General features: G+C 73.8%; 88 protein-coding genes, 2 tRNA genes and 2 riboswitches. Of the genes, 31 read left to right on the top strand and 59 right to left on the bottom strand.

The genetic code is table 11. From position 1 onward, the window contains the following. Nucleotides 1-53: 53 nt before the first annotated feature. The 4 genes from infB to rimP all read right to left on the bottom strand — a co-directional run bounded on the left by infB (nt 54) and on the right by rimP (nt 5,359). Nucleotides 54-2,927, bottom strand: a complete 2,874-nt coding sequence (infB, locus tag M3185_RS08020) for a translation initiation factor IF-2 (protein WP_251333138.1) — start codon at nt 2,925-2,927, stop codon at nt 54-56. Nucleotides 2,928-3,072: 145 nt separating this feature from the next. Then, nucleotides 3,073-3,414, bottom strand: a complete 342-nt coding sequence (locus M3185_RS08015) for a YlxR family protein (protein ID WP_251333137.1) — start codon at nt 3,412-3,414, stop codon at nt 3,073-3,075. Nucleotides 3,415-3,672: 258 nt separating this feature from the next. Then, nucleotides 3,673-4,653 (bottom strand): transcription termination factor NusA, encoded by a 981-nt coding sequence (gene nusA / locus M3185_RS08010; RefSeq protein WP_251333136.1) that lies wholly within the window; start codon nt 4,651-4,653, stop codon nt 3,673-3,675. Between the two features lie 187 nt (nt 4,654-4,840). Then, nucleotides 4,841-5,359: a ribosome maturation factor RimP gene (rimP, locus tag M3185_RS08005; protein WP_251333135.1), complete on the bottom strand. Its 519-nt coding sequence runs from the start codon at nt 5,357-5,359 to the stop codon at nt 4,841-4,843. Nucleotides 5,360-5,466: 107 nt separating this feature from the next. On the opposite strand from rimP, the gene M3185_RS08000 reads away from it, so the two are divergent. After that, nucleotides 5,467-6,468, top strand: coding sequence for a hypothetical protein (locus M3185_RS08000; protein ID WP_251333134.1), 1,002 nt, complete (start codon nt 5,467-5,469; stop codon nt 6,466-6,468). 4 nt (nt 6,469-6,472) lie between these two features. Here M3185_RS08000 and M3185_RS07995 read toward each other — a convergent pair whose 3' ends face one another. From M3185_RS07995 to rpsB, 18 genes are all read right to left on the bottom strand, one after another. Then, entirely contained in the window at nt 6,473-7,285 is an 813-nt protein-coding gene (locus M3185_RS07995) for a sulfite exporter TauE/SafE family protein (RefSeq protein ID WP_374238481.1), read from the bottom strand. A 5-nt stretch (nt 7,286-7,290) separates the two neighbouring features. Further along, the gene (locus M3185_RS07990) at nt 7,291-9,090 is read right to left on the bottom strand and encodes a proline--tRNA ligase (protein WP_251333133.1); all 1,800 of its coding nucleotides are present in this window, start codon (nt 9,088-9,090) and stop codon (nt 7,291-7,293) included. Nucleotides 9,091-9,249: 159 nt separating this feature from the next. Next, nucleotides 9,250-10,104 (bottom strand): GNAT family N-acetyltransferase, encoded by an 855-nt coding sequence (locus tag M3185_RS07985; RefSeq protein ID WP_251333132.1) that lies wholly within the window; start codon nt 10,102-10,104, stop codon nt 9,250-9,252. An 18-nt stretch (nt 10,105-10,122) separates the two neighbouring features. Beyond that, nucleotides 10,123-11,289 (bottom strand): flavodoxin-dependent (E)-4-hydroxy-3-methylbut-2-enyl-diphosphate synthase, encoded by a 1,167-nt coding sequence (gene ispG / locus M3185_RS07980; protein WP_251333131.1) that lies wholly within the window; start codon nt 11,287-11,289, stop codon nt 10,123-10,125. 161 nt (nt 11,290-11,450) lie between these two features. Beyond that, the gene (locus tag M3185_RS07975) at nt 11,451-12,785 is read right to left on the bottom strand and encodes a M50 family metallopeptidase (RefSeq protein ID WP_251333130.1); all 1,335 of its coding nucleotides are present in this window, start codon (nt 12,783-12,785) and stop codon (nt 11,451-11,453) included. Nucleotides 12,786-12,996: 211 nt separating this feature from the next. Further along, nucleotides 12,997-13,596 (bottom strand): methionine ABC transporter permease, encoded by a 600-nt coding sequence (locus tag M3185_RS07970; RefSeq protein ID WP_251333144.1) that lies wholly within the window; start codon nt 13,594-13,596, stop codon nt 12,997-12,999. A 56-nt stretch (nt 13,597-13,652) separates the two neighbouring features. Beyond that, nucleotides 13,653-14,729 carry a methionine ABC transporter ATP-binding protein gene (locus M3185_RS07965; protein ID WP_251333129.1) on the bottom strand — a complete coding sequence of 359 codons (1,077 nt, stop codon included), beginning with the start codon at nt 14,727-14,729 and terminating at the stop codon, nt 13,653-13,655. Continuing rightward, nucleotides 14,726-15,601 carry a MetQ/NlpA family ABC transporter substrate-binding protein gene (locus M3185_RS07960; RefSeq protein WP_251333128.1) on the bottom strand — a complete coding sequence of 292 codons (876 nt, stop codon included), beginning with the start codon at nt 15,599-15,601 and terminating at the stop codon, nt 14,726-14,728. Before M3185_RS07960 ends, M3185_RS07965 begins: the two co-directional genes overlap by 4 nt. A gap of 101 nt (nt 15,602-15,702) precedes the next feature. Further along, a riboswitch (SAM riboswitch) is annotated at nt 15,703-15,823 on the bottom strand. A gap of 45 nt (nt 15,824-15,868) precedes the next feature. Continuing rightward, the gene (gene dxr, locus M3185_RS07955; RefSeq protein WP_251333127.1) at nt 15,869-17,143 is read right to left on the bottom strand and encodes a 1-deoxy-D-xylulose-5-phosphate reductoisomerase; all 1,275 of its coding nucleotides are present in this window, start codon (nt 17,141-17,143) and stop codon (nt 15,869-15,871) included. A 99-nt stretch (nt 17,144-17,242) separates the two neighbouring features. After that, the gene (locus M3185_RS07950) at nt 17,243-17,506 is read right to left on the bottom strand and encodes a GlsB/YeaQ/YmgE family stress response membrane protein (RefSeq protein WP_251333126.1); all 264 of its coding nucleotides are present in this window, start codon (nt 17,504-17,506) and stop codon (nt 17,243-17,245) included. 222 nt (nt 17,507-17,728) lie between these two features. After that, nucleotides 17,729-19,360, bottom strand: a complete 1,632-nt coding sequence (locus tag M3185_RS07945) for a solute symporter family protein (protein WP_251333125.1) — start codon at nt 19,358-19,360, stop codon at nt 17,729-17,731. Between the two features lie 3 nt (nt 19,361-19,363). Beyond that, the gene (locus M3185_RS07940; protein ID WP_251333124.1) at nt 19,364-19,744 is read right to left on the bottom strand and encodes a DUF485 domain-containing protein; all 381 of its coding nucleotides are present in this window, start codon (nt 19,742-19,744) and stop codon (nt 19,364-19,366) included. A 163-nt stretch (nt 19,745-19,907) separates the two neighbouring features. After that, the gene (locus tag M3185_RS07935; protein WP_251333123.1) at nt 19,908-20,528 is read right to left on the bottom strand and encodes a DivIVA domain-containing protein; all 621 of its coding nucleotides are present in this window, start codon (nt 20,526-20,528) and stop codon (nt 19,908-19,910) included. 24 nt (nt 20,529-20,552) lie between these two features. After that, entirely contained in the window at nt 20,553-21,506 is a 954-nt protein-coding gene (locus M3185_RS07930) for a phosphatidate cytidylyltransferase (RefSeq protein ID WP_251333122.1), read from the bottom strand. Continuing rightward, the gene (frr, locus tag M3185_RS07925; RefSeq protein WP_251333121.1) at nt 21,506-22,063 is read right to left on the bottom strand and encodes a ribosome recycling factor; all 558 of its coding nucleotides are present in this window, start codon (nt 22,061-22,063) and stop codon (nt 21,506-21,508) included. The genes M3185_RS07930 and frr overlap by 1 nt, the downstream gene beginning before the upstream one ends. 140 nt (nt 22,064-22,203) lie before the next feature. Further along, nucleotides 22,204-22,932 (bottom strand): UMP kinase, encoded by a 729-nt coding sequence (gene pyrH, locus M3185_RS07920; RefSeq protein ID WP_251333143.1) that lies wholly within the window; start codon nt 22,930-22,932, stop codon nt 22,204-22,206. 290 nt (nt 22,933-23,222) lie between these two features. Then, complete coding sequence (tsf, locus tag M3185_RS07915) at nt 23,223-24,053, bottom strand: translation elongation factor Ts (RefSeq protein WP_251333120.1); 831 nt, start codon at nt 24,051-24,053, stop codon at nt 23,223-23,225. 110 nt (nt 24,054-24,163) lie between these two features. Beyond that, nucleotides 24,164-25,006, bottom strand: a complete 843-nt coding sequence (gene rpsB, locus M3185_RS07910; protein WP_251333119.1) for a 30S ribosomal protein S2 — start codon at nt 25,004-25,006, stop codon at nt 24,164-24,166. A gap of 733 nt (nt 25,007-25,739) precedes the next feature. Here rpsB and M3185_RS17365 point away from each other — a divergent pair. Continuing rightward, a complete protein-coding gene (locus M3185_RS17365; protein WP_308222182.1) occupies nt 25,740-26,039 on the top strand; it encodes a M23 family metallopeptidase in 300 nt (99 codons plus the stop codon). On the opposite strand, the gene M3185_RS07900 is transcribed toward M3185_RS17365, so the two are convergent. The 12 genes from M3185_RS07900 to M3185_RS07845 all read right to left on the bottom strand — a co-directional run bounded on the left by M3185_RS07900 (nt 26,024) and on the right by M3185_RS07845 (nt 39,195). Then, the gene (locus M3185_RS07900; RefSeq protein WP_251333118.1) at nt 26,024-26,296 is read right to left on the bottom strand and encodes a hypothetical protein; all 273 of its coding nucleotides are present in this window, start codon (nt 26,294-26,296) and stop codon (nt 26,024-26,026) included. The genes M3185_RS17365 and M3185_RS07900 overlap by 16 nt on opposite strands. Before the next feature lie 116 nt (nt 26,297-26,412). Further along, a tRNA-Ile gene (locus M3185_RS07895) sits at nt 26,413-26,486 on the bottom strand. 33 nt (nt 26,487-26,519) lie between these two features. After that, nucleotides 26,520-27,779, bottom strand: coding sequence for a glycosyltransferase (locus tag M3185_RS07890; protein WP_251333117.1), 1,260 nt, complete (start codon nt 27,777-27,779; stop codon nt 26,520-26,522). After that, the gene (locus tag M3185_RS07885) at nt 27,776-28,753 is read right to left on the bottom strand and encodes a DMT family transporter (protein WP_251333116.1); all 978 of its coding nucleotides are present in this window, start codon (nt 28,751-28,753) and stop codon (nt 27,776-27,778) included. The genes M3185_RS07890 and M3185_RS07885 overlap by 4 nt, the downstream gene beginning before the upstream one ends. Nucleotides 28,754-28,920: 167 nt before the next feature. Continuing rightward, nucleotides 28,921-29,769: a phage holin family protein gene (locus tag M3185_RS07880; RefSeq protein ID WP_251333115.1), complete on the bottom strand. Its 849-nt coding sequence runs from the start codon at nt 29,767-29,769 to the stop codon at nt 28,921-28,923. Nucleotides 29,770-30,651: 882 nt separating this feature from the next. Continuing rightward, a tRNA-Asn gene (locus M3185_RS07875) sits at nt 30,652-30,724 on the bottom strand. 67 nt (nt 30,725-30,791) lie between these two features. Beyond that, complete coding sequence (dnaG, locus tag M3185_RS07870) at nt 30,792-32,660, bottom strand: DNA primase (RefSeq protein ID WP_251333114.1); 1,869 nt, start codon at nt 32,658-32,660, stop codon at nt 30,792-30,794. Nucleotides 32,661-32,756: 96 nt separating this feature from the next. Then, entirely contained in the window at nt 32,757-34,088 is a 1,332-nt protein-coding gene (locus M3185_RS07865) for an MFS transporter (RefSeq protein ID WP_251333113.1), read from the bottom strand. A 116-nt stretch (nt 34,089-34,204) separates the two neighbouring features. Further along, entirely contained in the window at nt 34,205-35,536 is a 1,332-nt protein-coding gene (locus M3185_RS07860; protein ID WP_251333112.1) for a deoxyguanosinetriphosphate triphosphohydrolase, read from the bottom strand. Between the two features lie 32 nt (nt 35,537-35,568). After that, entirely contained in the window at nt 35,569-36,747 is a 1,179-nt protein-coding gene (dusB, locus tag M3185_RS07855; protein ID WP_251333142.1) for a tRNA dihydrouridine synthase DusB, read from the bottom strand. Nucleotides 36,748-36,832: 85 nt separating this feature from the next. Further along, nucleotides 36,833-37,813 (bottom strand): GNAT family N-acetyltransferase, encoded by a 981-nt coding sequence (locus M3185_RS07850; protein ID WP_251333111.1) that lies wholly within the window; start codon nt 37,811-37,813, stop codon nt 36,833-36,835. Further along, complete coding sequence (locus tag M3185_RS07845; protein ID WP_251333110.1) at nt 37,813-39,195, bottom strand: glycine--tRNA ligase; 1,383 nt, start codon at nt 39,193-39,195, stop codon at nt 37,813-37,815. The genes M3185_RS07850 and M3185_RS07845 overlap by 1 nt, the downstream gene beginning before the upstream one ends. A gap of 276 nt (nt 39,196-39,471) precedes the next feature. On the opposite strand from M3185_RS07845, the gene M3185_RS07840 reads away from it, so the two are divergent. Further along, the gene (locus tag M3185_RS07840; RefSeq protein WP_251333109.1) at nt 39,472-39,717 is read left to right on the top strand and encodes an RNA-binding S4 domain-containing protein; all 246 of its coding nucleotides are present in this window, start codon (nt 39,472-39,474) and stop codon (nt 39,715-39,717) included. A 15-nt stretch (nt 39,718-39,732) separates the two neighbouring features. Here the strand turns inward: M3185_RS07840 and M3185_RS07835 are convergent, their stop codons facing one another. The 3 genes from M3185_RS07835 to M3185_RS07825 are packed head-to-tail and all read right to left on the bottom strand — an operon-like array spanning nt 39,733 to nt 42,974. Next, a complete protein-coding gene (locus tag M3185_RS07835; protein ID WP_251333108.1) occupies nt 39,733-40,386 on the bottom strand; it encodes an alpha/beta hydrolase in 654 nt (217 codons plus the stop codon). A gap of 54 nt (nt 40,387-40,440) precedes the next feature. Beyond that, nucleotides 40,441-41,625, bottom strand: a complete 1,185-nt coding sequence (metX, locus tag M3185_RS07830; protein WP_251333107.1) for a homoserine O-acetyltransferase MetX — start codon at nt 41,623-41,625, stop codon at nt 40,441-40,443. Next, nucleotides 41,622-42,974: a bifunctional o-acetylhomoserine/o-acetylserine sulfhydrylase gene (locus tag M3185_RS07825; RefSeq protein WP_251333106.1), complete on the bottom strand. Its 1,353-nt coding sequence runs from the start codon at nt 42,972-42,974 to the stop codon at nt 41,622-41,624. Before M3185_RS07825 ends, metX begins: the two co-directional genes overlap by 4 nt. A gap of 78 nt (nt 42,975-43,052) precedes the next feature. Beyond that, a riboswitch (SAM riboswitch) is annotated at nt 43,053-43,168 on the bottom strand. 138 nt (nt 43,169-43,306) lie between these two features. Between M3185_RS07825 and M3185_RS07820 the strand changes: the two genes are divergently transcribed. Continuing rightward, the gene (locus M3185_RS07820; RefSeq protein WP_251333105.1) at nt 43,307-43,945 is read left to right on the top strand and encodes a VOC family protein; all 639 of its coding nucleotides are present in this window, start codon (nt 43,307-43,309) and stop codon (nt 43,943-43,945) included. A 25-nt stretch (nt 43,946-43,970) separates the two neighbouring features. Here M3185_RS07820 and M3185_RS07815 read toward each other — a convergent pair whose 3' ends face one another. Next, entirely contained in the window at nt 43,971-44,750 is a 780-nt protein-coding gene (locus M3185_RS07815) for a CPBP family intramembrane glutamic endopeptidase (protein ID WP_251333104.1), read from the bottom strand. Nucleotides 44,751-44,818: 68 nt separating this feature from the next. Here M3185_RS07815 and M3185_RS07810 point away from each other — a divergent pair, with 68 nt between their 5' ends. After that, nucleotides 44,819-46,990, top strand: a complete 2,172-nt coding sequence (locus tag M3185_RS07810) for a S9 family peptidase (RefSeq protein ID WP_251333103.1) — start codon at nt 44,819-44,821, stop codon at nt 46,988-46,990. A gap of 44 nt (nt 46,991-47,034) precedes the next feature. Here M3185_RS07810 and gatB read toward each other — a convergent pair whose 3' ends face one another. The 3 genes from gatB to gatC are packed head-to-tail and all read right to left on the bottom strand — an operon-like array spanning nt 47,035 to nt 50,493. Continuing rightward, entirely contained in the window at nt 47,035-48,549 is a 1,515-nt protein-coding gene (gene gatB / locus M3185_RS07805; RefSeq protein WP_251333102.1) for an Asp-tRNA(Asn)/Glu-tRNA(Gln) amidotransferase subunit GatB, read from the bottom strand. Next, nucleotides 48,549-50,192, bottom strand: coding sequence for an Asp-tRNA(Asn)/Glu-tRNA(Gln) amidotransferase subunit GatA (gatA, locus tag M3185_RS07800; protein WP_251333101.1), 1,644 nt, complete (start codon nt 50,190-50,192; stop codon nt 48,549-48,551). Before gatA ends, gatB begins: the two co-directional genes overlap by 1 nt. Nucleotides 50,193-50,196: 4 nt before the next feature. Beyond that, nucleotides 50,197-50,493, bottom strand: coding sequence for an Asp-tRNA(Asn)/Glu-tRNA(Gln) amidotransferase subunit GatC (gatC, locus tag M3185_RS07795; protein ID WP_251333100.1), 297 nt, complete (start codon nt 50,491-50,493; stop codon nt 50,197-50,199). Nucleotides 50,494-50,632: 139 nt separating this feature from the next. Between gatC and M3185_RS07790 the strand changes: the two genes are divergently transcribed. Next, the gene (locus M3185_RS07790; RefSeq protein WP_251333099.1) at nt 50,633-51,196 is read left to right on the top strand and encodes a hypothetical protein; all 564 of its coding nucleotides are present in this window, start codon (nt 50,633-50,635) and stop codon (nt 51,194-51,196) included. 106 nt (nt 51,197-51,302) lie between these two features. Here the strand turns inward: M3185_RS07790 and M3185_RS07785 are convergent, their stop codons facing one another. The 6 genes from M3185_RS07785 to M3185_RS07760 all read right to left on the bottom strand — a co-directional run bounded on the left by M3185_RS07785 (nt 51,303) and on the right by M3185_RS07760 (nt 59,481). Beyond that, nucleotides 51,303-52,025 carry a LysM peptidoglycan-binding domain-containing protein gene (locus M3185_RS07785; protein ID WP_251333098.1) on the bottom strand — a complete coding sequence of 241 codons (723 nt, stop codon included), beginning with the start codon at nt 52,023-52,025 and terminating at the stop codon, nt 51,303-51,305. A gap of 458 nt (nt 52,026-52,483) precedes the next feature. Continuing rightward, nucleotides 52,484-53,323 carry an inositol monophosphatase family protein gene (locus M3185_RS07780; protein WP_251333097.1) on the bottom strand — a complete coding sequence of 280 codons (840 nt, stop codon included), beginning with the start codon at nt 53,321-53,323 and terminating at the stop codon, nt 52,484-52,486. Nucleotides 53,324-53,325: 2 nt separating this feature from the next. Next, a complete protein-coding gene (ligA, locus tag M3185_RS07775) occupies nt 53,326-55,614 on the bottom strand; it encodes an NAD-dependent DNA ligase LigA (RefSeq protein WP_374238480.1) in 2,289 nt (762 codons plus the stop codon). A gap of 72 nt (nt 55,615-55,686) precedes the next feature. Beyond that, nucleotides 55,687-56,652, bottom strand: a complete 966-nt coding sequence (locus M3185_RS07770) for a MaoC/PaaZ C-terminal domain-containing protein (protein WP_251333096.1) — start codon at nt 56,650-56,652, stop codon at nt 55,687-55,689. After that, nucleotides 56,649-58,031, bottom strand: coding sequence for a 3-oxoacyl-ACP reductase (locus tag M3185_RS07765; protein ID WP_251333095.1), 1,383 nt, complete (start codon nt 58,029-58,031; stop codon nt 56,649-56,651). The genes M3185_RS07770 and M3185_RS07765 overlap by 4 nt, the downstream gene beginning before the upstream one ends. Before the next feature lie 49 nt (nt 58,032-58,080). Then, complete coding sequence (locus tag M3185_RS07760) at nt 58,081-59,481, bottom strand: acetyl-CoA C-acetyltransferase (RefSeq protein WP_251333094.1); 1,401 nt, start codon at nt 59,479-59,481, stop codon at nt 58,081-58,083. Nucleotides 59,482-59,549: 68 nt separating this feature from the next. Here M3185_RS07760 and M3185_RS07755 point away from each other — a divergent pair, with 68 nt between their 5' ends. After that, nucleotides 59,550-60,323, top strand: coding sequence for a TetR family transcriptional regulator (locus tag M3185_RS07755; RefSeq protein ID WP_251333093.1), 774 nt, complete (start codon nt 59,550-59,552; stop codon nt 60,321-60,323). 119 nt (nt 60,324-60,442) lie between these two features. Continuing rightward, the gene (locus M3185_RS07750) at nt 60,443-62,818 is read left to right on the top strand and encodes an acyl-CoA dehydrogenase family protein (RefSeq protein ID WP_251333092.1); all 2,376 of its coding nucleotides are present in this window, start codon (nt 60,443-60,445) and stop codon (nt 62,816-62,818) included. A 145-nt stretch (nt 62,819-62,963) separates the two neighbouring features. Here M3185_RS07750 and M3185_RS07745 read toward each other — a convergent pair whose 3' ends face one another. Then, the gene (locus M3185_RS07745; RefSeq protein ID WP_251333091.1) at nt 62,964-63,470 is read right to left on the bottom strand and encodes an SRPBCC family protein; all 507 of its coding nucleotides are present in this window, start codon (nt 63,468-63,470) and stop codon (nt 62,964-62,966) included. 14 nt (nt 63,471-63,484) lie between these two features. Further along, nucleotides 63,485-63,847, bottom strand: coding sequence for an ArsR/SmtB family transcription factor (locus M3185_RS07740; protein ID WP_251333090.1), 363 nt, complete (start codon nt 63,845-63,847; stop codon nt 63,485-63,487). Nucleotides 63,848-63,975: 128 nt separating this feature from the next. On the opposite strand from M3185_RS07740, the gene M3185_RS07735 reads away from it, so the two are divergent. Next, complete coding sequence (locus M3185_RS07735; protein WP_251333089.1) at nt 63,976-64,203, top strand: hypothetical protein; 228 nt, start codon at nt 63,976-63,978, stop codon at nt 64,201-64,203. A 39-nt stretch (nt 64,204-64,242) separates the two neighbouring features. On the opposite strand, the gene M3185_RS07730 is transcribed toward M3185_RS07735, so the two are convergent. From M3185_RS07730 to M3185_RS07710, 5 genes are all read right to left on the bottom strand, one after another. Then, a complete protein-coding gene (locus tag M3185_RS07730; RefSeq protein ID WP_251333088.1) occupies nt 64,243-64,872 on the bottom strand; it encodes a cation transporter in 630 nt (209 codons plus the stop codon). A gap of 55 nt (nt 64,873-64,927) precedes the next feature. Next, complete coding sequence (locus M3185_RS07725) at nt 64,928-65,812, bottom strand: PP2C family protein-serine/threonine phosphatase (RefSeq protein WP_251333087.1); 885 nt, start codon at nt 65,810-65,812, stop codon at nt 64,928-64,930. After that, the gene (locus M3185_RS07720) at nt 65,809-66,963 is read right to left on the bottom strand and encodes an adenylate/guanylate cyclase domain-containing protein (RefSeq protein ID WP_251333086.1); all 1,155 of its coding nucleotides are present in this window, start codon (nt 66,961-66,963) and stop codon (nt 65,809-65,811) included. The genes M3185_RS07725 and M3185_RS07720 overlap by 4 nt, the downstream gene beginning before the upstream one ends. A gap of 101 nt (nt 66,964-67,064) precedes the next feature. Beyond that, the gene (locus M3185_RS07715; protein ID WP_251333085.1) at nt 67,065-67,637 is read right to left on the bottom strand and encodes a hypothetical protein; all 573 of its coding nucleotides are present in this window, start codon (nt 67,635-67,637) and stop codon (nt 67,065-67,067) included. Between the two features lie 2 nt (nt 67,638-67,639). Next, nucleotides 67,640-68,536, bottom strand: coding sequence for a biotin--[acetyl-CoA-carboxylase] ligase (locus M3185_RS07710; protein ID WP_251333084.1), 897 nt, complete (start codon nt 68,534-68,536; stop codon nt 67,640-67,642). 186 nt (nt 68,537-68,722) lie between these two features. Here M3185_RS07710 and M3185_RS07705 point away from each other — a divergent pair, with 186 nt between their 5' ends. The 12 genes from M3185_RS07705 to M3185_RS07650 all read left to right on the top strand — a co-directional run bounded on the left by M3185_RS07705 (nt 68,723) and on the right by M3185_RS07650 (nt 85,004). Next, complete coding sequence (locus M3185_RS07705; protein WP_251333083.1) at nt 68,723-69,025, top strand: YciI family protein; 303 nt, start codon at nt 68,723-68,725, stop codon at nt 69,023-69,025. 149 nt (nt 69,026-69,174) lie between these two features. Beyond that, a complete protein-coding gene (locus tag M3185_RS07700) occupies nt 69,175-70,758 on the top strand; it encodes an acyl-CoA carboxylase subunit beta (RefSeq protein WP_251333082.1) in 1,584 nt (527 codons plus the stop codon). Then, nucleotides 70,755-70,985: an acyl-CoA carboxylase subunit epsilon gene (locus M3185_RS07695; RefSeq protein ID WP_251333081.1), complete on the top strand. Its 231-nt coding sequence runs from the start codon at nt 70,755-70,757 to the stop codon at nt 70,983-70,985. The genes M3185_RS07700 and M3185_RS07695 overlap by 4 nt, the downstream gene beginning before the upstream one ends. A gap of 94 nt (nt 70,986-71,079) precedes the next feature. Further along, the gene (locus M3185_RS07690) at nt 71,080-72,822 is read left to right on the top strand and encodes a DUF885 domain-containing protein (protein WP_251333080.1); all 1,743 of its coding nucleotides are present in this window, start codon (nt 71,080-71,082) and stop codon (nt 72,820-72,822) included. Nucleotides 72,823-72,891: 69 nt separating this feature from the next. Then, nucleotides 72,892-74,268: a dicarboxylate/amino acid:cation symporter gene (locus M3185_RS07685; RefSeq protein ID WP_251333079.1), complete on the top strand. Its 1,377-nt coding sequence runs from the start codon at nt 72,892-72,894 to the stop codon at nt 74,266-74,268. A 106-nt stretch (nt 74,269-74,374) separates the two neighbouring features. Next, nucleotides 74,375-75,592: a GAF domain-containing protein gene (locus tag M3185_RS07680; RefSeq protein WP_251333078.1), complete on the top strand. Its 1,218-nt coding sequence runs from the start codon at nt 74,375-74,377 to the stop codon at nt 75,590-75,592. 163 nt (nt 75,593-75,755) lie between these two features. Beyond that, nucleotides 75,756-77,303, top strand: a complete 1,548-nt coding sequence (gene exaC / locus M3185_RS07675; RefSeq protein WP_251333077.1) for an acetaldehyde dehydrogenase ExaC — start codon at nt 75,756-75,758, stop codon at nt 77,301-77,303. A 113-nt stretch (nt 77,304-77,416) separates the two neighbouring features. Next, the gene (locus tag M3185_RS07670) at nt 77,417-78,052 is read left to right on the top strand and encodes a Maf family protein (protein ID WP_251333076.1); all 636 of its coding nucleotides are present in this window, start codon (nt 77,417-77,419) and stop codon (nt 78,050-78,052) included. Between the two features lie 127 nt (nt 78,053-78,179). Then, complete coding sequence (locus M3185_RS07665; RefSeq protein WP_251333075.1) at nt 78,180-79,973, top strand: acetyl/propionyl/methylcrotonyl-CoA carboxylase subunit alpha; 1,794 nt, start codon at nt 78,180-78,182, stop codon at nt 79,971-79,973. A 335-nt stretch (nt 79,974-80,308) separates the two neighbouring features. Then, on the top strand, nt 80,309-81,151 hold the full coding sequence (locus M3185_RS07660) for a thioesterase II family protein (protein ID WP_251333074.1): 843 nt from the start codon (nt 80,309-80,311) through the stop codon (nt 81,149-81,151). A gap of 34 nt (nt 81,152-81,185) precedes the next feature. After that, nucleotides 81,186-81,902, top strand: a complete 717-nt coding sequence (locus M3185_RS17360; protein ID WP_251333073.1) for a 4'-phosphopantetheinyl transferase family protein — start codon at nt 81,186-81,188, stop codon at nt 81,900-81,902. 357 nt (nt 81,903-82,259) lie between these two features. Next, complete coding sequence (locus M3185_RS07650) at nt 82,260-85,004, top strand: ATP-binding protein (RefSeq protein WP_285859611.1); 2,745 nt, start codon at nt 82,260-82,262, stop codon at nt 85,002-85,004. A 60-nt stretch (nt 85,005-85,064) separates the two neighbouring features. Here M3185_RS07650 and M3185_RS07645 read toward each other — a convergent pair whose 3' ends face one another. Next, nucleotides 85,065-85,907, bottom strand: a complete 843-nt coding sequence (locus M3185_RS07645; protein ID WP_251333071.1) for an alpha/beta hydrolase — start codon at nt 85,905-85,907, stop codon at nt 85,065-85,067. Nucleotides 85,908-86,740: 833 nt separating this feature from the next. Here M3185_RS07645 and sbnA point away from each other — a divergent pair. The 6 genes from sbnA (at nt 86,741) to M3185_RS07615 (ending at nt 97,112) form a co-directional block, all read left to right on the top strand. Beyond that, nucleotides 86,741-87,814 (top strand): 2,3-diaminopropionate biosynthesis protein SbnA, encoded by a 1,074-nt coding sequence (gene sbnA / locus M3185_RS07640; protein ID WP_251333070.1) that lies wholly within the window; start codon nt 86,741-86,743, stop codon nt 87,812-87,814. Continuing rightward, nucleotides 87,811-90,906 (top strand): Pls/PosA family non-ribosomal peptide synthetase, encoded by a 3,096-nt coding sequence (locus M3185_RS07635; RefSeq protein WP_308222181.1) that lies wholly within the window; start codon nt 87,811-87,813, stop codon nt 90,904-90,906. The genes sbnA and M3185_RS07635 overlap by 4 nt, the downstream gene beginning before the upstream one ends. Beyond that, the gene (locus M3185_RS07630; protein WP_251333068.1) at nt 90,903-93,419 is read left to right on the top strand and encodes a non-ribosomal peptide synthetase; all 2,517 of its coding nucleotides are present in this window, start codon (nt 90,903-90,905) and stop codon (nt 93,417-93,419) included. Before M3185_RS07635 ends, M3185_RS07630 begins: the two co-directional genes overlap by 4 nt. Before the next feature lie 20 nt (nt 93,420-93,439). Further along, the gene (locus M3185_RS07625) at nt 93,440-94,438 is read left to right on the top strand and encodes a TauD/TfdA family dioxygenase (RefSeq protein ID WP_251333067.1); all 999 of its coding nucleotides are present in this window, start codon (nt 93,440-93,442) and stop codon (nt 94,436-94,438) included. Beyond that, nucleotides 94,435-95,514 carry a 2,3-diaminopropionate biosynthesis protein SbnB gene (gene sbnB, locus M3185_RS07620; RefSeq protein ID WP_251333066.1) on the top strand — a complete coding sequence of 360 codons (1,080 nt, stop codon included), beginning with the start codon at nt 94,435-94,437 and terminating at the stop codon, nt 95,512-95,514. Before M3185_RS07625 ends, sbnB begins: the two co-directional genes overlap by 4 nt. A 191-nt stretch (nt 95,515-95,705) precedes the next feature. Beyond that, nucleotides 95,706-97,112 carry an MFS transporter gene (locus M3185_RS07615; protein ID WP_251333065.1) on the top strand — a complete coding sequence of 469 codons (1,407 nt, stop codon included), beginning with the start codon at nt 95,706-95,708 and terminating at the stop codon, nt 97,110-97,112. A gap of 76 nt (nt 97,113-97,188) precedes the next feature. On the opposite strand, the gene M3185_RS07610 is transcribed toward M3185_RS07615, so the two are convergent. Further along, nucleotides 97,189-98,610 carry an NAD(P)H-quinone dehydrogenase gene (locus M3185_RS07610; RefSeq protein WP_251333064.1) on the bottom strand — a complete coding sequence of 474 codons (1,422 nt, stop codon included), beginning with the start codon at nt 98,608-98,610 and terminating at the stop codon, nt 97,189-97,191. A 100-nt stretch (nt 98,611-98,710) separates the two neighbouring features. Here M3185_RS07610 and M3185_RS07605 point away from each other — a divergent pair, with 100 nt between their 5' ends. Continuing rightward, a complete protein-coding gene (locus M3185_RS07605) occupies nt 98,711-99,532 on the top strand; it encodes a purine-nucleoside phosphorylase (protein ID WP_251333063.1) in 822 nt (273 codons plus the stop codon). A 37-nt stretch (nt 99,533-99,569) separates the two neighbouring features. After that, nucleotides 99,570-101,306, top strand: a complete 1,737-nt coding sequence (locus tag M3185_RS07600) for a phospho-sugar mutase (protein ID WP_251333062.1) — start codon at nt 99,570-99,572, stop codon at nt 101,304-101,306. 15 nt (nt 101,307-101,321) lie between these two features. Here M3185_RS07600 and M3185_RS07595 read toward each other — a convergent pair whose 3' ends face one another. Both M3185_RS07595 and nirD read right to left on the bottom strand, forming a co-directional pair. After that, the gene (locus M3185_RS07595) at nt 101,322-102,533 is read right to left on the bottom strand and encodes a heparan-alpha-glucosaminide N-acetyltransferase domain-containing protein (RefSeq protein WP_251333061.1); all 1,212 of its coding nucleotides are present in this window, start codon (nt 102,531-102,533) and stop codon (nt 101,322-101,324) included. A 10-nt stretch (nt 102,534-102,543) separates the two neighbouring features. Beyond that, nucleotides 102,544-102,963 carry a nitrite reductase small subunit NirD gene (gene nirD / locus M3185_RS07590; RefSeq protein ID WP_251333060.1) on the bottom strand — a complete coding sequence of 140 codons (420 nt, stop codon included), beginning with the start codon at nt 102,961-102,963 and terminating at the stop codon, nt 102,544-102,546. Nucleotides 102,964-103,174: 211 nt separating this feature from the next. Between nirD and nirB the strand changes: the two genes are divergently transcribed. Together nirB and M3185_RS07580 are read left to right on the top strand one after the other, a co-directional pair. After that, a complete protein-coding gene (gene nirB, locus M3185_RS07585) occupies nt 103,175-105,835 on the top strand; it encodes a nitrite reductase large subunit NirB (protein ID WP_251333059.1) in 2,661 nt (886 codons plus the stop codon). 56 nt (nt 105,836-105,891) lie between these two features. After that, nucleotides 105,892-107,046, top strand: a complete 1,155-nt coding sequence (locus M3185_RS07580) for a uroporphyrinogen-III synthase (protein WP_251333058.1) — start codon at nt 105,892-105,894, stop codon at nt 107,044-107,046. A gap of 12 nt (nt 107,047-107,058) precedes the next feature. Here M3185_RS07580 and M3185_RS07575 read toward each other — a convergent pair whose 3' ends face one another. Beyond that, on the bottom strand, nt 107,059-108,468 hold the full coding sequence (locus tag M3185_RS07575) for a hypothetical protein (protein ID WP_251333057.1): 1,410 nt from the start codon (nt 108,466-108,468) through the stop codon (nt 107,059-107,061). Nucleotides 108,469-108,535: the final 67 nt, after the last annotated feature.

Below are 108,535 nucleotides of genomic sequence, written 5' to 3'. Positions count from 1 at the left end.
CCGGGCCCCCCGCCGGACGGGCCCCGCACGCGCGGTGCGGGGCCCGGGACGGGTCAGGCGCGCGGCTTCTCGCGCATCTCCCACGTCTCGATGAGGTCGCCCTCGTGGATGTCGTTGAAGGAGCCGAGCCCGATACCGCACTCGTAGCCCTCGCGGACTTCCGTCGCGTCGTCCTTGAACCGGCGCAGCGAGTCGATCGAGAGGTTGTCCGCGACCACGCTGCCGTCCCGGACCAGCCGGGCCTTGGCGTTGCGGCGGATGACGCCCTTGGTGATGTAGGCACCCGCGATGTTGCCCCACTTCGAGGAGCGGTACACCTCGCGGATCTCGGCGGTGCCGAGCGCCACCTCCTCGTACTCCGGCTTGAGCATGCCCTTGAGCGCGCTCTCGACCTCGTCGATGGCGTTGTAGATCACCGAGTAGAACTTCATCTCGACGCCCTCGCGGTCGGCCAGCTCCGCCACGCGCTCGGCGGGGCGGACGTTGAAGCCGATGATGACCGCGTTGTCCACGGTCGCCAGGTTGACGTCGTTCTGGGTGATCGCACCGACACCGCGGTGGATGACGCGCAGCTGGACCTCGTCGCCCACGTCGATCTTGAGCAGCGAGTCCTCGAGCGCCTCGACGGCACCGGACACGTCGCCCTTGATGATGAGGTTGAGCGTGTCGATCTTGCCCGCGGCCACCGCCTCGTCGAAGGACTCGAGGGTGATCCGCTTGCGGCGCTTCGCGAGCTGGGCGTTGCGGTCCGCGGCCTGGCGCTTCTCGGCGATCTGGCGCGCGGTGCGCTCCTCCTCGGTGGCGAGGAAGGTGTCGCCCGCCCGGGGCACCGAGTTGAGCCCGAGCACCTGCACGGGGCGCGAGGGACCGGCCGACTCCACGGGCTTGCCGTTCTCGTCGAACATGGCCCGCACGCGGCCGTACGCGCCGCCGGCGACGATCGCGTCGCCGACCTCCAGCGTGCCCGACTGCACGAGCACGGTCGAGACCGCGCCGCGGCCCTTGTCGAGGTTGGCCTCGATGGCCACGCCGCGGGCGTCCTTGTTCGGGTTCGCCAGCAGCTCGAGGGCGCCGTCCGCGGTCAGGATCACCGCGTCGAGCAGGTCGTCGATATGCAGGTTCTGGCGCGCGGAGACGTCGACGAACATGGTGTCGCCGCCGTACTCCTCGGGGACCAGGCCGTACTCGGTGAGCTGGCCGCGGATCTTCTCCGGGTTCGCCTCGGGCTTGTCGATCTTGTTCACCGCGACGACGATCGGCACGCCGGCCGCCTGCGCGTGGTTGAGCGCCTCGACCGTCTGCGGCATGACGCCGTCGTCGGCGGCGACCACGAGCACGGCGATGTCGGTCACCTGGGCACCACGGGCACGCATGGCGGTGAACGCCTCGTGGCCCGGGGTGTCGATGAACGTGATCTGCCGCTCCTCGCCGTCCACCTCGGTGCTGATCTGGTAGGCGCCGATGTGCTGAGTGATGCCACCGGCCTCCCCCTCGATCACCTTGGTGTTGCGGATGGCGTCGAGCAGGCGGGTCTTGCCGTGGTCGACGTGACCCATCACGGTCACGACCGGCGGGCGGGCCTCGAGGACGTCCTCGCCCTCGGCCGCGGCCTCGGCGTCCAGGTCGATGTCGAAGGACTCGAAGAGCTCGCGCTCCTCGTCCTCCGGGGAGACGACCTGGATCTGGTAGCCGAGCTCGGCGCCCAGCAGCTGGAACGTCTCCTCGTCCAGCGACTGCGTCTGGGTCGCCATCTCACCGAGGTGGATGAGCACGGTCACCAGCGAGGCCGGGTTCGCGTTGATCTTCTCCGCGAAGTCCGTCAGCGACGCGCCGCGGCGCAGCCGCACGACCGTGGTGCCGTCGCCGTGGGGAACGGAGACGCCACCGACGGTCGGGGCCTTCATCTGCTCGAGCTCCTGGCGCTTCGCCCGCTTCGACTTGCGCTGCTTGCCGCGCGCACCGCCGCGCCCGAAGGCGCCCTGGGTGCCGCCGCGGCCGCCGCGGCCGGGGCCGCCGCCGGGACGGGAGAACCCGCCGCCCGCAGCACCACCGCCGGGACCGCCGCGACGGGGACCGCCCGCGCCGCCGGCGGGGCGCGAACCGATCGGGGCGACGCCGGAGGTGTGGCCGGGCATCATGTTGGGGCTGGGGCGCGGCCCGCCGGGGCGGGGACCGCCCTGGGGACGGGGACCGCCCTGGCCCTGCGGACGGGGGCCGCCCTGGCCCTGGGGACGGGGACCGCCCTGGCGCTCCGGCCGCCCGGAGCGCATGCCCTGCTGGGCCGCGAACGGGTTGTTGCCCGGACGGGGACCGGCCGGACGGGGAGCACCGGGACGCGGGGCCGCCGAGCCCGGACGGGGCGCGGCAGCACCCGGGCGCGGGGCGGCGGCACCGGGCCGCGGGGCGTCGGCACCCGGACGGGGCGCGGCAGCACCGGGCCGCGGGGCGGCGGCACCGGGACGGGGCGCACCCTGCCCGCGGGACATGCCCTGCTGGCTGGAGAACGGGTTGTTGCCGGGCCGCGGGGCGGACCCCGGGGCCTTGGCGCCCGGGGAGGCCGGGCGCTCGGCGGCGGGACGCGCAGCCGCGGACGGCTGCTGGGCGCGCGGGGCCGGCCGCTCGGCCGGCGCCGCGGCCGGGGCGGGCGCGGCGGTGCTGGGCTTGGCCGGGGCGCCGGGGCGGGTGCCGGGCTTGGGGCCCGTGCCCGGGCGGGGCGCGGCGGACGCACGGCTCTCGGCCGGGCGCGCCGGGGCGGCGCCCTTGTCCGCCTTACCGGCGAACGCGGAGCGCAGCTTCTTGGCGACGGGGGGCTCGACGGTCGAGGACGCACCTCGGACGAACTCACCCAGGGACTGAAGCGTGGTGATCGCTTCTTTGGACGTTATTCCGAGCTCTTTCGCGAGCTCGTGAACGCGGGGCTTGGCCACTTCTCTCCTGTCTCGGTTCGCACCGAAACAGGCACGAACCACTTATTTTCCGTTGAGGCTCCCGGAGTCCTCCCGGCCGTCGAGGACGGCGCGGGGACGCGGGAGGCCGCTGGCAGAGCACAACGAAGCACTCATCGCTGGGCACTCATCGGTTTTCCATGGGTTCTCTGACTCGCTTTCCAGTTCCGACCCGCGAGGGGACGTGGTCTCCGGTCCGGTCGGACCGCGCGGGCTGCCGTCCGGGGACGGCCGTGGTCGGCACTCGTGCGCCCGGGCGCCGGGCCGTCCGCGAGGACAGCAGGGCGCCCAGTGCGGGGGCGATCCCCTCGGCGTCCACGGGTCCCCGGAACGCGCGCTGGAAGGCGCGCCGGCGCAGGGCCGTGTCCAGGCACTCGAGGGAGGGGTGGAGCCAGGCTCCACGACCGCCGAGGCGGCCGGTCCGGTCGAGGACGGCCCTGGGGCCGTTCCCGGACGTCTCGGTCGCCACACGTACGAGCTGGTCAGGGTGTTCGGTGGTCCGGCATCCGACGCACGTGCGGCGGGAGTCTGCACTCACTCGCGTCGTACTCCTCGTCTCGCGCCGGGACGCCGGAAACGCCCCGCGGCGCGCTCACCCGGCGCCGGACAGGGACCACCAACGGTCTGACCGCTGTCCAGTCTATCGCGGCGCGGCCCGGGGACCGAATCCGGGCACGCGGGGGCGCCCCGGCGCGGGCGGCGGCCGGGGAGCGGGGCGGAACGGGCGTCAGTCGCGGGCGGCGGCCTTGGACTCGGAAACGATGTCGATCCGCCACCCGGTGAGCTTGGCGGCGAGGCGGGCGTTCTGGCCCTCCTTGCCGATGGCCAGGGACAACTGGGTGTCGGGCACGACGGCGCGGGAGGACCGGGCGCGCTCGTCGAGCACCTGCACCCGGGTGACCTTCGACGGGGACAGGGCGCTGGCGATGAACCGGGCGGGGTCCTCGGACCAGTCCACGATGTCGATCTTCTCGTCGTGCAGCTCGTTCATCACCGCGCGCACGCGGGAGCCCATCTCGCCGATGCACGCGCCCTTCGCGTTGATCCCCTGCTTGGTGGCGCGCACCGCGATCTTGGTGCGGTGCCCGGCCTCGCGGGCGATCGCCATGATCTCGACCGAGCCGTCGGCGATCTCGGGGACCTCCATCTCGAACAGCCGGCGCACCAGGTCCGGGTGCGAGCGGGAGAGCGTGATGGAGGGGCCCTTCATCCCGCGCTTGACCTCGACGACGAACGCGCGGATGCGGGCGCCGTGGGGGTACTTCTCGCCGGGGGCCTGCTCGTGCGGGGGCAGCACGCCCTCCACCGTCCCGAGGTCGACCTGCACCATGTGCGGGTTGTGGCCCTGCTGGATCTGCCCGGAGACGATCTCGCCCTCCCGGCCCTTGAAGTGCCCGAGCACGGCGTCGTCCTCGACGTCGCGCAGCCGCTGCAGGATGACCTGCCGGGCCGTGGACGCGGCGATCCGCCCGAAGCCGGCCGGGGTGTCGTCGAACTCCCCCACCGCGGTGCCGTCCTCGTCGAGCTCGGGCGCCCAGATGGTGACGTGGCCGGTCTTGCGCTCGATCTGCGCCCGGGCGCCCGGCAGCGCGCCGGGGGTCTTCTGGTAGGCCAGCAGCAGGGCCTGCTCGATGGTGGGGATGAGCAGGTCCACGGGGATGTCGCGCTCACGCTCCAGCAGTCGGAGGGTGCTCATATCGATGTCCATGTCCGGCCTTCCTCACTGTCGACCCCGGGGACGAAACAGCGCACCGTCACGGGGACGGAGCGCTGCCACGGGTCATGTTCGCACTGTTGTCGTTGCACTCGGTTGTCGTCGCACTGCCCACCGCGGCGCCGGGGGCGCGGCGGTGTCAACGGCACATCTTACACTCGCACCCGCGGCGGGTGGCCGCTCAGTCCGTGAACTCGACCTCGACCTTGGCGCGCCGCACGGCCTCGAACGCCCAGCGCTCGGGGTCCAGCAGGCGCGGCGGCATCCCCTTCTTGGCCTGGTGGCTGCGCTGCAGGACGACGCCGTCCTCGCCCACCTCCAGCAGCCGGGCCGTGAACTTCTCGCCCTCCACGGGCGTGACCCGCACGAGCCGGCCGACGGAGCGCCGCCAGTGCCGGGGCGCCACGAGCTCCCGGGTGGCGCCCGGCGAGGAGACCTCCAGCTCGTAGGCGGAGCCGGGCACGGGGTCGTCCCGGTCCAGGGCGTCGGACAGGGCGCGGGCGACCTCGGCGACCCGGTCCAGGTCCACGCTGTCGGTGCGGTCCTCGGGCAGGTCGACCAGCACCTGCAGGACCAGTCCCGTGCTGTTGGTCTTCAGGGCCACGTCCTCCAGGACGAGCCCCGCCTCCTCCACCACGGGGCCGAGCAGCTCGGCCAGTCGCTGACGGTCGTCGGGTCCGGTGGTGCTGTGCTCGCTCACGGGGGCTCCTGCGGGGTCGGGACGGGCGGGGAACGGTCCTGGAAATCCTATGATGGACCCGGACCGCCGATTCCCCCATCCCGATCACCGCCCCCAGGAGCCGCCCGGTGACGCAGCGCCCCACGCCCGCCCGGTGGGCCCTGCCGGCCGTGCTGGCGCTCCTGCTCGGCAGCGGCGCCGCGGGCGGCTGGTGGCTCGAGGCCGGGCGCCCGGTGCCCGCGGACGAGCTCGCCCGGGCCGACGCCTGGCGGCGCACCGAGGCCCTGCTCGGCGGCCCGTCCCTGGCGGCGCTGGACGCGGAGCAGCAGGCCGCGGTGCGCGAGGACCTGCGGCGCCAGCTCGGGGCCCTCGCCCCGGCCCCCGGCGACCGCGCGGCGGCCGCGGCGCGGGAGCAGCGCCCGGGCGCACCGGCCGGCCCGGCGCCCGAGGTCCTTGCGGCCTCGGCCCGGACGCTGGCCGACGACGCCCTCGCGGTGGCCGATCCCGCCCTGGCCCGGGTGCTCGCCGCGGCCGCGGCCTCCCGCGCCACGACGGCCCGGCAGCTCGCGGGGCGGCCCGCCGCTCCCCCGCCCTCCGGCGCGCTGTGCGCCCCGGACGAGAGCACTGCGGACGAGAAGAGCACTGCGGACGAGAAGAGCACTGCGGACGAGGACGCGACGGACGGGGGCGCGACGGACCGCGGGGGGCCGGCGGCGGGCACCGTGCTGTGGTCGGCGCTGGACCGGGCCGGCTACGCCTTCGAGGCGCTGTCCGCGCGCGCCGAGCTCGCCCCGGCGGGATCCCCCTCGGCCGCGGCCCTGGACGACGCCGCCGCGCGGACCCGGCGGCTGCTCGCGGGCCCCGTCGCCCGCGGCGTGCTGGCGGCCGAGCCGGGCCTGCCGGCGGGCGCGTACGTGCTCCCGGACGGGGCCGCCGAGCACCCCGGTGCGGCCGCGGCGACGGCGGCGGCCGACGTGCAGGCCGCGGCCGCGCACGTGCTCGGCCACGCCGGGGCCGGGACCCGGTGCTGGGCGCTCGCCGCGCTCGAGCAGGCCGGCGGCGTGCGGGCGGGGCTCACGGGCGAGGTCGACGCCCTGCCGGGGATCGCCGGGGACGGCGCCGGGCCGTGACGGGTCAGGCCCCGCGCGCCACGTCGGCGCCGAGCTTGAGGATCAGCGCCGTGACGACCACGAGGAAGACCACCCGGATGAACCGGCTGCCCCGGGCGACCGCGGTGCGCGCCCCGAGGTAGCCGCCCACCATGTTGGACAGGCCCAGGGCCAGCCCCAGGCCCCACAGCACCGAGCCGTGGCCGACGAAGAACACCAGCGCGCCCACGTTGGTGGCGAGGTTGACAATCTTCGCCTTCGCGCTCGCCGCGAGGAAGCTGTAGCCGAGCAGGGTGATCATGGCGATGACGAGGAAGGAGCCCGTGCCCGGGCCCATCACCCCGTCGTAGACGCCGATCACCGTCCCGATCACCATCGCGGTGCCGTAGTGGCGGGCCCCGCTGTGGCGCAGCTCGGTGAGCTGGCCGACGGTGGGCTGGGCCACCGTGAACAGCAGCACGGCGGCCAGGGCCGCCAGGATGATCGGGCGGAACACCTCCTCCGGCAGGGAGGCCGCGAGCGCCGCCCCGCCGAAGCTTCCGGCCAGCGCGACCCCGGCCATGGGCAGGGCGGTGCGCAGGTCCGGGGAGGTGCGCCGGTAGTAGGTCAGCGCGCTCGTGGCGGTGCCGAAGACGGAGCCCATCTTGTTGGTGGCCAGCGCCTGGACCGGGCTGATCCCGGGCACCATGAGCACCACGGGCAGCTGCAGCAGCCCGCCGCCGCCCACGACGGCGTCGACGAACCCGGCGGCGAGGCCGGCCACGACGAGCAGCGCCACGACGCCGGGGTCGACCTGCTCCAGGCCCGAGGTCCCCGGCCAGGCCCCGAGCAGCTCCACGGGGCTCAGCCGCGCACGGCGGCGGCCACGGTCGCCGCCACGCCCTCGCGGGGGACGTCCTGGGCGACGCCGCCGGCGCGGTCCTTGAGCTCGAGGACGCCGTCCTTGAGCCCGCGGCCCACCACCAGGACGGTGGGCACGCCGAGCAGCTCGGCGTCGCCGAACTTCACGCCCGGGGAGACCTTGGGGCGGTCGTCGAAGAGGACCTCGAGGCCCTCGGCCTCGAGCTCGGCCACGATCCGCTCGGCCTCCTCGAGCACCTCGGCGCCCTTGCCGGTGGCGACCACGTGGACGTCGGCCGGGGCGACCTGGCGGGGCCAGATCAGGCCCCTGTCGTCGTGGTAGGCCTCGGCCAGGGCGGCGACGGCGCGGGTGACGCCGATGCCGTAGGAGCCCATCGTCACCGTGACGAGCTTGCCGTTGCGGTCCAGGACCTTCAGCCCGAGCGCCTCGGCGTACTTGCGGCCGAGCTGGAAGATGTGGCCCATCTCGATGCCGCGGGCGGCCTCGAGGGGCCCGGAGCCGTCGGGGGCGGGGTCGCCCGCGCGGACCTCGGCGCACTCCACGACGCCGTCCCAGGTGAAGTCGCGCCCGGCCGTGAGGTCGTAGACGTGCTTGCCGGCCACGTTGGCGCCGGTGACCCAGCGGGTGCCGCGGACCACGCGCGGGTCCACGAAGTAGCTGATGCCGGTGGCGGACTCCTCGCCGAGCAGGGCCTGGTCCGGGCTCAGCCCGGGACCGATGTAGCCCTTGACGAGCTGCGGGACGGCCGCGAGGTCGGCCTCCCCGGCGGCCTCGACCACGAGCTCGCCGGCGATGCCGAGCAGGGCGCCGATCCCGGCCTCGACCCGCTTGAGGTCGACGGCGCGGTCGCCGGGCAGGCCGACGGCCACGAGACGGCGTTCGCCCTCGGGCAGCACGACGACGAGGACGACGTTCTTCAGGGTGTCGGCGGCGGTCCAGTGGCCCTCGGGGCGGGGGTGCAGCTCGTTGGAGCGCTCGACGAGGGTGTCGATGGTGGTGCTGTCGGGGGTCTCCAGGACGCGGGCCTCGGGCGCGGCGGCGACGTCGAGCTCCTCGGGCACCACGGTGGTGACCGCCTCGACGTTGGCCGCGTAGCCACCGGCCGAGCGCACGAACGTGTCCTCGCCGATCTCGGTGGGGTGCAGGAACTCCTCGGAGCGGGACCCGCCCATGGCCCCGGACTGCGCCGAGACGGCCACAACAGGCAGGCCGAGGCGCTCGAAGATCCGCAGGTAGGCCCCGCGGTGGGCGGCGTAGGACTCGTCGAGCCCGGCGTCGTCGACGTCGAAGGAGTAGGAGTCCTTCATGATGAACTCGCGGCCGCGCAGCAGCCCGGCCCGGGGGCGGGCCTCGTCCCGGTACTTGTTCTGGATCTGGTAGAGGGTGACCGGCAGGTCCTTGTAGGAGGAGTACAGGTCCTTGACGAGCAGGGTGAACATCTCCTCGTGCGTGGGCGCGAGGAGGTAGTCGGCGTCCTTGCGGTCCTTGAGCCGGAAGAGGTTCTCGCCGTACTCGGTCCACCGGTTGGTGACCTCGTAGGGCTCGCGCGGCAGCAGGGCCGGGAAGTGGACCTCCTGGGCGCCGATCGCGTCCATCTCCTCCCGCACGATCCGCTCGACCTTCCCCAGCACCCGCAGCCCCATCGGCAGCCAGGTGTAGACCCCGGGGGCGGCCCGGCGGATGTAGCCGGCGCGCACGAGCAGCTTGTGGCTGTCCACCTCGGCGTCGACGGGGTCTTCGCGGAGGGTCCGCAGGAACAGGGAGGAGAGGCGCAGCGCCACGAGGGCTCCGTTTCTCCCGGGGAGCGCGGCGAGGTGCTGCCGGGCCCGGGGCGTCGTGGGGTGGGGCGCCGGGGGCGCCGGGAACTGCGCTCAAATCTACACCCCCGGCACCGGCCCCCGTGCCGCGTCCCGGGACGGGCCGGGCGGTCCGGGCGGGCCTCAGAGCAGGACCGTGGCGAACGTCCCGACCCGCTCGAAGCCCACGCGCCGGTAGGTGGCGAGGGCCGGGGTGTTGTAGTCGTTGACGTAGAGGCTCACCACGGGGGTGTGCCGGCGGGCCAGCCGCACGGCCGCGGCCATGCAGGGCACGGCGAGGCCCTCCCCCCGGCGCGCGGGATCGACCCACACGCCCTGCACCTGCGCGACCCCGCGGGCCACGGAGCCCAGGTCGGCCTTGAACACGACGCGGCCGGACCCGTCGGTGAGCACCAGGCACCGCCCGGACTCGACGAGCCCGCGGACGCGTTCGCGGTAGCTGCGGTCCCCGCCCGTGTACGGGGAGTAGCCGACCTCCTCCTCGAACATGGCGGCGCTCGCGGGCAGGACGGCGGGCAGGTCCGCGGCCGTCGCCTCCCGCACCCCCGGGTGCGGCTCCGGGGCGGGGTCGTGGTCGATGGCCAGCAGCGGCTGGACGGGCCGGACGTCGAAGGGCCGCGGCCAGGAGCCCTGGAGCCGGGACCACAGGCCCAGGACCAGCTCGGCGGGGCCGAAGACGGACGCGTGCCGGGACCCGCCCCGGCGCAGGTGCCCGGCGACGAGGTCGAGGCCGGCCTCGTCGAGGGCCACGGGCACGACGTTGGTGCCGACCCAGCAGGCGCCGGTCAGCTCGCCGCCGGGGCCCGCGGTCCCCACGACCGGCGGCACCCGCGAGCCCGTGCCGGTCCGGTACGCCGCGACGTGCGCGGCCACGAAGGCGTGGGCGACCGGGTCGGCGTCGAGCAGCCGGTCGAGCCCGGCGGGGTCGACCTCGCCCGCCGGCACGAGCCGCGGCGCCGTCCTCCCGTGCGTCCTCACGCCCGCGTCACCGGCCAGTCAGCCGACGGACACGACGGGGCTGCCCGCTGCGGGCTCCCCGTCCTCGTCGGCGGCCATCTCGGCGGCGATGCGGTTGGCCTCCTCGATGAGGGTCTCCACGATCCGGTCCTCCGGCACGGTCTTGACGACCTCGCCCTTGACGAAGATCTGGCCCTTGCCGTTGCCGGAGGCCACGCCGAGGTCGGCCTCGCGGGCCTCGCCCGGGCCGTTGACGACGCAGCCCATGACGGCCACGCGCAGCGGGACCGTGAGCCCCTCGAGGCCCTCGGTCACCTGCTCGGCGAGGGTGTAGACGTCCACCTGGGCGCGTCCGCACGAGGGGCAGGAGACGATCTCGAGCTTGCGGGGGCGCAGACCGAGGGACTGCAGGATCTGGTTGCCGACCTTGACCTCCTCGACGGGCGGGGCCGAGAGGGACACGCGGATGGTGTCGCCGATGCCCTGCGAGAGCAGCGCGCCGAAGGCGGTGGCGGACTTGATGGTGCCCTGGAACGCGGGCCCGGCCTCGGTCACGCCCAGGTGCAGCGGCCAGTCCCCGCGCTCGGCGAGCAGCTGGTAGGCGCGCACCATGGTGACGGGGTCGTTGTGCTTGACGGAGATCTTGAAGTCGTGGAAGTCGTGCTCCTCGAACAGGGACGCCTCCCACACGGCGGACTCCACGAGGGCCTCCGGGGTGGCCCGGCCGTACTTGTCCATGATCCGCTTGTCGAGCGAGCCCGCGTTGACGCCGATCCGGATGGAGACCCCCGCGTCCTTGGCCTCCCGGGCGATCTGCTTGACCTGGTCGTCGAACCTGCGGATGTTGCCCGGGTTCACGCGCACGCCCGCGCACCCGGCCTCGATGGCCGCGTACACGTACTTGGGCTGGAAGTGGATGTCCGCGATCACCGGGATCGGGGACTTCATCGCGATGATCGGCAGGGCGTCGGCGTCGTCCTGGGAGGGGCAGGCCACCCGGACGATGTCGCACCCGGAGGCGGTAAGCTCGGCGATCTGCTGCAGGGTCGCGTTGATGTCGGTCGTGGGGGTGGTCGTCATGGACTGCACGCTCACCGGCGAGTCGGAGCCGACGCCCACGGACCCGACCCGGATCTGCCGGGTCCTCCGGCGCGGGGACAGGACGGGCTGGGGCGCGGCGGGCATGCCGAGGCTGACCGGGGTCAAGGGGTTCCTCCGAGGAATCGAGGGCAGGAGCGGTGGGGTCGGGACCCGCGCGGCGGGCCCGTCGTCGTCTCCCATTGTGCCCCATGCCCCCGCGGCCCACCCGGGCGGCGGGGCGTGATTCCTCCCTCGCCGAACGCCGCGGCCCGCTCGGGCCCCGGGGCTCAGAAGAGCTGCACGGGCTTGACGATGTCCGCGTAGACGAGCAGCACGGACATCCCGACCATCAGCGCGGCCACGGCGTACGTCAGGGGCAGCAGCCGGGCGGGGTCGAAGGGTCCGGGGTCGGCGCGCCCGAGCAGGCGGGCGCCCCCGCGGCGCAGCGCCTCCCACAGCGCCCCCGCCACGTGCCCGCCGTCCAGCGGCAGCAGGGGCAGGAGGTTGAACACGAACAGGGCCAGGTTCACCGAGCCCACGAGCCCCACGAGGGAGGCGGCCTTGTCCCGCACCGCGATCTCCTCGTGCGCGGCGATCTCCCCGGAGATCCGGCCGATGCCGACCACGGAGATCGGCCCGTCGGGGTCCCGGGGCGCGTCGGAGAACGCCGCCTCGGCCACCTCGTAGACGCGCTGGGGCAGGTGCAGGACCACGCCGGCGATCTGCTCGAGCCCGTCGAGCACCGCGCCGGGGACCGCGCTCGCCGGCTGGCGGACCATCTCGGTGGTGGGGCTGATCCCGACGAACCCGACGTCCTCGTAGAGCGGTTCGCCGTCGTCGCCGGTGGCGGGGGCTCCGGTGTCGTCGAGGGCGGGCCGCGACGAGAGGATCGGGGTGATCGTGGTGCGCACCGTCGCGCCGTCGCGCTCGACGACGACGGGGACCGGCTCCCCGGCCCGATCCCGGATCCGCCGGGTGAGCTCGTCCCACGAGGCGACCGGGGCGCCGTCGAGGGCCGTGACGACGTCCCCGGGGCGCAGCCCGGCGGCGTTCGCGGGGGCCTGCGGGTCCCCGGCCCCGCACTCGGTCTGCCCCGTGGCCTGGCGCTCGGCGGCCACGACGCACTCCGAGACCCAGGCGACGGTCGTGGTGGGCGTCGCGACGCCGAAGCCCATCAGCAGCACCGCGAGGCAGACCGCGCCGAGGAGCAGGTTCATCACGGGCCCGCCGAGCATGATCACGATCCGCTTCGCGACCGGCAGGCGGTAGAAGACCCGCTGCTCGTCGCCGGGCAGCAGCTGGTCGGCGGCGGCGCCGCGGGCCTCGGCGGCGAGCTGCTGGAACGCCCCGGTGCGCGAGGCGCGGGCCGTGGCGCCCTGCCGCGCGGGCGGGTACATGCCGACCATCGAGATGTAGCCGCCCAGCGGCACCGCCTTGAGCCCGTACTCGGTCTCGCCGCGGCGGCGGGAGAAGACGGTGCGCCCGAAGCCGATCATGTACTGGGTGACGCGCACGCCGAAGAGCTTGGCCGGCACGAGGTGGCCGAGCTCGTGCAGGGCGATGGACACCGCGATGGCGAGGGCGGCCAGCAGCACGCCCACGAGGAACAGCACGACGCCCATCCGTCGGACCTCCGGGTTTCGTCGGTGGTCCCCGGCGGGCGCCGGGGACGGTCGGGGGCCGTGCGCGGCACGGCGTGCACCAGTGTGCCCCACGATCCTGGACGGCGCGTGGCAGCCCGGCCCGGCGCGCGCCGCGGGGCCCGGGACGACGACGGCCGGCCGCCTCCCGCAGGAGGCGACCGGCCGTCGTGGCGCGCCGGGGGCCGGAGGGTCAGCGGCGCAGGATGCGGCGGGCCAGCCGGTTGCCCAGGACCTGCACGAGCTGGACCAGGACGACGATCACGGCGACCGCGGCCCAGGTGACCTCGTCGTTGAACCGCTGGTAGCCCAGGCGCAGGGCGAAGTCGCCCAGGCCGCCGGCGCCGATGGCCCCGGCCATCGCGGACATGTCCGTGATGCCGATGACGAGGAACGTGTAGCCGAGCACCAGGGGCCCCAGGGCCTCCGGCAGGATCACGGTGGTGATGATCCGCCCGCGGGAGACCCCCATGGAGCGCGCCGCCTCGACGACGCCGGGGTCCACGCTCATCAAGTTCTGCTCGACGATGCGGGCGACCGCGAACATCGCCCCGATGGTCATGGCGAAGATCGCCGCGTTGGGGCCCAGGCGGGTCCCCACGACGTCCTCGGTGACCGGGCCGAGGGCGGCCAGCAGGATGATGAACGGGATCGGGCGCACGAAGTTCACCACGAGGTTGAGCGCCTCGTGGACCGCACGGTTCTCCAGGATGTTGCCCCGGCGGGTCACGTAGAGCCCCACGCCGGCGAGCAGGCCGAGCACGCCGGCGAGGATCAGGGTGACGGACACCATGTAGAGGGTCTCCCCGAGCGCGGCGAGCAGCTCGGGTCCCAGGACGGACCAGTCGTTCACGCGGCCACCTCTCTCAGGGTCGTGATGCGGGACAGCTCCTCGACCACGTCCTGCACGGCCGCGTCCGCGCCCGTCAGCTCGAAGGTCAGCGACCCGAAGGACTGCTCCTGGAGCACACTGATCCCGCCGTAGGCGATGGTGAAGCGCACGCCGCGGGAGGCGCCGTCGGAGAGCACCCCGCCGATGTCCACGCCGTCGCCGACGTCGACGATCACCAGGCGCCCGCGGTGGGTGCGGCGCAGCCGCTCGACCTCGCGGGCGTCGGGCACCGAGTGCAGCACGGAGGAGACGAAGCGCCGCGCGGTCTCGGTGCGGGGGCGGGCGAAGATGTCCACGGTGGACCCGTGCTCCACGACCTTGCCGTCCTGCATGACGGCCACCCGGTCGGCGATCGCCCGCACGACGTCCATCTCGTGGGTGATGAGCACGATGGTGATGCCGAGCTCCTGGTTGACCCGCTGCAGCACCTGCAGCACCTCCTGGGTCGTCTCGGGGTCGAGGGCCGAGGTGGACTCGTCGGCCAGCAGCAGCTTGGGGTTGGTCGCCAGGGCCCGGGCGATGCCCACGCGCTGCTTCTGCCCGCCCGAGAGCTGCTCCGGGTAGTTGCCCGCGCGCGCGGAGAGCCCCACGAACTCGAGCAGCTCCGCCACCCGCGCCCGGCGCTTCTCCTTGGGCCAGCCGGCCCGCTTGAGCGGGTACTCGACGTTGCCGGCCACGGTCCGGGAGGTGAAGAGGTTGAACTGCTGGAAGATCATGCCGATCTCCCGCCGCACGGGCGCCAGCTCGGTCTCGCTGCGCCCGGCCACCTCGAAGCCCTGCACGGTCAGGGAGCCCGAGGTCACGGGCTCGAGGCCGTTGATCAGGCGCACGAGGGTGGACTTGCCGGCGCCGGAGTAGCCGATCACCCCGAAGATCTCGCCGCGGCGGATCTCCAGGGAGACGCTGTCCACCGCGGTCACCTCGCGCCGGGCGCGGGCGGGCCCCGTCACGAAGGTCTTGGTCACGTCCTGGAAGCGGACGACGACGTCGCCGTCCCCGGACGGGACCGGGCCCGGTCCGACCGGCGCGGTCACTTCTGGAGGTCCTCGGCGTACCGGTCGACGACCTCGATCAGCTGCTCCTGCGGGACGTCCTGGGACACGGCGGTGTTCTTGGTCTCCGCCTGCTCGGCCGCCAGCACGGAGTCCGTGTGGAACAGGTCCGCGACCTGGTGCAGGGTCTCGTCGTCCTTGTTGGCGCCGGTGGCGGCGAAGAAGTTCACGTAGGGCAGGGCGTTGTCGGTGTCCTCGCCGTCGGAGTACAGCGCCGAGTTGGGGTCGATGTCGGCGCGGGACAGGAAGGTGTTGTTGACCACGGCGCCCGCGGTGGAGCTCAGCGACAGCACGGTCTGCTCCGCCGACACCGGGGTGACCTTGACCTTCGAGGCCTCGGTGTCGACGTCCAGCTCGGACGGCGCGGTGGTCTCGGAGGTGAACTCGACGAGCCCGGCGGACTCGAGCAGCAGGAGGGCGCGGGCGAGGTTGATCGCGTCGTTGGGGACCGCGATCTCGTCGCCCTGCTGGATCTGCTCCAGGGAGTCGTAGCGCTCGGAGTACAGGCCCAGCGGGTAGATGGAGGTGGACCCGATCGGGACGATGTCCTCGCCCGAGTTGTTCCGGTAGTCGGCGAGGAACGCCCCGTGCTGGAACCAGTTCATGTCCAGGTCGCCGCTGGTGAGGGCCGCGTTGGGCTGGTTGTAGTCGGTGAACTCCACGAGCTCGACCTCCACGCCCGCGGCCTCGGCCTCCTTGAGGAAGGCCTCGTGCACCTGGGTGCGGCCGTCGGTGCCGATCTTGATGACGCCGTCGTCGTAGGGCGCGGCGGCCTGCTCGGCCCCGCCGCAGGCGGTGAGGGTCAGGCCGAGGGTCGTGGCCAGGGCGATGAGGGGGAGGCGCTGCGATCGCATGTCGTGCCTTTCCGTGGATCCGGGTCTCGAGGTGTCGGCGCCAGGGCTCGGGGCGGCGCTGCGGTCCCGGGCGGGCACGCGCAGGGACCTGCGGGCCGGGTGGGCCGTACTTGCCGCCGTCTGCTTCGTCGAGCCGTGGCCGGATGGTTCCATCTGGGGCACCCCGCTACGGGAGAGGGTTGCCGCCCAGCAAGCCAGAGCTTCGCGCTGGGACTCGTCATCCGCCCGACAGACTAGCACGGGGCGCCCGGCCGCCGCCGCGTGCGCTCAGCGCGCGAGCAGCTCCTGGGCGCGGCGGCGCGCCCACCGCTCGGCCTCCAGCACGGCCTCCAGATCGGGCCGCGCGACCCCCTCGTGCTCCCCGAGCACGGCCTCCACGGTGCCGACGATGGCGGGGAAGCGGATGCGCCCGTCGTGGAAGGCGTGCACCGCCTCCTCGTTCGCGGCGTTGAACACGGCGGGGTGGGTCCCGCCGCGCTCCCCCGCGGCCTTGACGAGGTCCACGGCCGGGAACGCCTCCCGGTCCAGCGGCTCGAACGTCCACTGCGCGGCGCGCGTCCAGTCGCACGGCACCGCCGCCCCGGGCACGCGGTGCGGCCACGCCAGGCCCAGGGCGATGGGCAGGCGCATGTCGGGGGGCGAGGCCTGGGCGATCGTGGAGCCGTCCACGAACTGGACCATCGAGTGCACCACCGACTGGGGGTGGACGACCACGTCGATGCGCTCCAGCGGGACGTCGAAGAGCAGGTGGGCCTCGAGCACCTCGAGGGCCTTGTTGACCATGGACGCGGAGTTGGTGGTGACCATCAGCCCCATGTCCCACGTCGGGTGGCGCAGTGCCTCCTGCGGGGTCACGGCCTCGAGCTGGGCGCGGGTGCGGCCCCGGAACGGTCCGCCCGACGCCGTGAGCACGAGCCGGTCGACCTCGGCGCCCGTGCCGCTGCGCAGGGCCTGGGCCAGCGCCGAGTGCTCGGAGTCGACGGGGATCAGCGCGTCGGGGTCGCCGGTCGCGGCGGCGGCCTCCTTCACCAGCGGACCGCCGGCGATCAGGGACTCCTTGTTGGCCAGCGCGAGCTTGTGCCCCGCGCCCAGCGCCGCGAGCGTGGGGGCGAGGCCGATGGAGCCGGTGATCCCGTTGAGCACGAGGTCGGCGTCCGGGTGGGCGGCCACGGCCGCGGCGGCGCCGGGCCCGTGCAGCACCTCGGGACGGTAGCTGCCCTCCCCCGCGGCGGCGGCCCGCTCGCCGATCAGCCGGGCCAGCCGGGCGGCGTCGTCGCCGCCGCCGCTGGTGGCGACCACGGCGGCGCGGGTCTCGACGGCCTGCTCGGCCAGGAGCTCGAGGCTGCGGCGCCCCGCGGCGAGGGCGACGACCGTGAACGGCCCGTCCCCGCCGAGCCCGCGGGCGGCACGGACGACGTCGAGGGCCTGGGTGCCGATGGAGCCCGTCGAGCCGAGCACCACCACGCGGCGGGGGCCCGCGGCGGCGAGGGCGCGCAGCTCGGGGGTCGGACGGGTGCGGGGCGGGGCGGCGGGGGACGTCATGGTCCCAGTATCCCCCAGGCCCCGTCGCCGGCCCGGGACGACGGAGGGGCCCCGCCCACCGGTGCCGGTGGGCGGGGCCCCGCGCGAAGGGGTCGGGCGTCAGTGGCGCCGGCGGCCGCTGACGGCCCCCCAGATGAAGAGCACGATGAGCGCGCCCACGACGGCAGTGATGATGGTGCCGATGTCGAACGCGGACTCCAGGTCGCCGATGCCGATGAGCGAGCCCAGGAAGCCGCCGACCAGGGCGCCGACGATGCCGAGGACGATCGTGACGATGATTCCGCCGCCCTGGTTGCCCGGCATGATGAGCTTCGCGAGAGCACCCGCGATGAGGCCGAGGATGATCCAGCTGATGATTCCCATGACTACTCCTATTCCATCCCGGAGGGACTGTCATTGTAGGCAACCGGAGAGTTTCCCAGGAATACCCTGGGTCCGGCTTCTCCTTCACCCTACCTGATGCTCAGCCTCCTGTCTTTTTCCGATCGCAATACTACCGCTCCCCGGCTGGGAACGCAGCCGGCCCGCCGGAAGCAGGGCTTCGGGCGGGCCGGGCGTCTTCCCTGGTGGGAGCGGGGTCCGGGGTCAGTGGCTGATCGCCTTCTCGGCCCCGACGCCGGTGAGCGAGCGGACCTCCATCTCGGACTGCTTGACCGGATCCTCCAGGCGCCGCTCCGTCATGGAACCGATGAAACCGAGGAGGAAGGACGCGGGGATCGAGACGATGCCCGGGTTCTGCAGCGGGAACCACGCGAAGTCCGCGGTGGGGATCATCGAGGTCTCCGCCCCGGACATCACCGGGGAGAAGATGATCAGGCCCACCGAGATGAACAGCCCGCCGTACATCGACCACACGGCGCCGCGGGTGGTGAAGCGCTTCCAGTACAGGGAGTACAGGATCGTCGGCAGGTTCGCCGAGGCCGCCACCGCGAAGGCGAGGGCCACGAGGAACGCCACGTTCTGGCCCTGGGCGCCGATGCCGCCGGCGATGGAGACGAGGCCGATGACCACCACGGTGGTCTTGGCGACCTTGAGCTCCTTGCGCGGGTCCGCGTCGCCCTTCTTGATCACGCTGGTGTAGATGTCGTGGGCGAAGGAGGCCGAGGCCGTGATGGCCAGGCCGGCGACCACGGCCAGGATCGTGGCGAAGGCCACGGCCGCGATGATGCCCATCAGCAGGGACCCGCCCAGCTCGAAGGCCAGCAGCGGTGCTGCGGAGTTCACCCCGCCGGGGGCGGCGGCGATGCGCTCGGCGCCGATCAGGGCGGCGGCGCCGAAGCCCAGGATGAGGGTGAAGAGGTAGAACAGGCCGATCAGGGCGATCGCCCAGACCACGGACTTGCGGGCCTCCTTGGCGGTGGGGACCGTGTAGAAGCGCATCAGCACGTGGGGCAGGCCCGCGGCGCCGAAAACCAGGGCGAGGCCCAGGGAGATGAAGTCGAGCTTGCTGGTCTCGCTCACGCCGTACCGCAGGCCGGGCTCGAGGATGGCGGGGTTGCCGGAGACGGCCACGGCGTCGCCCAGCAGGGAGGAGAGGTTGAACCCGTACAGCGCGAGGATCCACACGGTCATCACCGCCACACCGGTGACGAGCAGGCAGGCCTTGATGATCTGCACCCAGGTGGTGCCCTTCATCCCGCCCACGAGCACGTAGAGGATCATCAGCACGCCCACGATGACGATGACGAGCGACTGGCCCACCCGGGAGCTGATCCCGAGCAGCAGCGACACCAGCGCGCCGGCGCCGGCCATCTGGGCCAGGAGGTAGAAGGCGGAGACCGCGAGCGTCGAGATGGACGCGGCCACGCGCACGGGCCGCTGGCGCAGGCGGAAGGACAGCACGTCCGCCATGGTGAACTTGCCGGTGTTGCGCAGCAGCTCGGCGATGAGCAGCAGCGCCACCAGCCAGGCGACCAGGAAGCCGATGGAGTACAGGAACCCGTCGTAGCCCTGGATGGCGATCGCGCCCACGATCCCGAGGAAGGACGCCGCCGAGAGGTAGTCGCCGGCGATGGCCAGGCCGTTCTGGGTGCCGCTGAAGCCGCGGCCGCCGGCGTAGTAGTCCGCGGCGGTCTGCGTCGACTTGGAGGCGCGGAAGACCACGATCATCGTGACCAGGACGAACGCCCCGAAGATGGAGATGTTGATCCACGGCGTGCCGACCGTCTCGGTCGGCGCCGTCGCCATGGGCGCGAGCGCGGTGAGCTGGTGGTGCATCGGTCAGTTCTCCTGTCCGTGGACGCCGCGGGCGGGCCGGGCGCGGGACTCGAGGTCCTCGCGGATGGCGGTGGCCTTGGGGTCGAGCTTGCGGTTGGCGAAGGACACGTACGCGCCCGTGATCGCGAAGGTCGTCACGAACTGGAGCAGGCCCAGGATGACGCCGAGGTTGACGTTGCCGAAGACCCGGATGGCGAACAGGTCCGGGGCGTACATGGCGAGCACCACGTACAGCAGGTACCAGACCAGGAACGCGACGGCGAGCGGGAAGACGAAGCCGCGGTGGGTCCTCCGCAGCTCCTGGAACTCGGGAGACCGCTGAGCGGCCTGGAAATCGACACCGGCGGCGGGATCCGCAGCACCGACGTGTGGCTGGTGGGACATGGGCTTCCTCCTCATGTGATGCACACCACAGTAGGCTGTTGTATGCACAGCGGCAAGATGAAATGCCGAGAATTGCCGCTCCGAGGCCTGAATGTGACTGCGGTGCCCACTTCTGGACGTTCCCGGCTCCAGCCTGTATACACAGACGGCGCGGTGGGCGGGTTCAGCGCAGGGCGAGGAAGAGTTCGACCGCCCGGTCGAGGAAGGCGTCCACCTGCTGCTCCTCGTAGCCGCGCTCGCCGTGGGCGGAGGGGAAGACGGCCCGGCGCAGCGCCGAGGGCTCCAGGGTCTCGCCGCCCCCGAGGTGCTCGGCGAGGCGTTCGCACAGGACGTCCACGTGGGCGGCGGAGTAGCCGCGCGCCCGGGCGCGGGAGGGGCGGCGGAAGCGGCGGGTCCGGGGGCGCTCGAGCCGTCCCCGCAGGAGCGCGGCGAGCCCGTCGAGGTACTGGTGCCAGGCCTCGGCGCCGTGCGCGCCCAGGAAGAGGTCGCGTTCGAGGGCGGCGAGGGCGTCCTCGGCCGCGTCCAGGGCCTCGTCGACGGCCCCGGGGCGGTAGCCGCCGCGGGCGCGGTCGAAGACGGCGGTCCGCACGTGCCTGCTGCCGGCCTCCGCGGGGTCCCGCACCGGGGTGGCGGCCGGTCCCCCGGCGGGGGGAGGGCCCGCCAGGCGGGCGTGCACGGCGGCGAGGAGCGCGTCGACCTGGTCGGCGGCGTAGCCCCACTGCGCCGCCCCGCAGCGGGGGAACCGGCCGGGGGGCGGGACCTCGGCGGAGGGTTCGGGGGTCATGGTCTCGGGTGCTCGCGGGCGGGGTCAGGCACGCGCCGCGAACAGCTCGAAGAGCAGGTACCCGGCGGGCACGGCGAAGAGGATCGAGTCGATCCGGTCCATCACGCCCCCGTGGCCGGGCAGCAGGGTGCCCATGTCCTTGATGCCCAGCTCGCGCTTGACCATGGACTCGGCGAAGTCCCCCAGCGTCGCGGCGAGCACGAGCACGACCGCGAGGAGGGCGCCCTCCCACCACGCGTGGTCGAGCAGCAGCACCGCGCACAGCACGCCGATCACCACCGACCCGCCGAGGGAGCCGGCGAAGCCCTCCCAGGACTTCTTCGGGCTGATCCGCGGCGCCATGGGGTGGCGGCCCCAGATCACTCCCACGGCGTAGCCGCAGGTGTCGGAGCCGACGGCCAGCAGGATGACGGTCAGCACCTTCAGGGGCCCGGCGTCCGTGTGGTAGAGCAGCAGCGCGATGCTGAGCAGGAACCCCACCCAGAGGAGGGCGAAGACCGAGCCCATGATGGACAGGATCATCCCGTCCCGGCGGCCTAGGGCGCGCCACACGATCACGAGCGTCAGGCCCACGACCACGGCGATCATGAGCGCCTCGCCCTCGCCGTAGAAGGCCGCGAGGGGCATGAGCACCCCGGCGGTCACCGCGGGCACGCGCGGGATGGCGATGTCCCGGAAGCGCAGCGAGCGGCCGACCTCCCAGACCCCGATCCCCGCGGCCGCTCCGGCGAGCAGGGCCAGGACCACGGGCTGGGCGAACAGGCCGAGGAGCAGCGTGCCGATGAGCACCACGGCCACGCCGATGGCGGCCGGCAGGTTGCGGCCGGCCCGCGAGGGGGCCGTGTGCCGGCGCTCCCGGCGCCCGCGGCGCGGCGCGGGCGCCGGGACGGCGGAGAGGTCGGCACGTGGGGAGAAGGCCTCCCCGGCGGGTTCCGGGGAAGCCTTCGTCTCCTGGTGCGGTCGCGACGGGTCGGACATCAGACCTGCAGCAGCTCCGCTTCCTTGTTCTTGAGCAGCTCGTCGATCTGCTCGATGTGCTTCTTCGTCACGGCGTCGAGGTCCTTCTCGGCGCGCTTGCCCTCGTCCTCGCCGATCTCCCCGTCCTTGACGGACTTCTCGATCAGGTCCTTGGCGTGACGGCGGATGTTGCGCACGGACACGCGGCCCTCCTCGGCCTTGTGCCCGACGATCTTCACGTACTCCTTGCGGCGCTCCTGCGTGAGCTCCGGCATGACGACGCGGATGACGTTGCCGTCGTTGGCCGGGTTCGCCCCGATGTCCGAGTTGCGCAGGGCCTTCTCGATGTCGTTGAGGGCCGATCGGTCGTACGGGGTGATGAGCAGGGTGCGGGCCTCGGGGTTCTGGAAGGACGCGAGCTGCTGCAGCGGGGTGGGGGTGCCGTAGTACTCGACCAGCACGCTGGAGAACAGCGAGGGGTTGGCGCGCCCTGTGCGGATGGCGGCGAAGTCGTCCTTGGCGGCGTCGACGGCCTTGGCCATCTTGGTCTTCGCTTCGGACAGGATCTCTGAGATCACGCAAGGCTCCTTCGTGGTGTCGCACGGAGTCCTCCGCGCGGGGTCGTTTCGGCCGGGCGCGGCGCTGGGGCCGCACGGCCCGGGCGTGCTGTGGCCAGTCTATCGCCGGGCCCGCGGGCGCCGGGTCAGGCCGTGACGGCTCAGGTGGTGACGAGGGTGCCGATCCGCTCCCCCAGGATGGCGCGGGTCACGTTGCCCTGGCCCTCCATGCCGAACACGCGCATCGTCACGTCGTTGTCCCGGCACAGGCTGAAGGCGGTCTGGTCCATGACCCGGATGTCGCGGGCGAGGGCCTCGTCGTAGGTGAGCTCCGACAGCCGCACCGCGTCCGGGTCGGTGCGGGGGTCGGCGGTGTAGACGCCGTCCACCCCGTTCTTGGCCATGAGCACCTCGGTCGCGTGCACCTCGAGCGCCCGCTGGGCGGCCACGGTGTCGGTGGAGAAGTAGGGCAGGCCCGCCCCGGCGCCGAAGATCACGACGCGGTCCTTCTCCATGTGGCGGATGGCCCGGCGGGGGATGTAGACCTCGGCGACCTGCTCCATCTTGATCGCGGACTGCACGCGCGTGTCCACGCCGCACTGCTCCAGGAAGTCCTGCAGGGCGAGGCAGTTCATCACCGTGCCGAGCATGCCCATGTAGTCCGCGCGCGAGCGGTCCATGCCCGCCTGCGAGAGCTCCGCGCCGCGGAAGAAGTTGCCGCCGCCGACCACGATGGCGGTCTCGACCTCGCCCACGGTGGCGGCGATCTGCTCGGCGATGTCCCGCACGACACGGGTGTCCACGCCGATGGAGCCGCCGCCGAAGACCTCCCCGGAGAGCTTCAGCAGCACGCGGCGCCGGGTGGGCGTGGCCCGCGGGTCCCGGCTCATGCGGAGGGCCTCGTCCTTGATCTCGGACGCAGAAGTGGTGGGCATGGTTCCTCCCGGCGACGACGGTGCAGCGTGGACCGGCACGGCCCCGCGAGGGTGCTCACGCTCGGGACCGGGCCTCCCTCAGCATACAGAACGCCCGCGCCCGCCCTTCCCGCCGGGTCCGCGCGGATCCCGTCGGGACGCCGTCGCCCCAGGTGGGAGGCGACCGGGCGGGAACGCCGAAGGAGGCGCCCCCTGCGGTGCAGGGGGCGCCTCCTTCGGCGCGGCGCTCGTGCGCGCCGAGCGGATCAGGCGCCGACGCGGAAGCGCGCGAAGGCGGTGGCGGTGGCACCGGCCTCCTGCAGCACCTGGCCGACGGTCTTCTTCGAGTCCTTGGCGAAGTCCTGGTCGAGCAGCACGACGTCCTTGAAGTAGCCCTTCAGGCGGCCGGCGATGATGTTCGGGAGGATCTTCTCCGGCTTGCCCTCGGCCCGGGCGGTCTCCTCTGCGACGCGCTTCTCCGACTCGACGGTCGCGGCGGGCACGTCCTCCTGCGAGAGGAAGGTCGGGGACATCGCGGCGACGTGCACGGCGACGTCGTGGGCGACCTGCGCGGAGTCGGCGCCGGTCACGGCCAGGAGCACGCCGACCTGGGCGGGGAGGTCCTTGGAGGTCTTGTGCAGGTAGACGTCCACGTTCTCGCCCTCGACGCGGGCGATGCGGCGGACGACGACCTTCTCGCCCAGGAGGGCGCCGGTCTCGGTGACGAGCTCGGAGACGGCCTTGCCGTCGGCCTGGGCGGCCATGAGCTCCTCGAGGGAGGAGGCGTCCGCGGCCACGGCGGCCTCGAGCACCTTGTTGCCGAACTCGACGAACGGGGCGGACTTGGCCACGAAGTCGGTCTCGGAGTTGACCTCGACCATGTAGCCGACGGTGCCCTCGACGCGGGCGGCCACGAGGCCCTCCGCCGTCGCGCGGCCCTCGCGCTTGGTGACGCCCTTGAGTCCCTTGACGCGGATGATCTCCTGGGCCTTCTGCAGGTCGCCGTCGGCCTCGTCCAGGGCCTTCTTGACGTCGAGCATGCCGGCGCCGGTGCGCTCACGCAGGGCCTTGATGTCAGCGGCGGTGTAGTTCGCCATGTGAACTCCTCACGTAGTCGGTGGTGCCGGCCGGGGCGGGCGCGTGCCCGCCCCGGCCGGCGTCCGGTGGGCACGGTGGCCCACCCGGGAGAATGGAAGGTGAACGGAGACTACTCGGCGGCCGTCTCGGTCGCGGCGGGCGCCTCGGCCGGGGCCTCGGCCTCCGGGGCGGCGTTCTGCTCGGCGGCGTGCTGCTCGAGCAGCTCGCGCTCCCACTCGGCCATCGGCTCCTCGGCCTGGTCGGCGCTGCCGGACTTCTTGTTGTGGCGCTCGATGAGGCCCTCGGCGACGGCGTCGGCGATCACGCGGGTCAGCAGGTTGACGGAGCGGATCGCGTCGTCGTTGCCCGGGATCGGGAAGTTGACCTCGTCGGGGTCGCAGTTGGTGTCGAGGATCGCGACGACGGGGATGCCCAGCTTCTGGGCCTCGTCCACCGCGAGGTGCTCCTTCTTGGTGTCCACGATCCAGACCAGGGACGGGGCCTTGGTGAGGTTGCGGATGCCGCCGAGAGTGCGCTCCAGCTTCTCCTTCTCGCGGCGCAGGAGCAGCAGCTCCTTCTTGGTGTACTGCGAGCCGGCGACGTCGTCGAAGTCGATCTCCTCGAGCTCCTTCATGCGCTCGATGCGCTTGGAGACGGTCGCGAAGTTGGTGAGCATGCCGCCGAGCCAGCGGTGGTTCACGTAGGGCATGCCCACGCGGGTGGCCTGCTCGGCGATGGCCTCCTGGGCCTGCTTCTTCGTGCCGACGAACAGGATGGTGCCGCCGTGGGCGACGGTGGTGCGCACGGCCTCGTAGGCGCGGTCGATGAAGGACAGCGACTGCTGGAGGTCGATGATGTAGATGCCGTTGCGCTCGGTGAAGATGAAGCGCTTCATCTTCGGGTTCCAGCGGCGGGTCTGGTGGCCGAAGTGCACGCCGCTGTCGAGGAGCTGGCGCATGGTAACGACGGACATGTCGTCTCCTTGTTCTCGTGCGGGAGGGCGTGCGAGGACGCCCGGCCCGCGGGTACGGTTCTCGGCTGCGTCCGGCGGACGAGCCCCTGGCACAGCGGCGAGCGGAACCGTGCGGTCCGCTGCCGGGCCGTCGACCGCACCCCGCCGGGACGGGGACGCGGACCGGGACGGCCGGGCCGGGAAAGGAGATCCCGGCGGCGCTGTGCGCGAAGTCAGCTGCTCGCCGCCGCACCGGCGGCTCCGGCTGGAGAGCCGGAACCGGGAGTCACGAGGGCGTCCCACTGGGCGCAGAGAGCAGACTGCGGGCTCAAGTGTACTACAGCGGGTGATTGCCCCTGCACACCGCGGCGGCGTCGGGCGGGGGCGCCGCGGCCGTCCACACCGGCCCGCGGCAGGCGGTCCGTGTGCCCCGCGGCCGCGCAGGGTGGGGCCATGGACGCCCTGCCCCCGTCTCCCCCGCACCCCCGCCGCACCCGACGGCCCCCGGGCGCACCGGCACCCGGGGCCTGCGTGCTCGTCGCGCTCGCGCTGGTCGTGCCCGGCGCGCTCGTGCTCGGCCTGGTGCTGGGCCCTCCCGGGAGCGCCGCCGGGGGGAGCTGGGCGTGGCCGCTGTCCCCCCGCCCGGCCGTGGTGGGCGACTGGTCCCCGCCGGCGCAGCGGTGGCACCGCGGTCACCGGGGCGTGGACCTGGCGGCGGGCACCGGGGCGGTGGTGCGCGCCCGCGGACGGGACGGTGAGCTTCGCGGGCCGCGTGGTGGACCGTCCCGTGCTGACGCTCGACCACGGCGGGGGGCTGCGCTCGAGCTTCGAGCCCGTCGAGTCGACCCTGCGCCGCGGGGAGCGGGTGCGCCGCGGCCAGGCCGTGGGCACGCTGCGCGGCCGCGACCACTGCGTGCCCGGCGACTGCCTGCACTGGGGCGTGCGCCGGGGCGAGGACTACGTCAACCCGCTGGGGTTCGTCGGGGTCCTCGGGCCCTCGGTCCTGCTGCCCGTCCCCGGCGCGCTGCGGGCGGCACCTCAGCCGCCGTCCTGACCCGAGCCCTCCTCGTCGCCGTTTCGGACGTCCTCGACGCCCTCCTCGACGTTCTGCCGGACGTCCTCGGCGCCCTCCTCGACGTTTTGCCGGGCGTCCTCGGCGCCCTCCTCGACCTGCTGCTGGGCGTCCTCGGCGCCCTGCTGCACCTGGTCGACGCCTTCCTCGACCTCCTGGTCGGGGTTGTCGCACCCGGTCAGCGCGGCGAGCGCCAGACCGGCCACGGACAGGGTCCTCCACAGCGTGCGGTGGCTCATGACGGCATCCTCTCGGTGGGTGGGACACCAGTGCACCACATCGGGCCGTGCCGCGCACGGCACGCACGAGGCCCCGGACCGGGTGGTCCGGGGCCTCGTGGCTCCCGTGGGACGGGTAGGGCCGGTGGGGCTTGAACCCACGACCGAAGGATTATGAGTCCTCTGCTCTGACCGGCTGAGCTACGGCCCCGCGCCGGGCCGGGCCCGGCGGCGCACGTCCACGTTACCGCACGAGGGAGGCCAGCCGCCCCCGGATCCCGCGGGGGCGGCCCACCGGGTGGGCGGCGGGCTCGGGCAGGTCGCCGCCGTACAGGCGCAGGAACGTCTCCAGCGTGCGGGGGAAGCTGTGCAGGGCGACCTTGCGGTGGCTCTCCCGGCCCATCCGGGCCCGTTCCTCCGCCGGGGCGTCGAGGACGAGGGCCAGCCTGCGGGCCAGGTCCCGGGCGTCGCCGGGGACGAAGAGGTAGCCGTTGACGCCGTCCTCGGCCAGGTGCGGGAGGGCCTGGGCGTCCGCCAGGACGACCGGGCGGGACGCGGACATCGCCTCGAGGGTGACGAGCGACTGCAGCTCGGCCGTGCCCGGCTGGCAGAAGACGTCCGCCCGCAGGTAGGCGTCGCGCAGCTGCTCGTCGGAGACGTAGCCCAGGAAGTGCACCCGGTCGGCCACGCCCAGGGTCCGCGCCAGCCGCTCGAGGACGGGGCGCTGCTCGCCGTCGCCGGCCAGCTCCAGGTGGGCGGCTGCCCCGGCGCCGGAGCGGAGCAGGGACAGCGCCTCGATGAGCACGTCCACGTTCTTCTCGACCGCGAGCCGGCCGACGAAGAGCACGGTGGGGTGCTCCGTCCGTTCCGCCCGCTCCCCCGCCCGGGGTTCGTAGTCGGCGATCCGGATGCCGTTGGAGACGGCCAGGACCGTGTCGGGGAAGCCGTTGCGGCGCATGGTGTCCACGGCGAGCGGGGTCGGCGCGGTGACGACGTCGCAGCGGCCGAAGACCCGCACCATGTCCCGCCAGGACACGCCGCGGTACCAGTCCAAAACCCACCGCGGGAACGGCAGGAACGGCTCGAGGTTCTCGGGCACGAAGTGGTTGGTGCCGACCGTGCGGATCCCCCGGCGCCGGGCCTCCCGCACGAGCAGGCGCCCCAGGATGTAGTGGCACTGCAGGTGCACCACGTCGGGGCGCACCTCGTCGAACAGCCGGCGGATGTCCGCCGCGACCTCCCAGGGCAGGCACACGCGGAAGTACGGGTGCGTGAACGCCCGGTGGGAGCGCATCCGGTGCTCGGCCACGCCGTCGTCGTCGCGCCGGTACGAGGGTCCCGGGTCGGGGCGCGCGCACACGACGTGCACCCGGTGGCCCTGCTCGTGCAGGCCGCGGGCCAGCCGGTGCGCGAACTGCGCGGCACCGTTGACGTCGGGCGGGTAGGTCTCGGCGCCCAGCAGGACGGTGAGGGAACGATCGATGGAGGTGGTGTCGGCGCTCAAGCGTGGCTTCCCGGTCGGTCGTGTGCTGCTCGGTCAGGTGCTGCTGGGGACGGTGCCGGCGTGCCCGGGTCGAGCACCGCCCGGCCCTTCCGCGCGAGATCGGCGCGGCGTTCGAGGACCTCCGGGTGGTGCTGGGAGAGCACGGCGACCCCGACTATAGCAACGGCACCGGCCACGGCCATGAGGACGCCGGTGAGCACCGTGAACCCCGTGCCCGCCTCGCCGAGCACCAGCAGGCCCAGCAGCACCCCCACCATGGGGTCGATCACCGTGAGGCCGGCGATGACGAGGTCCGGCGGCCCCGCGGCGAACGCGCTCTGCACAAACCACCCGCCGAGGACCGAGGCCACGACCGCGGCGCCCACCGCGAGCCAGTTGACGTCGTCCAGCGGGCCGCCCGGGCTGCCCTGGACCCGGGTGAGGGTCAGGCGCACGAGCACGGCCACGAACCCGTAGAGGATCCCCGCGCCGACCACGTAGAAGGTGCTGTCGAGACGGCGGCGGAACAGGGCCGCGGCCACCCCGAGCACGCACACGAGGACCACGAGCATCACCACCACGGTGTGCTCGGCCCAGCGCGAGATGCCGCGGGCGGGGTCGGTCGCGCCCACGGCGCAGGTGACGAAGGCCGCCCCGCCCGCGGTGCACAGCACGATGGCGGCCCAGGTGCGCCGGTTGACCTTCAGGCGGCGGTGCCGGGCGTGGAGGAGGGTGGTGACCACGAGGGCGACAACACCCATCGGCTGGACCACGGTCACCGTGGCCAGCCCGAGGGCGGCGACGTTGAGCCCGGTGCCGAGGCCGAGGAGGACCAGGCCGAGCAGCCAGCGGCGGCTGCGCAGCAGGGCCGGCAGCGCGCCGGCCCGGAGGCGGCCGGAGGACCGGTCGGCCACGGCGCTGCCCTGCTGCTGCGTGCCGACCGCCAGGCACAGCGCCGAGAGCAGGGCCAGGAGGACGGCGAGCCACTGGCTCACGACACGCACCGACCTCTGCTCACGCACCGGATTCTACCGAGCCCTGCCGGGGCTCCGCTCGGCGGGAGGTGGACACCGGGTGAACCGACGGCGAAGGCCCGGAAGCCGAGGGCTTCCGGGCCTTCACGCGGCGGGCGTGTCCACGGGGCTGCCCGTGGACGCCGCCGTCACCGGAAGAGCTTGCGCAGGAAGACGAGGAACGCGCTCCCGGCCACGGCCAGGACCGTCAGCGGCTGCCAGCGCTCGGTGAGGCCGGAGCGGCCCGCCCCCGTCCCGCGGTGCTGGCCGCCCTGGGCGAGCAGGCCCTTGATGTCCTTGGGCGTGGTCTTCACGGTGCGGCTGGTGCGGTCCACGAACCCCTTGGTGGTGGACTGGATGGTCTGGGCGCGGCCCTGGACGTCGTCGCGCAGCGTCTTGAGGTGCTCGCGGCGCAGCTTGAGCCGGTGCCGCAGCTGCTCCTCGGTGGGCGCCGGGGGCTTCTGGCGGGCGGGGTCCTGGGCGGCCTCCCGCTTCTCCTGCTCCTTGCGCTCCCGGGCCAGCTGCTCCTCGCGCTGGACGCGGGACTCCGTGTAGGCGGAGCCCTCCTTGACGACGCCGAGGTCGTACTTGACGCCGAAGAGCGCCTTGCGCGGCACGAGCGGCAACGCCTTCTTGATGGTCGCGAGGCCGAGCAGCGCGGCGACCCCGAGCACGACGAGGAACAGCACGGCCAGCAGCAGGGCCGCCAGCCACGCCGGCATCACCTGTGAGAGCGCCGCGATGACCGCCCCGACGAGCGCGATGGTGGCCAGCAGCAGGAAGACCAGGCCGACGGCCACGAACGCGGCCCCCTTGCCGAGGGTCTTCGCCTTCTCCGTGAGCTCGAGCTTGGCCAGCTGCGCCTCGTCCTTGAGCTGCTTGGGCAGCAGCCGCCCGAAGACCTTGACGACGTCGAGGATGGACGCCGCGCCGGGGCTGGACTGCCCCGCTCCGGCCCCCGAGGTGCCGCCCGTGCTGGGGCCTACCGAATGACTCATGCCCGCCTCCGTGAATGTTCGTGAAAAGTACGTGGACTGAGCACAAAGCTATCATCGGGCTCCCCCTCGACGGGCGCTCGGTCCCGGGCGCGCACGGTCGCGGCCCCGGACCGTGCACGCGGGAGGGGCCCGCCCGGTGTCCCGGACGGGCCCCTCGCGCGAGGTCACCCCGGGGCCTGCTCGCCGCTGCGACCCCTGGTCCTTCCTCCTGGTCACCCTCGCCGGCGCAGACGTGCATCCACGTCGTGTTCCTGTGGTCCGTGCGGCACGCCTTCTTCTCCGGCTTCCGGCGACCTCCTTGCCGCCGTGCTGCTCGTGCTCGACCGACACGACGAGGACCTTCCCGTCGGTGGTGCCCTCCTGGTCCTTGCCGTCCCCACCGGCGAACGCGGGTGCCCCGGGTGACCCTCGGACCAGTAGTGCTGCGAGCGTCGCGGCGGCCGGCTCGGCACGAAGATCCTCCGCGGTCTCCCCCTGGTCAAGCAGGTGCAGTCAGGAGGATCCGCTGCTGACCGGGGGCTCGACGGCAGTTCGTGACAGAGGCAACTCCGTGCGGTCACGACGTGGCACGCCCCTGCCGCACCGGCCGCGGCGCCGTGCGACGGGTGCCCCGAGGAGCGGAACGCCGGCCCGCCCATGGCCCTCGGCCCCGACCCCGGCATCCGGAGCCACGGTCAGCACAATGGCACGTCGCCGGGCAGCGACGCCGCGTAAGTCACGGGTGGCGGCGCCGGTGGGGCTGGTGGCCGAGCCCTGGTTCGCCGCTGCGGCCTGGCCGACGGCGTCAGCCTCGGCTGAGCGCCGACGAGGACACCGGGGACGCCGACCGCGCACGAGGAAGGCCCCCACCGGCGTTTCAGCTGGTGGGGGCCTTCTGCGCTGCTCCCCCGACTGGACTCGAACCAGTAACCCTTCGATTAACAGTCGAATGCTCTGCCAATTGAGCTACGGAGGACCGTGCACGCACGCGTGCAACGAGCAATCACTCTACCGCCCCGGCACGGGCAACGCCAAATCCCCTCTCAGTCCTGGCGGAGGCTGCGGCGCTGCATCTCCAGCTCGAGCAGCTCGCGCTGGAGCTCCTGGTAGCGCTCCCGCTGCCCCGCGGGGTCGGTGCGCTGCAGCTCGGCCAGCCGGTCGGACTTGCGCCGGTTGATCTGCAGCTCGAACAGCCGGTTGAGGATGTCCGCGGTGTAGCGCTCGAGCTGCTGCTCCGTGGTGGCCGGCAGCGGGGTGACGGCGAGCTCGGCGAGGTAGCCGTGCAGGGGCTCCGGCAGGTGCCCGCGCACGGCGTCCACCCACACCTGCCCGCTCGGCACGTGCCCGCCCAGGCCCGCGCGGGCGCCCAGCACGGCGTCGTGCACCGCCCCGTGGACGGGGTAGCGGAAGCGGCTGAGCGAGAACTCCTCCCAGTGCCGGTCCTGGAGCAGCTGGGGGCACTGGATCACGGCCTCGAGCGCCTCCCGCTCCATCCGCGCCACGGGCTCGCGCGGGTCGGGCAGCTGTGCGGCCGGGGCGGCGGGCGCCGGCTCCTCCGCCGGCCGGGAGGCGGCCTGGTCCTCGCGGGGCGCGCGGCCGGCGGCGTCGACCGCGCGCTGGACCTCCGCGGGGTCCAGCCCGAGCCAGCCGGCGAGCTGGCGGGCGTAGGCGGGGCGCAGGGAGCGGTCCCGGATCCGGGAGACGATGGGCGCGCACGCGCGCATCGCCCGGATCCTGCCCTCGATGGTGTCAAGGTCGAAGTTCCGCAGGGTCGCGCGGATCGCGAACTCGAACAGGGGCCGGCGGGTGTCGACGAGCTCCGCGACGGCCGCGTCCCCGCGGGCCAGGCGCAGGTCGCAGGGGTCCATCCCGTGCGGCTCGACGGCCACGTACGTCTGGGCGACGAACTTCTGGTCCTCCTCGAAGGCGCGCAGGGCGGCCTTCTGGCCGGCGGCGTCGCCGTCGAAGGTGAAGACGACCTCTCCCCCGCCGCCGTCGTCGGAGAGGAAGCGGCGGACGATCTTGATGTGCTCGGGGCCGAACGCGGTGCCGCAGGTCGCCACGGCGGTGGTCACGCCCGCGAGGTGGCACGCCATGACGTCGGTGTAGCCCTCGACGACGACGACGCGGCGCTGCCTGGCGATCTCCCGCTTGGCGAGGTCGATCCCGTAGAGCACCTGCGACTTCTTGTAGAGCGGGGTCTCCGGGGTGTTGAGGTACTTGGGGCCCTGGTCGTCGTCGAAGAGCTTGCGCGCCCCGAAGCCGATCACCTCGCCGGCGACCGCGCGGATGGGCCACACCAGCCGGCCGCGGAACCGGTCGTAGAGCCCCCGGTTGCCCTCGGAGAACATCCCGGTGAGCTTGAGCTCCTGGTCGGTGAAGCCGCGGTCGCGCAGGTGCTTGAGCAGGTGGTCCCAGCCGCGGGGGGCGTAGCCGACGCCGTAGCGGCGGGCGGCCTCGCCGTCGAAGCCGCGCTCCCCCAGGAATTGCTGGGCGGGGGCGGCCTGGCGGGTGTAGAGGTTGCGCTGGAAGAACTCGGCGGCGACCTTGTGCGCGTCGAGCAGGCGCTGGCGGCGGCCGACCTCCTCCTTCTTCGGCCCGGAGCCCTGCTCGTAGTGCAGCTCGTAGCCGATCCGCGCCGCGAGCTTCTCGACGGTCTCCGAGAAGGTGGTGTGGTCGATGTTCATCAGGAACGCGATGACGTCCCCGGACTCGTCGCAGCCGAAGCAGTGGTAGGTGCCCATCTGCGGGCGGACGTGGAAGGACGGGGTGCGCTCGTCGTGGAACGGGCACAGGCCCTTCCAGGAGCCGATGCCGGCGCTCTTGAGCGTCACGTAGCCGTCGACGATCTCCTTGATGTCCGTGCGCGACCGGACCTCGTCGATGTCCTCGCGTCTGATCAGTCCTGCCACACCGACCAGTCTAGGCGCGCCCGGGGACGCCGGGACGCCGGCGCTCCCCCGGCGGGAGGGGTCGGCGACGGGCGGGCGGACGGGACAGCGGGCGGGTCAGCGGCCGGTCTCCCGCAGCTCCGGCCGCGTCCTCGTGCCGGTGAGGGCGAGCCCGCCGAGGGCGCCCACGGCCGCGAAGGCGAAGAAGCCCCACGGGTAGGCCAGCCCCGCCCCGAGCAGGGTGCCGCCGATGATGGGCCCGGAGATCGCCCCGAGCCGGCCCACCCCGGCGGACATGCCCAGCGCCGTGGCGCGCACCCGCGGCGGGTGGTTGGCCGCGGTGAACGCGTAGACGAGCACCTGGGAGGAGAACACGAAGCAGCCGGTGACGAAGACCATGGCGTAGATCCCCAGCAGCGGCAGCCTGATCGCGAGCGCGGCGAGCAGCGCGGCGGAGCCCAGGAACCAGATGATGCCCGCGGCGCGGGGGGTGATCCGGTCGGCCACCCGGCCGGCGACCGTCAGGCCGGCGATGGCGCCCACGTTGAGGACGAGCAGGAACCCGAGGGAGTTGCCGAGGTCGTACTGGGCGGCGCGCATGATCTGCGGCAGCCAGGTGTTCAGGCCGTAGACGAGCAGCAGCCCCATGAAGGACGCGACCCAGATCGCGATGGAGTTGCGGCGCCAGCCGGGGGACAGCAGCATCGCTGCACCCACCGTCTCGGCCTTCTCCTCGGCCGCGCTGCGGTGGTCGATGCTCACGCCGTAGTGCTCGGCCACGGTGCGCGCCTCGGCCGTGCTGCCCTTGGACGCCAGCCAGGACGGGGACTCGGGCAGGAAGAAGAGCATCAGGGGCACCAGCACGAGAGCCGGGAGCGCGCCCAGGACGAACATCTCCTGCCAGCCGAACTGACGGACCACGGCGATGGCGATCGCCGCGGTGAGCACGGCGCCCACGTGGTAGCCGGTCATCACCAGGGTGGTGGCGTTGGAGCCGCGGCCGCGGCGGGCGAACTCGGTGACCATGGCGATGGCGGTGGGCAGGCAGCCGCCGAGGCCCAGGCCGGCGAGGAAGCGCAGGAGGCCGAAGACCAGCACGTTCGGGGAGAACGCGGCGGCGAAGGTGAGCAGCGAGAACAGGACCACGGCGCCGATGAGCATCTTGCGCCGGCCCAGCCGGTCGGTGAGGTAGCCCATGGCGAGCGCCCCGATCATCATGCCCACGAGGCCGGCGGTGGCCACGGCGGTGCCCTGGGCGGTCGTCATCCCGAGCTCGCCGTTCTCGAGCATGGACGGGAGGACGGCGCCCAGGACCACGGCGTCGAAGCCGTCGAGGAGCACCGCGATCCAGCACAGCGGCGCGACCCACGCCCGGGACCGCAGGACCGGCGTGGCGCCGGAGGCCGAGGAGTCCGCCGGGGACGGGGCGGAGCCGGAGGAGGGAGCCATGGGGCATCAGGCCTTCGTGAGGAGGAGCACGGTCCCGACGAGTCTAGGAACGGCCGCGGAGGAGTCCCAGCTCACATCCGTTGAACGGGAAGGGGCGGCGCCCCGTGACGGGGGTCTCACCACAGCGGCTTGTCCCCCACGCGCCAGTGGGTTCCCCGGATGCGGTCGTGCAGGGCGACGGCCGAGAGGTCGGTGAGGGAGGCGACCTGGTCCACGACGAGGCGCAGCCGCGCGGCCTCGGCGCCGGGCCCGTCCCCCAGCTCCCGCCAGTCGGCGGCGAAGGCGGGCGAGAGGTGGTGGCCGTCGGTGTCCATGAGGGCGCCCACGAGGATGGAGAGCACCTCCTGCTGGTTCTCGTAGATGGGCTGCGCGTCCCGCACGGTGATGACGTAGGTGGTGGCGATGCCCTTGAGCACGGCGATCTCCACCGCCGTCTCCTCGGGGACCACCAGCCGGGCGGCGTAGCGGGTCAGCCGCTCGTCGCCGTAGATGTCCCGGGTGGCGGCCACCGCGGACATCGCGAAGCGGCCGATGAGCTGGCTCGTCATGTTCTTCAGCTCGGCGAGGCCCTGGCGGGAGCCGTCCATCTCGCGCACCCACAGGGAGGAGTCCTCCAGGCGGGTGAGGGCCGCGTCGAGGGCCTCGGGCGCGGCCTCGGGCAGGTACCACCGGCGGGTGAGGTCCAGGACCTTCTCCCGCTGGGTCGTGTCGGCGAGCCAGCCGAGCTGCACGAGCCCGGAGGCGATCGCGTCCTCGACGTCGTGCACGGAGTAGGAGATGTCGTCGGCGAGGTCCATGACCTGGGCCTCGAGGCACTTGGTGCGGGGCGGGGCCCCGTCGCGCAGCCACTCGAACACGGGCAGGTCGTCGGCGTAGACCCCGAACTTCGGGGAGCGGGTCCCGTCCGGGCGCAGCGGCGCCTCGTGGGCCTGCCACGGGTACTTGCACGTGGCGTCGAGCACGGCACGGGTGAGGTTCAGCCCGGCGGGCCGCCCCTCGTCGTCCGTCACCTTGGGCTCGAGCCGGATGAGCAGGCGCAGGGTCTGGGCGTTGCCCTCGAAGCCGCCGATGTGGCTGGTCAGCCGGTTCAGGGCCGACTCCCCGTTGTGCCCGAACGGCGGGTGGCCGAGGTCGTGGGACAGGCACGCGGCGTCGACGACGTCGGGGTCGCAGCCGAGCATCCCGCCCAGCTCCCGGCCGATCTGGGCGACCTCCAGCGAGTGGGTGAGCCGGTTGCGCACGAAGTCGTCGGTGTCCGGGGAGACGACCTGCGTCTTGGACGCCAGCCGGCGCAGCGCGGAGGAGTGCAGGATCCGGGCGCGGTCCCGCTCGAAGTCGGACCGGTACTTGTTGTGGTGGTCCTCCGCCACCCAGCGCTCGACGTCGCGGGCGGCGTAGCCGGTCACCGGCCTGGCGGTGCGGTCGACCTCGATGGACGAGTGGTGCATGCCCGGTCCTCTCATTCGGTGGCCACCGGCGCTCAGCCGCCGGAGACGTCGAGCTCGGCGGCGGACAGGCCCAGCCGCTCGGCGTCGCCGAGCTCGCGGGAGGCGAGCCAGCCGTCCGGCAGGTGCGGGCGCTTCGGGGAGCCCGCGCGGCCGCGGGGTCCCTCGACCGCGTCGCCCGGGTAGCCCAGGTCCAGGTCCAGCTCGGCCAGCAGCTCCCGGAGGGTGGCCAGGTCCGGGACCTGCGCCATGCGCGCGCGCAGCTCCCCGCCCACGGGGTAGCCCTTGAAGTACCAGGCCACGTGCTTGCGGATGTCGCGCAGGCCCTTGCCCTCGTCGCCGAACATCTCGACGAGCAGCTCCGCGTGCCGGTAGATCGTGCGGGCGACGTCGGCCACGCCGGGGCGGAACCGGTCGGGGCGGCCCTCGAAGGCGGCCTGCAGGTCCCCGAACAGCCAGGGCCGGCCCTGGCAGCCGCGGCCGATCACGACGCCGTCCACCCCGGTCTGCTCGACCATGCGCACGGCGTCCTCGGCGCTCCAGATGTCGCCGTTGCCGAGCACGGGCACGTCGGGCAGGGCCTCGCGCAGCCGGGCGATCGCGTCCCAGTCCGCGGTCCCGGAGTAGTGCTGCTCCAGGGTCCGTCCGTGCAGGGCGACCGCGGCCACGCCGTGGTCGCGGGCGATCCGCCCGGCCTCCAGGAAGGTGAGGTGGTCGTCGTCGATGCCCTTGCGCATCTTCACGGTCACGGGAACGCCGCCGCGGGAGGCCTCCTCGACCGCGGTGCGCACGATGGCGGTGAACAGGTCGGTCTTCCAGGGCAGGGCGGAGCCGCCGCCGCGCTTGGTGACCTTGGGCACGGGGCAGCCGAAGTTGAGATCGACGTGGTCGGCGCGGTCCTCCTCGACGACCATGCGCACGGCCCTGCCGACGTTGACCGCGTCCACCCCGTAGATCTGGATGGAGCGCGGGACCTCGTCCGGGTCGTGGTCGATGATCCGCATGGACTCGGGGCGGCGCTCCACGAGGGCGCGGGCGGTGACCATCTCGGTGACGTAGAGCCCGCCGCCGTACTCCCGGCACAGCCGGCGGAACGCCTTGTTGGTCACCCCGGCCATGGGCGCGAGCACGACCGGGACGTCGATCGTCAGCTTCCCCAGGTGCAGGGGCGGAAGGTCGAGCTTCGCGGGCGGGTTCTCGGTACGGGTGTCCATCACCGGGGCATTCTCTCACGGACGGGCACACCGCAAGTCCCCGGCCCCGCCCCGCAGGCGGCGGGGCGGGGCCCGGGGGGGCGGCTCAGGAGCCGGCGGGCTCCGCGAGGACCACGGTGGTTTCGACGACCGACGCGACGCCGGCGGCCAGGAGGTTGTCGGCGACGGCGGTCAGCGGCTCCATCGACCCGTCCACCTGGAACTGCACCGGGTGGTCGTGGACCAGCAGCGCGAGCAGCTGCTCGACGGCCGGTCCGGCCGCGGAATCACCCGGCGCCCAGCCGAGGAGCACGTTCGCCGGGGCGTCGGCGGGGGCCTCGGCGGGCCCGGCCCCGGGCGCGGCGTCGAGCTCGAGCGGGCGGTAGCTCACGGCGAAGGCGGAGATCCGCCCGCGCTCCCCCGGCGCCACGCCGTTGCGCAGCACCACGGCCCCGAACGCGTGGGCCGCGTCGGAGAGGAAGAGCTGGTTCACCCGTCCGACCGGCAGGTCGGCCGGGTCGTCCCAGCCGTGGACCGCGCGGTAGAACTCCCACAGCACCCGGGTGAGCTCCACGGAGCCGGTCGCGAGGTCCTGCACCGCCTGGGCGGGGGTCCCGTCGGCGTGCTCCCGCAGCGGGCGCAGCGGCAGCGCCCCGGGCTCGACGCGCACCACGCGGGAGAGCTGCACGGGCCCCAGCCCGGCGGCGCGCGCGAACCGCTCGCCCGCCGAGCCGGGGGCCACCTTGGTGCGCAGGGCCCGCACGCCCGACGGCGCGGCGGCCGCCTCCGCGCGCAGGCGCTCCAGCAGGGCCCGGCCGAGGCCCTCGCCGCGGCGGTCGGGGGCCACCTCGACCCACGCCCACAGCCGCAGCGGGTGCAGCGCCGACTCGCGGACCGTGCCGGCGGCGATCGGCACGCCGGAGTCCTCCGCCACGAGCGTGCGGGACCACGGGGCGTCGCCGTCGGGGCCGAGCGTGGCCCGGAACTGCGCGGCGGTGGCGGTCTCCGGGTCCGGCCACACCTCGAGCAGGCGCAGGTCGTCGCCGTCCCGCCAGGGACGGATCACGAGGTTGCCCGGCCCGCCCATCAGCGCGCGAGCTTCCCGGCGAGGTAGGACTTGACCTGGTCCAGGGCCACGCGCTCCTGCGTCATGGCGTCCCGCTCCCGGATGGTGACGGCCTGGTCCTCGAGGGTGTCGAAGTCCACCGTGATGCAGAACGGGGTGCCGATCTCGTCCTGGCGGCGGTAGCGGCGGCCGATCGCCCCGGAGTCGTCGAAGTCGATGTTCCAGTTCCGGCGCAGCTCCGCGCCGAGGTCGCGCGCCTTGGGCGAGAGGTCCTCGTTGCGGGACAGCGGCAGCACCGCGGCCTTGACGGGGGCCAGGCGCGGGTCCAGCTTGAGGACGGTGCGCTTGTCCACCCCGCCCTTGGCGTTGGGGGCCTCGTCCTCGGTGTAGGCGTCCACGAGGAAGGCCATCATCGAGCGGGTCAGGCCGAACGACGGCTCGATCACGTGGGGCACGTAGCGCTCGTTGGTCTGCTGGTCGAAGTAGCTCAGGTCCGCGTTGGAGTGCTCGTTGTGCACGCCGAGGTCGTAGTCGGTGCGGTTGGCCACGCCCATGAGCTCGCCCCAGGGGTTGCCCTGGAAGCCGAACCTGTACTCGATGTCGATGGTGCCCGCCGAGTAGTGCGCGCGGTCCTCCTTCGGCACGTCGAAGCGGCGCATGTGGTCCGGGTCGATGCCCAGGTCCGTGAACCAGCACCAGCAGGCCTCGACCCACTCGTCGAACCAGTGCTGCGCCTCCGCCGGGTGCGTGAAGTACTCGATCTCCATCTGCTCGAACTCGCGGGTGCGGAAGATGAAGTTGCCGGGGGTGATCTCGTTGCGGAACGCCTTCCCGATCTGCCCGATGCCGAACGGCGGCTTCTTGCGGGAGGTCGTCACCACGTTGTTGAAGTTCACGAAGATGCCCTGGGCGGTCTCGGGGCGCAGGTAGTGCAGGCCCTCGGCGTTGTCGACCGGGCCGAGGAAGGTCTTCATCAGGCCGGAGAACTGCTGGGGCTCGGTCCACTGGCCCTTGGTGCCGCAGTTGGGGCAGGGGATCTCGGACATCCCGTTCTCGGGGGCGCGGCCCTTCTTCTCCTCGAAGGCCTCGATCAGGTGGTCCTGGCGGGCGCGCTTGTGGCAGGAGAGGCACTCGACGAGCGGGTCGGTGAACGTCGCGACGTGCCCGGAGGCCTCCCACACGGCCTTGGGCAGGATGATCGAGGAGTCGAGGCCGACCATGTCCTCGCGCCCGCGCACGAAGGTCTGCCACCACTCGCGCTTGATGTTCTCCTTGAGCTCCGCACCGAGGGGCCCGTAGTCCCAGGCGGAGCGGGAACCGCCGTAGATCTCACCCGCCTGGAACACGAAACCGCGGCGCTTGGCCAGCGAGATGACGTTGTCCAACGTGGATTTGGGGGCCATGTGGGTTCACTCCAGGTTCTCGCCCGACCGCCGGCTGCGGACGTGCGTGGTGGGTTGCGGGCTCGGCGGGTCGGCCGCCGAGGGCGCGGCCTGCGTCGGCCGTCACGAACGAGGACGCCGCGGGCGACGTCCTCGCCCCAGGGTAGCCAATTACCGCGGCACCCGCGGACCGGGCCGGGGCGGGGGGCCCCGGGACGGCGCAGACCCCGGCGGGGACGCCGGCACCGGGTGCGGAGCCGGGTGCGCAGCACTGCGGGAGGCTGGGACAATGGGGCCATGACGACACCACCGCAGCAGCACGGCACGCCCGAGGACCTGGAGATCCGGGACGGGATGATCCGGCTCGGCCAGGCGCTGAAGCTGGCGAACCTCGCCGAGGACGGCGCCCACGCGCGGTCCCTCGTCGAGGAGGGCCGGGTCCGGGTGAACGGGGAGGTCGAGACGCGCCGCGGCCGCCAGCTGCACGCGGGGGACGTGGTCAGCGCCCACGGGACCTCCGTGCGCATCACGGCCCGGGACTGAGCCCGGCCGGGCGGCTCAGCCCCGCAGCACCACCTGGGTGAGGTACTCGCCGACGTGGCCGAGCTCCTGGGGGCTGACGCCGTGGCCCACCCCGGTGTAGTGGACCTTCATGACGTCGGCGTGCTCCAGCGCCCACTCGGCGGTGGCGTCCACGAGCTCCGGTGGGATGACGGGGTCCTGCGGGTCCCGGCCCCAGAACATCGGCAGGCGCTGCTCCCGCAGCCGCTCGTCGGCGAACAGCGGGTGCTCCCCCGGGACCACGAACCCGGACAGGCCCACCACGGCCGCGATCTCCCCGGGCATGTGCCGGGCCAGGGACGTGGCCATGGCCATGCCCTGGGAGAAGCCGAGCAGCGTGATGCTGGAGTGCTCGGCCGCGCGCTCGCGCAGCCAGGCGGCCACCGGGGCCACGGCCTCGAGCACCCGCTCCAGCGAGAAGCCGAGGTCCGCGGACAGCGGGAACCACTGGTAGCCGAGCTGGACCGGCTGCGGCGCCCGCAGCGACGCGACGCTGAACTGCGCGGGCAGGGCGGGCACGAGGCCCATGAGGTCGCGCTCGTGCGAGCCGTACCCGTGCAGCAGCACGAGCAGGGGCGTGCCGGGGCGGGCGTCGGCGTCGTTGCTCCAGACGGCGAAGGGGGCGGCGGTCGGGGCGGGGGCGTCGGTCATGGCACCAGTGTGCCACCCGGGCCCCGACGGCGGCGCCCGGCGGGCAGGACCGGCTCAGGCCTCCCGCAGGACCGTCTCGACGAGCAGCTTCCCGAGCTGCGGGGACTCGAGGAGGAAGCCGTCGTGCCCGGACGGGGACGTCAGGGTGCGCCGGCGGACCCGGCCCGGCAGGGCGGCGGCGAGCACGTCCGACTCGTGCGGCAGGTACAGCCGGTCGGAGTCCACGGCGGCCACGAGCCACTCGCACGAGCTGACGGACAGGGCCTCCTCGAGCGTGCCGCGGCCCCGGGCGACGTCGTGGGACATCAGCGCCTCGTTGACGGCCAGGTACGCGTTCGCGTCGAAGCGGCCCGCGAGCTTGGACGCCTGGTGGTCGAGGTAGCTCTCCACCTGGTAGCGCCCGCGCTCGGCGGCCGTGGCGCCGATCACGTGCTCCTCGCCCTGGGGCGTGCGCCCGAACCGGTGGTGCAGCTCGGCCGCGGAGCGGTACGTGATGTGGGCGATCCGCCGGGCCAGGCCGAGGCCGGCCGCGGGGAGGGGCCCGTCGTAGTAGTCGCCGCCGCGGAAGTCCGGGTCCTGGCGGATCGCGAGGTTCTGGGCCTGGCCCCAGGCGATCTGCTCGGCGCTGGACTGCGCGCAGGCCGCGATCACGGCGCACGCCCGGACCCGGTCCGGGTAGGTCACGGCCCACTCCAGGGCCCGCGCCCCGCCCATGGACCCGCCGATGACCAGGCGCCAGGCCTCGACGCCGAGGGCGTCGGCGAGGGCCGCCTCGGCGTGCACGGTGTCGCGGATGGTGACCATGGGGAAGCGCGAGCCCCAGGGCCGCCGCTCGGGGTCCACGCTCGGCGGCGCGGGGCTGGCCGGGCCCGTGGACCCGTAGCAGCCGCCCACGATGTTCGCGCAGACCACGAAGTAGCGGTCGGTGTCGATGGCGGCGCCGGGGCCCACGAGGCCCTCCCACCACCCCGCGCTCTCGGCGGCGCGCCGCTCGGCCTCGGACGCCCCGGGACGGGCCCGGCCCGCGGCCACGTGTGCGTCCCCCGTGAGGGAGTGCTCGACGAGCACGGCGTTGGAGCCGTCCGGGGCGAGGGTGCCCCACGTCTCGTAGGCCAGCCGCACCTCGGGCAGCCGGTGGCCCGACTCCAGCTCGAGCGTCCCGATCTCGGCGTGGCGCGCCACCCCGTCCTCCCGGACGGGGGTCCCCGCGCCGAGCCCGCGCAGCACCGTCACGGTCACTCCTGGGCCCCGGCCGCGGCCGCGAAGCCCTGCTCGAGGTCGGCGAGGATGTCCTCGACGTTCTCCAGGCCCACGGACAGGCGCACGAAACCGGGCTCCACCCCGGCTCCGAGCTGCTCCTCCGGCAGGAGCTGGCTGTGCGTCGTCGACGCCGGGTGGATGACGAGCGAGCGGACGTCGCCGATGTTCGCGACGTTGGAGTGCAGGCTCAGGGCGTCCACGAACGCGGCACCGGCCTCGCGGCCGCCCTCGAGCACGAAGCCCAGGACGGACCCGGCGCCCTTCGGCGCGTACTTGCGGGCCCGCTCGTGCCACGGCGAGGACTCCAGGCCCGCCCAGGACACGGAGCGCACGTCCTCGCGAGCCTCCAGCCACCGGGCGACCGTCCCGGCGTTGGCCACGTGGCGCTCCATGCGCAGGGACAGGGTCTCGATCCCCTGCTCGATGAGGAACGCGTTGAACGGGGAGATCGCCGGGCCGAGGTCGCGCAGCAGCTGCACCCGGGCCTTGAGGACGTAGGAGAGGTTGGCCCCGAAGGGGCCGTCGGCGCCGAGCGCCTGGGCGTAGACGAGCCCGGCGTAGGACTCGTCGGGGAGGTTGAAGCCGGGGAACCGGTCGGGGTAGCGGCCGTAGTCGAAGTTGCCGGAGTCCACGATGAACCCGCCGATGGCCGTGCCGTGGCCGCCGAGGAACTTGGTGGCCGAGTGCACCACGACGTCGGCGCCCCACTCGAGGGGCCGCACCAGGTAGGGGGTCGCCACCGTGTTGTCCACGACGAGGGGGACCTCGCTCTCGTGGGCGATCCCCGCGACGGTCTCGATGTCGAGGACGTCGTTGCGCGGGTTGGGGATGGTCTCGGCGTAGAAGACCTTGGTGTTCGGGCGCACCGCCCGCCGCCACGCCTCGGGGGCGTCCGGGTCGTCGACGAACGTCGTCTCGATGCCGAGCTTGGCCAGGGTGAACTTGAAGAGGTTGAACGACCCGCCGTACAGGCTGGGGCTCGCCACGACGTGGTCCCCCGCGCCGGCGACGTTGAGCACCGCGAACGTCGTGGCCGCCTGCCCCGAGCCGAGCATGAGCGCCCCCACCCCGCCCTCGAGCGCCGCGATGCGGTTCTCCACGACCTCCGTGGTGGGGTTGCCGATCCGGGTGTAGATCGGGCCGAGCTCCGCGAGCGCGAAGCGGTCCGCGGCGGCCTGGGCGTCGGGGAACACGAAGGACGTCGTCTGGTGGATCGGCAGGGCCCGGGACCCGGTGACCGGGTCGGGACGCTGGCCGGCGTGGATCTGCTTGGTCTCGAAGGACCAGCCGGCCGGGTTCTCGGGCGTGGGAAGGGGGGACTCGGGCATGCCGTGAGCTCCTTGCGGAAAGTCAGGGGTCCGGTCTCCGGCCGTCGCGGTGCAACCGGGGAACGGCCGGGCACCGAGGACCCGCGCTTGCTGCCTCGCCGGGCGCGAGGAGCCTGGTCTTCACCCAGGGCACCCCACCGCGGTGGAGGGTTGCCGGCCAGCTAGCTGGGGCTTGGACGCTGGCGCTCATGACCTGCCCACATTCTCCGGATTCGGGGAACACGGCGTCAAGCCGGGTCCGGCGCGGGGCCCGGCGCCGGGCCCCGCGGGGGTCCCCGGGCGCGCCGCGGGCCGATTTGGAGACGCAACTCACACGGTGCCACGATGTGCCCATGAGAGTCGACCACGTGTCCTACGCCTGCCGCCCCGAGGGTCTGGCCGCCACCACCGAGCGGATCGCGGACCAGCTCGGGATCGAGCCGGTCAAGGGCGGGGTGCACCCCCGTTTCGGCACCCGCAACATGATCCTGCCGCTGACCAACCACCAGTACGTGGAGGTCGTGGAGGTCCTCGAGCACCCCGCGGCGGAGAAGGCGCCGTTCGGCCAGGCGGTGCGCGCCCGGTCCCGGGCGGGCGGCGGCTGGCTGGGCTGGGTCGTGGAGGTCGACGACCTCGCCCCCTTCGAGCGGCGGCTGGGCCGCGAGGCGGTGGCCGGCCACCGGGTGTTCCCGGACGGGCGCTGCCTGCAGTGGCACCAGATCGGCGTCATGGGCCTGATCGCGGATCCGCAGCTGCCGTTCATGGTGCGCTTCGACTCGGCCCCGGAGATGCACCCCTCGCAGGCCCGGATCACGGACGTGGGCCTCGCCGGGATGTGCATCGCGGGCGCTCCCGAGCGCGTCACCGAGTGGCTGGGCGCGCCGGTCGAGACCGCGCTGCAGGACGTGGAGGTCGAGTGGCGCTACCCGGACGGGACCCCGGGGCTGCTGTCGGTGACGTTCACCACCCCGGACGGCCCCGTCACCATCTGAGCCCGCGCGGACCGGGCGGCGGGGCTCAGCCCAGCAGCCACGCGCTGCCGAGGAAGCCCACGGCGTCGAGCAGGAAGTGCGCCACGACGAGGGGCATCACCCGCCCGGTGCGCCGGTAGAGCTCCGCGAAGACCAGGCCCATCACCACGTTGCCCAGGAACGGGCCGATCCCCTGGTAGACGTGGTAGACGCCGCGGAGCAGGGCCGTGGCCGCCAGCACCGCCGGCCAGCGCCAGCCCAGGCGGGTCAGCCGGTCCGCGAGGAAGGCGACGACCACCACCTCCTCCACGAGCGCGTGGCGCAGCGCGGACAGCAGCAGGACCGGCACGGTCCACCAGTGCTCGGCGAGGCCCGAGGTCGTGACCTGGGCGGTCACGCCGAGGGCCCGCCCGGCCCCGTAGAGGGCCAGCGTGCCCAGGCCCATGAGCAGGAACAGCACGGCGCCCAGCCCGAGGTCCGACAGGGGCATCCGCGCGTCGAGCCCGATCCGCCGGGCGGCGGTGCGCAGGGCCCCCGCCGAGCCGGCGAGCAGGTAGAGGGCCAGCAGCACCGGGACGAGGTCCAGGCCGATCCCGGCGAGCTGGCGGAGCAGGTCGAAGACGGGTTGGATGCTCAGCGGCGGGTTGAGGGTCGCCTGCGCCTCGGCGAGCGGGCCCCGGGCGAGGTCCTCGGCCAGGGAGATCACCGCGTACACCGCGGAGGCGCCCAGCGACACCCCGAGCACGAGGAGGATCTGGACCCACAGGTCGGCGCGGGTCGAGCCGAAGGAGGGCGGTCGCCGGTCCACGTGCGCGGGGGTGCTCATGCGGCCATTGTGGCACTGGCCCCGGCCGGCGCCGCGGGGCGGGCGGCGGCGTTCCCTAGGATGGTCCCATGACAGCTCAGCCCCCGCAGATCCGCCGGCAGCCCGTCGAGCGCGCCTTCCACGGCCACGTGTTCTCCGACCCGTACGAGTGGCTGCGCGACAAGGAGTCCCCCGAGGTGCTCGGGCACCTGGCCGCCGAGAACGACTACGCCGAGGCGTCCACCGCCCACCTGGCGGGGCTGCGGGAGAGCATCTTCGGGGAGATCAAGGGCCGCACCCAGGAGACCGACCTGTCCGTGCCCAACCGGCGCGGGAGCTGGTGGTACTTCTCGCGCACGGTCGAGGGCGGGGCGCACCAGGTCTTCTGCCGCGTCCCCGCGGCCGTCTCCGGGGACCTGCTCGCGGACTGGACCCCGCCCGTCGTCGAGCCCGGCAGCCCCCTGGCCGGGGAGCAGGTGCTGCTCGACGCCAACGCGGAGTCCGCGAAGCACGAGTTCTACTCGCTGGGCAGCTTCGACGTCGCCGAGGACGGGAGCCTGCTGGCGTGGTCGGAGGACACGGCCGGCGACGAGCGGTTCGTCCTGCGGGTCAAGGACCTCACCACCGGGGCGCTGCTGGCCGACGAGATCCCCGGCACCTTCTACGGCGCCTTCCTCGCCCCGGACGCCCGCGCCGTCTACTACACCGTGGTCGACGAGACCTGGCGGCCCCACCAGCTGCGCCGCCACGTCCTGGGCACCCCGGTGGCCGACGACGTCGTCGTGCTCGAGGAGACCGACCCCGCCATGTGGCTGGGGGCGGGGCTGTCCGCGGACCGCCGCTGGATCGTCGTGGACGCCGCCTGCTCCGAGTACTCCGAGGTGCGCCTGCAGCCCGTCGCCGATCCCGCGGCGCCGTTCCGGGTGGTCCTCCCCCGCACCGACCGGGTGCTCTACGAGGCGGAGCCGTTCGTGCTGGACGGGCAGGAGCGGATCCTGCTCACCCACGACCACGAGGCGCCCAACTCCCGTGTCTCCCTCATGGACCCCGCCCACCTCGGCCTGCCGGTCGCGCAGGTGCCCCTGCGCGACGTCGTGCCGGCGTCGGCGACGGAGCGCGTCAACGGCTGCGCGGTCACCGCGACGCACCTGGTGGTCTCCGTGCGCGCGGACACGACCCTGCGGGTCCGGCTCGTTCCGCTGGCCGGGCTGGCCGGGGACGCGGCGGCCGCGCCCGTGGAGCCGGCGTTCGAGGAGGCGCTCTACACCGCGACCGTCTCGGCCGCCGAGCACGACGCTCCGGTCGTGCGGCTGTCCTACACGTCCTTCACGACCCCGCCGCGGGTCTACGACGTGTTCGTCTCCGGCGCCACGGGCGACGACGTCGCCCTGCCCGCCGAGCCGCTGCTGCGCCGCGAGGCCACGGTCCTCGGCGGCTACGACCCCGCCGACTACACGGTGGAGCGGGACTGGGCGACCGCCGCGGACGGCACCCGGATCCCCGTCTCCCTGGTGCGGCGGGCCGATCTCGACCCGTCCGCGCCGGCCCCGGTGCTCCAGTACGCGTACGGCTCCTACGAGCACAGCACCGACCCCGCGTTCTCCGTCTCCCGGCTGTCCCTCCTGGACCGCGGCGTGATCTGGGCGGTCGCCCACGTGCGCGGCGGCGGGGAGCTCGGCCGGGCCTGGTACGAGCACGGGAAGAAGCTGCACAAGACGAACACCTTCACCGACTACGTGGCCGTCACCGACCACCTCGCGGCCCGCCCGGACGTCGACGAGCGGCGCATCGTGGTGATGGGCGGCTCCGCCGGGGGCCTGCTGGTGGGCGCGGTGCTGAACCTGGCGCCGGAGAAGTACTGCGGGGCGCTCGCGGCCGTGCCCTTCGTGGACCCGCTGACCTCGATCCTCGACCCCTCCCTGCCGCTGACGGCGCTGGAGTGGGAGGAGTGGGGCAACCCGATCGAGGACCCGCACGTCTACCGGTACATGCGCGACTACTCCCCCTACGAGAACGTCCGCCCGCTGCCCTACCCGCCGGTGCTCGCGGTGACCAGCCTCAACGACACCCGGGTGCTCTACGTGGAGCCGGCCAAGTGGGTCGCCGCGCTGCGCGGGGCCACGACCTCGGGCGAGCCCGTGCTGCTGCGCTGCGAGATGGCCGGCGGCCACGGGGGCGCCTCGGGCCGCTACGCGCAGTGGAAGGACACGGCGTGGGAGTACGCGTGGGTGCTCGACCGGATGGGCCTGGCCGGCGCCTGAGCCTTCCCCGGGACGCCGCCCCTCGTCGTGGGCGACGGGGTGCCTCAGCCCTGCACGCCGAGCTTCTCCAGGATCAGCTCGCGCACGCGGGCGGCGTCGGCCTGGCCGCGGGTGGCCTTCATGACCGGGCCGATGAGGGCGCCGACGGCCTGGACCTTGCCGGCGCGGACCTTCGCCACGACGTCGGGCATCTGGGCCATGGCGTCGTCGATGGCGGCCGTGAGCACGCCGTCGTCGGAGACCACGGCCATGCCGCGCCGCTCGACGACCTCGGCGGGGGTGCCCTCGCCGTCGACGACGTGCTGGAGCACCTTCTTCGCGAGCTTGTCGTTGATCTTGCCCCCGGTGATCAGCCCGTCGAGCTCGACCACGGTCCGCGGCGTGACGCCCAGCTCCGCGATGTCGACCTCCCGCTGCTTGGCGATGCGGGCGATCTCGCCCATCCACCACTTGCGGGCCGCGGCGGGCGTGGCCCCGGCGGCGACGGTCTGCTCGATCTCGTCCATCACCCCGGCGTTGACGACGTCGCGGAACTCCTGGTCCGAGTAGCCCCACGCCGCCTGGAGCCGCTTGCGCCGCTCGGCCGGGGGCTCGGGCAGCTCGGCGCGCAGCCGCTCGATCCACTCCTCGTCCGTCACGACCGGCACGAGGTCCGGCTCCGGGAAGTAGCGGTAGTCGTCGGCGTCGGACTTCGGGCGGCCGCTGGTCGTGGACCGGGTGTCCTCGTGCCAGTGCCGCGTCTCCTGCACGATCGTCCCGCCGGCCTCGAGCACGGCGGCGTGGCGCTGGATCTCGAAGCGCACGGCCCGCTCGACGGCGCGCAGGGAGTTCACGTTCTTCGTCTCCGAGCGGGTGCCGAAGGTGGTGGTGCCCTTGGGCATGAGGGAGACGTTGGCGTCGCAGCGGACGTTGCCGTGCTCCATCCGCGCCTCGGAGATGCCGAGGTCCTTCACGATCTCCCGGATGGCGGCCACGTAGGCGCGGGCCAGCTCGGGAGCCCGGGTGCCGGCGCCCACGATCGGCTTGGTGACGATCTCGATGAGCGGCACCCCGGCGCGGTTGTAGTCGACCAGGGAGAAGTCGGCGCCGTGGATGCGCCCCGTCGAGCCGCCCATGTGGGTGAGCTTCCCGGCGTCCTCCTCCATGTGGGCGCGCTCGATCTCGACGGTGAAGACCGTCCCGTCCTCCAGCTCGATGTCGATGGTGCCGTTCTCGGCGATCGGCTCGTCGTACTGGGAGGTCTGGAAGTTCTTCGGGGTGTCCGGGTAGAAGTAGTTCTTCCGGGCGAAGTGGGACACGGGCCGGATCGTGCAGCCCAGGGCGAGGCCGAGCTTGATGGCCGACTCCACGGCCACCTTGTTGACCACGGGCAGCACGCCGGGCAGGCCCAGGGAGACCGGGGTGATCGCGGTGTTCGGCTCGTCCCCGAAGACGTTGGGGGCGGCGTCGAACATCTTGGTCCGGGTGTTGAGCTCGACGTGGACCTCGAAGCCGAGCACGGGGTCGTACTTCTCCATCGCCTCGTCGAAGGACAGGATCTCTTCGGTGGTCTGGGTCATCAGCGGGCTCCTTCCCGGACGGGTGCGGACAGGGTGGACCCGGCGAGGTCGCCGGAGAGGTCGCGGACCAGCGCGGCGGTGTCCGGCAGGTCCTTCCACAGCGGCCCGCCCCAGCGGTCCTCGAGCAGGGCCTCGAGGCCGGCGCCGGCGCGGTAGAGCCGGGCGTCCTCGCGGGCGGGGGCCATGAACTGGACGCCCACGGGCAGGCCGTCCTCGGGGGCGAGGCCGCCGGGGACGGAGATCGCGGGGATGCCGGCCAGGTTGGTCGGGATGGTCGCGATGTCGTTGAGGTACATCTGCATGGGGTCGGCGGACTCGTCCACAGCGCCGAGCCCGAACGCGGTGGTGGGCGCGGTCGGGGACACGAGGACGTCCACCTGCTCGAAGGCGGCCGCGAAGTCGCGCTGCACCAGGGTGCGGACCTTCTGCGCGGAGCCGTAGTAGGCGTCGTAGTAGCCCGCGGACAGCGCGTAGGTGCCGAGGATGATGCGGCGCTTGACCTCGGCGCCGAACCCGGCGGCGCGGGTCGCGCCCATCACGCGCTCGATCGTCATCGGCCCGTCCTCGGGCAGCACCCGGTGGCCGAAGCGCACGCCGTCGTACTTGGCGAGGTTCGAGGAGACCTCGGAGGACATGATGAGGTAGTACGCGCCGAGGGCGTAGCGGAAGTTCGGGGTGGAGACCTCCACGATCTCGGCGCCCGCGGAGCGCAGCAGCTCCACGGCCTCGTCGAAGCGCTGCTGGACGCCGGCCTGGAAGCCCTCGCCCGTCAGCTCCTTGACCACGCCGACGCGCAGGCCCTTCAGCCCGCCCGCGGCGCCGGCCCGGGCCTGGGCGACGAGGTCGCCGACCGGTCCGGGCAGGGAGGTCGAGTCGTGGGGGTCGTGCCCGCCGACGACCTCGTGCAGCAGCGCGGCGTCGAGCACCGTGCGGGACACGGGCCCGACCTGGTCGAGGGAGGAGGCCATCGCGATCACGCCGTAGCGGGAGACCCCGCCGTAGGTCGGCTTCACGCCCACCGAGCCGGTCAGGGCGGCGGGCTGGCGGATGGACCCGCCGGTGTCCGTGCCCAGGGCCAGCGGCGCCTGGAACGCGGTGACGGCCGCGGCGGACCCGCCGCCGGAGCCGCCGGGGACGCGGGAGAGGTCCCACGGGTTGCGGGTGTCGCCGAAGGCGGAGTGCTCCGAGGTGGAGCCCATGGCGAACTCGTCGAGGTTGGTCTTGCCGAGCATCGGCATCCGGGCGGCGCGCAGCCGGCGGGTCACCGTGGCGTCGTAGGGGCTCATCCAGCCCTCGAGCATCCGGGACCCGGCCGTGGTCGGCTGGCCCTTGGTGACGATGAGGTCCTTGACGGCGATCGGCACGCCGGCCAGCGCCGGGAGCTCCTCGCCGCGGGCCCGGGCGGCGTCCACGTCGGCGGCCACGGCCAGGGCCTCCTCCGCGTTGACGTGCAGGAAGGCGTTGACGCCGGCCTTGCCGCGGGTGCGGTCGCCGGGGTCGACGGGCGCGCCGTCGGTCGCCTCGATCCGGTCGAGGTGGGCCTGCACGGCCTCGACGGAGGAGACCTCGCCGGCGGCGAGCTGCTGGGCGAGGGCGGCGGCGCTGAGGCCGACGACGCCCTGGGGGGAACCGGTGGTGGTCATGCGACTACTCCTCGTCCAGGATGGCGGGAACCTTGAACTTGCCCTCGGCGGTGTCCGGGGCGTTCAGCAGCGCCTCCTCGGCGGTGAGGGTCTCCCCCACGACGTCCTCGCGGAAGACGTTCTGCAGCGGGATGGGGTGGCTGGTGGCCGGGACGTCCGGGCCGGCGGCCTCGCTGACGGACGCGACGGAGTCGACGATGAGGTCGAGCTCGCCGGCCATGGCCCGCAGCTCCTCCTCCGTCATCTCGATGTGCGCGAGCTTCGCCAGGTGGGCGACCTGCTCGCGGGTGATCGCAGACATGCACACTCCTGCTCGGGATAGGGATGGTTTTCCGGTCCAGTCTAGCCGCGCGCCGTCCGGGGCCCGCCCGGCGGACGGAGCTCCCGGGCCCGGCATACCCTGGGAGGGACCACCGACCACGGCACAGGAGCACCACGACATGGCCAAGAACACCCCCGCCCGCACCAAGAAGGCCCGCGGCGCGAAGAAGGACCCCCAGGAGCGCCCCCGCGGGCGGGCCCGGACGGGGTCGGCGACGCGCGCGACGTCCGCGGCCGACGCCGCCAACGCGTGGCGGCAGCGGGTCAGCAAGGACGCCCAGGAGACGATCGACACGATGATGGCCCACGTCCAGGCCGTGGCGGAGGAGCAGCTGGGCCGCTACGGGGCGTTCCCGGCGTTCCTGGTCACCGCGCGCAAGGACGGGGAGTACGAGCTCGACGCGCTGGCCCCCGAGCAGCTCGAGGAGCTGGCCCCCGAGGCCGCCCTGGAGGCCCTGCGGGCGAAGGCCGCGCAGCTGCGCGACGAGGTGCTGTGCGCCGGGGTGGCGTTCCCCGTGACGCTGCCGGACCGCTCCGGCCAGACCGCCGTGGCCGTCGAGCTGGAGCACCGCGAGGGGGAGGCCCTGATGGTGGTGCTGCCCTACCGGGTCAAGGGCGCCGAGCGCTCGGTCGGCTTCGGCGACGCCTCCGTCGATCCGGCGACCCGGTGGCTGTGGCCCTGATCCCGTGCCGCCCGGGGCCCCGGGCGCGACGAAGGGCCCCTCCCGCTCGGGAGGGGCCCTTCGTCGTGGGAGCGCGGACGTGCCGCGCGGGCCGGATCCGGGAGGATCAGGCGGGGATGTTCAGCACCTGGCCCGGGAAGATCAGGTTCGGGTCGGCGATGGTGCCGCCGTTGGCGGCGGCGAGGGCCTCCCAGCCACCCTTGACGCCGAGCTTGCCGGCGATCACGGAGAGGGTGTCACCGGCAGTGACGGTGTAGCTGCCGCCGGAGACGGCGGCCGGGGCCACGGTGGCGGCCGGGGCGACGTACTGGACGACCGGGGCGGCGACCGGGGCCGGGGCCTCGACGGCCTTCGGGGCCGCGGGTGCCGGGGCGGCGACCGGGGCCGGGGCCTCGACGGCCTTCGGGGCCGCGGGAGCCGGGGCGGCGACCGGGGCCACGGAGGTGGACTGCGGGATCACGGCGGTGGGGGTGGCGCCGGCGTTGCCGGACAGGCCCAGCTGCGAGGAGCAGGCGGGCCAGGCGCCCCAGCCCTGGCCGTCGAGCACGCGCTCGGCCACGGCGATCTGCTCGGACTTGGAGGCGTTCGTCGGGTCGCCCTGACCGCCGAAGGCGGCCCAGGTGGAGGGGGTGAACTGCAGACCGCCGGAGAACCCGTTGCCGGTGCTGATGCCCCAGTTGCCGCCGGACTCGCACTCGGCGAGGGCGTCCCAGGTGGAGGTGGGAACGGCGTTGGCCGGCAGGGTCATGGCGCCCACGGCGGTCCCGCCCAGGATCAGGGCGGCGGCACCACGACGGACGTTGCGACGGATAGCGGAGGTGTTGTTCATGATGCTCCCTTGGGCCACCTGCGCTCGTTTCCGTCCCCGGATGTCTTCGCGCTGTCGTCTACCCGTCGATGGTGTTGTTTGGGTATGTGTTCACAGGTGTCTGCCTTGTAGACGACGTACGGTGTTACGGCAGCACCCAGCATGGAGTTGTGGCGGTCCTGTGCACGGGCACAGGGCACACCGGATCCCCGGAGGGGATCCTCGGGGAAGCTGTTGATAACGGTAGCGTAACGATTTTAGTTCCGCCACCCTTTTGCACGCTTGGTGGTGTAAGCCACATTCGGTGCGTGCGGGGAGCCGGCGCGAAGGAGCACCGGCGGCAGAGCGCAGGCTCCGCACGAGCGGAGGGCCGTGGCCCTCGGGGAAAACGCTCGTCGGTCACGCTACGGCAACGAAAAGGTCACGGTCAAATCACGACCGGTGTGTTCTCGCCCACGCACCCCCGGCAGGGGCCGCTCTCAGCCGGGAATGCCCCGCTCACGTGCGGTGATCCAGGCGGCCCGCCGGGCCTGCGCGGGCACCTCGCCCTGCGCCGGGGAGGGCAGGTCGGGGCGCACCACGAGCGCTCCCGCCTCCTCGGCGATGAGCGCGCCGGCGGCCCAGTCGTGCTCGTGCAGCCCCTGCTCGGCGTAGCCGTCGAGGGTCCCGTCGGCCACCATGCACAGGTCCAGGGCCGCCGAACCCAGACGCCGCAGGTCCGTGTAGTGCTTCATCGACATCAAGAAGGTATCGATCTGGCGCTCGCGCGCAGCGGCGTCGAACGAGAAGGCGGTGCCGTAGAGCCGGCCCGGGCGGCCCGGCACGGGTCCCTCGAGGCGCCGCACGCCGCCGTCGCGCTCGACCCAGGCGCCGGTGCCCCGCACGGCGTAGTACGTCCGGCCCAGGGCGGGGGCGTTGACGGCGCCCACCAGCCAGTTGCCCTGGGCGTCCGCGGCGGCCACGGAGGTGCAGTAGTAGACGATGTCGCGGATGAAGTTGGTGGTCCCGTCCAGGGGGTCCACCGACCAGCGGATCCCGGAGGGGTGCTCGGGGTGGTGGGTGCCCGACTCCTCGCCGGTGACGGTGTCGTGCGGGCGGCGGTCGAGGATCGCCCGCAGCACGGCCTGCTCGGCCGCGACGTCGAAGCGGGTCACCCAGTCGCCCTCCCCCGACTTGCCGGTCACGCCGAGGCGTGCGCTGTCGCGGCCCCGCAGCACCGCGGCGCCGGCCTCCGCGGCGGCCAGCGCCACCTCCAGCAACTCCTCGAGCTCCCCTCCGGTGGGCCCCAGGCCCTCGAGCGCGTCGTCGTGGCGTCCCACGGTCACTCCCCGTTCCCGTCGTCGAGCAGGGCGGCGACCTCGGGGCCGGTGCCCGTGGCCCCGCCGCCCGTGGCCTCGGCGCCGGCGAAGGCGCCGGGCCCCTCGGCGAGGAGCCGCTCGAAGCCGTCCTCGTCGAGCACCGGCACGCCCAGCTGCTCGGCCTTGTCCAGCTTGGAGCCCGCGTTCTCGCCCGCCACCACGAACTGCGTCTTCTTCGACACGGAGCCGGCGGCCTTGCCCCCGCGCACGAGCACGGCCTCCTTGGCGGAGTCGCGGCTGTGGCGCTCGAGGCTGCCGGTGATCACCACGGTGACCCCCTCGAGGGTGCGGGGCACGGACGCGTCCACCTCGTCCTCCATGCGCACGCCGGCGGCCGCCCAGCGGTCGACGATCTCGCGGCGCCAGGGCTCGGCGAACCACTCGGTGAGGGCCGCGGCGATGGTCGGGCCCACGCCGTCGGCCTGGGCGAGCGTCGCCTCGTCGGCCTCCCGGATCGCCCGCATGGAGCCGAACGCGGTGGCCAGGGAGCGGGCGGCGGTGGGTCCCACGTGCCGGACGGACAGCGCCACGAGCACCCGCCACAGCGGCTGGGACTTGGCCTTCTCGAGCTCCTCGAAGAGCTTGCGGGTGGTCGCGGTGGGCTCGGAGGGCTTCTTCGCGGTGCCCTTGGTCCAGAAGTACGGCACGAGCTCGGTCTCGCCCGTGGCCACACCCTTGGACCTCCGCTCCCGCCGGATCCGCACGTCGCGCAGGGCCTCGGCGGTGAGGTCGAACAGGTGGGCCTCGCTCGTCAGCGGCGGGGTCGCGGGCTCGGCGGGGTGGGTGAGGGCGAGGGCGGCCTCGTAGCCGAGCGCCTCGATGTCGAACGCCCCGCGCCCGGCGGCGTGGAAGACCCGCTCGCGCAGCTGGGCGGGGCAGCTGCGGGCGTTGGGGCAGCGGATGTCGACGTCGCCCTCCTTGGCCGGGCGCAGCTCGGTGCCGCAGGAGGGGCAGTGGGTGGGCATCACGAACTCGCGCTCGGTGCCGTCCCGCAGCGCCACCACGGGCCCGACGATCTCGGGGATGACGTCCCCGGCCTTGCGCAGCACCACGGTGTCGCCGATGAGCACGCCCTTGGCCTTCACGACGTCCTGGTTGTGCAGGGTGGCCATCTCCACGGTGGACCCGGCGACCCGCACGGGCTCCATGAGGCCGAAGGGGGTGACCCGCCCGGTGCGGCCCACGTTGACCAGGATGTCCACCAGTGTGGTGTTGACCTCCTCGGGCGGGTACTTGTAGGCGACCGACCAGCGCGGCACGCGGGAGGTGTGCCCGAGGCGGAACTGCGTGCGCCGGTCGTCGACCTTCACCACGATGCCGTCGATCTCGTGGAGGAGGTCGTGGCGGCGGTGGCCGTACTCCTCGATGAACGCGAGCACCTCCTCGACGGAGGAGAGCACCTTGTAGTAGGGGCTCACGGGCAGGCCCCAGCGCTCGAGCAGCCCGTAGACCGCGGACTGGCTCGGCGCCTCCAGGCCCGTGGCGGCGCCGATGCCGTGCACGTACATGGACAGCCGGCGGCGGGCGGTGACCTCCGGGTCCTTCTGCCGCAGGGAGCCGGCCGCGGCGTTGCGGGGGTTCGCGAAGGGCGCGCGGCCCTCGGCGACGATCGCCTCGTTGAGGGCGCGGAAGTCGCGGGAGGAGATGAACACCTCGCCGCGGACCTCGACCTCCGCGGGGACGTCCTCCCCGGCGAGCCGCGCCGGGATGGACGCGATGGTGCGCACGTTGTGCGTGACGTCCTCCCCGGTGGTGCCGTCGCCGCGGGTCGCGGCCCGCACGAGCTCGCCGTCGCGGTAGAGCAGGTTCACGGCCAGGCCGTCGATCTTCAGCTCGGTCAGCCACGCGGGGTCCGGGGCCCCGGGCAGCGCCGCGATCGAGGCGGCGGCCTTGTCCATCCACGCGGTGAGCTCGTCGATCGAGAAGACGTCCTCGAGGGAGTACATCCGCGCCAGGTGCTGCACCGGCGTGAACGCCGCGGAGACCTCGCCGCCGACCTCCTGGGTCGGCGAGTCGTTGGCCACGATCTGCGGGTGCAGGGCCTCGATCTCCTCGAGCCGGCGGTAGAGCCCGTCGTACTCGGCGTCGGAGATGGTGGGGGCATCCTCCACGTAGTACGCCGTGCGCGCCTGCCGCACCCGGTCCACGAGGTCCGCGTACTCGGCCTTGAGGTCCTCGCCGGGCTCGGCCGGGTTCAGGTCCTGGCCGGTGGCGTCGACGGGCTTCGCTGCGGTGCTTCGCTGTGGGCTCACCGGACCATTGTGACCCACGGCGCGGACAGCACGGCCGACGGCGCGGCCGGGGGACCCGGCCGCGCCGTCGGTTCAGCCGTCCCGGCGCGTCACCGCACCGGTGAAGTGGGGGCGCCCGCGCCGCGGGTCCCACCCCGCGTAGGTGGAGCTCCGCCAGCCGGGCCCGCGCCCGTCGTCGGCGACGGCGACGGCCACGGTGCCCGGCAGCAGCACCGGGGCCGCGAACTCCACCGTCCAGCGGAAGGCCGTGCCGGCGGGGACGCCGACCTGGGCGAGGGCGCGGGAGGCGGTGTACATGCCGTGCGCGATGGCGCCCTTCATCCCGAGGGCGCGCGCGGACGGGCCCGAGAGGTGGATGGGGTTCCAGTCCCCGCTCACCGCCGCGTAGTCGCGGCCCACGCCGCCCGGCAGCCGCCAGCTCGCCGTGGGCGCGGGCGGGACGAACTGCGCGCGCGGCGCGTCGGCGACCGGGCCCGGCACCCGCACCCCGCGGGCCAGGTAGGTGGAGCGCCCCTCCCAGACGAGCTCGCCGTCCTCCCGGGCGAGGCGGGCGACGACGTCGACCTGCGCGCCGGCCCGGTGCGGGCGCAGCCTCTCGGCGTGGGCGGTGGCGGTGAGGTCCTCCCCGACCGCCACGGGCCGGCGGTGCTCCACATCGTTGGCCAGGTGGACCATGCCCAGGACCGGCAGCGGGAAGTCGCGCCGGGTGAGCACGCTCATGGCCACGGGGAAGGCGAGGGAGTGCAGGTGTCCCGAGAACGCCTCGGTCCCGCCGGGGCCCTCCCGCAGGGGCGCGCCGACCACGCGGCAGAACGCCTCGTGCCCGGCCGCGGCCACGGTCACGCCCTCGACCACGTGCTCGGCCGCCGGCAGCCCGGGCACGGCCGGGGCCTCGCCGGCGCGGCCCGGCCGCCGGGCGCCGAGCGCGCGGGTCAGCCCGCTCCCGGCCGCCGTCGTGGCCGCCCGGGCGTAGAGGCGGCGCAGGGAGGGGACGTCGGTGAGCACGACCTGCTCGCGGGCGGTGGCGTCCACGCTCACGCCCCCACCAGGTTCTGGCCGCACACGCGCAGCGTCTGGCCGTTGACGCCGCCGGCGGCGTCCGAGGCCAGGAACAACACGGCCTGCGCGACGTCCTCCGGCAGCCCGCCCTGCTGGAGCGAGTTGAGCCGGCGGGCGACCTGGCGGCGGGCCGCTGGGATCCGCGCGGTCATCTCCGTCTCGATGAACCCGGGGGCCACGGCGTTGATGGTGCCCCCGCGCCGGGCGAGCAGCGGCGCCGTCGCGGCGACCATCCCGATCACCCCCGCCTTGGAGGCCGCGTAGTTGGTCTGGCCGCGGTTGCCGGCGACGCCGCTGGTGGAGGCGAGGCACACGATCCTCGGGGCCTGCCCGAGCCCCTCCCCGGCGAGGAGCTGGTCGTTCATCCGCAGCTGGGACTCGAGGTTGACGGCGAGCACGGAGGACCAGCGGGCCTCGTCCATGTTGGCGAGCAGCTTGTCCCGGGTGATCCCGGCGTTGTGCACCACCACGTCGAGGCAGCCGAAGCGCTCGCGGGCGAGCTCCAGGATCCGCTCCCCCGCGCGCTCGTCCGTGACGTCGAGCTGCAGGGCCACGGCCCGCAACTCGTTGGCGAGCCCGGCGAGGGCCTCGCCGGCGGCGGGGACGTCGACGACGACGACGCGCGCGCCGGCCTCGGCGAGGGTCCGGGCGATCTGCGCGCCGATGCCCCGGGCGGCGCCGGTGACGGCGGCCACCCTGCCCCGCAGCGGGGCCTCCCAGTCGGCGGGCAGCGACCCGGCGTCGTCGCCGACCGTGACGAACTGCCCGGAGACGAATGCGCTGCGCCCGGAGAGCAGGAAGCGCAGGGCGCCCAGCACGCTCGGGGCCTCCGGGGCCACGCCCTCGGCGAGCAGGACGCCGTTGGCGGTGGCTCCGCCGCGCAGCTCCTGGGCGACCGAGCGCAGGAGGCCGACGACGGCCTGGCGCGCCGCGGCCTCGGCGGGCGGGAGCGGGACGGCGCCCGCGGGGGTGGCCGAGGCCGCCCCCGCGCCGATCCCCGGGGCGGGCCGGGAGACGGCGACCACCCGCCCGCCGGGGGCCAGGGAGCGCAGCACCCCGCCCAGCCCGAGCGCGGGCTCCGCCAGCTGCGCGGGCGCGGTGAGCTCCGTGAGGGCCAGCACGATCGCCCCGAAGCGGGCGACGTCGTCGGGGTGGCGGCGGACGTCGAGGTCCCAGCCGAGCAGGGCCGCGGCGATCCGGTCCGCCTCCTCCCCGCGGCCGAGCACGAGCACCGGGCCGGGCACCAGGGGCGCCCCCGCCCGGTGGCGGCGCAGCCGCACCGGGCGGGGCAGCCCGAGCCGGCGGGCGAGCTCGGCGCCGGGGGCGGAGCTGACGAGGTCGAGATAGGTGTCTGCCATGAGGGGTCCTTCGGTGTCCTTGCTGGTCGGAGGGGCGGGGACGGCCGGGTCAGCGGGCCTCGAGGACGGCGGCGACGCCCAGGCCGCCGGCGGCGCACACGGAGACGAGCCCGCGGGCGGGACGGCCGGTCGCGTCCGCGCGCTCGCGCAGCAGCTTGGCGAGGGTCGCGACGATGCGCCCGCCCGTCGCGGCGAACGGGTGGCCGGTCGCCAGGGAGGACCCGACGACGTTGAGCCGGGCGCGGTCCACGGTGCCGAACGCGCCGGCCAGGCCGAGCCGCTCGCGGCCGAACTGCTCGTCCTCCCACGCCGCGAGGTTGGCGAGCACCGTGGCGGCGAACGCCTCGTGGATCTCGACGAAGTCGAAGTCCGCGAAGGTCAGCGCCTGGCGCTCGAGCAGGCGGGGCACGGCGTAGGCGCCGGCCATCAGCAGGCCCTCGTCGCCGTGCACGAAGTCGACGGCCGCGGCCTCGACGTCCACGACCTCGGCCAGCACGGGCAGGGAGTGCTCCGCGGCCCAGTCCTCGGAGGCGAGCAGCACGGCGGAGGCCCCGTCGGTGAGGGCCGTGGAGTTGCCCGCCGTCATGGTGGCCTCCGCGGCGAGGGACTTCCCGAACACGGGCTTGAGCCCGGCGAGCTTCTCGACGGTGCTGTCCGGGCGCAGGTTGTTGTCGCGGGACAGGCCCCGGAACGGGGTGACGAGGTCGTCGAAGAAGCCGCGGTCGTAGGCGGCGGCGAGATTCCGGTGGCTGGCGGCGGCCAGCTCGTCCTGGGCCCCGCGGGTGATGCCCCAGCGGGCGGTGGTGAGGGCCTGGTGCTCGCCCATGGACAGGCCGGTGCGCGGCTCCCCCGTGCCGGGGGCCACGGGCTTGAGGTCCGCCGGGCGCAGCTTCGCGAGCGCGCGCAGCTTCTGCGGGGTGGTCCTCGCCCGGTTGAGCTCCAGCAGGGACCGGCGCAGCCGCTCGCTCACGACGACGGGGGCGTCCGAGGCGGAGTCCACGCCGCCGGCGATCGCGGAGTCGATCTGCCCCAGGCGGATCTTGTTGACCAGGGTGGAGACGGCCTCCATCCCGGTGGCGCACGCCTGCTGGACGTCGAACGCGGGGGTGCGGGGGTCCAGGACGGAGCCGAGCACGGCCTCGCGGGTGAGGTTGAAGTCCTTCGGGTGCTTGAGCACCGCGCCGGCCGCGACCTCGCCGATCCGCTCGCCCGCGAGGCCGTAGCGCGCGGCCAGGCCGTCGAGGGCGGCGGTGAGCATGTCCTGGTTGCTCGCGCTCGCGTAGGCGCCGTGGGCCCGGGCGAACGGGGTCCGGTTGCCGCCGACCACGACGGCACGGCGGGCAAAGCCGGTCCGGTCGGCGCCGCTCGGGGTCGTCCGCTCGGCGGTGGACTCCGGGCCGTGCTCGGCGGCCCGGCCGGGAGCCTGGTCGGGGCGGGGGGACTCGGTCATGAGGTGCTCCTCGGTCTGCTGTGATGGCGGTCACGTCACCGCCGATATTACCTGATACCCTGGGTATCGTGAAACAGATCGACACGCCGGAGCCCGCCCCCGAGGACGCCGCTCCCGCCCCCGACGGCCGTTCGTCCCGCTGGGCCCGGCACCGCGCCCAGCGCCGGGTCGAGCTCATCCGCACCGCGCGCAGCGCCGTGGACGAGATCGGGCCGCAGGCGTCCATGGAGGAGATCGCCTCCGCGTGCCGCACCTCCAAGTCCGTCTACTACCGGTACTTCGGGGACAAGGCGGGGCTGCAGCGGGCGGTGGGCGAGTACACCGTGACGCGCATGCGCGACCGGCTCGGGGAGGCGGCCCGCGCGGCCGGCACGTTCGAGGGCACAGTGGAGGCGATGGTCGCGGAGTACCTGCTGAGCATCGAGCGCTCCCCGGCGGTGTACCGCTTCGTCGTCGGGGTGGCCCCGGACCCCGGCCGCCACGAGCGGCACCGGCACGAGCGCGCCAGGGGCGAGAAGGCGGGCAGGGAGGAGCCGCCCGCCGAGCCGGACCCGCACGGGCAGCGCTACCTCATCGAGGAGTTCGCCGACTCCGTGGCGTCCCTGCTCGCGGAGGCGCACGTGCGCCACTCCCCCGACGGGCGCCGGCTGGAGGAGCCGCTGCTCAGCTACTGGGCGTCCTCCACGATCGGCATGGTCCGGGGCGCCGGCGAGGCCTGGATGAACACGCCCGCGGGCACGGCCCGCCCGCCCCGCGAGCGGATGGCGGAGCTCATCCTCGGGTGGGCCGTCAACGGCCTGCGCCCCTCCGTCGCGCCCGCGCCGGGAGACCCCGCCGGCTGATCCTCCGCGCCGGACCGCCCGTCCGACTCACCGTTCCGACCCGCTGTTCCGACCCACCACCGCCCCGCGGGCGCCCGGCCACCGCCGGCGGCGCCCGGGCACCCACGACAGGAGCGACCATGACCACCACCGTCGACCGCCCCGTTCCCCCTCCCACCGCCGCGGACCCGGCCGTGGACGTCGCCGCCCTCGGCGAGCTGCTGCTCGGGCGCTGGGCCGAGGTCCGGCGCGAGACCCGCCGGATGCTGCTCGACGAGCGGCTGCACACCCGGGAGAACCTCACCTACCAGGACCAGCGCGAGCGGGTGCTGGGCCAGCTGCACCTGCTCGTCGAGCACGGCACGATGAGCCGCGGCCTGCCGGAGGCCTACGGCGGGCAGGACGACCCGGGCGGGAACGTCTCCGGGTTCGAGGAGCTGCTGCTCGGGGACCCCTCAATGCAGATCAAGGCCGGGGTGCAGTGGGGCCTGTTCGGCTCCGCGGTGCTCAACCTCGGCACCGCGGAGCACCACCGCCGCTGGCTCGACGGCATCCGCGACCTGACGGTCCCCGGCGTGTTCGCCATGACCGAGACCGGCCACGGCTCCGACGTCGCCTCCATCGGCACGACGGCGACGTACGACCCGGCCACGGAGGAGTTCGAGATCCACACCCCGTTCAGGGCGGCGTGGAAGGACTACCTCGGCAACGCCGCGGTGCACGGTCGCGCCGCCGTGGTCTTCGCCCAGCTGATCACCCTCGGGGTCGACCACGGGGTGCACGCGTTCTACGTGGAGATCCGCGACGAGGACGGGAACTTCCTGCCCGGCGTGGGCGGGGAGGACGACGGCCACAAGGGCGGGCTCAACGGCATCGACAACGGCCGGCTGCACTTCACCCGGGTCCGGGTGCCGCGCACGCACCTGCTCAACAAGTACGGGGACGTGGCCCCCGACGGCACCTACAGCTCCTCCATCGCGAGCCCGGGCCGGCGGTTCTTCACGATGATCGGCACGCTCGTGCAGGGCCGGGTCTCCCTCGACGGGGCGGCCGTCGTGGCGAACAAGGTCGCGCTGAGCATCGCGGTCCGCTACGGCAGCGAGCGCCGCCAGTTCAACGCGTCCTCGGACGTGCAGGAGGAGGTGCTGCTGGACTACCAGCAGCACCAGCGGCGGCTGCTGCCGCTGCTCGCCGAGACGTACGCCATGCACTTCGCCCACCAGGAGCTGCTGCACAAGTACGACGACGTCTTCTCCGGCCGCGAGGACACGGACGAGAACCGGCAGGACCTGGAGACCCTCGCCGCGGCGCTCAAGGCCCTCTCCACGTGGAGCGCGCTCGAGACCCTGCAGACGTGCCGGGAGGCGTGCGGCGGGGCGGGGTTCCTGACGAAGAACCGGCTGACCTCGCTGCGCCACGACCTCGACGTCTACGCGACGTTCGAGGGCGACAACACCGTGCTGCTGCAGCTGGTGGCCAAGCGGCTGCTGTCGGACTGGTCCAACGAGTTCAAGAACGTGGACGTGGGCGTGATGGCCCGCTACGTGGCCGGCCGGGCGACCGAGGCCACGTACCACCGGTCGGGGCTGCGCAAGCTGGGGCAGGCGTTCCGGGACACCGGCGACGTGCGCCGTTCCGTCAACGCCCTGCGCGACGAGTCCGCCCAGCACGCGCTGCTCGCCGACCGGGTGGAGACGATGGTCGCGGAGATCGCCGAGGCGCTGCGGCCCAGCGCCAAGCTGCCCCGCGCCGAGGCCGCCGCCCTGTTCAACGACCACCAGTACAAGCTCATCGCCGTGGCCCGCGCCCACGCCGAGCTGCTGCAGTGGGAGGCGTTCACCCGGGGCGTGCAGCAGGTGGAGGACCCGGGCACCCGCACGGTGCTGACCTGGCTGCGCGACGTCTTCGGGCTGCGGCTGATCGAAAAGAACCTCGCGTGGTACCTGTCCTACGGCCGCCTGTCGATGCGCCGCGGCCGCAGCATCGACGAGTACATCGACCGTCTGCTCGCCCGGCTGCGCCCGCACGCCCTGGACCTCGTGGCGGCGTTCGAGCTGGCACCTGAGCACCTGCGGGCGGAGATCGCCACGGGCATCGAGGCCCGGCGCCAGGAGGAGGCGGCCGAGCACTACCGCCGGCTGCGGGCCTCCGGGGACGCCCCCGTCAAGGAGAGGGCCCCCGCCCGGCGGTCCGCCGCACCGGCCGCGGGCGCCCCGGGCGAGAAGGCACCCGAGGAGCGGAAGAAGGAGCGGCGCGCCGAGAAGCAGGCCGAGCGGCGCACCGAGAAGCAGGCCGAGCGCCGGCACGAGCGCCGCCTGGAGCTGAAGCCGCTGAAGAAGGCGGAGAAGAGAGCGGAGCACAGGCCCGGGCCGGAGCCCGAGCAGACGCCGGAGCAGGGGGCGGGGCCGCAGCCGGGGAAGAAGGCCGGGAGGAAGGCCGGGAAGCGCGCCGAGGTGCGCGGCCGCGGGGCGGACGCACCGGCCGGGGCGCCCGAGACCGCCCCCGTGGAGGCCTGATCGGCGCAGACCGGATCCACGCGGACCCGATCCACGCGGACCCGATCCACGCGGACCCGATCCACGCGGACCCGATCCGTCCTCGCGCACGGTGGCGGCCCCCGGAGGATCCCGGGGGCCGCCGCCGTGCGGGGACGGGCTCGCCTCAGCCGCCGGCGGGGCGCACGGCGTCGGCGAGGACGCCGTCGATCTGCCCCATGGCCTGGCGCATGCCCTCCTCCATGCCCATTTCGAGCATCTGCTCGAGCTGCTCCGCGCTCTCGAAGGTCGAGACCGTGGTCATGCGGGTCCGGCCGTCGATGGCGTCGAAGGTCACGACGCCGTGGCTGGTGCCCATGGAGGCCTCGGGCTCGCCGTGCTGGTCGGCGAAGCCGTCGTCGAACTCCAGGCGGTGCGGGGCGTCGAGCGCGGTGATCTTCCACCACCCGTGCGCCTTCTCCCCGTCGGGACCCGTCATGTAGTAGCGGCTGCGCCCGCCCTCGACGAACTCGTGCTGCTCGAAGGTGGCGGGCCACTCGGGCGGGCCCCACCAGCGCTCCAGCTGCCGCGGGTCCTCCCAGACCCGCCAGACGCGCTCCACGCTGGCGTCGAACTCGGCGACGAACGTCAGGGTCAGCGCCTCTGCGTCCTTCTGCACATCGATGACCGGCATGTCCTCGTTCCTTCCTACTCGGCCCCCCGGACCCCGGGGGGCACCTCCTCGGCGAGCAGGTCCTCGATGCTCAGCACGCGCCGGCGCCAGAGCTGCTCGTAGTCGTCCAGCAACCGGGCGGCCTGGCGCAGCGTGCTCATGTTCGCGTGCACCACCTGTTCCCGCCCGCGCCTCTGCTTGACGACCAGGGCGGCCCGCTCGAGCACCGCCACGTGCTTCTGCACCGCGGCGAAGCTCATCGCGTAGTGCGCCGCCAGCGCCGAGACCGACTGCTCCTCGCGGAGCACCCGGGTGACGATGTCGCGCCGGGTCGTGTCCGCGAGGGCCTGGAAGATCCGGTCGACCTGGTCGTCCGTCCACTCGATTTCTACAACCATTTGGTTGTACGTTACTGCGGGCGGGGACGCAGGGCAAGAGATGACGGACCGTGACGTCGCCCCTTCCGGGGATCCGCGGCACACTGGCAGTTCCACCACGCCCGTCCGACGACCACCCGGAGGTTCCCGTGCACGTGCGGATCGCGGAGAGCATCGCCATCGTTACCATCGGCGACGGGGTCGTCGCCGCGCTGTTCCCCACCGCCCACGCCGCGCGCTGGGCGATCGGGCCCGCTCCGCTGCGCCGGGCCGCGGAGGCGTTCGCGCAGCGTCCCGGCCTGATGCGGGCGACCGGGGTGCTCCAGGTCGCCGCGGGGATCGCCTGGGTGGCGGCCCTGCCGCGGCCGACCCGCTGATCCCACGCGGTCTCCGGGCGGGCGCCCCGGAGGCGGGGGTCAGTCGATTTCCTCGCCGGCGAGGGCCCTGGCGGCCAGGCGCTCCTCCTCGGCCGTCTCCCAGACCTCCTTGGCGGCGCCGGCGTTGAGGACGACGACGACCAGCCCCAGCACCAGATCGGGCCGGCAGGAGCCCGTCCAGGCCGTGAGCACGCCCATGGCCACGACGGCGAGGTTGACGAGGACGTCGTTGCGGGCGGACAGGAACGCGGCCCGGGCCATGGAGCTGCCGTGGTGGCGGAACCGGGCCAGGACGGCGGAGCAGAGCAGGTTCACGGCGGCCGCGCCGCCGGCGGTGAGCACCAGGGCCGCAGGGTCCGGTGGGACGGGATCACCGAGCTCGGCGAGGGCCTGCCACGCCGCGGCCAGGGCGGGGGCCAGGATGACCAGGGCCATGGCCTTGCCCGCGAGCGCCTGCCGGTGCGGGGACCAGGCCAGCGCCACGACGATGAGCAGGTTGATCGCGGTGTCCTCGAGGAAGTCGACGCTGTCCGCGAACAGGGACACCGAGCCGATGGCCACGGCGACCGTGACCTCGACGGAGAAGTAGGCGAGGTTCAGGCCGGCGACCAGCAGGACCGTGCGCCTCAGCCGCGCCCGGAGGGAGCGGGAGCCGGGCTCAGCGGTCATCGCCGTCGTCCTCGTGGTCGTGGGCGTCGTGGGCGGGGGCGTCGTGGGCGGGGGCTCAGGCGCCGGGGGCGAACTGCCCGGGGACCACCGCGTCGGCGACGATCACGGTGACGTTGTCCCGGCCCCCGGTGCGCAGCGCGGCCTGGAGCAGGACGTCGGCCGCCTCCTTGGGGTGGGCCACCGCGGCCAGCACCCGTGCCATGTGGGCGGCGCTGAGCTCGTTGGTGAGCCCGTCCGAGCACAGCAGCAGCCGGTCGCCGTGCCGCGCGGGCAGCACCCACACGTCCGGCTCCCACACCTGCCCCGTGCCCAGCGCCCGGGTGATGACGTTGCGGCGGGGGTGCACGAGCGCCTGGGCCGAGGTGATCTGGCCGATGGACACGAGGTACTGCACCTCGGAGTGGTCCACGGTCAGCTGCTCGAGCTCGGGGGTCCCGTCCACGTCCCCGGGGCGGTCCGGGTGCAGCCGGTAGGTGCGGGAGTCGCCGGTGTTGAAGACGATCCACAGCATCCGGCCGTCGATCTGCAGCAGCCACACGCCCGTGACCGTGGTCCCGGCCCGGCCCTCGCAGGCCTCCTGGATGTGCCGGTCGGCCTGCCACAGCACCGAGCGCACGCGGCGGACCGCCTCGATCGCCTCGTTGGGGATCTCGGGGTCCAGGCGCAGCTCCCGCTCCACGGTGGCCCGGAAGCGGGCCACGTCCAGGGGCGGGTCCGGCTCCTCCACCGGGAACTCGTAGAAGTCCTCGAGCCCGAACAGCGGGGAGGCCCCGAGCGTGCGCACGCACAGGGCGCTGGCGATCTCGCCGGCCTCGTGCCCGCCCATGCCGTCGGCGACGGCGCACATGGCGGCGGTGACCACGAGGGCGTCCTCGTTGGACTCCCGGCGCAGGCCGCGGTCCGTGGCCGCCCCCGCGCGGATGACGAGCGGAGCGCTCATTCGAAGTCGACCTCCAGCCCGGGACCGGCGCCCTGGGAGAGCGCGACGGGCTGCACGTCGCCGAAGCCGCGCACGTTGCGCGTGGCCTGGGGGATGAGGATGAAGCGGTCGTCCCCGGCGAGCACCGCGGCAGTCGAGGCGTCCACGAGCACGGAGCCGGGGTCGGTCAGCGCCACGAGCCGCGAGGCCAGGTTCACCGTGGGCCCGTAGATGTCGCCGAGGCGCGGCAGCACCCGTCCCCAGACGAAGGCCACGCGCGCCTGCGGCAGCTCGGGGTCGTCCCGGATGGCGCGGGCGAGGGCCAGGGAGATCTGGGCGCCGCCCTGCGGGCTCTCGGCGAGGAACATGACCTCGTCCCCGATGGTCTTGATCAGCCGGCCGCCGCCCACGGCGATGACCTCGGCGCAGCGGTGCTCGAAGCGCTGCACGAGGTTCGCCAGGGTCCGCTCGTTCATCTGCCGGGACAGGGAGGTGTAGGAGACGAGGTCCGCGAAGCCGACGCCGCGGGCGAGCGGCAGGATGGAGCCGCCCTCCTCGGAGGCGCCGTCCGTGCTCGTGGACCCGTCTGGGCGCTCGACGCGCATCGCGAGCCGCTGCACGGCGGCGTTCATCTGGCGTCGCCACGAGTAGACGAGCAGCCGCTCGACCGCGTCGATGAGGTCCGGCAGCAGGTGCAGCAGCTGGCGGCGGGCCGCGGCATCGGTCATGCCCTCGTGCACGACCATGTCCTCCACCAGCGCCTCGACCTGCCACACGACCATGCGGTCGGTCATCTGCCCGATCGAGCGGACCAGGGACAGGGCCGCCTCCTCGGTGACCTTCTCCTCGAGGACCATGGTGGAGAGCACCCGCAGCGCCTCGGAGTCCTGCTCGGTGAACCAGACGTCGTCGTCGGTGAGGTTCGGGAAGCCCAGGGCCCGCCACACCTTCCGGGCGGAGAGCAGGGACAGCCCGCCGCGGCGGGCGGCCTCGCGGCGGCGCAGCCCCCGCTCGGAGCCGAGCAGGGTCCGCTCGAGGGCCCCCACGGCGGCCTTCGACTCGTCCGAGCGGTAGAGGTTGGCCTGGACCGGGTTGTGCAGGTTGAGGTTGAGCTGCTCCGTCTGGGGGCCGACCACCGGCTCGCTCTGGGTCTCCGAGTCCTCACTGGCCACGCGTCACTCCTCTTCCTGGTGGACGGCCCGGGTGCCGCACGCTCGGCGCGCAGGGCTCGGGCAGGTCCGGGCGCGGTGCGGCGACCGCGTCCCGTCCCACTCTAGTGGGCTCCGGTCGCCCCGGGCTCGCCCGCGCCCCCGAAGGGGCCGTGGCCCCCCGGTCCCCGGCCCCGCTCCTCGCCGGCGGCGAGGAGCACGAGCTCGGCCAGCCGCCGCGCCTCAGGGGCGTGCTCCAGGCGCAGCCCGCCGTACGGGCCGAAGTCGGCCACGACCCGCCCGTCCCGCCGACCCAGGGCGGGACCGCGCCCGGGCTCCACGCCCGCCCGCCGCAGCTGCCGCAGCGGCAGGGCCACGGGCGCGCGGCGCCCGCGCACGAGCACGAGGTGGCGGGTGGTGAGCACGTACCGGGTGCGCCACCAGCGCACGACCGGGAGCAGCACCCGGCGCAGGAGCACCCAAGCGGCGGCCGCCAGCAGGGCGTAGTCCAGCACGGAGCGCACGGTGGCCCAGGGCTCCACGACGGGGTTCCAGCGCAGCGCCAGGGCCCGCTGCACGAGGGAGAGGGCGAACACCGTGAGCAGCAGCACGAGGAAGGGCCGCAGCAGCCGCAGCCCGTGGGCCCGGGTGGAGACCAGCACCCGCTCCCCCGCCTGGAGGGGGATCCGCGCGGGCACGTTCAGCCCTCCGGGGCGGCGGGGGCAGGGCGCAGGTGCACGACGTCGCCCGCCGTCACCTCGTGCACGGCCCCCGCGGCGTCGCGCACCAGCAGGCTCCCGTGGTCCCCCAGCCCCACGGCCGTGCCGACGACCGGGGCGCGCCCGCCCGGCAGCTCGGCGCGCACGCAGCGCCCGAGGGTCTCCATCCGGGCGGTGATCCGCGCCCGGAGGGCCCCGCCGGGGCCCACCGCGGACGGATCGGCGCAGAAGCAGCGGTAGAGGGGGACGAAGGCGGCGAGCACGGCCGCCAGCACGGCGGAGCGCTCGACGGCGCGGCCGGTCGCCCGGCGCACGGAGGTGGCCGTGGCCACGGGCAGCTCCTCCTGGCCCACGTTGATCCCCGCGCCCAGGACCACCGCCGGCGGACGGTCCCCGTCCGCCACGAGCCCGGCGAGCAGGCCGGAGAGCTTGCGCCCGTCCACGTGCACGTCGTTGGGCCACTTGATCCGGGCGTCCACCCCGGCCAGCCCCTCGAGGGCCTCGACGACCGCCACCGCCATGAGCAGGGTCAGCCACGGGAAGTGCTGGGTGGGCAGGGCCCGGCCGCGCTCATCGGCCGGGCGCAGCAGCAGGCTGAAGGTCAGGGCGGTGCCCGGCTCGGTGGTCCACACCCGGTCCAGGCGCCCGCGCCCGGCGCTCTGGTGCCCGGCGACCACCAGGGACAGGTCCGCCCAGGGCCGGTCCGGGCGGGGCCCGTCCGCCGCCCCGCGGTGCCGGTGGACGGCGGCCGCGGCCAGGTGCTCGTTGGTGGAGCCGACCTCGTCGAGGACCTCGATGCGCCCCAGGCCCAGGCCGTCGAGGGCGGCGAGCGCGGCGGGGGCGCGCAGGTCGGCGCCGGTGGCGCGGGGATCGGGCACGGTGCTCCTCGGAGGGTCGGGCGGCGGGCGCGGCGCTCGCTGGTGCGGCCCCGTCCCTGGGCGCCGGGGCGCGCCGCGCGTAGGGTCGGGTGGTACCCACAGTAATAGCCGGGCTCCCCGGGAGACGCCTGGGCGGGCCGCCGCCGGTCCCTGCGGCGGCGCCTGGCCCGAGCTCCAGGAGCCCTCATGAGCAGCGCCGAGACCCCCACGACCTTCGCCGTCCGCTACGTCTACGGCGGGCCCGCGGACGTGCTGGCCGCCCGCCGGCCCGAGCACCGGGAGTTCCTCGGCGGGCTCCTCCGGCAGGGGCTGCTCCTGGCCTCCGGCCCGTTCGACGACGACGGGCCCGCCGGGGCCCTGCTCGTCTTCTCCGCCGCCGACGCCGCCGAGGTCGAGCGGCTCACCGACGAGGACCCCCTGGTGCGCCACGGCGTCGTCACCGAGCGCACGGTCCGGCCCTGGAAGGTCGTCCTCGGGCACGTGGGCTGAGGCCGGGCGCTCCCGCGGCCGGGGCCGGAATTTGTAGGACTTCTACAACAGGGCCCGCCCCGGCCGCGGATTAGAGTGGGTCGGGTCCCCTGACCGCCCCGGACCGGGCCACGACCCCGGCCCGGCCGCGTCCCCGACCACGAGGTGCCATGACCCACGACCTGACGACCACCGCCGGCAAGATCGCCGACTTCCGGGAGCGCCGGGCGCGCTCCGAGGCGCCCGCGGGGCAGGCGGCGATCGACAAGCAGCACGCCCGCGGGCGCAACACCGCCCGGGAGCGCGTCGAGATGCTGCTGGACGAGGGGTCGTTCGTGGAGTTCGACGCCCTCGCCACCCACCGCTCGACGGCCTTCGGCATGGCCTCCAAGAAGCTGCCCGGCGACGGCGTGGTCAGCGGCTACGGGACGGTCGACGGCCGGCTGGTGGCCGTCTACTCCCAGGACTTCGCGGTCTTCGGCGGATCCCTCTCCGAGGTCAACGGCGAGAAGATCGTCAAGGTGCAGAAGTTCGCGCTGCGCAACGGCTGCCCGGTCGTCGGCATCAACGACGGCGGCGGGGCGCGGATCCAGGAGGGCGTGGCCTCCCTGGCCATGTTCGCCGACATCTTCAACATGAACGTCCGCTCCTCCGGCGTCGTCCCGCAGATCTCCCTGATCATGGGCCCGTGCGCGGGCGGGGCTGCGTACTCCCCGGCGCTAACGGACTTCATCGTCATGGTGGACAAGACCTCGCACATGTTCATCACCGGCCCGGACGTCATCAAGACCGTCACGGGCGAGGAGGTCGACATGGAGACCCTCGGCGGGGCCCGCCAGCACAACACGACCACGGGCACCGCCACCTACCTCGCCGAGGACGAGCAGGACGCGTTCGAGTTCGTCCACGAGCTGCTGGAGTTCCTCCCGGCCAACAACCTGCAGGACGCGCCCCTGCTCGACCACGACCAGGACGACGAGGTCACCGACCTGGACCTCTCCCTCGACGAGCTGGTCCCGGACTCCGCGAACCAGCCCTACGACATGCGGGCGGTGATCGAGGCCGTCGTCGACGACGGGCACTTCCTCGAGATGCAGGCCCTCTACGCCCCGAACGTGCTCATCGGCTACGCGCGGGTCGAGGGCCACACCGTGGGGATCGTGGCGAACCAGCCCATGCAGTTCGCCGGCACCCTCGACATCGCCGCCTCCGAGAAGGCGGCCCGGTTCGTGCGCCACTGCGACGCGTTCAACATCCCGATCCTCACCCTCGTGGACGTGCCCGGCTTCCTGCCGGGCACCGACCAGGAGTTCAACGGCATCATCCGCCGCGGCGCGAAGCTGCTCTACGCCTACGCGGAGGCCACGGTCCCGCTGGTCACCCTGATCACCCGCAAGGCCTACGGCGGGGCGTACATCGTGATGGGCTCGAAGAAGCTCGGGGCGGACGTCAACCTCGCCTGGCCCACGGCGCAGATCGGCGTGATGGGCGCCCAGGGCGCGGTGGAGATCCTCTACCGCCGGGACCTCAGGGCCGCGGCCGAGCGCGGCGAGGACGTCGACGCGCTGCGCGCCGAGCTGGTGCGCAAGTACGAGGAGGAGCTGCTCAACCCGTACCAGGCCGCGGAGCTCGGCTACGTGGACGCGGTCATCGCGCCCTCGGAGACCCGCGTCCAGGTGCTCCAGGCCCTGCGGGCGCTGCGCGAGAAGCGCGCGTCGATGCCCGCCAAGAAGCACGGGAACATCCCGCTGTGACCGCTCCCCAGCCCGACGAGGGCGCCCCCGCGCTGCGCTTCGTCGCCGGCAGCCCGACGCCCGAGGAGATTGCCGCGGTCACCGCGGTGCTGCTGGCCCGCCAGGAGCAGGCCGACGCCGACCCGAGGAGCTCCGCGGGCCGCCGGTCCCAGTTCCGGCGGATGCGGCTGGGCCTGCGGCTGCGCCCGGGCCGCGGCGCCTGGCGGCGGACCCGGCCGGAAGCCTGAGCCGCCCCGAACCGGCCCGGGCGGCGCGGGGCGGGCGGCACGGGGACGGTCCCGCTCCCCGGTCCGGGGCGGCTCCGGCGCTACTGTGACGTCCATGAGCACTCCCCCGCCCGACCGCGCGCCCGCCACCGGCCGCGCCCCGGCCCCCCTCGGCACCTCCCACCGGGCGCCCACCGCCGTCGACGCGGTGGCCGAGCGGTGGTTCCGCCGCACCATGGAGCTCGACCCGGCCCGGGCCACCGTCCACGGCTTCCCAGGGCACGAGACCGCGTACCGGGACTTCGGCCCCGAGGGCGGGCAGGCCTACACCGACGCGGCCCGCGCCGCGCTCGCCGAGCTGGCCCGCGCCGAGCCGGCGGACGACGTCGACCGGGTGACCGCCCACGCCCTGCGCGAGCGGCTGGGCCTGGACCTCACCCTGCACGAGGCGGGCCTGACCGGGTGGGAGGTCAACAACATCTCCTCCCCCGTCCAGGAGATCCGCGACGTCTTCGACGTCCTGCCCCAGGAGTCGGAGGAGGACTGGGTCCGCATCGCCGGGCGGCTGCGCAGCGTGCCCGCCGCGGTGAACTCCTACACCCGGGCCCTGCGCCAGGCGCGCTCCCGCGGCCGCTCGGCCTCCGCGGCACAGCTGCGCAACGCCGCCCGGATGTGCACCGGCTACGCGTCGGCGCACGGGTCCTTCGCCCTGCTCGCCCGGGACCCCCGCGTCCCCGGCGCCCTGCGCGAGGAGCTCGCCGACGCGGCCGGCGCGGCCCGCGGCGCCTACCTCCGGCTGGCCGAGACCCTCGGCCACGAGCTGAGCCCGGGCGCCCCGGAGTCCGACGCCGTGGGGCCCGACGAGTACGTGCTGCGCCTGCAGCAGTTCCTCGGCGCCGTCGTGGACCCCGCGGAGGTCTACGCGTGGGGCGTCGAGCAGCTGCACGCGGTCGTCGCGGAGCAGGAGCTGCTCGCCCGCCGGATCGCCCCGGGGGCGGGCGTCAAGCAGGCCATGGCCGCCCTCCACGCGGACCCGGAGCGCCGCCTGCACGGCACCGACGCCCTGCAGGCGTGGATGCAGGAGCTCTCCGACGCGGCCGTGGAGGCGCTCGCGGACACCCACTTCGAGATGACGGGGCCCATGCGCCGGCTCGAGTGCCGGATCGCCCCCACCCACGACGGCGGCATCTACTACTCGATGCCCAGCGCGGACTTCTCCCGCCCGGGACGGATGTGGTGGTCGGTGCCCGAAGGCGCCGACAGCTTCGCCACGTGGGAGGAGACCACGACCGTCTACCACGAGGGCGTGCCGGGCCACCACCTCCAGTTCGCCACCGCCCTGGCCAACTCGGGGGAGCTCAACCTCTGGCGGCGCGCCGGGATCTGGGTCGCCGGCCACGGCGAGGGCTGGGCCCTGTACGCGGAGCGGCTCATGGACGAGCTGGGCTTCCTCCAGGACGCCGGGGACCGGATGGGCATGCTCGACTCCCAGCGGCTGCGCGCGGCGCGGGTGGTCTTCGACATCGGCCTCCACTGCGGCTACCGGATCCCCGCGGAGCTCGGCGACGCCCTGGGCGGCGCGCGCCCCGGGCAGGTGTGGACGCCCGAGGACGGGTGGCGGTTCCTGCGCGAGAACATCGTCATGCACGACGCCACGCTGCGCTTCGAGTGGATGCGCTACATGGGCTGGCCCGGCCAGGCCCCGTCCTACAAGGTGGGCCAGCGGCTCTGGGAGGAGGCCCAGGACCGGGCGCGGGCCGCGGCCGGACCGGGGTTCGAGCTCAAGGACTTCCACTCCCGCGCCCTGCGGCTCGGCTCCGTGGGCCTGGACACCTTGGAATATGCCCTGAACCTGTGACCGAACCCACGTAACACAAACGTCATAAAGCCTCGACCTCCTATGCTTCGCCGCCGTACCGTAGAGCACATGATTTCCGCAGAAAGCACTCGCCGTCTGCCCCGGTGGATGACCTCCTTCGGCCCGCAGATCCTCCTGGCGCTCGTCCTGGGCGTCGCTCTCGGCGCCGCCGCCGACGCCCTCGGCGGTGACCCGGAGACGGCCCCCAACTGGCTGATGACCACGCTCGACACCATCGGTACCAGCTACGTCAGCCTGCTCAAGGCCGCCGTCGTCCCCCTCATCGTGACCGCGGTGATCTCCTCGATCGCCAACCTGCGGGAGGTCTCCAACGCCGCGCGCCTGGCGTGGAAGACCCTGCTGTGGTTCGGCATCACCGCACTGCTCGCCGTGACCGTCGGGCTCGTGCTCGGCCTGGTCGTCCAGCCCGGCGCCGGCGCCGCGGCCGCCACCCCGGCCGAGGCGTACACGGGCACGCAGGGCTCGTGGCTCGCGTTCCTCACCGGCCTCGTCCCCGGGAACTTCCTGGGCCTGCAGGTCTCCTCCACCGTCGTGGACGCCGAGACCGTGAAGACCGCGGCGAACTTTAACGTCCTCCAGGTGCTCGTGGTCTCCGCCGCCGTCGGCATCGCCGCGCTGAAGGTGGGCGCCCCCGCCGAGCCGTTCCTGGCCGTCGTGCGCTCCGCGCTGGCCGTGGTGCAGAAGGTCGTGTGGTGGATCATCCGCCTGGCCCCGCTCGGCACCCTGGGCCTGATCGGGCGCGCGGTCTACGAGTACGGCTGGACCTCGATGGGCGGGCTGGTCGTGTTCGTGGCCACTGTCTACGCCGGCCTGCTGGTCGTGGCGTTCGTGGTCTACCCGGTGCTCGTGCGCCTGCACGGGCTGAGCATCCGGCAGTACTACTCGGGCGTGTGGCCGGCCGTCCAGCTCGGCTTCGTCTCCCGCTCCTCGGTGGGCACCATGCCGCTGACCCAGCGCGTCACCGAGCGCAACCTCGGCGTGCCCCGGGCCTACGCGTCCTTCGCCGTGCCCCTGGGCGCGACGACCAAGATGGACGGCTGCGCCGCGGTCTACCCCGCGATCGCCGCGCTGTTCGTGGCGCAGTTCTACGGCATCGACCTGGACGTGACGCACTACGTGCTCATCGCCCTGGTCTCCGTGCTCGGCTCCGCCGCCACCGCCGGCACCACCGGCGCCACCGTGATGCTGACCCTGACCCTGTCGACCCTCGGCCTGCCGCTGGACGGCGTCGGCCTGCTGCTCGCCGTCGACCCGATCATCGACATGGGCCGCACCGCGCTCAACGTGGCCGGCCAGGCCCTGGTGCCGACGATCGTCGCCCGCCGGGAGGGGCTGCTGGACCGGGACCTCTACGACGCCCCCCGCGCCGGGGACCCGTTCGCCCCCGAGGCCCCCGAGGCCGTGGCGGCGCCGGCCCCCGCCTAGACGCGCTGACGCCCGTCCCCGCCCCTCGGCGCATCCGCGTCCCGGCCTCGCTACCCTGGGACGCGGAAGTGAGACGCGCATCACGGCGTCCGGTAAGGGGTGGGGAATGGGCGCACCGGTGGAGAGGACGACGACGGACCCGCTGCTGCGGCTGTCCTGGGCCCGGTCCCTGCACCACCTGGCGGCGCCGGAGCGCTGCGCGCCCCGCGTCGTGCTCGACCGCGCCGACGTCCGCGACGCCCGGGCGCCCCTGCGGCTGCTGCTGCCGGTCCTCGACGAGCTGCTCACCCCGCTGGCCGAGGACACCGGGCTCGTGGTCGCCGTCACGGACCCCCACGGCGTGCTCCTGCAGGTGCAGGGCAGCGCCGTGACCCGCCGCCGCGCCGAGACCATGGGCTTCGTCGAGGGCGCCGACTGGTCCGAGCCCGCCGTGGGCACCAACGCCCCCGGCACAGCGCTCGTGCTGCGCCGCACCGTGACCGTGCACCGCGAGCAGCACTTCTACCCCGAGGCGCGCCCCTGGTCGTGCACGGCCTCCCCGCTGCTGCACCCGGTCACCGGCGACCTGCTCGGGGCTGTGGACCTCACCGGCGGCGACGCCGCCGTCGCCCCCGCCACGCGCGCGCTCATCGGCGCCGCCGTGCGCGCCGCGCAGGCCGAGCTCGCCCTGGTCCTGCGCACCGGCCTGCGGGCCGACCCGGCACTGCGCACCGGACCGGACCCGCACGCCTGTGCCGTCCCGGCGCCCGGCCCCGCGCTGCGCGTGCTGGGCGGGACCCCGCCAGCCCTGGTGCTGGGCGGGCGGGCCGTCGAGCTCACCGAGCGGCACGCGGAGATCCTCCTGGCCCTGTCCCGCAGCGGCAGCGGGCTGAGCACCGCGGAGCTCTCGGACCGGCTGTGGGACGGCCGCGCCCGGGAGACCACGGTGCGGGCGGAGGTGCTGCGCCTGCGGCGGCTGCTGGAGCCGCACGGGCTGACGGTCGCCTCCCGCCCCTACCGGCTCGAAGCACCCCTGCCCTCCGACGCCGGCCGGGTGCTGGACCTGCTCGCCCGCGGCTTCCACCGGCGCGCGCTGGGCGAGTACACCGGGGCGCTGCTGCCCCACTCGGACGCCCCGTGGGTCGTGGCCCTGCGCCACCGCCTGTCCGGGCTGCTGCGCGAGGCCGTGCTCACCGACGGCTCCGCCGGGGCCGTGCGCCAGTACCTGGCCCTGCCCGAAGCCGCCGACGACGCCGAGGCGTGGGCGCTGCTGCTGCGCCTGCTGCCCGCCCGCTCCCCCGCCCGGACGCAGGCCGTGCTGGAGCTGGAGCGCCTGCGCCGCTGAACGCGTCCGCAATGTCCTGCCCGCGCCGCCATCGGGGCGGACACCGGGGTGGACACCGCGTGCAACGTCCGTGCAACGGTTCCGCGCGTAGCGTGAGCTGCATCACACCGGTGCGGCAGGACGTCCGCGCCGCACCCGCACCTCGCACAAGGAGCAGCCCGCCATGACCGTCGAAACGCAGCCTCTCACCACCGTCTACGCGCCGCCGGGCACCGAGGGCTCGAAGGTGACCTTCAAGCCCCGCTACGAGCACTGGATCGGCGGGCAGTGGGTCGCCCCCGCCAAGGGCCGGTACTTCGAGAACATCTCCCCGGTCAACGGCAAGCCGTTCACCGAGGTCGCCCGCGGCACCGCCGAGGACGTCGAGGCGGCGCTGGACGCCGCGTGGGCCGCCGCGCCCTCGTGGGGGAAGACCCCCGTCGCGGAGCGCGCGCTCGTGCTCCACCGGATCGCCGACCGGATGGAGGCCCACCTCGAGATGCTCGCCGTCGCCGAGACCTGGGACAACGGCAAGCCGGTGCGCGAGACCATCAACGCCGACATCGCCCTGGCGATCGACCACTTCCGCTACTTCGCCGGGGCCATCCGCGCCCAGGAGGGCTCCCTGTCGCAACTGGACGACAACACGACGTCCTACCACTTCCACGAGCCCCTGGGCGTGGTCGGGCAGATCATCCCGTGGAACTTCCCCATCCTCATGGCCGTGTGGAAGCTCGCGCCGGCCCTCGCCGCGGGCAACGCCGTCGTCCTCAAGCCCGCCGAGCAGACCCCGGCGTCGATCATGGTGCTCGTCGAGCTCATCGCCGACCTGCTGCCCCCGGGTGTGGTCAACGTCGTCAACGGCTTCGGCGTGGAGGCGGGCAAGCCGCTGGCCTCCAGCCCGCGGATCCGCAAGATCGCGTTCACCGGCGAGACCACCACGGGCCGGCTGATCATGCAGTACGCGTCCCAAAACATCATCCCGGTGACCCTGGAGCTCGGCGGGAAGTCCCCCAACATCTTCTTCGCCGACGTCGCCGCCGCCGCCGACGCCTTCTACGACAAGGCCCTCGAGGGCTTCGCGTTCTTCGCCCTCAACCAGGGCGAGGTCTGCACCTGCCCCTCCCGGGCCCTGATCCAGGACTCCATCTACGACCGGCTGCTGGCCGACGGGATCGAGCGCGTCAAGGGCATGGTCCAGGGCAACCCCCTGGACCTCAACACCCAGGTCGGCGCGCAGGCCTCCAACGACCAGCTGCAGAAGATCCTGTCCTACATCGACATCGGCGTCCAGGAGGGCGCGAAGGTGCTCGTGGGCGGGGAGCGCAACGAGCTCGGCGGCGACCTGGCCGAGGGCTTCTACGTCTCCCCGACCGTGTTCGAGGGCCGCAACTCGATGCGCATCTTCCAGGAGGAGATCTTCGGTCCCGTGCTCTCCGTGACCCGGTTCGCCGACTACGCCGAGGCGATCGCCACCGCCAACGACACTCTCTACGGCCTGGGCGCGGGCGTGTGGGCCCGCAACGGCAACCTCGCCTACCGCGCCGGGCGCGACATTCAAGCCGGGCGCGTGTGGGTGAACCAGTACCACAACTACCCCGCGCACTCGGCGTTCGGCGGGTACAAGTCCTCCGGCATCGGCCGCGAGAACCACCTGATGATGCTCGAGCACTACCAGCAGACGAAGAACCTGCTGGTGTCCTACTCCGAGGACGCCCAGGGCTTCTTCTAGGCCGCCCGCGGGCCCCGGGCCGTCTCGCCGGGGCGCCGGGGCCGGGGCGACCCAGCGCCCGGGCCCCGGCCACCGCCTCTCGGCGGCGGCCGGGGCCCGCGTATCCTGGGACCGTGACTCCCCGCCTCGTCCTCGCCTCCCGCTCCCCCGCCCGCACCAAGCTGCTGACCGACGCCGGGATCGGCCACGACCGGCTGGTCTCCGACGTGGACGAGGACGCCGTCGTGCGCGCCCGGGGCGTCACGGACGCCGAGGAGACGGCGATGGTCCTGGCGCGAGCGAAGGCCGAGGCGGTCGCCGCGCTGCCCGAGGCGGCAGGGGCCCTGGTGCTCGGCTGCGACTCGGTCTTCGCCTTCGACGGCGAGGTCCACGGCAAGCCGCTCGACGCGCGCACGGCCACCGCCCGGATCACGGCCATGCGCGGGCGCTCCGGCGTGCTGCACACCGGCCACTGGCTCGTGGACACCCGCGACCCCGCCGCCGGGGGCACCGGCTTCGCGGGCGGCGCCCCCGCGAGCGCCGAGGTGTTCTTCGCGCGGATGTCCGACGACGAGGTCGCGGCCTACGTCGCCACCGGCGAGCCCCTGCAGGTCGCCGGGTCCTTCACCATCGACTCCCTGGGCGCCTCGTTCGTCGAGCGCGTCGAGGGGGACGTGCACGCCGTCGTCGGGCTGAGCCTGAGCACCCTGCGCACGCTGGCCGGCCGGGCCGGGGTGTCCGTGCCCCAGCTGTGGGCGCCCCGCGGCTGAGCCGCCCGCCCCTCTTTGTAGGACTCCTACAGAAACGGCACCGCATTTCCGGTGGCCCCACCCGTGGTTGGGCGATCCGCTGCGCCGGGGAATACAGTGCATCCGAGGATTCGACAAGGAGTGAGACGTGACCCCTAACAAGCCCGCGGACGGCGCCATCCGCCCCATCACCAAGGTGCTCGTCGCCAACCGCGGCGAGATCGCCGTGCGCGTGATCCGCGCCGCGCGGGACGAGGGCATCGCCTCGGTGGCCGTGTACGCCGACCCCGACCGGGACGCCCTGCACGCCCGGATGGCCGACGAGGCGTACGCGCTCGGCGGCAACACCGCCGCAGAGTCCTACCTTGTGATCGACAAGATCCTCGACGTGGCCACCCGCTCCGGCGCCGACGCCGTGCACCCGGGCTACGGCTTCCTGTCGGAGAACGCCGAGTTCGCCCTGGCCGTTCTCGAGGCCGGCCTGACCTGGATCGGCCCGCCGCCGGCCGCGATCGCCAAGCTCGGCGACAAGGTCGCCGCCCGGCACATCGCCGAGAAGGTGAACGCCCCGCAGGTGCCCGGCACCACGGACCCCGTCACCTCCGCCGACGAGGTGCTCGCCTTCGTCGACGAGCACGGGCTGCCCATCGCGATCAAGGCCGCGTTCGGCGGCGGCGGGCGCGGCATCAAGGTGGTCCGCGAGCGCGAGGCCATCCCCGAGCTCTACGAGTCCGCGGTGCGCGAGGCCACGGCCGCGTTCGGCCGCGGGGAGTGCTTCGTGGAGCGCTTCCTCGACGCCCCCCGGCACGTGGAGACCCAGTGCCTGGCCGACGCGCACGGCAACGTGGTCGTCGTCTCCACCCGCGACTGCTCCCTGCAGCGGCGCAACCAGAAGCTCGTGGAGGAGGCTCCCGCCCCCTTCCTCAGCGAGGAGCAGAACCGGCGGCTCTACGAGTCCTCCAAGGCGATCCTGCGGGAGGCCGGCTACCAGGGCGCGGGCACGTGCGAGTTCCTGGTGGGCCGCGACGGCACCATCTCCTTCCTCGAGGTCAACACCCGCCTGCAGGTCGAGCACCCGGTCTCCGAGGAGGTCACGGGCATCGACCTGGTCCGCGAGCAGTTCCGGCTGGCCCGCGGCGAGGCCCTCGGCTACGAGGACCCCGAGGTGCGCGGGCACTCGCTGGAGTTCCGGATCAACGGGGAGGACCCGGGCCGGAACTTCATGCCCTCCCCCGGCACCATCTCGGCGTTCTCCCTGCCCTCCGGGCCCGGCGTGCGCGTGGACTCCGGCGTCGAGGCCGGGGAGACCGTGGGCGGGAACTTCGACTCCATGCTCGCGAAGCTCGTCGTCACCGGGGCGACCCGCCAACAGGCGCTCGAGCGCTCCCGCCGGGCGCTGGAGGAGCTGCGGATCGAGGGCATGCCCACGGTCGTGCCGTTCCACCGCGCCGTGGTCGCCGACCCCGCGTTCGCCCCCGAGGACGGCTCGCCGTTCACGGTGCACACCCGCTGGATCGAGACGGAGTTCCACAACACGGTCCCGCCCTTCGACGCCACCCCGCAGGCCGCCCCCGAGGCCGAGGTGCGCCAGGCCATCGTGGTGGAGGTCGCCGGCAAGCGCCTCGAGGTCGTCCTGCCGGCCCTGCCGGGCACGGCCAAGCCCAACGGCACCGCGGCCAAGCCGCGCAAGAGCCGCTCCTCGCGCGGCGGCTCCGCGGCCGGGGCCGGCGGCGACGGGCTGACCTCCCCGATGCAGGGCACCATCGTGAAGATCGCCGTCGACAACGGCGACGAGGTCGCCGAGGGTGACCTCGTGCTGGTGCTCGAGGCCATGAAGATGGAGCAGCCCCTGACCGCGCACAAGGCCGGCACCGTCTCCGGGCTCGACGTCAGCCCCGGCGACACCGTCTCCGCCGGCACGGTCCTGGCCACCATCTCCTGAGCAGGGCGCCCGGAGCGCACTGCTCCGGTGCTTCCCGCCGCGCTGCGAGGGCCGGTCACCGACCACGGTGACCGGCCCTCGTGCTGCCCCGGGACGGCGGCCGGGGACGCCGGGGTCCGTCGCCCCGGCGAGGTGCGGCGTCCCGCTGCCGCCGTGCCGGCGCGGCGGGCGCACCGGATGCCCGACGGTGCGGGCGTCGTGCGGGTCGCAGGTGAGACGATGGCCCTCGAGCCCCTGCGCCGACGCCCCTCCCGCGAGGCCGGACCGGCCCGCGACCGCGGGGACGGGTCCTCCGCGCCGGGAGGAGGCCACGCACGACCAGCACGAGGACGACAATGACCGCCACTCCCGACCGCTCCCCCGCGACGGTCCACCGGCCCGCCCGACCCCGCGGCGCCGGCGACCGTGTCCTCGTGGACCTCGGCCGCCGCCCCGGTGCTCCCCCGGCCGGCGGGGCCCCGGCCCGCTGGCGGCTGGTGTGCCTGCCCCCGGCCGGCTCCGGGGCCGGGTTCTTCCGCTTCCTGCACCGGCCCGGAGTCGAGCTGCTCGCGGTCCGGTACCCCGGACGGGAGTCCCGGCTGCGCGAGAAGCCGGCGCGTTCGGTCGAGGAGGTCCTCGCGGAGGCGCTGCCCGCCGTGGAGGCCGTGCTGGCCGCCGACGAGCTGCCCACCGCCGTGCTGGGCCACAGCATGGGCGCCGTGGTCGCGGCGGAGCTCACGGCCGCGCTCGAGCGGCGCCTACCCGGGCGCACCGGCCTGCTGTGCCTGTCCGCGCGGTCCGCGCCGGGCGCCCGGGACGATGCCGGGATCCGCAAGGTGCTGCGCTCCGACGAGGCCCTCACCGCGTGGCTGCGCGACCTGGGCGGCACCCCGCCGGTGGTGCTGGAGGACCCCGGCTTCCTGTCCATGCAGCTGCGGATCCTGCGGGCCGACCTCGCCCTGACCCTGGGCCACGAGCACCTGCCGGGGCCGGTGGCCACGCCGCTGCTGCTGCTGGCCGCCGCCGGGGACGAGGCGGCCCCGCCGGCCTCGATGGAGGGCTGGCGCAGGCTGAGCACGGGGCCCGTGCTGACCCCCGCCCTGCCGGGCGGCCACCACGCCCTGCTCGGGCACGGGCCCGAGCTGCTCGAGCTGCTCGAGCGCACGCTCTTCGGCGTCGTGCCCGGGGGGCGCGGATGAGCCCCGCCGCCCGCTCCGCTGAGACGGCGGGGGCGTGAGCGTCCCGCCGGCCGTGCCCGGCCTGGTCGAGCTGCCGGTGCCGGGCGCCCCCGCGGACGTGCGGGTGGCGCTCGCCCGCGTGGACCCGCTGACCGGCTGGGCGGAGTCGGTCCGGGACTGCCTGGACGACGGCGAGCGGGCCCGGGCCGCGGCGTTCCGCTACGCGTCCGACCGGCGGCGGTTCGTGGCCGCCCACTGCGTGCTGCGCCACGTGCTCGCCTCCCGCACCGGCACGGACCCGGGCTCACTGCGCCTGGGTCCGCCCGTCCCCGCCCGGGGGCCCCGGCCCAAACCGCGGCTCGAGGACCACGCCCTGTGCTTCTCCCTCTCGCACAGCGGCGGCCTGGTGCTCGTGGCCACCGCCGAGCGCGAGGTGGGGGTGGACGTCGAGCACGTCCAGGACCCGGTCGCCGCCGAGCAGGTGCTCACCGTGCTCCATCCCGCCGAGATCGCCGCCCTGCGGGCCCTGCCCGCCGCGGATCGCCCGGCCGCCGTGACGACGGTGTGGGCGCGCAAGGAGTCCCTGCTCAAGGCCCTGGGCTCGGGATTGTTCCGCGACCCCTCCGTCGACGAGGTCGGGGCAGGCCCCGCCCCGGGGCGGCCCGTCGCCGGGTGGCGGATCCTGGACCTGGACCTTCCGCCGGCCCCCGGCCCGGCCCGCGAGGACGCGCGGGCGGCGCTGACCGTCCGCGCCCGGGCAGACCCGGGCTGAGCACCTCGGCGCAGACGCTCACCGCGATCGCGAACCGCCGCTGCACCGTGCGGCTCCACGAGCCGGCCCACCGACCGGGGCCCTCGGGCCGTCTGCGGCATGCACCGGCCGCCCGCCGGCGTTCCGGGCTCGACCAGGGCCGTGTGCTAGAGCACACGTTTCGTGTTCGTCATGGTCGGGGTGACGTGGGGTAACAACCCCGCCAACTGCCCTGGGGCCGTCCGGTCGGGGCTACGCTGATTTGCACATGACGAGTCCGGCGACGGGGATGTCGGGCCACGTCCAGGGGACCGTCTGGGAGGCCGTGGTCGAGCCACGCCATGCTCCCAGCCTCCTCTCGATGCATAGGGGGGTCACATGACCACGGGCAGGCACGGCCCGCATCTGTTGGACGACCTGTCGACGCAGGTGTCCACCGCCGACGGGAGCGGCCTAGCGCGCGCACACTCCCGCGGCGGCGGGTCCGTCCGCTGGCAGCCGCGGACCCCTCCGGAGCGTGTTCTGCTGGAACGGGACGTCGAGCTGACCGTCCTCGCGGGACTGGTCGATCGCGTGAGGGCCGGCCAGGGCGGATTCGCGCTCGTCGCAGGGGAGGCCGGGATCGGCAAGACCAGCCTCCTCGACGCGATGCTGGAGGCCGTCCCGGCCGGTGTCCGCGTGCACCGGGGCCGTTGCGACAACCTCATCACCGCCCATCCGTTCGGGGCGCTGCGCGAGGCCTTCGAGGACGCAAGTGCTGCTGCCCTCGCCGCCTTCAACCGGGGTGTCCTGCACGACGTCCTGGCGGCGGTCACGAACCTGCTAGAGACAGGGGCACCGACGATCGTGCTGGTGGAGGACGTGCAGTGGGCCGACGAGGCCACGCTGGACGTGCTGGCCTACCTCGCGCGCCGGCTGGAGCACCTGCGGACGCTCCTCGTCGCGTCCTACCGGGACGACGAGGTGGGCCCGGACCACCCGATGCAGCGCCTCCTCGCAGCCCCCACGACGACGCCGGCCACCTGGCTGCGCCCGGGCCCGCTCAGTCTCGAGGCGGTCCGGCTCCTGGCCGGCCATCGTGCTCACGAGGCGCGACACCTGCACGAGATGACCGGGGGGAACCCGTTCTACGTCACCGAGGCCCTGGCCGTGCCGGCCGACGCGCCGGTTCCCGAAACGCTCTCGGCAGCCGTGGCGGCCAGGCTCCAGCAGCTGTCCGAGCCGGTCCGCCGCGCGACGGAGCGGATCTCGGTGTGGCCCGGCATGCTCGAGTTCGAGCTGGCCGAGCAGCTGCTGGGTGAGGACTTCGCAGCGCTTGCCGAAGCCGAGGAGCGGGGGATCCTCCTCGTCGAGGAGGGAGGCGTCCGTTTCCGGCACGAGATCGCGCGCATGGCGACCGAGGCCTCGTTCAGCGGGCTGCGGAGGCGGCAGCTCCAGCGCGACGTGACCGAGCTGCTCAAACGGCGGGGTGAGGAGCACCTGCCGCGGCTGGTCCACCACGCCATCCGCTGCAGGGACACGGCGACGGTCGTCGAGTTCGCACCCCGTGCCGGAGAGCTGTCCGCCAAGGCCGGCGCCCACCGGCAGGCACTGGAGTTCTACCAGGCGGCGTTGCAGCACGAGGTCCTGCTGTCCGACGCCCAGCTGGCTGCCGTCCTCGACGCCTACGCCTGGGAGCTCTACAGCGCCCACCACATCGGCCAGGCCGTCGAGCACTCCCGCAGAGCAGTAGAGCTGTTCCGCGCTCTGGGCGACCAGCTCGGCGAGGCCAAGGCGCTGATCCGCCGCGGCCGGCAACTGTTCCTGGCCGGCAACCTGCCCGAGGCCCGGGCCGGTGCCTCCCGCGCCGTCGAGCTCGCCGAGGGCCGTGACCCGGCCACCGCGGCGGAGGCACGTGCGTGCCTGGGGATGCTGCTTTCGTTGGGGGGCTCCCACGAGGACGCCGTGAAGACGCTGCGCGACGCGAGGGCGCAGGCCGAGATCCGCGGCCGCCAGGACGTGGTCGCCCTGTGCCTCATCTACCTGGCACAGTGCGACCCGGAGCTGACCTTCGAGGAGCGGCTCCGCGCCCTGGACCGCAGCATGGACACGGCCCGGGACGCCGGGGCGCTGGAGCCGCTGGCCCGCAACTACGCCAAGACCGCCGAACAGCTGTACCGGTACGGGCGCTACCACGAGCTGGAGAAGCACCTGGACGAGGGGCTGGGATACGTCCGGGACTGGGAGTTCTGGCCGGACGCGTACAACCTGGAAGTCCACCACGCCCTCCTGCAGCAGCGGAAGGGGAACTGGGGCGCGGCCCTGCACGAGCTCGGCGGGCTCATCGACCGTTTCACCGACCCGGGCATGCTCCTCCTCTACTCCCTGTCCGGTCACGCCAGGCTCCGGGCACGCCTGGGCGACCACGACGTCAGGGAAGTGCTGCTCACCTGCTGGCAACGGGCCCTCGACCAGGGCACTCTCACCGCGCTGGGGCTCGCGGGCCCCGCCCTGGTGGAGTGGGCCTGGCTGGCTGATCGGCCGAGCGAGGCGGAACGTGTGGTCGACGGGTGGTCGCGGCACGCCTCCCGGCCGGGCGCGGGACCGATCGACGCAGAGATCCGGCGCTATGCTCTGCGCGCTGGGGTGGACGTCCCCCCTTCGCAGTCACCGGTGGACGACCCTCCCAGCCCGTGGCAGCTGGGGGTGGCCGGGAACTGGCTGGGCGCTGCGGAGGCGTGGCGGCGGGCCGGTGACCCCTACGAGGAGGCGCTCGAGCTCGCCGAATCGGGGCAGCCGGACGCCACCCTGCGCGCCTTCGACATGCTCATCGAGCTGGACGCCGCGCCGGCCGCGAGGCATGTCAAGCACCGTCTGCACGATCTGGGAGTGCGCACCATCCCCCGTGGTCCTACCCGCCGCACACGAGGGAACCCTGCCGGTCTGACCGACCGTCAGCTCGAGGTCGCCCAGTTGCTCAGCGCGGGGCTGACGAACGCGCAGATCGCCGAGCAGCTCGTGCTCTCGGTCCGCACCGTCGACCACCACGTCTCCTCGGTCCTCGACAAGCTGGGCGTCAGCACGCGCCGTGAAGCGGCCCGGGCCGCGCGCTCGTGGCAGGATCCGCAGCATGGGCCGGGCTGAACGTCTCACGGTGTGACCGCTGGAGGCTGCTCGCCCCGGGATCGGGGGCCACCGTGCCGGTCACGCCGGTGCCGGCCTTCCCTGCTGCACCGCGGCGCCGCATGCGTCGGACAGCACGTCGATGACCAGATCGGCCAGGACGCACGGGTCGGTCAGGTAGACGTCACCACGACCGGCCACCCGGTGCACCGGCTTCTCGCTGAGCCGCGCCAGCTCGGCGGCGCCGGACCGCACCAGCTCGCTCGGCTCGTCACCGGTCGCCACCGTCACCGGGCGCGACCGCAGGCCCTCGGTGAACGTCGTGCTCGCGATCGCGGGCTCGTCCCGCACCATCGCTTCGGCGTTGACCCGAACCCGCGCGAAGTCGGGGTCGTCGATGCTGACGGGCGCACCGGTGGCGGCGCTGAGCAGGATCGCCTGCGCACCGATGTAGTCCTGGGGGTGCTCGGCGAGGTGCGCGGTCACGGGCAGGAACAGCTGCGCCGCGCCCTCGCGTCCGTTCGACGTCACTCCGGCGACGGGCGGCTCCCACACCACTGCGTGCAGGACGCACTCCGGGTACTGCTCGGCGAGCTTGAAGGCGATGATCCCGCCCGAGTCCACCCCCACGAGCACCGCCGGAGCGAAGGAGAACAACCGGATGAGGGCGGCGGCATCCTCCACGTGCTGGTCCACCCCGCCCCCCGGCCAGGCATCCCGCCCGGAATGGCCGGTTCCCCGCCGGTCGTAGACAAGAACCTGGAAACCTGCCATGGCGAGTGCCTGGGCCAGTGCTCCCAGCATCCCGGCATCCTGGCCGGCACCGTGGATGAGCAGCAGCGAGAGGCCCTGTCCTCGTCGTTCGACGAAGAAGACGGTGCCGTTGGCCTCCACCACTCCCGACCGGGGGGAGGAACTGCTCATGGCCGCTCGGGCTGCGGAGACGGGACAAGGCGGCCACGGCACCACTCTTCCCGAGGAGTCGACCGCACGGGGTCGCCACCTCGCGAACGATGAGACTGAAGGGGTGTTGCGCGCCGGGGAACGGGGTTCCCCGCTCAGGGCACCGGGCTCCGGCATGGCTTCTCCTTGGGACACGAGGCATGGGCCTGGGAAGTCGACACCTGTCCGCACAGCTTGCCCCCTGGGTCGACGCGCGGACATGGGCGAGCGCTGCCTAGAAGTGTCCTCCCGGGTGCCCATCCGCTCATCGCGGTCGCCGGGACGGAGCGTGTGCCGTTCGGGCATGTGGGCGCCGACCGTCCCGGCGACCGCAGGAGGTGGTCGGTGCCCACGCCCCGCCGCTGTTCCCACCACGGACTCCGCACCGGTTGCCACAGCCGCCCCGGGAGTCACCGCATGTGGGCAGCCCCGGAAAAAGCACACCGGCCCGAGATAGGCAGTTGCCCGGCGCCAGATAGGCGTTGGTCGCCCATGTCCCCCCTGCCCCCACCCACCATCCTGGACGTAGCGATCGTAAAAGCGTCGGCTGGGAGGTGTCGGCCGGGCACCACTGTTCTGCGGTTCCTGCCGTGGGCGGTGGACATGGCCGACGCCGATCGCTCCAGGTTCGCAGCGCGGCGTTGTACCGGTCGGCCGAGGCGGCGCTCCGCAGGACGCACACCCGTGCTGATCGGCACACCGAGAGGAGAGCCCCGGCGGTACTGATCACCCCAGTGACGAGCCGACCCGCATCCGAACCGCCGTCCCCGGGCCGTCCCACGGGCCGAACGCATGGCGAAAGATCGAGGAAGATCATGTCCATCATCAAGGATCCGTACCTGTTCAACGAGCAGAGCCTGTTCGTCGACCTGGAGGGCGTGCTGGACCGCCGCCTCTACCTGAAGATCGAGGGGTTCAACTTCGCCGGCTCGATCAAGCTCAAGCCCGCCGTGGAGATGGTCGAGCGAGCCGAGCGGGAAGGGGTGCTCCGCCCCGGCTCCGTGCTCGTGGAGTCCTCCTCGGGCAATCTCGGGGTCGCGCTCAGCATGATCGCCGCCAGCAAGGGCTACTGCTTCGTGTGCGTGATCGATCCGCGCTGCAACCCCGCGACCCGTCAGCTCATGGAGTCGCTCGGGGCGCAGGTCGACCTGGTCACCGAGCCGGATCCCGTCGACGGTCTCCTCGGGGCCCGGCTCAACCACGTCCGGGAACTGTGCGAGTCCGACGAACGGTACGTCTGGCTCAACCAGTACACCAATCCCGGCAACTGGGGAGCGCACTACCGCTGGACCGCCCCCGAGATCGCCGCTCAGTTCCCCGAGCTCGAGGTGCTGTTCGTGGGAGCCGGGACGACAGGGACCTTGATGGGGTGCGCGCGGTACTTCCGGGAGCACCGGCCGGACGTCCGGCTCGTCGCGGTCGACGCCGTCGGATCGGTCACGTTCGGTGGTCCGCCGGCCACCCGCCTGATCCCGGGGCTCGGCATGAGCGTGCGGCCGCCGCAGCTCGACGAGTCCCTGATCGACGACGTGGTGCTCGTCGAGGAGCTGGACACGGTGCGCACCTGCCACCGCCTGGCCGGGCGCGGGTTCCTGCTCGGTGGCTCCACCGGGACCGTGGTCCACGGCGCCATGACCTGGCTTGCCGGCCACCGCGCCCGGGACGTCACCGCGGTGGCCATCTCCCCCGACCTGGGTCGCCCGTACATGGACACCATCTACCAGCCCGACTGGGTGCTCGACCACTTCGGGGCCGACGCGCTCGCGGGCGTCGACTCGACGGCAGCCGCTGGTCGACGCCCTGACCCGGTGTCGGGGCCGCGGCACCAGGCAGCCACACCGGTGACCGACTCCGTGGCCGCTTCCTCACCGAGGAGTCCTTCGCAGTGAAGAAGCTCGCCCAGGCCCTGCCGACGTCTCCGGTCCCCACAATCCCCGCGCTCCCCGCGAGGAGGGAGCCTCCGTCCACACCGGTCACCGAGGAGACCGGCTCGGACCTTCCACTGGAACGTCGGCTGGCGGTCCTTCTCGCCTCGGTGGCGCAGAAGGACGACGTCCCCGTGGACGCCAACTTCTTTGAGGACCTGGGCGCGGACTCGCTGGTAATGGCCAAGTTCTGCGCCCGGGTGCGCAAGCAGCAGGATCTGCCGACGGTGACCATCAAGGACGTCTACCAGCACCCCACGATCACTGAGCTGGCCGGGGCACTGGCACCGGCGGAGCCGGTGCCAACGCCGGTGCCGGTCCGGCTGGCCCAGGTGCTGTCCGGTGTGCTGGGCGGCGAGCCGGTGCCGGTGGACGCCGACTTCTTCGAGGACCTGGGCGCGGACTCGCTGGTAATGGCCAAGTTCTGCGCCCGGGTGCGCAAGCAGCAGGATCTGCCGACGGTGACCATCAAGGACGTCTACCAGCACCCCACGATCACTGAGCTGGCCGGGGCACTGGCACCGGCGGAGCCGGTGCCAACGCCGGTGCCGGTCCGGCTGGCCCAGGTGCTGTCCGGTGTGCTGGGCGGCGAGCCGGTGCCGGTGGACGCCGACTTCTTCGACGACCTGGGCGCGGACTCGCTGGTAATGGCCAAGTTCTGCGCCCGGGTGCGCAAGCAGCAGGATCTGCCGACGGTGACCATGAAGGACATCTACAGCAACCCGAGTATCTCCGCCCTCACGACAGCTCTGCAGGGCCCCGCGTTGCACGACCAGCCGGAGGAACCCTCACCGGTCCTGGCATCCGTGCCGGAGACGCCGCCGCCCATGGACGCGCGGACGTGGGAGTACATCACCTGCGGCGTCCTGCAAGCGCTCGTCTACCTCGGCTACTGCCTGCTCGCCGGCGGGCTAGCGCTCGTGGGATACCAGTGGGTGTTTCCGGACGCGGGGCCAGGCAACCACCACTGGCTGGGCCACGGGACGAGCTTCTGGGAGGTCTACCTGCGGTCTGCCGCCTTCGGCGCGGCGACGTTCGCGCTGCTGTGCCTGCTGCCGGTGGCGGGGAAGTGGATCCTCATCGGGCGCTTCCGGCCCGGGGAGATCCGGATCTGGAGCCTGTCCTACTTCCGGTTCTGGTTCGTCAAGGCCCTCATGCGCACCTCACCCCTCGCGCTGATGACCGGTTCCCCGCTGACGACCTTCTACCTGCGGGCCATGGGGGCCAAGGTCGGCCCCAACGTGACAATCCTGACCACTCACCTGCCGGTCTGCACCGACCTGCTCACCATCGGGGAGGGGACGGTGATCCGCAAGGACGTGTACGCCAACGGCTACCGCGCCCACGGCGGCGTCATCCAGACCGGTGCCGTGACGCTGGGCCGCGACGTGATCGTCGGCGAGGGCAGCGTCCTGGACATCGGCACGACGATGAAGGACGGCTCCCAGCTGGGCCACCGGTCCACTTTGTACACCGGCCAGGTCGTGCCCGAGGGCGAGCGCTGGCACGGGACACCGGGCAGGCCCACGGACGTGGACTTCGGCACGGTCGCCGCCTCTCCCTACCGGCCGTGGCGGCGTGCGGTGTTCGCCACGTCACAGCTCATTGCCACGCTCGCGCTGGGCCGCATCATGTTCGGCCTGGTCATCGTGCTGGCCGTCCTGGCGTTCCCGCGCGTGGCGGCGCTCCTGGAGACGAATGCGTACGCGTTCACCGACTGGGTCTTCTACGCCGACGCCCTTGCCTTTGCCGGCGTGGGCGTGGTCGGGGGGACGGTCCTCATGCTGATCCTCACGACGACCGTGCCGCGGGTGCTCCAACTCGCGCTGAAGCCGGAGACGGTGTATCCGCTGTTCGGACTGCGGCACGCGGTGGAGCGAGCGGTGGAGAGGCTGACCAACAACCCCATGCTCGGGACGCTGTTCGGCGACAGCTCGTACGTCGTGAACTACGTGCGGGCCCTTGGGTATGACATGCGGGACGTCCAGCAGACCGGCTCCAACCTGGGCACGCAGTTCAAGCACGACAACCCGTTCCTGTCGACGATCGGCACCGGCACGATGATCGCCGACGGGGTGTCGTTCATGAACACCGACTACTCGGCCACCTCCTTCAAGGTCAGCCCGGTGGCGATCGGGGCGCACAACTTCCTCGGCAACTTCGTGCTCTACCCGGCCGGGGCCAGGACCGGGGACAACTGTCTGCTCGCGACCAAAGTGATGGTCCCCGTCGACGGACCGGTGCGCCAGGACGTGGGTCTGCTCGGGTCACCGGCGTTCGAGATCCCTCGCTCGGTCCTGCGGGACGCCCCTCTCGAGGAGCATGCGGACCGCGCCCACTTCCTCCGGGACCTCTCGGCCAAGAACAAGCACAACCTGCGCACGATGGCCCTCTTCATGCTGGTGCGATGGCTCAACGCGTCGCTGGCCATGCTGGCCATGCTGGCCGCCCTGGAGCTGTCCGACCAGTTCGGTTTCCTGGCCATCTCCGCGTCGTTCGTCGTGATGCTCGTGATCGGCCTGCTGGTTCCCGTCGGCATCGAGCAGGTCGTGACGCGGTCCCGGGGGCTCCAACCCCAGCTCTGCTCCATCTACCACCCCTACTTCTGGTGGCACGAGCGGTACTGGAAGCTGCAGATCCACAACCGACGCATGACCATGCTCAACGGCACGCCGTTCAAGCCGCTGGTCTGGCGTCTGCTAGGCGTGCGGATCGGAAGTCGGGTCTTCGACGACGGCTGCTCGATCCCCGAGCGGAGCCTGGTAACGATCGGCTCCCGCTGCACACTGAACACCGGCACCAACATCCAGTGCCATTCCCAGGAGGACGGCATGTTCAAGTCCGACCACGACGTCATCGGTGACGACGTCACGCTCGGCGTCGCCGCCCTCGTCCACTACGGCGTGATCGCCGACGACGGCGTCGTCGTCGCCACCGACTCCTTCGTGATGAAGGGGACCACCCTCCCCCGAGGATCCCTGTGGAGCGGCAACCCCGCCTTCGAGGCTCGTGCCGCCACCACGTCTCCCGCCGCCGTGGAAAGGTCTCGGTCATGACCACCACCTCTGGGCCTACCTGCCGGGCCGTCGCCGCTCACTCGCCGGACCCGGCCGGCGACCAGCCCCTCCTCCCGGAGGTCGCGCCGACCGAGATTCCCCGATGGACACAGGACCGCCGCGCGGGCCAGGACCGGGCAGAGGTGGCGGTGCCCGAGGACCTGCGCACCGCCGTGCTAACGCTGGCCGACGTCTGGGAGGTGACGCCCGGCGCGATCTGGCTGGTAGCCCACGCCAGGGTGCTCCAGGCGCTGTCGGGCGAGACCGAGATCGCCACCGGCTGCACGGACACGGCAGGGACCTGGCGGTGCAGCCTCGATCTGGACCGCCGGTCCTGGCGAGCCGTGGTCGGCGAGGCGAACCTCGGGCAGGTCCAGGCCCGCGCCGGACAGCCCGGGCGGGGCCAGGCACGTCAGCAGGCGGCGTCCCCGGGGTACGAGGTGGTGTTCGACATCCGCCAGGACGCCGATGCCGAGCTGCCGGAGGGCATCGTCCTCGGCGTGTCCCTCCATCCTGTGACCGGGGGTGAGGTGCTCTGCCTGCGGTACCGGCGGGACGTCCTCGACGCCGGGGCCGCCCACAGGATCGCCGGCTACCACCTGACCGCGCTCCGCCACCTGGTGGCCCACCCCGAGGCGCAGCCCGCCGACGCCGACCTGATCGGCCCGGACGAGCGGCGCTTCCAGCTCGAGCAGCTGGCCGGGCCCGTGCGACCCCGACCCCCGCGACGATTCCACGAGCTGTTCGAGGAGCGCGTCCGACAGCACCCCGAGCGCATCGCGGCCGTCCAGGACACGCGGCAGTGGACGTACGCGGAGCTCAACGCCCGCGCCAACCGGCTCGCCCGCGCCCTGCTCGCGCGCGGACTGCAGGCGGAGGACATCGTGGCGGTCGTCGCCGAGCGGGACCTGGAGTGGATGGCCGCCGTCATCGGCATCCTCAAGGCCGGAGGCGCGTACCTGCCGCTCGAACCACGCTTCCCCCCCGACCGGATCACCAGAACGCTCACCCGGGCCGGCTGCCGGATGGTGCTCACCGAGGAAGGCAGCACCGCCTCGCTGGACGCAGCGCTCACCGGGATGCCTGCAGTGGCGAAGCTCCTCGTCGAGGACGTCGAGACCGAGGGGCACGCCGGCCACGACCTCGGCATCGAGGTGCGCCCGGACCAGCTCGCCTACGTCTACTTCACCTCGGGCTCCACGGGTGAGCCGAAGGGCGCGATGTGCGAGCACGACGGGATGGTGAATCACCTGTACGCCAAGATCGAGGACCTGGGGATCGGCCCCGGCGACGTCGTCGCCCAGAGCGCCCCCCAGTGCTTCGACATCTCACTGTGGCAACTGGTCTCGGCCCTGCTCGTCGGCGGCCGCACGCTCATCGTCGGGCAGGACCGGATCCTCGACGTCGAGCGGTTCGTCGACACGGTGGAACAGGGCGGGGTCGCGGTCTTCCAAGTCGTCCCGTCGTACCTGGACGCGGTGGTGGCATACCTGGAGGGCAAACCCCGCGCCCTGCCCCACCTGCGCTGCGTCTCGGCGACCGGTGAGGCCCTGAAGCAGGAGCTGGTCCGCCGCTGGTTCGACGTGCTGCCCGGCGTCAAGCTGGTCAACGCCTACGGGCTCACGGAGACCTCGGACGACACGAACCACGAGGTGATGAGCGTCGCGCCTGCGGGCGATCACGTGCCCCTGGGCCGGCCGATCCCCAACGTCCGGATCCACCTCCTCGACGAGCGGCAGCGGCTCGTGCCGCTCGGCGCGCCGGGCGAGATCGCCTTCTCCGGGGTGTGCGTGGGCCGGGGGTACATCAACGACCCGGAGCGGACGGCACAGGCCTACTCCACCGACCCGTACGTGGACGGCGCGCGGCTCTACCGGGCAGGTGACTACGGACGCTGGTCACCGGACGGCAAACTGGAGTACCTGGGCCGGCGGGACAACCAGGTCAAGATCTCTGGGTTCCGCATCGAGATCGGCGAGATCGAGAACGCCCTCCTGCGGGTCCCCGGAGTCCGCGACGGGGCCGTCGTGGTGGCGGAGCGACCCGACCGGGGCAAGCACCTGGTCGCCTTCTACCACGCTCCCGAGCCGCTGGACGCCGGCCCGGTGCGCGAGCGCCTGGCGCGGTCGCTGCCCCGGTACATGGTTCCGCAGGTGTTCCAGTGGCAACCGGCCCTCCCACTGACGGCCAACGGCAAGATCGACCGCAAGCGCCTCAGCGCCCTGGCAGCGGACCTCGAGCCCGAGGGCAGCTCTCTCGAGGCTCCGCGCACCCCCACCGAGCAGTGGCTGGCGGCGGCGTGGTCGCGCGTGCTTGCCATACCGGAGGACCGGATCGACCGTCGTGACCACTTCTTCGACCGGGGAGGCACGTCGCTGACCGCCGTCAGGCTCGCCATCGCCCTGGACCGGGCGGTGTCGCTCAAGGACCTCATCAGCCACCCGGTCCTCACCGACCTCGCCACGGAGCTGGACTCCAGGTCCTCCGCGGCCGACTCGCCCGCCCGCACGTGATCCCACCGGAAGGAACCACCATGTCCACCACATCCGCCCCTCCGGAGCTCGACGTCGACGTGCGCCCGGGTGCGCCGGCCACGGCCCTGGTCTCTCCCCAGGGCGACGCGGTGTCCTGGGCCCAGCAGCACCGTGGTGCGCTGCGGGCGACGGTCGCCCGGCACGGGGCCGTCCTCGTGCGCGGCCTCGGGTTGTCTGGTCCCGAGCAGGTCGCGTCCGTCTTCCAGGCCGTCGGCTCGGAGCTGATCACCGAGCGGGAGGCCTTCGCCGCCCGCAGGTCCTATGCGCCTGGTGTGTACTCCTCGGCCACCTGGCCGGCGAACCAGCCCATGTGCATGCACCACGAGCTGAGCTACACGCTCCACGCCCCCGGGCTGATGCTCTTCGCCTGCCTCACCGCCCCGGCCGCCGGGGGCGTGACCGGAGTCGCCGACTCCCAGGCGGTGCTGCGCGCCCTCCCTGCAGAGCTGGTCGCGCGGTTCGAGCGCGACGGCTGGATGCTGATCCGCAACTACAACGACGAGATCGGCGCCTCCGTCGCGGACGCCTTCGGCACGGACGACCGCGCAGCGGTCGAACGCTACTGCGCGGCGAACCGGATCGAGCTGGAGTGGCAGCCGGACGGCGGCCTGCGCACGCGTCAGCGCCGTGCCGCGATCGTCCGTCACCCCGTCACCGGGGAGCGCTGCTGGTTCAACCAGGTCGGCTTCCTCAGCGAGTGGACGATGGAGCCGGAAGTCCGCGAGTACCTCGTCGACATGTACGAGGAGGACGGCCTCCCGTTCAGGACGGCGTTCGGCAACGGCGACCCGATCGACGAGGACGTGGTGACCATGCTGAACGAGATCTACGAGTCGCACACGCTGCGCGAACCGTGGCGTGCCGGCGACCTGATGCTCGTGGACAACGTCCGGACGGCTCACAGCCGCGAGCCGTACGAGGGCGAGCGGGAGATCCTCGTCGCCATGAGCGACCCGGTGGCACTCCAGGGCGCGGCCTCGAAGGAGGAGGGACGATGACGCTGACACCCAGGACCGACACGGACCGGATGCAGGATGCCGCACAACGGCGACCGACCATCCCGACCTTCGCGGTCATCTCCGGGGCGGAGGTCGATCAGGTGCTGCAGGGACACCGGGCGGAGATCGTCGCGCTGGTGGAGGACACCTACCGGCTGCACGGGAGCGGGCAGACGGTGAATCCGCCGTCGTACTTCCTGCGGTTCCCGGACCGACCGACGGGGCGGATCATCGCGCTGCCGGCCTCCCTGGGGGGACCCCATGCCGTGGACGGCCTGAAGTGGATCTCCAGCTTCCCCACCAACGTGGAGTTCGGCATCCCGAGGGCCTCCGCCGTGCTGATCCTCAACGATCCCGCCACGGGCTACCCGTTCGCCTGCCTGGAGAGCTCCATCATCAGTGCCTCCCGGACCGCCGCCTCCGCGGCCCTGGCTGCGGACTGGCTCAGCCGGGAGCGGGGCCGTCCCACCCGGGTGGGCTTCTTCGGCGTCGGGCTCATCGCCCGCTTCGTCCACGCGTTCCTGGCGGATACGGGGTGGGACTTCGAGGAGGTGGGAGTGTTCGACCTGCTGCCCGGCAGCTGCGAGGGCTTCCGTGGCTACCTCGAGCGCTCCGCGCCCGGGAGTACGGTCACCGTCCACGAGGACGCCGAGTCGCTGGTCCGCTCGAGCGACCTGGTCGTGTTCGCGACCACGGCGGGGGAACCGCACGTCACCGAGCCGTCGTGGTTCGACCACCACCCGCTCGTGCTCCACATCTCGCTGCGCGACCTCGCGCCCGAGGTGATCCTCGCCTCCACAAACATCGTCGACGACGTGGACCACTGCCTGAAGGCCCAGACGTCCGTGCACCTGACCGAGCAGCTCACCGGCTCGCGGGACTTCCTCGCCGGCACCCTCTACGACGTGATGACCGGTGCCGTGGAGGTACCGGCGGACCGGACGGTCGTCTTCTCGCCGTTCGGCCTGGGAGTGCTCGACCTCGCGGTGGGCAAGCATGTCTATGACACGGTCGCCGACACCGTCGGCCTGCACACGATCGACTCCTTCTTCCACGAAGTGCGTCGTTACGGGTGACGCCCGCCTCCTGGTCCTCGAGCGGGCGGGTCCGGCTAAGCCGGCCGACGTGCGGGAGGGGCATCGAGGGGGGCGAGGAGCCGCCGAGCAACTCTCCTGTTCCACTATGTGAGACTTGCCATTCACCATGTGGACACCACGCGTACTATCGGGAGCTGACCCCACCCCGTCGCGACAACCGAGGTTTTCCCATGTCCTCACCGGTGACAGGGCAGGACGCGTCGTCCTCCCCCTCGCTCCCTCTTTCCGCCCGCGTTCCCCGCAGCCGGGTGATCATGGCGTCCCTCGTGGGCACCACGATCGAGTTCTACGACTTCTATGTCTACGCCACCGCGGCCGTGGCCGTGTTCCCCGCCCTGTTCTTCACGGGCCAGGACGACACCGCCAAACTGCTCGCGTCCATGGCGACCTTCGCCGCCGCGTTCGTGGCCCGCCCCATCGGCTCCGTGGTCTTCGGCCACTTCGGCGACCGGGTCGGCCGCAAGGCCACCCTGATCGGCGCGCTGCTGACCATGGGCATCGCCACGTTCCTCATCGGTCTGCTGCCCACCTACTACTCCATCGGCATCTGGGCGCCGCTGATCCTCACGATCCTGCGCTTCTGCCAGGGTCTCGGCCTGGGTGGCGAGTGGTCCGGCGCGGCCCTGCTCGCCACCGAGTACGCCGAGGAGGGCAAGCGGGCGCGCGCCGCCATGTGGCCGCAGCTGGGCGCGCCGTTCGGCTTCATCCTCGCCAATGGCTTCTTCCTGGTGCTGACCCTCGTCATGGGCTTCGTCTCGGTCGCCGAGCAGGGCGCCGAGCACCCGTTCCTCACCTGGGGCTGGCGCATCCCGTTCCTGGCCTCCGTGGTCATGGTCGTCGTCGGGCTGTGGGTGCGCTTCCGGCTGGAGGAGACCCCGGTCTTCCAGAAGGCCGTGGAGCAGGGCCAGAAGGTGCAGACCCCGCTGACCGCGGTGTTCCGCACCTCGTGGCTGCAGATCATCCAGGGCACGTTCATCATGCTCGCCACCTACGTGCTCTTCTACCTGATGACCGCGTGGATCCTCTCCTACGGCATCGGCAAGCCGGAGAGCGGCGGGCTGGGCATCCCCTACCGCGACTTCCTGGTCCTCCAGCTGCTCGCCGTGCTGCTGTTCGCCGCGATGGTCCCCGTCTCCGGGTGGGTCGCCGACCGCTACGGACGGCGCAGCTCGCAGCTGGTCATCACCGCCGCCATCCTGGTCTTCGGCCTGAGCTTCGGGCTGGTCATGGACCCGGCGGCCGTGGGCACCGGCGCCGACGTCGCCATGGGCCGCGTGCTGGTCTTCCTGACCATCGGCATGACCCTCATGGGCCTGACCTTCGGGTCGATGTCCGCGATCCTGCCCGAGCTCTTCCCCACGAACGTGCGCTACACCGGCTCGGGGATCGCCTACAACGTCGCGTCCATCCTCGGGGCGGCCATCACCCCGTACATCGCCGTGTACCTCAACGCCAACCACGGCGTGGGCGCGGTGGGCCTGTACCTCGCCTTCGGCGCACTGCTCACCCTCGTCGCCCTGTGGTTCTCCCCGGAGACCAAGAACGTCGACATGGAGAACGTGGTCACCCGTCGCTGACCGCGGCCCCACCACGGCGAACGGCCGCATCCCCGAGGGGATGCGGCCGTTCGCCGTGGAGCGCCGGGGCGGGCGCTCAGAGGTGCACGTGCAGGCGCCGGGCGGCCTCCGAAATCGACCCGGACAGGGACGGGTAGATCGTGAAGGTGTCGGCGAGGTCGTCCACGTGCAGCTTGTGGGTGACCGCGATGGAGATCGGGAAGATCAGCTCCGAGGCGCGCGGGCCCACGACGACGCCGCCGATCACGGTGCCGGAGCCCTTCCGGGAGAAGATCTTCACGAAGCCGTCCTCGACGGCCATCATCTTCGCGCGCGGGTTGGTGGAGAGCTTCAGCATGATCGTGTCCGCCTGGTACGTGCCCTCCTGGATCGCCTTCTCGCTCACGCCCACGGAGGCGATCTCCGGGGAGGTGAAGATGTTCGAGGCGACCAGGTGGGTGCGCAGCGGCTTCACGGCGTCGCCCATGAGGTGGGCCACCGCGATCCGGCCCTGCATCGCCGCCACGGACGCCAGCGGGAGCACGCCCGTGCAGTCGCCGGTGGCGTAGATGCCGGGCACGGTGGTGCGGGACACCCCGTCCACCTTGATGTGGCCGGAGTCGGTAAGGCCTACCCCGACCTCCTCGAGGCCGATGCCGGCGGTCGCGGGGATCGCCCCGACCGCCACGAGGCAGTGGGACCCGGCGACCTTGCGCCCGTCGGCGAGGGTGACCACCACGCCGTCGGCGGTGCGCTCCACGGCCTCCGCGCGGGAGCGGGAGAGCACGTTCATGCCGCGGCGCTCGAAGACGTTCTCGAGCACGGCGGCCGCGTCCTCGTCCTCGCCCGGCAGCACCTGCTCGCGGGAGGAGACGAGGGTGACCTCTGCCCCCAGGCCCCGGTAGGCGGAGGCGAACTCCGCGCCCGTGACGCCCGAGCCCACGACGATCATGTGCTCTGGGACCTCGCGGAGGTGGTAGAGCTGCTTCCAGTTGAAGATCCGCTCCCCGTCCGGCTTCGCGCTGGGCAGCTCGCGGGGGTAGGAGCCGACGGCCAGGAGCACGGCCTGGGCGTCGAGCTCGTACTGGAGGCCGTCGTCGGTGGTGACCTGCACGCAGGTGGGGCTGAGCAGCCTGCCGGTGCCGGAGATCACGCGCACGCCCACGCGCTCGAGCCCGCGCTTGATGTCCCGCGACTGCGTGGCGGCCAGGCGCAGCAGGCGGGTGTTGACCTTGTCGAGGTCCACCGCGAGGTCGTTGATGTCGTTGTTCTCCGCACGGCCTCGCACGTGCACCCCGAGCTCCGCGGCCTCGGCGAAGCGCGTCATGGCGTCGGCGGAGGCGATGAGGGTCTTGGAGGGGACCACGTCCGTCAGCACGGCGGACCCGCCCAGCCCCTGGCGCTCGACGATCGTCACCTCGGCGCCCAGGCTGGCGGCGACGAGCGCCGCCTCGTAGCCCCCGGGCCCGCCCCCGATGATGACGAGTTTCTGGATGGAGAATTCGCTGTGTGCAGTCACCGTGCCATTGTTGCAGAGGCGCCCGACAGCACCGGGCGCCCGGCCGCACGGGGGCCGGCCCGCCCCCGGCGCCCCGCACCCATGCGGTAGTTTGGGGCGGGTGGACAGACAGCACAGCACCCCCCAGGACGACCCCTTCGCCCTCGCCCACGAGGCCGCCGACGCCCTCCGCGACGCCACCGGGGTCCGGACCCACGACATCGCCCTGACGCTGGGCTCCGGCTGGGGCCAAGCCGCGGAGCTGATCGGCGAGACCGTCGCCGAGATCCCCGCCGCCGAGATCCCCGGCTTCACCCCGCCCGCCCTCGAGGGCCACGTGGGCACGCTGCGCTCGGTCCGCACCCCCGCCGGGACGCACGCGCTGGTGATCGGCGCCCGCACCCACTACTACGAGGGCCGCGGCGTGCGCGCCGTCGTCCACGGGGTGCGCACCGCGGCCGCCGCCGGCGCGCGCACCATGATCCTCACCAACGGCTGCGGCGGGCTGAACCCCGCGTGGGGCCCGGGCACGCCCGTGCTGATCTCCGACCACCTCAACCTCACGGGCCGCTCCCCGCTGGAGGGCGCCACCTTCGTGGACCTCACCGACCTCTACTCCCCGCGCCTGCGCGAGCTCGCCCGCGGGGTGGACCCCACCCTCGAGGAGGGCGTCTACGCGCAGTTTCCCGGCCCCCACTACGAGACCCCCGCCGAGGTCCGGATGGCCGGGGTGCTCGGCGCGGACCTCGTGGGCATGTCGACCGCCCTCGAGGCCATCGCCGCGCGCCACGCCGGGATGGAGGTCTTCGGCATCTCCCTGGTGACCAACCAGGCGGCCGGGATCTCCGCGACGCCGCTCTCCCACGAGGAGGTGCTCGAGGCCGGCCGGGCCGCCGGCGCGCGGATCTCCGAGCTGCTGGCCCGGATCGTCACCGCACTCTGACCCGCCCCCGGCGCACCGACCCAGGAGGACCGACCCCATGGCCACCGCCCCCCGCACCGAGCCCGAGCTCCTCGACGCCGCCCGCGCGTGGAGCGCCGCCGACCCCGACCCCGCCACCCGCGCCGAGCTCGCGCAGCTCCTGGCGGCCGCGGACTCCGGGGACGCCGCGGCGCGGGCGGAGCTCGCCGACCGGTTCGCCGGGACGCTGCAGTTCGGCACCGCCGGGCTGCGGGCGGCCCTGGGCGCCGGTCCCATGCGGATGAACCGGGTGGTCGTGCTGCGCGCCGCCGCGGGCCTGGCCGCCCACGTCACGGCCGTCACGGTGGACAGCGCCGCGGGCTCCGCCCGTCCCCCGCGCGCCGTGGTGGGCTACGACGCCCGGTACAACTCCGACGTCTTCGCCCGGGACACCGCCGCCGTGTTCACCGCGGCCGGCATCGAGACCCTGCTCATGCCCTCCGCCCTGCCCACCCCGGTGCTGGCGTGGGCCGTGCGGGCCCTCGACGCCGAGGTCGGCGTCATGGTCACCGCGAGCCACAACCCGCCCGCGGACAACGGCTACAAGGTCTACCTGGGCGGGCGCGCCGTCGAGGCCGGCGCCCGGGGCTGCCAGATCGTGGCGCCCTACGACCGGATGATCGCCCAGCAGATCGCCGCCGTGGGCCCCGTGGACGGCATCTCCCGCGCGGAGGCGGGCTGGACCGTCCTGCCCGCCTCCATCGCGCAGGACTACCTCCACGCCGTGGTCCCCGCCTCCGCCGGGACGCGGCGTCCCCTGCGGATCGTGCTCACCCCGATGCACGGGGTGGGCGGGGCCACCACGACGGAGGCCCTGCGGCGGGCCGGGTTCGCCGACGTCCACGTGGTCGCCGAGCAGGCCGCGCCCGACCCGGACTTCCCCACCGTCGCCTTCCCCAACCCGGAGGAGCCCGGCGCCCTGGACCTGGCGCTCGCGGCCGCCCGGGCGCAGCACACCGACCTCGTGCTGGCCAACGACCCCGACGCCGACCGGGTGGCGGTCGCCGTGCCGCTGCCGGGCACCGGCGGCGCGGACTGGCGGATGCTGCGCGGCGACGAGGTGGGGGCGCTGCTCGGCCACGCCGCGGCGGCCCGCCCCGGCGGCCACGCCCCGGGTGCCGTGTTCGCGAACTCGATCGTGTCCTCGCGGCTGCTGGGCCGGATCGCGGCCGCGGCCGGGGTCGAGCACCGCGAGACGCTCACCGGTTTCAAGTGGATCGCCCGGGTGCCCGGGCTGGTCTACGGCTACGAGGAGGCCCTCGGCTACTGCGTGGCCCCGGACGTGGTCAAGGACAAGGACGGGATCAGCGCCGCCGTGGCCGTGGCCGTGCTCGCCGACGAGCTGCGCGCCGCGGGGCGCACCCTGCAGGACGTCCTGGACGACCTCGCGCTGGCGCACGGGCTGCACGCCACCGACCAGCTGAGTATCCGGGTGGCCGACCTCGCGCGCATCCCGACGATGCTGACCGCCCTGCGCGAGGCCCCGCCGGCCAGCCTGGGCGGTTCGGACGTGGTCGAGGCCGCGGACCTCGGCGCCCCCGGGACCGGGCTGCCGCCCACGGAGGGCCTGCGCCTGGTCACCGGCGACGACACCCGCGTGGTCGTGCGTCCCTCCGGCACGGAGCCGAAGCTCAAGTGCTACCTGGAGGTGGTGGCCCCGGTCGCGGACCGGGCCGCGCTGCCCGCCGCGCGGGAGGCCGCCGCCGGGAAGCTGGCGCGCATCCGCGGCGAGCTCGGGGCCGCCCTGGGTCTCTGAGGCGCCGGCACCGTCTCAGGACCGGTCCGCCGGGGCGCCCCGCGCGAGCACCCTGCGCCCGGCGGCCCGGGCGGCGAGCGCCGCGAGGTGCTCCAGCGGACCGGGGCCCACGTGGCGCCGCCAGGCCACGGCCAGCAGCAGGGCCGCGGCGACCTGCGCCCAGAACCACCCGGCCGGCGCCGCCTCGTGCGCCCCGAGGCCCAGGACCGTCAGGTGGCAGGCGTAGAGGGTGAGGGTCATGGAGCCCAGGGCCGCGAGCGGGGCGAGGGCCCGGGCGGCCACCCGGGCCAGCAGCAGCACGAGCCCGAGCGCGCACAGCGCCGTCCCGAGGCACAGGGCCAGGGCGAACGGGGTGGTCGTGTGCGGCCCCGGCACCACCAGCCACCAGGGGTCGTCGGGCACCGCGGCGCCCCGCCCGACCGCGACGACGGCGTCGAGCTCCTCCGCCGTCAGCCACGGGGCGGCCCGCAGCACGGCCTGCTCCCCGCCGAGCACGTGCAGCCCCAGCATGGACGCCCCCCAGGAGCCCAGCGCCAGCACCGCGCCGCCGGCCACGAGCCGGATCTGCACCGGCCGCTGCGACAGGTCCGTGCGCCCGAGGGCGAGACCGGCGCACAGGTACGCCAGCCACGGCAGGGCGGGGTAGACGCCGGTGAGCAGCACCTGCAGGAGCACCGTGGCGGGATCGGTGAGCAGGAGCAGCAGGTGGGGGTCCGTGGAGTCCTCGGCGAGCGACCAGGAGCTCATCAGCCACCAGCGCAGGAGCGGACCCGCCACCAGCAGCAGCACGCAGAGCGGGAGCAGGGCGCGGGCCCGCAGCCCCAGCAGCGGGAGCGCCAGCAGGAAGTAGGCGGCGTAGTAGACGAGGATGTTGTTCGCGGGCGGCTCGGGGTAGCCGGTGAGCAGCCCGACGAGGGCGAGGACCGCGGCCCGTGCCGCCAGGGAGGCCCGGGCCGCGGCCAGCTCCCGGCCCCGGCGGGGCGTGCGGCGCCCGGAGCCCAGGGCCAGGCCCACCCCGGCCAGGGTGACGAACAGGGCCGAGGCCTTGCCGCTGAACAGCAGCCCGGCGAGCGTGGCCCGTCCCGTCTCGTCGTTCCACAGGCTCAGCGTGTGCACGGCCACCATGCCGATCAGGGCAAGGCCCCGGGCGGCGTCGACGCCCGTCAGCCGACGGGCGGGCGCCGGCCCCGTTGCGGCCCGGGCCCCGGATCGTCCTCGTTCCTCCACGCGCCCGATTCTACGAAGGTCCTCCCCCGGCACCGCCTTCCGCGCCGGCCAGGCCCACGAGCACGCGTCCTGCGCTGACCCGGACGGGATGCACGGCCAGCGCGGGCCCGTCGCCGCTGAGGCAGCGGCCGGTGCCGAGGTCGTAGACCTCCTTGTGCAGCGGGGAGGCGACCGTGACGGCGTCCCCGCGGGAGCCCAGGATCCCGCGGGCGAGAACGCAGGCCCCGGTGCGCGGGTCGCGGTGGTCGGCGGCCAGCACGGTGGCGTCGTCCACGCGGAACAGGGCCACCTGGCGGCCGGCCACGCGGGCGGCCTCGCCCCACTGGACCTCGAGGTCCTCCAGGGCGCACACGTCGTGCCAGACCAGCTCGGCGGCGGTGGCGCTGGTGGTCGCGGTGTCGGGGGCGAGGTCGGGGAACGTGGTGCTCATGGCTGCCTCCTGTGGCAAGGGGTGTGGGTGCGGGGTGTCCTCGGCGTCGTCGTCGACGCTAGGCGGGGCCGGTTTCACGGGGACGCCGTGGGCGTTGCGCCGCCGTGAAACAGCGCTCACACCGGGACGGGCCGGTGGTGAGGAAACCGCAAAGCACCCGGAACGGCTGGGCAACCGGGGGGCAACGCCGGCTTCCTAGAGTCGGGGGCAGATGCCCGAACCGCTCCCCCACCCGGAGGTCCCTGTGCCGCGCTCCCCGTACACCGCCCAGCACCCGCAGCACGTCGTCGTGGTCGGCGGCGGCCCCGCCGCCCACCGGTTCGCGGAGGCTGCCCTGTCGGCGGAGGACCACCACGTCCGCCTCACCGTCTTCGCCGAGGAGCCGTACGTGCCCTACGACCGGGTCCAGCTGTCCAGGGCACTGACCGGCCCCGAGGGCTCCGTCGACCTGACCCTCGGCGGCGGGACCGTGTGGGAGGACCCGCGGGTGGAGCTGCGCCTGGGTGTGGCCGCGCAGGAGATCGACCCCGCCGCGCGCACGGTGACGGCCGCGGACGGCTCCGTCACCGGCTACGACGAGCTCGTGCTCGCCACGGGCTCCGCCGCCGCGCGCCTGGACGTCCCGGGCGCCCACCACGCCCTGGTGTTCCGCACCCTCGACGACGTCGCCGCGATCCGCGCGGAGGTCGAGCGGCTGCGGGCGCTCTACGGCCGCACCCCCCGCGGGGTGGTGGTCGGCGGCGGGCTGCTGGGCCTGGAGGCAGCCGGCGGGCTGCAGGAGCTCGGCGCCGAGGCCACGGTGGTGCACTCCCGCAAGTGGCTGATGAACGCCCAGCTGGACGAGGGCGCCGGCCGGGCGCTCAACGCCCTGATCTCCGCGCGCGGGGTCCTCCTGCACCTGGGCGAGCGCCCCAGCGGGGTCGGGCTGCGCAAGGCCGACGGCGAGGTGTGCGCCGTGGAGTTCCGCGACTGCGCCGACCTCGAGGCGGACCTCGTGATCGTGGCCACCGGCATCCGCGCCCACGACCGGCTGGCCTTCAACGCCGGGATCGCGACCGCCCCGCGCGGCGGCGTGGTGATCGACGAGGCGTGCCGGACCTCCACGGAGCACGTGTGGGCGATCGGGGAGGTGGCGTCCTGGAACGGGCAGTGCCTCGGGCTGGTGGCCCCCGCCAACACCATGGCCGAGATCGTGGCCGACCGGCTCGCGGGCGGGCGCTCCACGTTCGAGAGCTTCGACACCGCGACGAAGCTCAAGCTCGCCGGCGTCGACGTCGCCTCCTTCGGCGACGCCTACGCCGAGACCCCCGAGTGCCTGGAGGTCGTCTACGCGGACCCGGCCCGCGGCCTGTACCAGAAGCTCGTGGTGAGCCCGGACGCGAGGACCCTGCTGGGCGGGGTGTTCGTGGGCGACGCCGAGCCCTACAACTCGCTGCGCCCGCTGCTGGGCCGGGAGCTGCCCGCCGAGCCCGGGGCCTACCTCTCGGCCTGCGGCGGGGAGGCCCCGGCCGGGGACCTGCCCGACGACGCCGTGCTGTGCTCGTGCAACAACGTGACGACCGGGGCGGTGCGCGAGCAGATCGCGTGCGGGGTGCACGAGATTGGCGAGCTTAAGAAGTGCTCGCGCGCGGGCACCCAGTGCGGCTCGTGCGTGCCCATGCTGAAGAAGACCCTGGACCTGGAGCTGGCCAGGGCGGGGGTGGCCGTGTCGAAGGCGCTGTGCGAGCACTTCGAGCTCTCCCGCCCCGAGCTCTTCGAGGCCGTGCGCGCCCTCGGGCTCGCCTCGTGGGACGAGGTCCTCGCCCGCTTCGGCACGGGCCTGGGCTGCGATATCTGCAAGCCCGTGGTCGCCTCCGTGCTGGCCTCCCAGCGCGAGGAGTACGTGCTCGACGCCGGCCGCGGCGCCCTGCAGGACACCAACGACCGGGCGCTGGCGAACATGCAGAAGGACGGGACCTACTCCGTGGTCCCGCGCGTGCCCGGAGGGGAGATCACCCCCGAGAAGCTCATCGTGCTGGGCGAGGTCGCGAAGAAGTACGGGCTCTACACCAAGATCACCGGTGCCCTGCGCGTGGACATGTTCGGCGCCCGCCTCGAGCAGCTGCCGGAGATCTGGCGGGAGCTCGTGGACGCGGGTTTCGAGTCCGGGCAGGCCTACGGCAAGGCCCTGCGCAACGTGAAGTCCTGCGTGGGCTCCACGTGGTGCCGCTACGGCGTGCAGGACTCCACCGGCATGGCCGTGCGGCTCGAGCTGCGCTACCGCGGGCTGCGCTCCCCGCACAAGTTCAAGATGGGCGTCTCCGGCTGCGCCCGGGAGTGCGCCGAGGCCCGCGGCAAGGACGTGGGCGTCATCTCCACCACCGACGGGTGGAACCTCTACACCGGCGGCAACGGCGGGGCGAACCCGGCCCACGCCCAGCTGCTCGCCGGCGGCCTCGACGACGAGACCCTCGTGCGCTACATCGACCGCTACCTCATGTACTACATCCGCACGGCCGACCGCCTCCAGCGCACCGCCCGGTGGCAGGAGGAGCTCGACGGCGGGATCGAGCACGTGCGCGCCGTCGTCGTCGAGGACTCCCTCGGGATCGGCGCCGAGCTCGAGGCGGCCATGGAGCGCCACGTCGGGCGCTACGAGGACGAGTGGGCGGCCACGCTGAAGGACCCCGAGCGGCTGCGCCGGTTCCGGTCTTTCGTCAACGACGCCGCCCCCGACGACTCCCAGGACTACGTCCTCGAGCGCGGGCAGCGCCGCCCCGCCACCGCGCAGGAACGCGCCGCCGCCGCGGCCGGGGAGGGCCCCGTGCTGATCTCCGGGCTGCGCATCCCGCTCCGGGAGCAGACCGCGGAGCAGCGCCCGGCCCAGGTGTGAGCCCCCGGACATCCCGGGGAAACACGCCGGTCACAGGCCGCTCGTACGCTCGGGGCATGTCCTTGCCTGCCAGCGACCCCACCGCCACGGCCCCCGCCGGTCAGCCCGCCGGCGACCCCGCGCACGGGGAGCTGACCGGCTTCCGGATCGGGGTGACCGCCCACCGCCGGGCCGGGGACTTCATCGCGGCCCTGCAGCGGCGCGGCGCCCAGGTGCTGCACGCCCCCGCCCTGATGATCTCCCCCGTCGAGGAGGACGCCCGGGTGGTCGAGGACACCCGCACGCTGCTGGCCCACCGCCCCGACGTGGTCGTGGTCACCACCGCCTACGGGCTGCGCCGCTGGTTCGAGGCCGCCGACGCCGCCGGGCTCGGCGAGGACCTGCGGGACGCCTTCCAGCGCGCCCGGGTGATCACGCGCGGGGCGAAGGCCCGCGGCCAGGTGCTGTCCCTGGAGCTCGACGACGCCGAGGTCGCCGAGGCCGAGCGCACCTCCTCGGTGGTCGACCGGCTCCTGGCCGACGGCGTGGCCGGGGCCCGCGTCGCGGTGCAGATGCACGGGCTCACCGACGAGCTCCAGCTGCAGCGGCTCGTGGCCGCCGGCGCCGCCGTCGACACCGTGGCTCCCTACCGCTGGCTGTCCGCCGACGACGGCGAGCGCCTGCCCGCGCTCATCGGTGAGGTCTGCGACCGGCGCCTGGACGTGCTGACGTTCACCGCCGCCCCGGCCGTCGACGCCCTGTTCAGCACCGCCCAGGAGATCGGCCGGCACGAGGAGCTGGTGGCCGCGCTGCGCACGGACGTCACCGCCGCGGCCGTCGGCCCGGTGTGCGCGGGCCCGTTGCTGGAGGCGGGGGTCGAGCCCCTCGTCCCGGAGCGCTACCGGCTCGGCGCGCTCGTGCGCACCATCTGCACGCACGCGGCCCAGGAGCGCACCCTTACGGTCCCCACCCGGCACGGCCCGCTGCGGCTGATGAGCACCGGCACGGCCGTGGCGGGCGCGTTCGTCCCGCTCTCCGACGCCCAGGTGGCGGTGCTGCGGGCGCTCGTGGGCGGGGCGGGGGCGGTCGTGTCCCGGGCGGAGCTGCTGGCCGCGGTGCCGGGGATCGACAACGAGCACGCCCTGGAGATGGTGGTTTCCCGGCTGCGCCGGGCGCTGCCCGCCCCGGTCGTGGAGACGGTCATCAAGCGCGGCTACCGGCTGGCCGTCTGAGCCTGCCCGGGCTCAGCCGCCGGCGCCCGGGGGGAGCGCCGCGCCGCAGCCCGCCAGCAGGAGCGCGAAGAGCAGCAGCAGCCGCAGGTTGAAGCCGATGAGGGACCGCTCGGCGTCCCGCCCGGGCATCCCGGCGACGTCGAGCACGAGGCTGGCTGTGGGCAGGGACGCGAGCATCGCGATGCCCGCCCCGGCGTTCTGCACCGCCGGGGCCAGGGCCCCGGTCCCGGACAGCTCCCCCAGGGAGGCCTGCGCGGGCATCATCAGGGCGTTGCCGCTCGTGGCCGAGCCGGTGAGGAAGCCCGAGCCCAGGGCCAGCACCGGGGACAGCCCGGCGACTGCCCCGGGACCGGCCGCGGTGATGCCCGCGGCGAGGGTCGCGACGGACCCGGACGCGACCATCACCTGCGCCATGAGGACGAACCCGCCCAGGGCGGCGACCGTGCGCCGGCTCGACCACGCGGACCGGGCCGTGGACCGGCCCGTCCCCGGGCGCGCGAAGAGCAGGCACGCGAGGAGCAGCGCCGCCCCGGGGGAGGAGAACGGGGCCACGGACGCGTCCCCGACGGGCAGCCGCACGTCCAGGGGCACGCCCAGCGCCACGAGCGCCTGCACGGTCACCACGAGCCCCAGGACCGCGGCGTAGGGGGCGACGGCCCGCCACGGCGGGGCGGGCACGTCGCCGCGGAGCAGACCCGGGCCCAGCACGGCGAGGGCCGTGCCGGTGCCGGCGAGGACCCCGGCCACGACCGTGAGGCCGGCCGCGTTCGCCGCCACGAGCAGCAGCGCCTGCCCGGCCCCGCAGACCGCCCCCGGCCAGGCCCGCGGCAGCAGCCGGGCCCCGTCCCGGCCCAGGGAGGTCGCCAGGGCCCCGACGACCGGCATGAGCACGAGGTAGAGCAGGGCGGTGCGGGTGCCGAGCGCGCCCGGGGTGGTCCCGCTCAGCGCGGCCCCGACCTGGGTGGGCAGGCTCAGGGCGCCCCACGGGACGACCGCCATGCCGAGCACGGCCTGGCGCACGGCCACCGCCGGCGGGGACAGTGCCGCCAGGATGGGGACCGTGGCCAGCAGGGAGACGCCGAAGCCGGTCAGGGACTCCAGGGCGGGACCGATCCCCAGCACGATCAGCCCCGTCCGCCAGGGGGCGGGCAGCCGGACCCGGCCCACCCAGTCCGCGAGCTCCCGGTGGGTGCCGCGGGCCTTGAGGATCCCGTTGAGCGTCAGCCCCGGCACCACGACCAGTACGGCGCCGAGCAGCAGCGCAGCACCCACGTCCCAGGCGACCGGCGCGCCCCCGCCCAGCCCGTACTGGACCAGGGCGACCGCCAGCCCGAGGGCTGCGCTCGCCCAGACGGGCGTCTTCAGCAGCAGCAGCGCCAGCAGGGAGGCCACCACCGGCAGCAGCGCGTAGGCGTAGATCATGGGCGGCCACGGTCTTGCGTCGTCGTGCGGGCTTGCGTGTCTCCAGTGTCCCGCACCCCGCCGGGGC

Source organism: Kocuria rosea (assembly GCF_023715525.1).
Lineage (GTDB): Bacteria > Actinomycetota > Actinomycetes > Actinomycetales > Micrococcaceae > Kocuria > Kocuria rosea_A.
Note: the sequence above shows the minus strand (reverse complement) of the source record. Positions and strands in the feature narration are given on the sequence as shown.

Coding starts and splice junctions, on each gene's coding strand:
- nusA (WP_251333136.1), bottom strand. CDS start 4,653: ATGGACATCGATATGAGCACCCTCCGACTGCTGGAGCGTGAGCGCGAC.
- M3185_RS07975 (WP_251333130.1), bottom strand. CDS start 12,785: ATGGGCGTCGTGCTGTTCCTCGTGGGCGTGCTGCTGGCCGCCCTCGCC.
- M3185_RS07970 (WP_251333144.1), bottom strand. CDS start 13,596: ATGGTGTCCGTCACCCTGATCCTCGCCGGCGTGCTCGGCCTGCTCGCC.
- M3185_RS07960 (WP_251333128.1), bottom strand. CDS start 15,601: ATGCGATCGCAGCGCCTCCCCCTCATCGCCCTGGCCACGACCCTCGGC.
- dxr (WP_251333127.1), bottom strand. CDS start 17,143: ATGACGTCCCCCGCCGCCCCGCCCCGCACCCGTCCGACCCCCGAGCTG.
- M3185_RS07950 (WP_251333126.1), bottom strand. CDS start 17,506: ATGGGAATCATCAGCTGGATCATCCTCGGCCTCATCGCGGGTGCTCTC.
- M3185_RS07945 (WP_251333125.1), bottom strand. CDS start 19,360: ATGCACCACCAGCTCACCGCGCTCGCGCCCATGGCGACGGCGCCGACC.
- M3185_RS07940 (WP_251333124.1), bottom strand. CDS start 19,744: ATGTCCCACCAGCCACACGTCGGTGCTGCGGATCCCGCCGCCGGTGTC.
- M3185_RS07935 (WP_251333123.1), bottom strand. CDS start 20,528: ATGACCCCCGAACCCTCCGCCGAGGTCCCGCCCCCCGGCCGGTTCCCC.
- M3185_RS07930 (WP_251333122.1), bottom strand. CDS start 21,506: ATGTCCGACCCGTCGCGACCGCACCAGGAGACGAAGGCTTCCCCGGAA.
- pyrH (WP_251333143.1), bottom strand. CDS start 22,932: ATGAGCCGGGACCCGCGGGCCACGCCCACCCGGCGCCGCGTGCTGCTG.
- tsf (WP_251333120.1), bottom strand. CDS start 24,053: ATGGCGAACTACACCGCCGCTGACATCAAGGCCCTGCGTGAGCGCACC.
- rpsB (WP_251333119.1), bottom strand. CDS start 25,006: ATGTCCGTCGTTACCATGCGCCAGCTCCTCGACAGCGGCGTGCACTTC.
- M3185_RS07900 (WP_251333118.1), bottom strand. CDS start 26,296: ATGAGCCACCGCACGCTGTGGAGGACCCTGTCCGTGGCCGGTCTGGCG.
- M3185_RS07880 (WP_251333115.1), bottom strand. CDS start 29,769: ATGAGTCATTCGGTAGGCCCCAGCACGGGCGGCACCTCGGGGGCCGGA.
- M3185_RS07865 (WP_251333113.1), bottom strand. CDS start 34,088: ATGGCTCCCTCCTCCGGCTCCGCCCCGTCCCCGGCGGACTCCTCGGCC.
- M3185_RS07860 (WP_251333112.1), bottom strand. CDS start 35,536: ATGCACCACTCGTCCATCGAGGTCGACCGCACCGCCAGGCCGGTGACC.
- dusB (WP_251333142.1), bottom strand. CDS start 36,747: ATGGACACCCGTACCGAGAACCCGCCCGCGAAGCTCGACCTTCCGCCC.
- M3185_RS07850 (WP_251333111.1), bottom strand. CDS start 37,813: ATGGGCGGGCCGGGCAACCTCGTGATCCGTCCCTGGCGGGACGGCGAC.
- M3185_RS07845 (WP_251333110.1), bottom strand. CDS start 39,195: ATGGCCCCCAAATCCACGTTGGACAACGTCATCTCGCTGGCCAAGCGC.
- M3185_RS07840 (WP_251333109.1), top strand. CDS start 39,472: ATGACGACACCACCGCAGCAGCACGGCACGCCCGAGGACCTGGAGATC.
- M3185_RS07835 (WP_251333108.1), bottom strand. CDS start 40,386: ATGACCGACGCCCCCGCCCCGACCGCCGCCCCCTTCGCCGTCTGGAGC.
- M3185_RS07825 (WP_251333106.1), bottom strand. CDS start 42,974: ATGCCCGAGTCCCCCCTTCCCACGCCCGAGAACCCGGCCGGCTGGTCC.
- M3185_RS07820 (WP_251333105.1), top strand. CDS start 43,307: ATGAGAGTCGACCACGTGTCCTACGCCTGCCGCCCCGAGGGTCTGGCC.
- M3185_RS07815 (WP_251333104.1), bottom strand. CDS start 44,750: ATGAGCACCCCCGCGCACGTGGACCGGCGACCGCCCTCCTTCGGCTCG.
- M3185_RS07810 (WP_251333103.1), top strand. CDS start 44,819: ATGACAGCTCAGCCCCCGCAGATCCGCCGGCAGCCCGTCGAGCGCGCC.
- gatB (WP_251333102.1), bottom strand. CDS start 48,549: ATGACCCAGACCACCGAAGAGATCCTGTCCTTCGACGAGGCGATGGAG.
- gatA (WP_251333101.1), bottom strand. CDS start 50,192: ATGACCACCACCGGTTCCCCCCAGGGCGTCGTCGGCCTCAGCGCCGCC.
- gatC (WP_251333100.1), bottom strand. CDS start 50,493: ATGTCTGCGATCACCCGCGAGCAGGTCGCCCACCTGGCGAAGCTCGCG.
- M3185_RS07790 (WP_251333099.1), top strand. CDS start 50,633: ATGGCCAAGAACACCCCCGCCCGCACCAAGAAGGCCCGCGGCGCGAAG.
- M3185_RS07785 (WP_251333098.1), bottom strand. CDS start 52,025: ATGAACAACACCTCCGCTATCCGTCGCAACGTCCGTCGTGGTGCCGCC.
- M3185_RS07765 (WP_251333095.1), bottom strand. CDS start 58,031: ATGGCAGACACCTATCTCGACCTCGTCAGCTCCGCCCCCGGCGCCGAG.
- M3185_RS07760 (WP_251333094.1), bottom strand. CDS start 59,481: ATGACCGAGTCCCCCCGCCCCGACCAGGCTCCCGGCCGGGCCGCCGAG.
- M3185_RS07750 (WP_251333092.1), top strand. CDS start 60,443: ATGACCACCACCGTCGACCGCCCCGTTCCCCCTCCCACCGCCGCGGAC.
- M3185_RS07745 (WP_251333091.1), bottom strand. CDS start 63,470: ATGCCGGTCATCGATGTGCAGAAGGACGCAGAGGCGCTGACCCTGACG.
- M3185_RS07740 (WP_251333090.1), bottom strand. CDS start 63,847: ATGGTTGTAGAAATCGAGTGGACGGACGACCAGGTCGACCGGATCTTC.
- M3185_RS07730 (WP_251333088.1), bottom strand. CDS start 64,872: ATGACCGCTGAGCCCGGCTCCCGCTCCCTCCGGGCGCGGCTGAGGCGC.
- M3185_RS07725 (WP_251333087.1), bottom strand. CDS start 65,812: ATGAGCGCTCCGCTCGTCATCCGCGCGGGGGCGGCCACGGACCGCGGC.
- M3185_RS07705 (WP_251333083.1), top strand. CDS start 68,723: ATGAGCAGCGCCGAGACCCCCACGACCTTCGCCGTCCGCTACGTCTAC.
- M3185_RS07700 (WP_251333082.1), top strand. CDS start 69,175: ATGACCCACGACCTGACGACCACCGCCGGCAAGATCGCCGACTTCCGG.
- M3185_RS07690 (WP_251333080.1), top strand. CDS start 71,080: ATGAGCACTCCCCCGCCCGACCGCGCGCCCGCCACCGGCCGCGCCCCG.
- M3185_RS07685 (WP_251333079.1), top strand. CDS start 72,892: ATGATTTCCGCAGAAAGCACTCGCCGTCTGCCCCGGTGGATGACCTCC.
- M3185_RS07680 (WP_251333078.1), top strand. CDS start 74,375: ATGGGCGCACCGGTGGAGAGGACGACGACGGACCCGCTGCTGCGGCTG.
- exaC (WP_251333077.1), top strand. CDS start 75,756: ATGACCGTCGAAACGCAGCCTCTCACCACCGTCTACGCGCCGCCGGGC.
- M3185_RS07660 (WP_251333074.1), top strand. CDS start 80,309: ATGACCGCCACTCCCGACCGCTCCCCCGCGACGGTCCACCGGCCCGCC.
- M3185_RS07650 (WP_285859611.1), top strand. CDS start 82,260: ATGACCACGGGCAGGCACGGCCCGCATCTGTTGGACGACCTGTCGACG.
- M3185_RS07645 (WP_251333071.1), bottom strand. CDS start 85,907: ATGAGCAGTTCCTCCCCCCGGTCGGGAGTGGTGGAGGCCAACGGCACC.
- sbnA (WP_251333070.1), top strand. CDS start 86,741: ATGTCCATCATCAAGGATCCGTACCTGTTCAACGAGCAGAGCCTGTTC.
- M3185_RS07630 (WP_251333068.1), top strand. CDS start 90,903: ATGACCACCACCTCTGGGCCTACCTGCCGGGCCGTCGCCGCTCACTCG.
- M3185_RS07625 (WP_251333067.1), top strand. CDS start 93,440: ATGTCCACCACATCCGCCCCTCCGGAGCTCGACGTCGACGTGCGCCCG.
- sbnB (WP_251333066.1), top strand. CDS start 94,435: ATGACGCTGACACCCAGGACCGACACGGACCGGATGCAGGATGCCGCA.
- M3185_RS07615 (WP_251333065.1), top strand. CDS start 95,706: ATGTCCTCACCGGTGACAGGGCAGGACGCGTCGTCCTCCCCCTCGCTC.
- M3185_RS07600 (WP_251333062.1), top strand. CDS start 99,570: ATGGCCACCGCCCCCCGCACCGAGCCCGAGCTCCTCGACGCCGCCCGC.
- nirD (WP_251333060.1), bottom strand. CDS start 102,963: ATGAGCACCACGTTCCCCGACCTCGCCCCCGACACCGCGACCACCAGC.
- nirB (WP_251333059.1), top strand. CDS start 103,175: ATGCCCGAACCGCTCCCCCACCCGGAGGTCCCTGTGCCGCGCTCCCCG.
- M3185_RS07580 (WP_251333058.1), top strand. CDS start 105,892: ATGTCCTTGCCTGCCAGCGACCCCACCGCCACGGCCCCCGCCGGTCAG.
- M3185_RS07575 (WP_251333057.1), bottom strand. CDS start 108,468: ATGATCTACGCCTACGCGCTGCTGCCGGTGGTGGCCTCCCTGCTGGCG.